Source organism: Leeia speluncae (assembly GCF_020564625.1).
GTDB lineage: Bacteria > Pseudomonadota > Gammaproteobacteria > Burkholderiales > Leeiaceae > Leeia > Leeia speluncae.
Genome location: NZ_JAJBZT010000006.1, coordinates 173,015 through 271,694, shown reverse-complemented (window position 1 = coordinate 271,694; position 98,680 = coordinate 173,015). Strand labels below are relative to the sequence as shown.

The window sequence follows — 98,680 nt, the reverse complement described above, 5'->3', positions numbered from 1 at the left end:
CCATTGATTGTAATGTCTAAATTGGCAGTGGATGTATTTCCCTGACTATCAGTTAGCGTATAAGAAAATACATCGTGGATAGATTGCCCATCATTTAGTGCATTAACAGTAGCGTTTTGGTTATCCAAAGTATACGTATAGCTGCCGTCTGCATTCAGTAGCAAGCTTCCGTATGCGCCAGTAAAAGTACCTGCGGAACTAACCGGTTGTGTAGAAGGATTAGAACCTAAATAATCATTAGATAGGACATTACCTTTTATGGGGTTTGAACCATCCTCTTGAATTGAGTTAACGTCAGTATTTGCTGCAGGAACTAAAATACTATCTGATGTTTGATTAACACCACTTCCAGGTGGGATATCATCTGTCGGCTGACTTGTCGTAATATTATATTGAAAGCTTTGTTTTCCTAGCTCTTCAACAATGCGTAGCAAACGAACAAAACCATGCCCATCTTCAGCAGAATCTCCCGCATTCAACCCCGCTGCTGTAGGGTCAAGGTCTGCCGTTAAATCAACACCTTTATTTAAAGCATCAATAATGCTTTGCGACTCTTGGTTTAACTGTGCGATCGCATTTTCGGTTGGATCAACATTCACACCGAAAATGTTTGCTTCAATTAAGAGCTCTTTGTTCTCGGCTAAAACAACAGGCTCACCACCATCCGGAGACTTTAGCTCAACCTGACCATCGGAACCTGTCACCAACATCTCTCCAACTGTAAGCACCTCACCTAGTTTTGCAACGTGCTCATTGCCATTTTCATCCTTAACAATTACGTTTCCTTTTAAGAAAGTAATTACTAAAGTTGATTTGATTGATGTTGTTTCAGCCATGTTAAACCTCGGTCTGTATAGACGGATTAATTGATACTTGCAATTTATCTTGTATAAAAAAAACCGCCTATTGTACGAAAGTACAGATAGGCGGTTTTTAAGCGTTTATCTTGTCCAAAAACTAGATAATGCCGTTCACTTTTAAGGCTAATTGAAGTCGATCATTGACCTCTAGCTTTTCCAAAACGGTAGAGACATGCGCTTTTACCGTTCTTTCAGTAATATCTAACTCTCTTGCGATATCTTTATTGCTTGCACCTTTAGCTACCAACCTTGCAACCTCAAGCTCTCTGACTGTCAGCAAATCATCCACCTGATTGGCGACTGTTACAGAAACTTGTTGGATGCCTTTCAAAAGGCGTTGTAACAAGTTCTTTCCAACCCAGACTTCACCAGCACTCACCACAGAAAGTACATGAGCAAATGCCTCAGCATCTGAAAAAGTATTTGTATAGCCAACTGCGCCAGCATTCAGCACATCTAAACCTAGCTCATCCTTAGGATGAGAGGCTGTTACAACAACGGGTAATAATTTAGCAAGCCCCCACAAAGTAGCGTTATCACTACCAACCGCGATGGAGTCAGCATCCACAAACATTGCAACCCCCGACGTGGTATCAATACGCTCTAGTGCTGCACGAACAGAATTGGGCAGAACTTTTTGCCAGCGAGCCCATATCAATTCATCATTCGTTACGCAAAGTATTTTAGTTATATTATTCATCGCTCAGATAACGCATTTGATTTAGCTTTTAATACAGGCTTCAAGAGATAGGATAGTACGGTTTTTTTACCAGTTCTCACATCAACCTCAGCAACCATACCAGGAATGATTGGCATGTGATTATCACCAATATACGACTGCGCAGTCCTTAATCTAATAATATAAAACGCATTTCCTTTTTCATCGGTCACCGTATCAGCACCGATCTGTTCTAAAGTCGCCTCTAAGCCACCATAGATTGAAAAATCGTAAGCGGTAAACTTGATCAACGCACTCTGCCCTGGCCTTAAGAAAGCAATATCTTTAGGTAAAATCTTTGCTTCCAATAACAACGCATCTTCACTCGGCACAATTTCAATAATATCTTTACCCGGTTGCACAACTCCGCCTAATGTATTTACATTTAAACGCTTCACCGTTCCGTTAACCGGGGACCTAATTTCCGTTTGCTTAACTCTATCAGCCAGCCCTTCACTTCCAGCAGAAAGGCTATTTAGCTTAGCCACCGACTCTGACAGCTCCCCTCGAATTTGATTTCTAAAAGCAAGCTCAACCTCTTGGATCTTCCTAGTCGCCTCCTGGATTGCTGCTTGCAATCTCGGAATCTGTGCAGCGGCCTGATCACGGTCTCCTTTGCTACGAGATACATCTCGCTCTAAACGTAGCAATTCAACATCAGAAACAGCCCCACTCTGCGCCAATGGCTTTGTTACTGCCAACTCTTTCGCCGCTAATTCATAGTTCTGTGCGGCTTGATCTCGCCTACTTTTAACTTCAACCAACTCTTGATTACGTTGCACCAATTGCTGCCTAGCAATAGCCACATTAGCCTCAAGCCCCTGCATACTGGATTCATATAATGCGCGTTCTTGCTCTGCAACCTGAGGAATATTTTTGACAACCTCTTCAGGTGCAACAAATGGTTTGTTATCTGACAATGCTTGTAAACGCGCAACTCTAGCCACTAGCGAATAATATTGTGCCTGATTCTCTTTTAATGACGATGCAAATCTAATCGGGTCAATTTTGAGCAGCAACTGTCCTTTTTTGACCTGCTGACCTTCTTTAACTGAAATGGCAGATACATTACCGCCATCCAAGCTCTGCAAAATCTGAATTTCACTAGAAGGAATAACCTTACCTTCCCCCCTCGTCACCTCATCAATTTTCGCAAACGCAGCCCAAACGACCAGAATTAGTATCGAAACCGCCATGATTCGGATGATTAAGCGCACTCGGTAACCATCTTCTTCAATAACAGCCCAATCGCCATCACCAACCAATGCTTCATCAGGTATTTCATGTTTGGTGGCCATTTTGTCCAAATACAAACCAAAACCATGCATACCTTTTTGATAAACATACTGGGCAAGTTTTTTTAGCACACCTACTTTTTTAGGCATGCTCTCTGTTTCATTATTAACAGGTAGCATTAACCCGCCCTCCCGACTCGGCCTTGCTGCAATGCCTCTACCACTTGCGCTTTAGGACCATCGGCAACAATCTGACCCCCATCAATCACAATCAATCTTTCTGCCAAGTCCAATAGTGCAGTTCGGTGAGTCACTAACAACATTGTTTTGCGAGAAGCCAAAACTTCTTTTAAACGGCCTTTCAAACGCTCTTCACTCGTGTGATCCATACCATTTGTTGGTTCATCCAAAATTAGGATTGGTGGATCATTCAATAATGCCCTCGCCACAGCAACCGATTGCCTTTGCCCACCAGAAAGTGATTCGCCACGCTCTCCAATCACCATATCAAAACCAGAGGGATGCGCATATGCAAACTCGCTCACCCCAGCCAAATCGGCGGCTAACAGTACAGCATTGTCATCTGCAAATGGTGCTCCTACCGCAATATTTTCTCTCAGCGTGCCAAAGAATAACGTGACATCCTGTGGCACATAGCCAATCGCCCGACGTAACTCTGCTGGATCAATTTGTCGGACATCCACCCCATCCACCATGACGGAACCCGAGGTCGCCTGATACAAACCCAACATCAAACGTTCAATGGTAGTTTTTCCTGAACCCAGCCTACCTATAACGGCAACTTTCTCACCAGCTTTAATTTTAAATGAAACATTTTTAAGAGCAGGCGTATCTCTGCCAGGATAATTGAAGGTCACATCCTTGAATTCAATTTCACCTTTAAAGCCACTACGATGCAAGAAACTAGCTTCTTCAGGTCGCTCCACTGGCAACTTCATATAGCTTTCCACACTTGCAAGTGAGCTTTTAGCAGCATGAAATTGCATTAACAGCCCTGCCACCTGACCTAACGGTGCCAATGCACGACCAGAAATCATGGTTGCAGCAATTAATCCCCCCTGTGTTAATTGATTATCCATAATCAGATAAACACCCGAGATGATCACAATCACATTCACTAGCTGCTGAATAAACGAAGCAAAATTAATGGTGGTTGTCGACATCAGTTTTAGACGGCCACCAATTTGCGATAGAAAAACTGAAGTTCTTTCCCATTTTCGTTGAATATCGGATTCGGCGCCCATCGACTTCACCGTTTCAATACCAACCAAACTTTCAATTAACGTTGCATTTCGTTGTGCGGAAGCACGTTGACTCATTTCAGATAGTTCTTGCATCTTACTTTGGGCAATAATCCCAAAAATAGTGACTAGCAGTAAACCAATCAACGCAGGTAAGACAAGCCAAGGGCTCAGCCAGACTAAAACAATTAAGAATAATATAGAGAATGGGACATCCACTAACGCAGACACTGAAGCCGATGCAATAAAATCTCTAACAGATTCAAACGAACGTAAATTGGCAGCAAAAGAACCGACTGATAACGGACGATGCTCCATACGAATACCAAGTACTCGTTCCATGATCAATGAAGACAGCTTTACATCAACCCGCTTACTAGCTAGGTCAATCACATACCCTCGAACAGTCCGAAGTGCAAAATCAAAAGAGAGAACAAGCACAGCGCCAATCGCTAGCACCCACAAGGTATCAATCGCATGGTTAGGAACCACGCGATCATAAACGTTCATAGAAAATAATGGGAACGCCAGCGCAAACAAATTGATAAGGATTGCAGCTAACAAAGCATCTTTATAAAAATGAGATGCATCTTTCATCACACCCCAAAACCAATGCTTAGATCGGATATGGCCTAATTGAGGGGCCCTATTATCGAACTTGAATTTAGGGCGAACAAAAATCACCTGTCCGCTGTAGCGATCTTTTATTTGCTGGATAGGAAGCTCATCCGCGCTTTCTGGCGATTCAGGCCACTGCACTTTGGCAATACCATCATCTGAGATATCTAACAGTACGCATGCTTCACGGCCATCTAATAATAAAATGGCAGGCAACAGATGTGGTTTGATTTCATTTAGAGACCGTCTAACAACACGCGCAGTTAAATTAGCTCGCGCAGCAGCCCTAGATACCAATCTTGGTGTTAGACGATTATCAACTAAGGGTAAGCCAGCAGAAAAAGCCTCTTTTGTGAGCGTTGCACCATGCAACTTGCCAATCGATACCAAACAATCTAGCAAGGGATCAAAATGTAATTGGTGTTCCCCAATATTCCATTCGGACATAACTCTCCACTTTCAATTTGGTGCAATCTTTCGAAAATTTAAGTATTCGATAGTTGCTATCGCTTCTTATAGGTCGTAGGCTTTAGAGGGTGCATTCTAACTTGCATTGCGAATTGTAATTGCAAACTATTCTTACATCCTTGACTCAGTATACACAGACATGGCTAAAATCACGTTCTTTGGCGGAAAAATGAGCACCCCAGAAGTGCTTACGGTCGATATGACATCCACTCCTCAATCTTTAACTGAAATAGTCAGGGAACAAGGACTTCCACTTTACTGGCGGTGTGGTCATGGGACCTGTGGTGCTTGCGCTGTTCATCTGCACTTTCAAAATCGGCAAGCCTCTTTTTCAGTCATCTTAAGTAACAAAGAAAAAAATGTCATGCTAAGACATCAGCTTATTTCCAAAGAAGCTCATGCAGAAGAACAGATTGTTCAAACTAATGAAATCTGGCGATTGGCTTGCCATGTTTACCCAGATCAATTAGATGACTTATTAGTCACATGGTAATCATAACAGAAGTAGAAAAACCATGTAAAAGAGGACAAAGATTATACAGTTACTTGCATGCCATCAAATGCAAAAGCGACAGCTTCAGGTAGTAAATTGGCATGCGCAACGGCATCAATTTCATGAGTCATATGAATAAGATACGTTTGTTTGGCCCCTATTTTTTGGGAAAGAGAAACCGCCTCATCTAAGCTTAGATGTGTATAGTGTGGCTTAAATCGAAGACAATCCAAGAACAGCACATCCAAACCAGATAAAAGCTCAAATGAAGTCTCTGGGATCGTAGATACATCCGTTAACCATGCAACATTTTTGATTCGGTACCCCAAAATCGGCCACTTTCCATGCAATAAAGGAATAGGCACAACTATCGTCTGATTCACATCAAAAGGGACATCAACTGAATTTGCTGTCAAAACAGGTCTTTCCCAATGCTCTGTTGGCGGGAAAAGTGTGTAATCAAACCTTGTCTGAATATTTTCAATGGTAAAAGCATTCCCATACAAAGGAATCGCTGCTTTTTGCCGAAAACAAAACGCTCTCAGGTCATCAATTCCGTTTAGGTGATCCGCATGAGGATGGGTGTACAACACCGCATCTAAATGCTTCAAGTTTTCTCGTAATGCTTGGGATCGAAAATCTGGGCCTGTATCAATAACAATACTCGTCGCTTCATCAAGGATATGACAACTTGCGCGTGTGCGAACATTTTTAGGTAACCGCGTTTGGCAAACGGAACATTCGCAACCAATTACAGGGGTACCCGCAGAAGATCCCGCCCCCAAAACGGTCACTTTCATTGCAACACAACTTTGCGTTCATTAGGCACATTAAATAACCTCAAGAAGTTATTCGTCGTTTCAGTGGCAACCTGAGTTAAAGAAATCGATTTTAGGGTAGCAATTTCTTCTGCCACATGAACAACTAAAGCCGGATGGTTTAGTTTCCCTCTGAATGGTACTGGCGCCAAATAAGGAGAGTCCGTTTCAATAAGCAATCGATCTAATGGAACAAACTTAGCAACTTCTTTTACTTCTACTGCATTCTTAAATGTTACGATTCCAGATAAGGAAATATAAAAACCAAGATCCAACGCTTGTCTCGCAACCTCTACAGATTCGGTAAAGCAGTGCATCACACCGCCAATTGCATTCGCCCCTTCAGAACGCATCATGTTGATAGTGTCTTCAGCAGAGGCTCTGGTGTGAATAATCAGCGGTTTTTTGATTTGCCTTGCCGCTTGAATATGCGTTGCAAAGCGCGCTCTTTGCCAGGCCAAATCACCCGTTAAGCGGTAATAATCCAACCCCGTTTCACCAATAGCAACCACCGCTTCGTCTGCTGCTAACGAACATAACTCTTCTACAGAATACTCCGCTTCATTTTCATGATCTGGATGCATACCAACAGATGCCACAAAACGGGCATCTTGCTTAGGCAAAGATAGGACAGAAGATAAACCAGCACGATCCACAGCAACAACTAATGCCATTTTTACGTGGTTGGCATCCATTGCCGCCAAATGTTTTGGCAACTCAGAAATAAGATCAGGAAAATTTAAATGACAGTGCGAATCGATAAACATAGAAAAAATTACATTGTGTGAGTCGAACGGTTGGACTGTAAGTGCCCACCCAAAATACCTTCAATTTTATTTTTAGCAGCAACACCAAATTCATTGCTACTAAACTGAACACCAATACCTTGAGAACGGCTACCCTGTGCGCCAGGCGGCGTAATCCAAACCACTTTACCGGTAACAGTATATTTTGTTGGTTCATCTAACAAGGCCAATAACAAAAATACCTCGTCCCCCAAATTATAAGGTTTGCCAGTTGGCACAAACAAACCACCACCTTGGATAAATGGCATATATGCCGCGTATAGGCTCGCTTTTTCTTTGATCGTCAACGACATCACGCCAGGGCGTGCGGCGGCAGATTTTACTTGCTCATTCATTTCAACGCTTTCTACTTAAATTGAACATATCGAATTTAAGAAACACTTCGTTGCGACTTTGCGATTAACGCATAATAACCAAGCAACCAATTTTCTAACACTAACTTAGTATTCAACGGATGATTAAGAATTCTCTTATCTTCAGCAACGGAGGATGACAGAGTAATCAATCCTGACAATGATAATTTTGCAGTAAGATCAAAAATATCTTGATGTCTGCTTGAGAAATATCTAGGTATATTACCAGAACATCCCATGATAAGGTCATACAACCATTTAGACAACCAATCATGCAGAATTGATAAGTTTATTTTCGACCATTCCGCCGCCATTCTTACAGGGTCTTTACCTTGCATTAACGGATTGACCAACCAATCTAACACGCCATTTAAATGATCATACTCGGGCATTTGACGGTATTTGATTGCTTGTAAAGGCATTCCACCAGCCAAATCTAGTACCGATGCATCAAGTGTTTTTTCTACAGATAGCCAAGCCAGAGCATCTTCACGATCAGGAGGGGGTAAAGCTACCTTTTGGCAACGGCTACGAATAGTAGGCAGTAATCTGCTTAACTGTTCGCACACCAACACAAATACGACATTATTAGGTGGCTCCTCTAAGGTCTTTAACAAAGCATTTGCGGCGGCCACGTTCAAACGATCTGCCATTGGAAGAAAAACCACTTTTCTGCCACTACGATGAGATGTGAGTTGAACAAAGCTCTCTAATTCACGAATCGCTTCAATAGAGATCCATAATCCAGAACGTTTACTTACATCAGCATCCTCGTCAGTTGCCATTTCAGCAGGAGGCAATATTTTCCTAAAATCAGGATGATGCCCTTGTAAGAACCAGTTGCATCCATTACATACACCACATGCCTCGCCATTTGATGAAGGTGCCTCACACAACAAATGCATAGCAAAGGCTTCAGCAAATTCCTTTTTCCCCGAACCGGTAGGGCCATGAAATAAAATCGCATGCGGCAAACGATCTTGGCGATGAATTAAGCTATCCCAAACCGTTTTGTGCCATTCAAATATTCGAGGTTTTACAACAGCAACACCATCAGTTTCATCCATGTCGTTTACCTTCTAGGTAGTTACTGATTATGGTTTGAAGATCTGTTTGAATAACTGAAATGGGGCGATTAGCATCAATCAAATGAAATCTTAAAGGATCTCGCGCTGCACGAAGTAAGTACGCCTCTCTCACCCGCTCAAAAAAAGTAATATCTAGTTCTTCAAAGCGATCGGGATTTCTCGCCTGTCTAACACGCTCAAAACTAACTTCAGGTGGAACATCAAATAACAACGTTAAATCTGGTTGAAAATCAGCATGAACCCAATGTTCTAACATACTAATCTTTTCGATAGAAAGCCCACGACCGCCACCTTGATAAGCGTAAGACGCATCCGTAAATCGATCACAGACAACCCATTTCCCTTCTTGTAACGCGGGAAAGATCGTTGATTGCAAATGTTGTTGCCTAGCAGCAAACATTAACAATACCTCTGTTTCAATACTCATCTCTTGGTGTAAAACTAATTCGCGTAAGCTTTCTCCAAGTGGCGTGCCACCAGGTTCACGCGAAACAACGAGAGGTACGCGCAACGCATTTAAATGATCAACTAACCATTTAAGATGCGTGGTTTTACCAGCACCATCCACTCCTTCTAATGAAATGAAATGTCCGGTCGTAGCAAGGCGGGTATTTAGAAACATAAGAATATCTACACTTAATATCAGTTTAAACAACTGATTAAATAAAACAGCCCCTATGAAAGGGGCTGGTAGGCAACCTAAAAAACAAGGCTAGTTAAGCACCTAACTGTTCAGCCCAAGTCAACGCACTAATTTGCGCTTTATTTAGCATTTCTGGATCAATTTGCAATTGTGAAGCAAGCGATTCAACCTCTTGTAACTCAGGATTCTCACAAGCAATCGCCAAGTTCAAGAATGGGCCATATAGACCATCACGTGTTAGTAATGCATCGCGTACAGGCTCTGGTAACAATAGATTATCCAGCACTTTATCCATTGGCATTTCAAGCATTACGTCAAGCAGCGAGAACACACCAACGATAAATAGATTGTCGCGATCATGACCTTCTAAGAAATTTTGACCAATTAACTCAACAAAACGTCCGCGAGTAATTGCCAACTTCATTAGTGCAGAAGCCCCTGGAGTTTCTGCAGCAGCTGTCACTAATAATAAGGTCAACCAACGATATAGTTTTTGATAACCTAGAATAGTCACCGCGTGTTTGAACGACTGAATCTCACAAGACAATCCAAAACCTGCGGAGTTAATGTAGCGCAACAATTTAAAAGATAACGCAACATCACGTTTTAATGCATTTTCAATATCTTTAATCTCTGCATTATTTCTAAGCATATTAAGAAGAGACAAGATGTTTGCATACGCAGGATTAATTACTTTTGCAGCCAATGTTTCTGGGTGGGCAAAATAGTAACCTTGGAAACCATCAAATCCGGCCTCATGCAACTGGCGGAACTCTTCTTTTGTTTCCACTTTTTCAGCAATAATCTGAACCGGATAACGTCTAATACTCTTTGCTAACTCAATAGCCTGTGCCATACCTAATAACTGCACATCCAATTTTACATAGTTAGCAACTTCTAGGAATGGCGCCGTTTGTGGCGACAAAACGAAATCATCCAAAGCAATCGAAAAGCCTTGAGAGCGAAGTTCTTTTACACGCTGCAAAATAGCAGGTGTTGCATTTACCGTTTCTAATACTTCAAGAACAGCTTTTTGCGGCTGTAACAACTCAAGAAAGTTACTTTGCAGCATTGCCTGGGCGACGTTGATAAATGCCAACTTATCGCCAACAAGCCACTCAGCACCCATATTAGATAAAGTGTTTACCAGAATATTGGTACCAGCTTGCAAATCACTAGAAAACTCGGCAGAAGAAGCGGCAGCATTTAAACGAAATAAAAGCTCATAGCCAATTAGCTTTTGATGTCTGTCTAATATTGGCTGTCTACCGATGAAAGCATTCGTATTTTGCTGAGTCATATAGCGTCAATTAATTAATTCAAGAAGAGATAAGGGCAAACAAATGCCACATAGACATTTGATCACCCTTTATAAGATCAAATCAAGAGGCAAAATCAAATAAAGGTGCGGCTTGATCCGTTCCAAGTGCAGTTAAGAGGTCTTCCATATCCAATACTAGAACAACAGATCCATCACCAGACAATGTCGCACCAGCAATCCCTTTAGGTTTAATGTTTTGTAGTGGTTTGATCACTACATCATCACGACCAACAAACGAATCAATCGCTAGTACGAAAGAAGTTTCCGCAGACTGCATTAGCACACCAAATGAAGGTGGCTTATTATCATGCCAACCAATTAGTGCCGCGAGTGAGCGTACTGAAAGAATTTCATCACGCACAACCATTGTCGCTTTACCAGAAACTTGCTGAATATCATTTTTCGCAAGTGGGATAATTTCACGGACCATTGCTAGAGGCACTGCAAATGGCTGATCACATACACGGACGACCAACACTGGCAGAATCGCCAAGGTCAACGGTAAGCTAATCGTGAATCTAGTACCTTCACCAGGTACAGAGTTAATATCAATTCTACCGTTCATTTTTTGGATGTTAGTTTTCACTACATCCATGCCTACACCACGTCCAGAAACGCTCGAAATTTGGTCTTTTGTTGAAAACCCTGGCAAGAAGATTAGTTGCAGACTCTGCTTATCATCTAAATTATTGGCATCTTCCGCACGCAGCAAACCTTTTTCGATTGCCTTTTGGCGAATCATTTCAGGTTTCATACCTTTGCCATCATCGGTGATTTCAATCAGGATATGATCACCAACTTGCGTGGCGCTTAACTGAACTAAACTCTTCTCAGACTTGCCAAGAATCAAACGATCTTCCTTGGTCTCAATACCGTGATCCACGGCATTACGAACCAAGTGAACAAGTGGATCGTTCAAATCTTCGATCATTGTCTTGTCGAGTTCGGTTTCTTCTCCGGTAATAACTAACTCGACATCCTTACCTAATTGACGCGCTAGGTCACGCGCCAATCGTGGATACTTTTGGAACAGTCGTCCAATTGGTTGCATCCGCGTTTTCATCACTGCATTTTGCAGATCAGAAACAAGCAAGTCCAATTGACCAATTGCCTCATCGAGTGAGCGAAGCGTTAACTGATCATTCTTACCTTGCAAGATATCAGTACGTAATGTGGTTAGGCGGTTTTTGGTCAGCCCAATTTCACCGGACAAGTTCAACACCTGATCTAGACGATTCGTATCAATACGAATCGTCGTTTCTTGCGTTGTTAGTTGCTGAGTAGATTGCTGCCCCCCACTTGGCAAGGTAGGTGCTAGCGCACGCTGTGCTGGTGGGGTATTTTCTGGGGTACGAACAACAGCTTGTTCAAGCACTGGAGCAGAAGTCTGTGACATAGCAGGTGTCTCCACTGGCGTAGGAGCGGAAGTTGCAACAGGCGTTGTCCCTAGTAGACCATGATACAAGGCATCCCAATCAGGCTCACCACCATTAGCTGTAATCGGAGCCGATGATGAAGCAACCGTTTGGGCGACAACGACTTTTTCTGGTTCAGGAGTAGGCGCTGCTGCGGCGGCAGTCATCTGTGAAGGCATTTTTCCATCAAGCACTGCGTCTAGCGCATCCAGTAACGCTTGGGGTGCACCATTTGGCTGACGTTTTTGAGATAGATCACCAAACATTTCTCGAACGACACCAGTAGATGCGAGGATGTAATCAAGAATTTCAGCAGATAGCTTCATTTCTCCATTACGCAGCTTATCAAAAAGATTTTCCGTACGATGACATAAGGTAACTAATGCTTCGACATTTAAAAATCCTGCGCCACCTTTAATCGTGTGAAAACCACGAAAAATGTCGTTAAGCAGGGTTTTATCTTCGGGTCTTTTTTCAAGTTCTACTAGTTTGTTATCTACATCAGACAACATATCAGACGATTCTGTCAGGAAATCCTGAAGCAACTCTTCCATTCCGCCAAAATCACTCATCTCGCTACCCTCGCTGCCTTGGTTATTTATTATCGCCTACTATTGTTATAGCTCTAGAAACCTAAGCTAGCCAACAAATCATCAACTTGTTGTTGATCTGTGACAATATCGCTTCGGCCTTCCGCATGGATCACTGGGCCATTTTCTAGCTGAGTATGTTCTTCTGGTTTGCGCTCTGCACCTGGCGTGTATTCAACAAGGAAATTATAGAGCTGGGCTTCCATTTCTTTTGCCATCTCAACAATTTTCTTAATCACTTGACCAGTTAAATCTTGGAAATCTTGCGCCATCATAATATCAAGCAACAAGGCATCCGTTTGTTTGGTTTCTGTTTTGCTTCTGTGTAAAAAGGTTCTTGTATCTGCAACAAGTACTTTAAACTCTTCTACACTGAGTTGGTTTGCAAACAACTTATCCCAACGCTGGTTTAATACATCTGAGTCTTCAGAAAGCTTTTCTTGAAGGGGTTTAGCCACATCAACAGCAGATAGCACTTTATCAGCAGCTTGCTCGGTCAACTTAGCAACATAAGCCAAACGATCTTTTGCATCTGGAATCGCTTCTGCGACCACTTTTTCCAATGATTTATCGTAGCCAAGCTCACGCAAAGTATCATGCAATTTACGCGTGATATGCCCAATTTGAGCAAACATTGATTTTGCAGGTTCAACCATGTCACTCGTTACGCCAGCACCTGAAGTTTCTTCTTTTGCAGCGTCTGCGGGCGCGGCTTCGTGAGCTGCATTAGTTGCAACGATGCTATCAAACAGTGCTTCTAAATCTGCTGAATCACCGCTCTCAAAATTTCTATCGCTCACAAGACTCTCCTTATTTTCCGACGTTCTGGAAAATTTTATTCAGTTTTTCATCCAGAGTAGCAGCAGTGAATGGCTTCACAATGTAACCGCTTGCACCTGCCGTTGCCGCCTCAATAATATTTTCTTTTTTTGCTTCAGCAGTAATCATGAGGAAAGGAAGTGCTTTTAAGCCTGGGTCTGCACGGACCGCCTTTAAAAGCTCAATGCCAGTCATATTTGGCATATTCCAATCAGACACTACAAAATCAAATTGACCATTTTGTAGTTTATGAAGTGCGATTTGACCATCTTCAGCTTCGTCAACGTTTGAAAAGCCTAGTTCTTTCAGAAGGTTACGCACAATACGTCTCATGGTAGAAAAATCATCAACCACCAGAAACTTCATGTTCTTATCAGCCATGCTTGCCCTCACTTAATCTGTCGTGATCTTCTTTTACAACAGATATTTTAACTCAACAGTAGTGGTCGAATAGTTTCCGCCAATACAACCGGATCGAATTTTGCCACATACGCATCAACACCGACACTGTTACCCATTGCTCTGTTTGCATTAGAAGACAGGGATGAATGCATTACGACAGGAATACCTTTGAAACGCTGATCGGCTTTAATGTGTTTTGTAAGCACATAACCATCCATTTCAGGCATTTCTGCATCAACTAAAATTAGTTTGAGATGTTCATTTAGCGATTCGCCATCGCCCTGTATACGTCCAGCTAAATTCTGTAGCTTTGTCCAAGCTTCTTTACCATTGTTGGCTTGATGGTATTTCACGCCTAGCTTATCAAGCACACTGGTAATCTCTTTACGAGCAACAACAGAATCATCACAGAAGAACATATAAATATCTTCTCTCAACTGTGTTGACTGTACATCAGGGACAATCTTTTCACCAATAACAGATGAAAGAATTTGCTCAACATCCAAAATTGAAACCAACTTACCATCAGGCAGCTCCGTTACCGCAGTGATAAGCCCTTGGCTACCTGCTAGCATGCCTTCTGGCGCCCTAACCTTATCCCAATCCACGCGAATGATTCGATCCACTTCATCGACCAAAAATGCCTGGGTATGTCGGCTGAATTCTGTCACGATCATCGTTTGTTCACTGCTTTGGTTCTGGCCTGGGCTGACAAACTTAGATAGAGAAATAATTGGGATAATATTGCCGCGTAGAGAGATAACACCTTCCACACCAGATGGCATATTTGGTGTCTTGGTAATATGAGGGGTTTGCGAAACTTCTCTTACTTTGAAGACGTTAATCCCGAAGATTTCGCCAGTACCTAGCGAGAACAACAAAATCTCCATTTTGTTGGATCCAGCCAGTTTTGTTCTAGCATCAATGCTGTCTAGCAGGTTTTCTTGTGCCTTATTACTCATCTCATCCACCCATTGGGAATTCTAAGAATAGTGTTATTTTGAATCAATCCAATATTGCGAATTAGTTGATCACTCAGTACCCAATAAACGAGTTAACGTTTCGGCAAGGCGCTGAGGTTCAAACTTTGCGACATATTCATCTACACCAACCGAATGGCCCAACTTCTGGTTTTGCATACCAGACAGGGATGAATGCATTAGGACAGGAATTCCGCGAAATCTTGGGTCTGATTTAACGTTCTTGGTGAGCATGTAACCATCCATCTCTGGCATTTCAACGTCTGTTAAAATGAGGTTAACAATATTCTTCATTTCTTCGCCATTTGCCTCGGCTAAGGCGGCCATTTTTTCTAGCTCATCCCAAGCTTTTTTACCATTGATGGCGGAGAAGTACTTCACCCCCATCATTTCTAAAGTGGTTGAGATTTGCTTACGGGCAACGGCAGAGTCATCCGCAAAGTAAACCGTTTTGGGTTTAGGCAACGGTTTAATGTTTTGATAACTCATTTGGTCATCATAGTTACTGGTTTCTGATAGGACTTTTTCTACGTCCATCATCATCACTAATTTGCCAGTATCTAGTTCGGTAACTGCAGTGATAATACCGCCCATCTGAGCAGTTAGCATATCAGGAGGGACTCGCATCTGTGACCAGTCAAGCCTTAAGATAGTATCCACTGCTTCTACCAAGAAACCTTGGGTATGACCGTTATATTCAGTCACGATCATAATTTCTGGCTTCGCATCTGTATGGATGCCGGTATATTTGGCTAGGTCGACGACAGGCACAAGCGCACCACGCAGACTTACCATGCCCTCAACACAAGCCGGCATTTCAGGCGCATGCGTAATCTCAGGCGTCCGCATGACCTCTCTGACCTTAAACACGTTGATACCAAAATTTTCTCTACGACCAGTTCTTTGGTCTGTACCAAGTGTAAAAAGCAGAATCTCCAACTTGTTGGTTCCTGCAAGTTTTGTACGTGCATCAATTTTTTTGAGTAGTTCGGACACGTTTAAACTCCATCAGCATTATCTGGCGAACAGCGTATTTTGCAATTCTTTGGCGAGTGCTACTTTTTAATTCTACTTCGAAGTTACTTCACACTCTTTTACAGCACTCATGTTTACATTCTGTGCATAAATTACAGGAGTTGCAAGGTCAAATCACATCTCATGGCAATATTTATTTGATAAACATGCCAACTTAGGTAGGGAAACATAAGTAATTGCTACTTTTTGGCGAGTATTAAACCTTATGGTCAGTCGCCTTGAGCGCATTTACTGCAGCCAACGATTGCAACACTTCCCTTTAATTAGGGAGCGATTATTCCTTATTAATAAGAAAAAAGGATTGAGTTGAGTCAACTCAATCCTTCCTTCATGCGAGATAACGCAAATCTAATTAACTACCAACAATACCATTGTCTAGTCGACGAATTGCAACTGTCGCAGAGCGTGGGCGTCCTTTGCCGTTAGGCCAAGCGCTTACAGCCAATGGATTTGCTGGATCAGATCTTTCACTTGCTGGTTCACCAGGGTGTTGGATGTTAATAAACAAGGTTTTCATGTCTGGCGTCATGGTAATGCCAGTAATCTCACATCCATTTGGACCAGTTAAGAAGCGTTTAATCATGCCTGTATTGATATCAGCAACTAGCATCTGATTGTTACCCATACCCGCATATTCTTTTGCATCTAGGGTGCTTGTAGACACGTCTGTCTGAATCCATAACAGGCCGCGAGGATCCACCCACAAGCCATCAGGGCTACCAAACACGTCGCCTTTGATATTGCCTTTATGCTCTGGCTTAGAAGAAGCTGGATTACCTGCTTGAACAAACAAATTCCAAGTGAACTTGGTCGCAGTTTGTCCTCCGACTTCTTTCCAACGAATAATCTGGCCAAACAGGTTATTGTTGCGTGGGTTGGCGGCATCTGCGGTAGGTTTGCCATCTTTACCACGCTCGCTATTGTTGGTCAGGGTACAGAAAACCTCTCTTGTATGAGGGTGTACGGTTGTCCACTCTGGACGATCCATTGGGGTTGCACCAACCACATCGCCCGCTTGACGTGCTTTAATGACAACATCACCTTGATTTGCGAAGCCCTTGTCTTCAGTCAAGCCATTTTTACCTTGAGTCAGTTCAATCCACTCACCACTTCCATCTGCTTTAAACTTTGCGACATATAAAGTGCCATGATCTAGCAGCGTCATATTGTGCGCACGGTTATTTGCATCATATTTATCTCTGGAAACAAATTTATAGATGTACTCAAAGCGCTTATCGTCGCCCATATACACTACTACACGACCATCTTCAGCGATAATGGTTGCAGCACCTTCGTGACCCATGCGACCTAATGCAGTACGTTTAACTGGTGTGCTGTTAGGATCATATGGATCAATCTCGACCACCCAACCAAAGCGGTTAGATTCATTTGGCTCAACGGCGGCGTTAAAGCGCTGATCAAATTCATGCCAACGGTAACCAGCGCCTTTGTCATTAATTCCGTAGCGTTTTTCTAGCGCATTCGCTTTTGGCGTAACAAAGTAATCTTGCCAGTTTTCTTCACATGTTAGGTAAGTTCCCCATGGGGTATGACCATTTGCACAGTTAGCAAATGTACCATTCACTTGATCACCAGTTGGATTTGCATTCGTTTTCATTAATGCATGACCAGAAGCTGGACCAGCAATCTTCATTGGTGTTTCCGCTGTAATACGACGTGCGTATTCAGATGGCCATACATTCCACTGATTTTGGTGATAACGCATATCAACAATTGACACGCCATGCGCAGCTTGTGACTTCTTCACTTTTTCAGCAGTCCAAGTTGCTTGACCATCTGGATGCAACAATCCATCGTCCACATATTCGTGGTTCACTGCCAGCAAGCCTTGATCAGAATTAGTTGACCCAAGTGGAAATGGAAAAAACCACATGCCATCATGATGCATACCCGCTTGTAATGCTTGCTCTGCGGCGGTGTTACTACCATCGGCTTTGAATGTTGGCATGCCTTTAAAACTACCGACAGGATCGCCCCAAGCATAAACCACTTCTGCCACATAGCCATTTGGCACAATGACTTTATCGGTAGTCGAAAGTGGAACTGGGGTAAAACCAGCAGATGAACCATTACCAGTAGATGCACAGCCTGTTAACCCTACAGTTGCACCAGCAGCTAAAGCGGATCCGACAGAAACTTGCATGAAACCACGGCGTGACAATCTCATGCCAAGTACTTGGTCAAAGGACGGATTATCTGTTGGGTTATTAATTTGATCTGGATTACAGTATGCGTTGCTCATTACTTTGGCTCACTGGTTGATTGACCAAAGAAATGTAGCAATTAGATATGACGTAAAGATGAATAGAATGTGACGAGAATATTTAGGATTTGTTGCAGCAATTGGCGGTTAATCTTAATAAGCAACGGGGATAGGATCAAGGCTACGCCACATAAACCACGTTGCAACGGTCCGATACGGGGCCCATCTTTCAGCAAAGACAGCCAATTTACTCACAGCAAATGGATATTCCCACCCATAGTGTTTAGCTACTGCGCGTTGCAAACCAATATCATCAAGAGGCAAAACATCTTGTCTTAGCAAATGAAAGATGAGGAACATTTCCGCCGTCCAACGTCCTATTCCCCTTACATCTGTTAACGCTTTTATCACTTCTTCATCTGTCATTTCATGAAAATGAAGTGGATTAATTTTCCCCTCTACAAAGTGCTTAGAAAGGTCAACAATGTATTCCACTTTGCGCTTAGATAGACCCTCTTGTCTTAACAACTCACCATCGATAGCCAAAATCGACTCTGGCGAAATACTACCTAATCGATTCAGTAGACGTTGCCAAATACTTTCCGCTGCTTTTACAGAGATTTGTTGCCCGACAATCGCATTTGCCAATGTTTTAAAGGCATCGCCACCGCCACTTAGTGTTTCCCCTCTATATGCTTGAAACAAACCTACCAACGCCAAGTCTTGATTTGATAGCACTCGAATAGCATCATCCCAATATTCAGGTGTTTTCTTAGTTGGCAGGTTCATTTACACATCTTTTTTAGTGTGCCTTAGCATTCACAGGCAACATAAGGCGATCAACATAAGCCAATCCAACGGCGGTAACTAAAAAGACTAAGTGAATCACCGTTTGAGAAATCAGCGTCTTAGTATCCATTTGAGTTGCGTTAATAAAGCTCTTCAGGAGATGGATACCTGAAATACTGATTAATGCCGTCGCTAATTTCACTTTTAAGACACCCGCATTAACGTGCGACAACCATTCGGGTACATCTTCGTGCCCATGCAAATCTAGTTTAGATACAAAAGTTTCGTACCCTCCAATCACCACCATAATGATGAGGTTACTTAGCATCACAACATCGATCAGGCCAAGTACAATCAGCATAATCTGAGTTTCGCCCATTGCATTCAGATCATGCACCAGATGCCATAACTCTTTTAAGAATGCCCACACATAGGCACATTGTGCCACCACCAAGCCTAGATAAAGCGGCACTTGAATCCATCGACTCCAAAAAATGAAGTTTTCAAGCTTTTGCTCTAAAAGATTTGTTTTACTGTCTTTCACCACTACCTCACAACCTTGTTTAACTTTGCTTATCGACTTGGAAACGATGTATTAATTCCCAGCAACCGTCATTTTCTCTACCAAAATAGAGCCGGTTTGTCGTGACGAATGAGGCAAGTGATCATTACCAACAGCTAAGATGCCTTTGAAAATATCCTTCAAATTGCCGGCAATTGTAATCTCTTCTACCGGGTAGGCAATCACCCCATTTTCCACCCAGAAACCAGCAGCACCTCGGGAGTAATCACCTGTCACAATATTGGTGCCATGTCCCATTAGTTCGGTAACCAGTAGTCCTGTCCCCATTTTGCGAAGGAGCTCGTCAAAGCTTTCTCCTGTCGAAGACAGAACTAGGTTATGACTTCCTCCGGCATTACCTGTGCTTTTCATTCCCAATTTTCTGGCGCTATATGAACCTAAGAAATAGCCTTCAACGACACCATTTTTCACCACGTAACGTTCTTTAGTTGCTACACCCTCATCATCAAACGAAGTACTAGATTGACCTTGTCGAATAAATGGAAGCTCTTGTAATTCGATAATTGGGGAAAACACTTGAGTGCCGAGTGAATCTAGCAAGAAAGAGGCTTGTCTATATAAAGACGTACCGCTCACGCCTTGTAAGAAATGTCCAATTAAACTTGCCGCAATAGGCGCTTCAAATAAGACCGGCACTTGGGTAGTTGGCACTTTTCTCGCATTTAAGCGGCGGATGGTTCGTTCCCCGCAACGATGGCCGATAGATTCAGGAGAGGCTAGCGAAGCAAATTGGCGACAAGAGTCATACCAATAATCTCGCTGCATTGAATCCCCCTCCTCCCCAATCACTGCGCAAGAAAGAGAATGACGAGAAGTCGGAATACCCGCTAAAAAGCCAAGAGAATTACCATATACAAAGTGGCTACTTTGAGTAGACAAACTAGCGCCATCGGAATTAGTGATTCTAGAATCAACCGCTCTAGCGGCATCTTCACAGCGTTTAGCAAGCGCAATACTTGCTTCTACAGAAATATCGGATGGATGAAATAAATCTAGGTCGGGAAACTCTGTCGCTAACATATCTGCATCAGCTAACCCAGAAAAAGGATCTGCAGCCGTATACCTAGCAATATTTAGCGCGGCGTCTACCGTAGACTCAATCGCTGCTTTTGAAAAATCACCCGTGCTCGCGTGACCTTTTGCTTGACCAACATAGACAGTGATTCCAAAGCCTTTATCACGATGATATTCAATCGTCTCGGTTTCCCCTAGCCGCACAGACACCGTATGACCAGCCCCTTCGGATACTTCAGCATCGGCTGCTGTTGCGCCTTTTTGCTTTGCATAAGCTAGCACATCGGTAACTAGTTGCTTGAGATCGTCTTGAGAATACGTAAATGGAGAGTTAGCCACGCAAATTTCCTGAGAAAACTAAACTATGATTAGAGTAGATAACCTGATGATCGTTCATCAGCATTCGCTGTTAATGTGAACGTCCGACAGGCATTTCAATGCCTAGAATGGTATGATAACAGCTTTGCAAGAGCAACTTACTTAGTTTGCCGCTATTACAGTCATTTGAACTAGTTTAAATCAGAAAACATCGAGATGAATCAGACAGAATATTACGACGACGATGAGCCACTTTACGATGGTCCGAGCAAATCTCAACGCAAAAGAGATATGCATGATCTACAAGATATTGGCGATGAACTCGTTGCTTTAGGCGTTGAGCAATTAAAAAAAATGGATCTGCCAGACCGTCTGTTTGATGCCATCATCGAAGCGAAGCGACTGACCGCACACGGTGCCATTCGTCGCCAATCCCAATATATCGGCAAGATTATGCGCAGTATCGATGCCGAACCGATTCGTGTTTATCTAGATGCATTAAAGCAACCAAGTGTTGAACATACTTCTTGGTTACATAAACTAGAACGTACTCGTGATCGCTTACTGACTGACTCGAAAGCGCTAACTGAATTAGTTGAAGAATTCCCTGAAGCAGATATTCAGCAAGTTCGTCAGTTAATTCGTAATGCGAATAAAGAAAAAGAGTTAAACAAGCCGCCAAAAGCTTATCGAGAACTCTTTCAACTACTAAAGTCTTTGACTCCACCACCTACGGTAGTGGGTGATGCATCATTAGAAGAAGGCAGTTTAGAAAGCGATGAGGATGAGTAATCCAACTAAGCTAAAAATTGGTTTAGTGTCTATTAGTGATCGTGCCAGTACGGGCGTGTATGAAGACAAAGGTCTTCCCGCTTTAACCGAGTGGTTTACGAATGCGCTAACGACGCCCTGGGAAATGGTCTCCAAGCTAATTCCAGATGAACAAGCTGAAATTGAATCCACCTTAAAGAATCTGGTCGATGAAGAAGGCTGCCATCTGGTATTAACAACCGGAGGTACAGGACCAGCGATTCGAGATGTCACACCAGAGGCGACATTGGCGGTAGCCGATAGAGTAATGCCGGGTTTTGGAGAACAAATGCGGCAAATTAGCCTAGCATTTGTCCCTACTGCTATTTTATCTCGGCAAGTTGGTGTGATTCGTAAGCAATCGTTGATTCTGAATTTACCAGGCCAACCAAAGGCCATTAAAGAAACGCTAGAAGGATTAAAAGCGGAAGACGGTAAGAGTTTGGTTCAAGGCATTTTTGCAGCCATTCCGTATTGTATTGATTTGATTGGTGGTCCTTACATCGAAACGAATCCGGAAGTAGTGAAATCATTTCGTCCTAAGTCTGCCATTAAACCCACATTTGCATCATGAACATCTTTAATGACCTGCTGCCTTTTTGGCTAAACCTAGTGCTGATAGGGTTGGCACTAGGCGGTTTAGTCATTGGGGGACGTTTTGCTAATTGGCGATTTTTCCTTAGTAATACAGGTCAACATGTTTTTCTTGGTTCCATTGTCATTGTTGCCTTCTTTTGGGAACTAGAAATCTCTATTCGTGCAGGCTTAGCCTTGCATCTATTAGGGGCAACGCTCATCACTCGCTTACTGGGCGGAGGTCTAAGCCTTTTTGCGCTAACCATCGTGTTGATTTTTCATACGATTTATCATGAGCAATACCAATCGGCTATTGCATTAAATCAGCTCATTTTAGTAGCGTGGCCTGTATTGGTCGCATCGTGCACCCAGTTGATTCAGGATAAATGGCTACCCAAAAATCTATTTATTTATTTACTTGGTGGTGGGTTTCTAACTGCCGCAATCAGCTTCGCTTCGTCCGGGCTATTGGCTGTAATTGCACTAGGTAGTTTAGGCGCATACTCATTTGATTATTTGCTAACCGAGTTTCTTCCTTACTGGTTACTTTTATCTTGGGCAGAAGCATTTCAAACAGGATTTTTGCTCACACTGATGGTGATATATAAACCAGAGTGGGTCAGCACATTCGTTGATACCAAATATTTTGGACCGAAGAGAAGTATCTGGAAAGATAAACCATGAACCAAGACGTATCAATTCATCGCTGTGGATGGGTGAACCTAGCCAACCCTTTATATATTGATTATCACGATCAGGAATGGGGCCGCCCTGTCTTCGATGATCAGCATCTTTTTGAAATGCTTACACTAGAAGGGGCGCAAGCAGGCCTAAGCTGGGAAACGGTTTTAAACAAAAGAGCGCATTATCGTAAAGTATTTGACGAGTTTGAGCCGAAAAGAGTCGCCGATTACCAAGATAGCAAGGTAATTGAATTATTAAATGACCCGGGCATTATCCGTAATCGGCTCAAAGTAGCCAGCACCATTAACAATGCAAATTGTTTTCTCCGCGTTCAAAAAGAACACGGCAGTTTTTCAAACTACTTGTGGCAGTTTGTCGATGGAAAACCCATTGTTTCCCGCCCCAATAGTTTCAGAGATGTACCTGCAAAAACAGAACTATCAGACAAAATATCAAAAGATTTGAGCAAAAAAGGCTTCAAATTCGTTGGATCGACTATTATTTATGCATATATGCAAGCAGTTGGATTAGTTGATGACCACGAAGTAAATTGCCTTTGTGTAACTGGAAAATTAAATAATGACTGAACAATTTCTACCATGTGTTGAGCACACATTAGGCGACCATCCTACCCATAGTATTATTTGGCTACATGGTTTAGGTGCGGATGGACATGATTTCTTCCCGATGACTAGTGAACTAGAATTACCTGAAGGTCAATCGGTTCGGTTTGTTTTCCCTCATGCGCCGATGCTCCCTATTACTGTCAACAATGGTTATGTGATGCGGGCATGGTACGACATTATTACGTTATCCGATGTCCATCGCACCGTTGATGCAGATGGCATCGCCAAATCATGCGCACAGATTCATGCGCTAATCGACCGCGAAGTGGAACGTGGCATCCCTGCTGAAAATATCTTACTAGCAGGATTCTCTCAAGGTGGCGTAATGGCTTACTACGCAGGGCTTTCATCCAAGCACTCATTAAGTGGGATTGTTGCACTATCCACTTATTTACCTAATGCAACCGAACTAGATAAACAAAGACAAGCGGCTAACTTTGATACGCCAATTTTTGCTGGCCACGGTACTTATGACCCAGTAATTCGTATTCAACTTGGGGAAGAAGCACTTCAGCAAGTACAAGATTGGGGTTACCCAGTTGAGTGGCACGAATATCCAACACCACATTCTGTATGTGCAGAAGAGATTGAAGACTTATCCGATTGGCTAATTAATCTTTGGCAAACAAAATAATGCGCGTTGTTTTTTATTCTGAAGGAGATTCCCGGCAGATTTGGGAAAAAGCCTTCCAACAATACTTACCTAACCTTGAATTAGAAGATTGGGAAACTGCACCAGCAGGGGCTGACTATGCAATTGCATGGAAACCACCTGTTCGCTTATTTGAAAAGCAAACCTCGCTGAAAGCGATGTTTGCCCTTGGTGCAGGCGTAGACGCACTTCTGCCTTTCTGCCCCCCTAGCCTACCGCTTTATCGATTAGAAAACAGCGGAATGGCAGAACAAATGGCAGATTACGTCACACGCATGTTGCTAGATTGGTTTTATTACGATGCGCAGTATCGTCAGCAACAGCAAAAGTCTATCTGGCACCCACATCAGTTATTAAACAAGCAAGATTGGCCGGTTTGTGTATTAGGTTTAGGCCAATTAGGCGCTGTGGTGGCTAAACGCTGCCAGACGCTTGGTTTCCCCGTTATTGGTTGGCGTAATCAGAACATCCCTGTTGATGGCATCGAAACCGTTTATGGTCAAGAAGGGTTAACCAATGCACTTAGTCGATGCAAAGTGCTTGTTAATTTATTGCCATTGACCGCAGATACAGAGAATATTCTTTCCAAAGCACTATTTAGCCAGATGCCTAAAGGTAGTTATCTAATTAATATTGCGCGAGGTGCGCAGTTAGTAGAAAAGGATCTACTAGAAGCATTAGAAAATGGTCAGCTATCTGGTGCTGCGCTCGATGTGTTCAAGACTGAGCCGTTGCCGGCTAGCCACATATTCTGGTCTCATGCAAAGATCAGAGTAACCCCTCATATTGCAGGTATTACCCCCATGCAAGACTCGGTGGCTCAAATCGCCGCCAAGTTAACACTCGTACTAGAAGGCAAGTCACCAAGTGGGTTAGTAGATAGAACGAAGGGGTACTAACCAGCGGCTAGGCTAACCTGTAAAAGAACCAGCGTATCGCTGGTTTTTTTATTTTAAACAGTTTATTCCAACTATTCAGTATTTCTGAATTAAATCCAAATCTATCTGCATTGATTGGTTGATAAGCGCTTCTTACACTGTGTACACATCCCCCACACAATGAGGAGCACAATAATGAATGCTATTAATAAGCAAGAAATTCAATCAAAAGATCACCTACATACAGGTAATCGCTATCAAATTAGCGCACATCCACACCACCATCGACTTTATCAAGTAGAACTGAATACAGAAGCACTAACTCTGTTCATCGAACGTACTGCGCATATTAGCAGCCAGAATTTAGAATATATTCCCTACATGCGATTTGTCATTGCATCTATCTTGGCTGAGTTGGTCGATACAGACTTTAAACGTAGGTTGCGCGCAATTATTCACGATAGAGAATCTGGCGGGTTCACCATCGGCTTACAAGAAAGCTCGATCGACAAAGAGGTATATATCAAATTTGGCACTGCGATCAGTCATCTAATTGGCACAGCAAATTTTGATGCCATGTCAGGTACTTACTATGCAAGGTTTCTGGTTAAAGACACGGACACGAGCGACTCTTACCTAAGACAAGCATACCGCTTATTTACCTTACATACCGATGGTACATTTGTTGATGAGCCAACAGATTGGCTACTCATGATGAAGTTCGAAGAACTGAATGCAAGTGGCGGCGAGTCTCGCTTACTGCATTTGGATGACTGGGAAGATCTACCCACCTATAGTCAACACCCACTGGCAAGCTATGAGTTTACTTACAAGGCTCCGCCCTCAAAAAATGTGCAGCAATCGATTCAACGACGAACTTTTTTTCTACAAAATGATAAACCATGCATTTGCTTCATTGATCAATTTGTTTGTCCAGAAACGATTGAACATGCAACATGGCTTAAAAATTTATCCGACTCAATGGAAAATGCACCAGAAACACGAGCAATGCCTCTACCTGTTGGCCAGTTAGTTATGATTAATAACGCATTTTGGTTACACGGTAGAGCTGCATTTGAAAAGCATCCTGAATTACACCGTGAACTTATGCGTCAGCGAGGTACTTTCTCGAATCACTAAGATACATTTAAAAGAATTGCAGTGTCTCTAGCTAAAGCAAACACTGCAATTCATCAAAGAAACTCGCTGTAAAAGGGTTGTTCAGATGAGCACACAGTACGATTACATTATTATTGGTGGCGGAATTGTTGGCCTATCTACCGCATTTGAAATTACGCAAAAAAAGCCAAACGCCTCCATTCTCCTATTAGAAAAAGAATCTTCACTAGCCGCCCACCAGACCGGACACAATAGTGGTGTCATTCATTCTGGCATTTATTATAAACCGGGTAGTTTTAAAGCGAAGTTTGCTCGTGATGGCAATCAATCCATGATTGAATTTTGCGAAAAACACGATATAGCGTATGAATTATGTGGAAAAGTGATTGTTGCTACAAAAGTAGAGGAATTACTTCACTTAGATAACCTATATCAACGTGGCTTACAAAATGGACTTTCGATTAAACGATTAAATCCAGAACAATTAAATGAAATTGAACCGCATGTAAGTGGATTAGAAGCAATCCAAGTGCCTAGTGCAGGGATTGTGAATTACAGACAAGTCTGCGAAACCTTTGCTAAATTGGTTACATCATCAGGTGGAGAAATTTTGTTAGATACCCAAGTAACCAACCTATCCTATCAAAATCAATTTGTCATCGTTAAAACAAAGCAACAAGAATTTATTGGCAAACACGTCATTAACTGTGCAGGCTTATACAGTGACAGAGTCGCCAACATGGCAGAACCAACGGCAGATCTCAAAATTATTCCATTTAGAGGTGAGTACTTTGAATTAAAGCCGGAGAAACGCCATTTAGTAAAACACCTTATCTACCCGGTCCCAAATCCTTCTTTCCCATTTTTAGGTGTACATTACACGAGGATGATTGGAGGGCACGTAGAAGCTGGGCCAAATGCCGTGCTCGCGCTTTCTCGTGAAGGCTATCAGAAATCAGATATCAATCTGAAAGATCTAATTGAAGTCCTTCAATACAAAGGTTTTTGGCAGTTAAGTGCCAAGTATTGGAAAGAAGGGCTAGAAGAAATGGTGAGATCCTTTAGTAAAGCCGCTTTTGTGAAAAGCCTACAGCAACTGATTCCAGAAATTACTGGGGATGACTTAACGCCCGCACCAGCAGGTATCAGAGCACAAGCACTCAAACCAAACGGTGAGTTAGTAGATGATTTTCATATCATTCAAAAGGCACGCTGTACACACGTTTGTAATGCCCCCTCGCCTGCTGCTACCGCCTCGATTGAGATTGGTAAACATATTGTTGAATCACTGCCTAGCTAGGCCTAAATTCGAAATACGCCCATCATGGACTTTAGACAATTAAAATATTTTGTCACTCTTGCTGAACATCTACATTTTGCTAAAGCGGCAGAAGCGCTAGATATAGCGCCATCTGCATTAAGCATGCAATTGCAAAACCTAGAGAGTTCACTAGGGGTTCGACTAGTCCAAAGAACTAAACGATCAGTTTCCTTAACCACGGCAGGAAAGTTATTTTTAGAAGAGGCGAGACAAACGCTTTTTCAAATCAAGCGCACCGAAATGCTGGTCAAGCAAGCTGGGCGAGGAGAGATTGGCTCGTTAGAACTGGGCTATGTCATCTCTGCAGCTTGTGCAGGTATTGTCCAATTGCTCATCAGTGAGATTCGAAACACCGCTCCTCATCTACATATTGGCTTACAAGCGTTAGAAAGCCCCACTCAACTCCAGATGCTTGAAGAAGGGAAACTAGATGCCTGTATCGTTCGGACACTTTCTGGTCACACTGCAAATTATGAAGCCATTATCCTGCATCAGGAGAAAACCTATATCGCCTTGCCTGCCGTCCATTTATTAGCAACTAAGGCGGCATTAGTCAGCTCAGATCTCATCAATGAAGCCTTTATCACGCCTCAGTTTCAACAGGATTTCGGCTTTACCTCTTCACTAGCAGAAATTGGTGAAAAAGCAGGATTTACACCGCAAGTGTCTTTACCAACCAAAGACTTTATTACCACACTAGCCTTAGTAGGAGGAGGGTTAGGGATTGCGGCAGTACCAGCATCCATCTGCCAGCTAAAAATACCCAATGTGGTTTACAAACCATTATTGGATATTGAGCAAGAATCCACACTTACTTTAGTCACCAGAAGACATGATCCTAATCCAACAATTAAGAACCTGTTAAATATTGCTAAAAAATTAAATAATGCGTAATTCACATCTATTTACTTAGCTTAATTTATGTAAATTTGACTTAATTCAAACTTCCACTCATTTTCATTCGTCATGGATTGACCGAGTTATCTGAATCCCCTATTCTCTCCTTATTGTTGCAACGCACAATCAATATAAAGGGGTAAATAAATGGGCATGTTAACCGGAAAAATCGCATTAGTCGTTGGTGTAGCAAACGAACATAGTATTGCTTGGGGATGTGCAAAAGCATTCCACGAGGCAGGTGCAATTGTTGTTCTAACTCATCTCAATGAGAAAGCAGAAAAATTTGTTCGTCCATTAGCAGATAGCATTCATGCCGATTTACTTCCTTTAAATGTTGAGTTCCCTGGCGAGTTAGAAAACGTATTTGGCTTTATCAAAGAAAAGTACGGCAAATTGGATATCGCTCTTCATTCAATCGCGTTTGCAGAAAAAGATGATCTTCATGGTCGCTTAGTTGATTGCTCTGCAGCAGGTTTTGCACGCGCAATGGATGTTTCTTGCCACTCATTGATTCGCTTAGCAAAAGAAGCCGAACCATTAATGGTCAATGGCGGCAGTATCATTACCATGAGCTATTACGGTTCTGAAAAAGTTGTTCGCAATTACAACATGATGGGACCAGTAAAAGCGGCACTTGAGGCATCGGTTCGTTACCTTGCCGATAACATGGGCCCAAGCAAAATCCGTGTCAATGCGATTTCTCCAGGGCCATTGGCCACCCGTGCAGCAAGTGGCTTACCAGAGTTTGAATCACTAATGAATACGGCGATTCATGATGCACCGGAGCATCGCCTAGTGACCATCGAAGAAGTCGGCGCTTTAGCTGCCTTTTTGGGTTCTGACGGCGCAAGAGGTATTACTGGAAATACAGAATACATCGATGCTGGCTACCACATCATTGGTTAATCCATTGATTGATCTCAAAAGGACACTCACATGAATAAAGCAGATCAAAACTACATTGATAACTCCCCCCGTTATCGTGATCTAATGGAACAAGCCAAAAAGCTTCCTCCAGTGATTACCGCAGTGGCACACCCATGTGATGACGTATCGTTAACCGGTGCGTTAGAAGCCATGGAAGCAGGACTCATTCAACCGATTTTGGTTGGTCCGGTCTCTAAGATTCGGCAAGTAGCGAGAGAACATAAACTAGATATCAGCCGCTTTAAAACAGTTGATCTAGCGTTTCATCAGCGTAGTAATGATGCAGATTCTTACGAGATTCCACCATTTAGCATCATCCCGACAGAACACAGCCATCAATCCGCAGAAATTGCGGTTTCCCTAGTGAAAAGAGGGTTCGCACACTCACTCATGAAGGGTAGCTTGCATTCAGACGAACTCCTTTCTGCCGTATTGGATAAAACCCACGGACTACGCACGGCTAGAAGGCTATCTCATGTATTTGTGATGGATGTGCCAACTTACCATAAGCAACTGCTAATCACCGATGGCGCAGTGAACATCTTGCCAGACCTAACCACCAAAGCAGACATTGTGCAAAATGCGATTGAGCTTGCCCAAGCGTTAGGAATTAGCACGCCAAAAGTTGCTATTTTATGTGCAGTTGAGACGGTCAACCCAACCATGCCAGCCACACTAGATGCAGCCGCGCTTTGCAAAATGGCAGAACGCGGCCAAATTAAAGGCGGTATTTTAGATGGCCCATTAGCATTTGATAATGCGATTTCTGCAGATGCTGCCGCTCAAAAAGGCATTAAATCCGTGGTTTCTGGCGAGGCAGATATTTTGGTTGCCCCAGAATTAGAAGCTGGCAATATTTTAGCCAAACAATTAACTTGGCTATCTAACGCACATTCAGCAGGAATTGTGCTTGGTGCTCGAGTACCAATTATGCTAACTAGTCGTTCAGATAGCGCGGTATCTCGTTTAGCTTCTGCCGCCGTTGCTCAACTTATGGCAAATTTCCTAAGGAAATAAAACGATGCTAATTGTCTTTAATGCGGGCTCCTCTACCCTAAAATTTGAGCTATTTGAGCACGAAGGTGGCCTACCCGGCCCTAAGGTTGCTCATGGTGCATTAGATGCGCACGATGGACTAATTACTGGTGAAGCATGGCTTGGTAAAGAAGTAGCCATTAAATGGAATACAGAAGCACTCGTAAACCGCCACGACAAAATGTTAACTCTTCTACTCGACTGGGTGAAAGAGCTAGGTTTTACTTTAACCGCGGCTGGTCACCGTGTTGTGCATGGCGGACCTATCTTCCATGAAACGGTTAAAGTGACGCCGGAAGTCATTGATGCTTTAAAAGCATTTATTCCGCTGGCACCATTACATCAGCCACATAACCTTTCGGCGATTGAGGCACTATTGCGTCTGTATCCTGAATTACCGCAGTTTGCCTCTTTCGATACGGCCTTTCATGCCAATGAACCAGAATTAGCGCAGTGGTTTGCTCTGCCTCGGAAGTTTTATGAGCAAGGCGTAAGGCGTTACGGTTTTCATGGGCTTTCATACGCATTTATTGCTCACAAACTAAAGCAACTTGCACCAAAGCTATACCATGGCAAAACAGTCATTATGCATCTTGGCAATGGTGCTAGCGCATGTGCCGTAGAAAATGGCCGAAGCATCGCCAGCAGCATGGGTTTTACAGCACTTGATGGGCTCATGATGGGTACGAGAAGCGGTCAGGTTGATCCTGGTGTGCTTTTATATTGCCAGCAACATCTGAATATGGATCATGCTGCCATTGAAACCTTGCTGTACAAACAGTCAGGCCTACTTGGTGTCTCAGGCATCTCTAGCGACATGCGTACATTACGTGCAAGTGACGCACCAGAAGCCAAATTTGCGATTGATCTCTTTGTATACCGCCTAGTAAGAGAAATTGGTGCGCTAATTTCTGTCTTAGGTGGTGTGGATGGATTAATTTTTACCGGCGGTATCGGCGAACATGCTGCATTTGTTAGAGATGAGGTCATCAACAAACTTGCTTGGTTAGGGTTTGAATTGGATGCGTCAAAAAATGAGGCAAATGAAACGATCATTACCTCTGCAAACAGTAAACTCCCTGCATACGTGATTCCAACTGACGAAGCTCGTCAAATTGCTTACGAATTAGGACCCATGCTGTAGGTGACCGTCATATTACTGCAATACCCCTGTCACTTTTCCAAGCTAAAATCGCTGGCGAAACAGGGGCTATTGGAGTAAGTAGTGATGGAACAAGTCTTTGAAAAGACCGATTTTGGTCGCATGGTTGTAGAGAATCGCATCGAAGGAATGTCGCACAAAGCACGTCGACTACTTATCTTGATTGATGGTAAGAAAACGGCTGCCGTGCTATCTACACTAAGCGGTCTTCAGCATGACTTCATCGACCATCTTCATCATTTGTTAAACAATGGCTTAATTCAGCATGCGACAGAGACTGAAATCTATTCTATTGAAGATCGACAAATTTCTGTAGAGACCACGACAACAGTCGACACAAGCATCATAGACAGCCACCATCCTCAATCAACGCCAATTGCTGCGGCAATTGAAACACCGATAGCTCAAGCTATCACCCCACTTCCTGAAAATTTTGATGCTATCAAACAATGGATGGCCGATAGTGGTCGTCAGTATCTAGGGATTATGGGCGCTGATGTAATTCGACGGATTGAGGCGGCTAAAGATGTTGAATCCCTAAAGAGATGTGTGGCACCGTGGATTACCGCATTACGCGATAGCAAGAATGGCAGTAGTCTAGCAGATATGTACTTGGCTCAGGTCAATCAACAACTACCATAGACAAATCATCATTTAAATCGTAGTTATCTAAACCAGATCATTTTTTGTATTACAGTTTTGGAAAGCATGTGTATTTTCAAAATTGACCACTTGATGTGGCACTTGCTGAATCCAGCTCATTAATGATCGATTACCTGAAGTCAGTAAGTCAGGCAGCCTCTCTACCGCACGGCGATGCGAAACCGTCAGCACGGGAAACCACCTCTCATTCCCATCTTGCTCAATAGCCGCGATCGACACACCTTCATTGACTCGGTGATGCCACAATTGAGAAAAAACCGCTGCGTGGATGAATGGCATATCGCAAGGCGAGCAAACTAACCATTCCCAGTTCGGGATACCCAAAGCACTTTCAAGCCCAGCCATTGGGCCTAAAAATTCATCATGTACATCAGACACAATGCCTGTCACATTGAGAGTATGGTAATGATCTAGATTTCGGTTGGCGGATATCCAAAGATGTTCAGATATCGAATTGAGTGCAAAAAAAGACTTCAGCGTAGCGATCGCATTGGCAATTAACGGTTGGCCATTCCGCACTACCAACCCTTTATCGGCACCGCCCATCCGGCGCCCTTCACCACCCGCTAATATCAAGGCAAGCACGGCTTCATCATTGCTTGACATCAATTCGATCTCAACACTTCATTGCCAGCGATGCTTTGCCAAATCATCCGAATGCCTAGCATCGACCCAATTTGACTCACCCGTTTCAAAAAACTCTTTTTTCCAAAACGGCGCCTCTGTTTTTAGGTAGTCCATAATGAATTCGCAGCCCGAAAATGCTTCCCCACGGTGCATAGAAGACACCAGAACAAGTACAATCTGCTCATTGGCATGCAAATGGCCAATGCGATGGATGATTGTAATGGCTGACAAGTCCCAGCGACTTTTCGCCTGTTCAGCAATCGCAAACAAGGCTTTTTCTGTCATCCCAGGGTAGTGCTCTAGCATCATAGAAATAAGGCGTTGGTCTTTGACAAACTCCCTGACAACCCCAGTAAACGCGACAACCGCCCCAGTTGCACTTACTCGACTTAACAATAATTTTTGCTCTTCCGCAATATTAAAGTCAGCTGCCTCAACACGAATGGAGATCATTAGCGCCTACCCTACTCGCCTTATCCGCCTGTAACCGGTGGGAAAATAGCTACTTCGGCAGAGTCTGGCAATTCACTTTCAGCGGTCGAAATCGTCTGGTTCACTGCCACACGGAAAATCTTATCCTCACCTAATTCATTTTCCCAAGCACCACCGCGCTTAGCCAAATATTGAATCAGTTGACCAACCGTCGCGACTTCATCCGGCAACACGATTTCTTCAGTCTCTCGACCAAAAGACTCGCGAAGGCGAGCAAAATATAATAATTTTAAATTTTTCATCTACTTACTCATCAAACCAGCTTGCGTCTGGCAACTTACTAAAGACTTGCCGCAACCCCTTGCCCCAATCTTGTCTGATGCGCCTAAAATAAGGGTCTTCAGCATCAATCCGGTGTGGAATGGCTTTAGCAAAAGAATCCGTTCGGTACAGCAACATATCAATTGGTAAACCAACGGATAAATTACTTTTAATCGTCGAATCAAATGAGATCAGCGCACACTTTGCCGCAACAGCCAAAGGCGTATCTCGGCGAATCACGCGATCAATAATTGGCTTACCATACTTGGATTCGCCAATTTGAAAATACATGGTGTCTTTGGTTGCCTCAATAAAATTTCCTTGAGGATAAATATTAAATAGACGCGGCTCTTCACCTTTAATTTGCCCTGCGACGATAAATGAGCAGCCATAATCCACATTGCTGGCAGACAAGTGCCCATCAGAATCACGGTTAACAACCTCTCGTACCGTCTCACCAACCAACTCCGCCACTTCGTAAAGCGTCTTCACCGTTAAAATCGATTCTTCATCTTTTAACTGCGTTCGCATTCTCAATAGACTAATCACACTTTGAGTAGTTGCTAAGTTCCCCGAGTTCATCATTACGATTAAACGTTCACCCGCCTCTTCAAAGATATGCATTTTGGCGAATGTCGCAATATGATCTACACCTGCATTGGTTCTAGAGTCCGAAGCGACCAGTAAACCTTCATCGAGCAGCATGCCTAGACAGTATGTCATTTCAGCGAAATCCAACGAGCAAAGAAAATATATTACCCCAGCGACACAAAATTGAAAGTACTTTTGTGACCAGAAAAAGCAGAAACCCGCCAAGTTGGCGGGTCTCATCAATAAACTAACTAAGAAATTAGCTTAATTTGCGCGAATCATCAAGAGTGGCGTGGTTGCCATTCTCATCACACCTTCCGCAACACTACCAAGTAACAAGTGATCAAAACCGCGCTTGCCGTGTGTTCCCATGACGACAATATCTGCATTCCATGCTTTTGCATCGTCACTAATCACTCTAGCAATGCGTTCACCGTAAGTCTGGTGCAGCTGAGAGTCAACCGTAATAGCAGCTGCTTTCACTTTTTCTTCCGCTTCGGCCAACACTTTTTGGCCAGCTGTAATTAAATTTTGTTGCAGCTCAGAAGTATCAATAAACTCAGCACCACCCCAAAAGAATTGCGCTAAGTCGACCACATGCACTAAGCGAATAATTGCATGCTGGTCTTGTGCAAACCGGATGGCTTCCTGCAAAGCAACGTTAGAAGTTTTACTTTCATCTACAGGTACAAATATACGTTGATACATGATGCATCCCTCTCTATGAAAGAGTCTCTTTACTAGCGACTCTATTTATGACAGTTTCAAGATACGCCTTTCAGTTTTTTGAAACCTTGACGAATATCAGCGATTACCTAGGATTAGAGAAATTTGATGATATTTAGTTTCATCTCTTTGCTAGCTTGCAATTAACACATAAAATGGATAATTAAGCTTTTCCATATTTAGTAAAAAATGGCAAAAATTACGCTACCGACAATCTCAAATTGTCACTTCCAAACTAGCCTCCCTGTCACGGTTACCCATTTAAATTATGGCAATCATTTAGGGCATGACTCGCTGGTTTCCATACTGCATGAGGCTAGAGTGCAATTCTTGCACCAACTGGGCTACACAGAGATGAAAATGGAAGATGCGGGATTAATCTTACGAGATTTAGCAGTGCAATATCTTGCAGAAGCGTTCTATGGAGATATACTGGACATCTCTATCGAAGTTGCTCAACTTTCTGGTTGCGGATTTGAACTACTTTATGAAGTAACCCATCAAAGTTTAGGCAAAAAAATTGCAAGAGCACAAACCTCTATGGTTTGCTTCGATTATCAAACACATAAAATTATGAAATTGCCAAAGAGTTTTGCAGATCGTTACCAGACGCCCCCCGCAAACTGAACGGCCTTATGTAACACTGCACAGATAAGGGAATACAATGAAAAGATATGAACACAATAGCCCAGAAGCAATTGCACGCATCATTGCGATGATGATTGTTACTGACGCTGAAGTGCACCCTGGTGAGATTGATATTTTAGAAACACTCAATGCGTATGATGTAATTGGCCTGACTAAAGAACAATTTACGCAAGTATTTCACGACTACCTAGCTGATATTTCTGATGAGCAAGATGAAGAAGGCAATGTTCATTTAGTTTCAACTGAACGCCTAAATCATATGCTGGATGATGTAACAGACCCAAAAAAACGTCTGTTAACCGCAGCTATTTTGCTTGATGTCACCAAGTCAGATCATGAACTACAAGAAATTGAAATTGCCGTCTTCCAACACATTCTAAAGCACTGGCATTTATCATTAGATGATATCGAGGCGAGCATTCAGGCTTTGTAAGCGGCACAAGTCCATCGACTGGAAGCCTGAGTAAACAAGTTTTGTTTCTCAGGCTACGCGCCAGCCTATTTGCGTATCGATGTTAAACGGCAATGTGCTTGCCATAAACTCATGAGCATTTCCATCAATATACAGTTTGGCTACCGGAACCACACCATTCAGGCTATTCATTAGCCATAGATGTTTTGCTTCAAGCAACTCTGCTAATAAAACATCGCCAATTTCGACAGTTTGATTTTCTGCACGAAGCTGATCTAATACCAACTGCCTAGTTAGACCCGCAACACCACATCTCGATAAATCTGGCGTTAACCACTGCCCATTTTGCATTTGCATGATTAAGTTTGTCTGTATGCCTTCAATCACGCAACCTGATTGATCCAATAAAAGACCATCGAAAGCGGCAGCATTTTTTAATCGGCTCTTTGCTAGGACATTTTCTAAGCGATTTAAATGCTTTGCGCCAGCCAATAAGGGTTGCCAACCAAGACGTACATCAGATAACTCCACTTTAACACCGGAGTGAAGCATGGATAGATCTGGGCGTTTCCATTCCACTATCTGACTGACTCGGGTCACAATAGGCGCTTCAGGTGCAGCATATCCTCGCTGACCAATTCCACGACTTAAAGTAAGTTTGATCACAGCGGTTTGAAGATCGAGATTCTCTTGTGAGAGTTGCAGAACATCGTTCTCCCACAAAGATGCAGTAGGAAAAGGAATACCTAACTGCTTTGCATCTCTCTCTAAAATAGCTAAGTGCTGTGCCCAATTAGGAATAAATCCATTCTGGATCACTAAGGTGCGAAAGACACCATCGCCGTAGTTAAATCCTCTATCAGCAACAGAAATCACACGCTCTTTTTGTCCGTTAATTAGCACAGACATTTCATTCCTCTTGAGGACTTAATGCACGCATTAACCCCTTCACTTTTGCACGTGTTTCGTTTAACTCTCGTACAGGATCAGAGTCAATCACAATCCCACCGCCAGCCCTGAACACCAACTCTTCACCAGCTAACTCAGGGTTATACATAAAGGTACGAATCAAGATATTCATATCCATCGACCCATCCAAATTGACATACCCCATACTGCCTGTATACGCGTATCTAGGATGGGTTTCTAACTCACGAATAATTTGCATTGTGCGAACTTTAGGGCACCCTGTAATGGTCCCTCCGGGGAACATCGCAGCAATCGCATCACCAGGAAGAATATCTGCTCTTAATTCACCATGCACATTCGATTCTATGTGGTGTACATAAGAATACGTCGCCACCGCCATTAACTCATCGACTTTAACGGTTCCTGGCACGCATACTCTACCTAGATCATTTCGCTCCAAGTCCACCAACATGACATGCTCTGCACGCTCTTTACGACTGGCAAGCAATTGCTGTTTAAGCATCTCATCCTCTTGTGGATCTTTAGAACGTGGATGAGTACCTGCAATCGGACGCGTCTCAGCATGCCTAGTTGGCAATGCATGATGGTCATTCGCTTTAAGCTCAACGCTAATCAAACGCTCTGGTGATGCAGAAATAATCCATGCAGCTTCGCTATTTGCTTGCGGTATTTTGACTAGACCTGAAAATGGCGCGGGATTCACCGCTCTAAGTTTTGCAAATAAATGATGAGGCGCAAAAGCAGATGTTAAATTTGCCGTCCATCTTCTAGACAAATTTACTTGGAACACATCCCCTTCATGAATATAGTGCTTAACTTTTTCTATATTCGTTAAATAAATCGAAGGGTCTTCTTCTGCAATCGCGACAACACCATCCAACTCCGTCGACACATCCTCATAAGACTGAGCAACTAATTCAATCAGTCTTTTTTCTAGCGCATCAAAACCCGGCTCCACTAACAACCAAGAAGCACCATCACTTCTTCTCGTCACAATGGCTGCTGGCGTTCGATAAATCGCATGAGCAGGAAAATCCGTCGCTTGATTAAACTTTGGAACGGAAATTTCTAAGTCATGCAGTAATTCATAACCACAATAAACAAACCACCCCCCCTTAAATGGGATGTTGGCTGCATTTTTAGGCAAACAGGTATAGTCTTTTGAGTCAACATTCTGCCAATACCTGTTCAAAGTTGTCAGTACATGCTCAGAATCCAGAACAGGAATAAACTCAGTTGATGCAAGCAACAGATCCCAGCCATCTTCTTTAGATGATTGCAAAAGCACAGGAAAAAGTGCTTCATTTTTCTCCATAATGGATTGCAATTTAGGTCGAGAAGAAAGCGGAATAAGATGTATTTCTCGCATCGAAAAAACCTGTCTATTAGACGTTTGAGGAAGTTATTAGCATTGAAAATGCTTTATATGACAAAAGGTGGCAGATGCACCAAACCGGCCCAATCATAACAATTTCGGGGTGGACAAAGCCACCCCGAAACCGGACGATTTATTTTGATACTCGACAATCAAATGGATTGTCGAAAGCACTTATGCGCGCTTAAATACCAAAGTACCGTTTGTACCACCAAAGCCAAATGAATTAGAGATTGCAACATCAATCTTCATTTCACGTGGTGTGTTAGGTACATAATCTAGATCGCACTGAGGATCAATTTCTTGCAGGTTGATCGTTGCAGGCGCAATCTGATTGTGAACAGCCAACGCAGAGAATACTGCTTCTACACCACCAGCAGCACCTAAAAGATGCCCGGTTGCAGATTTAGTAGAGCTCACAGCTAGCGCTTTAGCATGATCACCAAATGCACGCTTAATCGCGATCGTTTCAGCAATATCACCAAGTGGTGTAGAAGTACCATGTGCATTCACATAGTTCACGGCATCCATAGTCAGTTGTGCATTTTTCATTGCATTCACCATACTACGAGCAGCGCCTTCACCATCTTCACACGGAGCGGTCATGTGATGAGCATCAGCACTCATACCGAAACCAGCCAGCTCCGCATAAATTTTTGCACCACGTTTTACAGCGTGCTCATACTCTTCTAGTACAAGCACACCTGCACCCTCACCCAAAACAAAGCCATCACGACCTACATCCCATGGACGTGAAGCAGTAGCAGGATCATCGTTGCGGGTAGACAATGCGCGAGCAGAGGCAAAACCACCAATCGCTAGTGGAGAAACGGTTCCTTCTGCGCCACCAGCGACCATAACGTCCACGTCACCGTACTCGATCAAACGAGCAGCATCACCAATACAGTGTGTCGCTGTTGTACATGCTGAAACGATGCCGTAGTTAGGGCCTTTAAAGCCAAACATAATCGACAAATGGCCAGCAATCATGTTGATGATTGCGCCTGGAATAAAGAATGGAGAAATCTTACGTGGGCCACCTTCTTGTAGCACCTTATAAGTATCCTCAATCAGTGGTAAACCACCAATACCAGAACCAATATTCACACCAATTCGTTCAGGGTTGATGCTGGCGTCTTGTAGACCAGCATCTTTTACTGCTTGGATACCTGCTGCCAAGCCGTAATGGATAAAGGTATCCATACGTCGCGCATCCTTTGCAGGAATATACTGCGCAACATCAAAATCTTTTACCTCGCCTGCAATTTGTGCAGAGAAGTTTGTTGGATCGAATTTAGTGATACGGGTAATACCACTTTTGCCAGCGAGCAAATTGCTCCAGCCGTCTTCTACTGTATTACCAACAGGGGAAATCAATCCCAAACCAGTGATTACAACTCTACGCTTAGACAACGTCATCTCCGTGCTTGACCAGTGTACAAAAACATTTGTACGACACTTACAGCAGTCAGGACATCTTCATACGAATCGGGCGCTTTGTTTAGCGCCCGATTCGGAATCAGTTACTTGTTCAGGTTGCTGTTGACGTAGTCAATCGCTTGTTGAACAGTAGTAATCTTTTCTGCTTCATCATCTGGAATTTCACACTCAAACTCTTCTTCAAGTGCCATCACCAGTTCAACGGTGTCCAGGGAATCTGCGCCTAGATCGTCAACGAAAGAAGATTCATTTTTTACTTCTGCTTCATTCACGCCAAGTTGCTCAGCAACGATCTTTTTAACGCGAGCTTCGATGTTTTCCATTTGACTAAACCATTCCTTTCGACAGGATATTCATTAAAAGCGCTGGCATTGTAGCAAATTTAAGAGAAAAACCCAAATTACCTGCCAGCATTTAAAAACGATTAAACAAAAACAATAAACTATTGTGGCAAAAAATGCTCAACATATTTTAAGCAAAAATGCATTTAAAGGCATTTTATTTGCACAAATATGCGTTTAACTCATGTACATGCCGCCATTCACATGAAGTGTCTGGCCTGTTACATAAGAACCACCTTGGCCAGCTAAAAAGCCAACAACGGTAGCAATTTCTTCTGGTTGACCTAAACGACCAAGTGCAATTTGCCCTGTCAACGCTTCTTTTTGCGCCTCAGGCAACACTTTAGTCATATCGGTATCAATAAAGCCTGGCGCAACACAGTTGACAGTAATACCACGACTACCCACCTCTCTTGCCAAAGACTTGCTAAAGCCCATTAAACCAGCTTTAGCGGCAGAATAGTTCGTTTGCCCAGGGTTACCCGTTGCACCAACAACAGAGGCAATATTAATAATACGACCCCAGCGAGCCTTCATCATTGAACGCATCACACCTCTGCTTAACTGAAACACAGGCTTCAGGTTGGTGTTCATGATGTCATCCCACTCATCATCTTTCATACGCATTAATAAGTTGTCACGCGTAATGCCAGCGTTATTTACCAACACACCAATGCTACCGAATTCAGATTCAATAGCCGAGATAATACCATCTAGTTGCGCTGCATCGGTAACATTCAAGCACTTACCTGCGCCTTTGATACCAGCTTCTTGTAGATAAGCAGTAATTGCAGCCGCACCGCCTTCAGAAGTTGCAGTACCCACAACCGTCGCGCCAAGGCGACCTAGTTCGAGTGCAATCGCTTTACCAATACCGCGAGACGCACCTGTAACCAATGCAATACGATTTTCCAACATGTTCATTCCTTACCGATTACTTAATTAGCCAATTCAGCAAACTGGGCTGGATCGATGAATGCAATATGCTTTGCTTCACTAGCAATACGCTTGTTTAGCCCTAGCAACACTTTACCTGGCCCGCACTCAGCAATCACTGTCGCGCCTTTTGAATGTAATGCTTGTACCGTTTCCACCCAACGCACAGGCTTATAAAGCTGCTCTACTAATGCGTTAGCAATCTCAGCAGCGTCAGAATGAGCTGCAACGTCAACATTATGAATTACTTCGATGGTAGGCGCCGAAATGCTTAATTTCGACAACGCCTCATTGAGCTTCTCTGCAGCAGGTTTCATTAGCTCACAGTGCGATGGAACAGAGACTGGCAACAGCAAAGCACGCTTAGCACCTTTTGCCTTAGCCAACTCGCATGTACGTTCAACCGCTGCTTTATGACCTGCAATCACAGTTTGACCAGCAGAGTTATAGTTTACAGCTGCGACAACCTCGCCTTGAGCGGCTTCATCACAAGCAGCTTGTAATACCGCATCGTCTAAGCCCAAAATCGCAGCCATGGCGCCCACACCTTCCGGCACAGCCGCCTGCATTGCTTCCGCCCGTAACTTCACAAGTTTTAATGCATCGGCAAAACTTAATACTTCGGCAGCCACTAGTGCGGCATACTCACCTAAACTATGCCCAGCAACAAATGCAGGCTTTGCGCCGCCCTGAGCAAGCCAAGCACGATAAATTGCCACATCCGCAGTCAGCATAACAGGCTGTGTATTCACAGTCGCATTTAGCGACTCTTGCGGACCATCGTTTACCAACTGCCATACGTCAAAACCAAGTACCTCAGAAGCTTCAGCAAAAGTTGCTTTAACCACATCAACATCTGCAAATGCATTCATCATCCCAACAGATTGAGAACCTTGCCCTGGAAACACAAAAGCAACTGACATTCATTATCTCCTGTTATTTTCTTTATTGTGCTGATGCAGCGCAGTTATCTGCCCATACACCTGAAAACTCTGACTTCAATTCACCCGGCGGCCATATTCCATCGCTTTTCATGGTGCCTTTACCATGAAAGCTAGTCGCAGAATCCAGCCAAACTTCTACATTCCCGGAAAGAGTGAGCTTTTCATCGCACTTAACCTGCCATGAAAGGTAATTACCCTTTCTTGTAAACTGGGTTGTTTCACACTGCTGTTTTTGATCACCCAAAAGACGATTTGGATCGGCGGCTAAATTGCTTACTAACGCCTCGTCAAAACAGCGGTCTTTTGTTTTTTCTTTTCTACCAATCAAAGGATGTGTAGAAATATTCTGAAGATGCCAACTACCCGCCTTTAAAACAATATCCTTGGCGCTCACCATCATTGGCGAGAGCAGTATCAAAGCGATCAGTCTTAGCGTTAGCTTCATGATGTTACCAACGTAGTAAGATAGCGCCCCATGCGAAGCCACCACCAATACCTTCGAGCATAATTAAATCGTTGCGTTTTAATTTACCAGAACGGGCGGCTTCATCAATGGCTAATGGAATAGATGCTGCGGATGTATTACCCTGCTTATCCACTGTTAAGACAACTTTATCCATTGGAAGACCAAGCTTTTTCGCCGTTGCCTCAATAATTCTGGCATTTGCTTGGTGTGGAATTAGCCAGTCCAATTGGGACTTATCCAAACCTTGTGAGCGTAATGCTTCTTCGCCAACTTCACCTAATGAACGAACGGCAAACTTAAACACGCCCTGCCCGTCCATTTTAATAAATGGTGAGCCAGTTACCTCTCCGCCACGCACCTGCCCTGGCACATTCAATAATGGCAAATAGTTACCATCAGCCTTCAGCACGGAAGATAAAATACCCGTTTCTTCTGAAGCCTCTAGAACAACCGCCCCAGCGCCATCACCAAATAGCACACAGGTAGTACGATCATTCCAGTCTACAATTCGTGAAAGGGTCTCTGCACCGACCACCAAGGCGCGCTTTGCAGCACCGGTTTTAATAAATTTTTCTGCCGTCGCTAGCGCATAAACAAAACCACTACACACTGCTTGTACATCAAATGCAGGACAAGCCATCGCGCCCAACTTTTGCTGCAAAATACAAGCTGTACTTGGGAAGATTAAATCTGGCGTTGTCGTTGCAACAATAATCAAGTCAATACTATCTGCAGCAACTCCAGCAGCTTCTAACGCTTTTTTAGATGCTTCTAATGCTAAATCACTCGTTAACTGGCCTTCGGCAGCAATGTGTCGTTGGCGAATGCCGGTACGCGTAAAAATCCATTCGTCTGTTGTCTCGACCATAGACTCAAGGTCGGCATTTGTCAGACACTTTTCAGGTAAATAACTACCAGTTCCGATGATTCTTGCAAACATTTAGATAGCCTCTTGAACAGAGTCACTTGCAGACTCTTGTTTTTGCTGAAACTCAGACATTTTTTCTGCAGTTTTTGGAATAACTCGATTTTCAACTTCAAGCAACGCTTGTTGTAGAGCAAAGCCAAAAGCAATCTCATCTGCAGATCCATGGCTTTTTACAACGGTCCCACGCAAACCTAACAAGCTTGCGCCATTGTAACGGCGATGATCCACACTCTTTTTAAAATCAGACAAAACTGGGTACGCTAATACCGCAATCATCTTCGTAAATAAATTTTTGGTAAATGCACCACGCAAAAAGGTATTGACCATACTAGCCAGACCTTCAGAGGTTTTTAGCGCAACATTACCAGTAAAGCCATCACAAACCACTACGTCTGTAGTGCCTTTGTAAATGTCATTACCTTCTACATAACCAAAGTAGTTTAACCCACTCGCTTTTAATAGCTCTGAGGCTTCTTTAATAACAGGAGTTCCCTTAATGTCTTCGGTTCCGACATTTAATAGACCGACAGTTGGGTTATCTTTATGCAATAAAGCCGACGCCAACATGGAGCCCATAACGGCAAACTGTAATAAGTGAGAGGCTTCAGAATCGATATTTGCACCAAGATCCAAGACCACACTATGGCCAATGATATTTGGCATGACTTTGGCAATGGCAGGACGTTCGATGCCTGGCAACATTTTTAGCACAAAGCGACCGGTAGCCATCAACGCCCCAGTATTTCCTGCGGAAACACATGCTTGTGCAGCGCCATCTTTAACTTGATTAATCGCGATTCGCATTGAAGACTGTTTTTTATTCTTCAGTGCAGATTGTGGCGATTCATCCATCCCAACCACTTCAGTAGCTGACAATATTGCTAATCTATCCCCGTATTTACGGGCCGAGTTGCCAAGTGTCTGCGCTATCGCCTCTGGTTGTCCGACCAGAATGATATGAATGGATGGATGTTGCTCAAGAAAAGCGAGCACAGCCGGAACGGTGACACGACAACCGTGATCGCCGCCCATGGCGTCTACGGCAATAGTGATTTTCATCGACTGGATTTGATTTAGCTGAGAGGTAATAAAAAACTGCGACAGCCTCTAGAAAATTTCATTATCTGAGACTACCGCAGTTTCGATATTTATCTACAAATTAGACCAAACAGGTCTTTTGCAGAAGGCAAAATTATTCGCCTTTGGTTTTCAGTACTTTACGGCCACGGTAGTAGCCGTTAGGGCTAACGTGGTGACGCAAATGAACTTCACCAGACACTGGCTCAACAGCCAATGGAGGTGTAGTTAGAAAATCGTGAGCACGGTGCATACCACGCTTAGATGGGGATTTTTTGTTCTGTTGAACGGCCATGATGACTCCTTGACTAAACCTTAGAAAATTATCTGTTTTTCAGTTCGGCCAACACCGCAAACGGGTTGGGTTTTTTATTGGTTTCTGTCGCTACAGCGGCAGCAGACGAATCCACACACTTTTCATGCCTTGGCGATGAAGGCAACGCAAGAAGAATTTCATCTTCCACGTATTCCAGTACGTTAAATGCGTCATCAATCATGATGGCATCTTCTTCATCTGTATCGAACACCTCTACTTGATCTGGGTATTTAACTACCACAAATGTCGTTGAAGCATCCACAGAAAAATCCATACTGTGCATACAACGCTGACAGATCAGTTCAACTGTGGTTTTCACCGTTAATTCCAATACTGGCAACCCCAGGCTGTTGCGCCCCCCGATTAAACGGAAATGCACATCTCCAGCAGGCCGCACCACTTCTTCGCTCAAACGCACGAAGGAAGACTGAGGCAATTTCACCTCTAAGACTTCACCACTTTCGGCGAAGCGCAAGTTATGGATAATGAACTGTTCTGACATAAACGCGAGATGATATAACGGTTAAGAGGATTTGTCAAAGAAAACCAAAGAGCCGAATCATATAATTCGGCAAGGTGATGGCATGCAAATGCTATCTGATAGATAATCTCATCAATGACAGTTTAATTCATTTCAACATTTGAAGTTGATTTTTATTTTTAGGATTAGTTAGATCAATCTTCAGCAGTGAATGACCCTTTTCTCTGAGTAACCTACACATGACTACGCTGGTTTTAGCCTCTACTTCGCCCTATCGCAAAGAATTACTTCAACGTTTGCAACTCCCTTTTGTTACGGCCTCCCCAGACATTGATGAAACACCGCTGGAAAATGAGACTGCAGCAGAAACGGCCAATCGTTTAGCCATTGAAAAAGCAAAAGCAGTTACGGATCAATTCCCCAATGCCTTGATTATTGGCTCTGATCAAGTCGCCCTTCTTAATGGTCAGCAACTAGGAAAGCCTGGAACACACGAAAGAGCCGTTGTGCAATTACGAGCCATGCGTGGGCAAACCATGATTTTTCATACAGCACTTGCTTTGCTAGATAGTAAAACAGGCAAGGTATGGGAAAAAGTCGTTCCTTATGAAATCAAGATGAGAGACTACTCTGACGAACTAATTGAAACTTATCTACAAATTGAGAAACCTTACAATTGTGCTGGCAGTGCAAAAACTGAAGGCTTAGGTACCATCCTGATTGAATGGATGAGGGGAGATGACCCTTCGGCGATTATCGGCTTACCATTGATCGCATTAACAAGCATGTTAAATGAAGCAGGTCTTCCGCCATTAGGGGTGAAGTAAGAAATGAAAGGAACCCTTTATTTAATTCCAGCGCCATTAGATGAAAATATGGCGCTAGTTGGCACCATTCCTGAAGCAACTCGCCAAGTCACACGCCGCTTACAGCATTTTGTGGTCGAGCATCCAAAGACCGCTAGAGCTTATTTGAAGCAATCAGGTACAGATGCACCACTTCAAAGCTTGTCTTTAGCTACATTAAATGAACATACCAGTAACCAAGAATTATTACCCCTTCTAAAGCCACTGGAAGATGGGCTAGATATTGGTCTTTTGTCTGAAGCCGGTTGCCCTGCCGTAGCAGACCCTGGTGCGCAGTTAGTTGCATTAGCCCATGAACGTAATATTCGTGTTGTTCCTCTGGTAGGACCTTCTTCCATTTTGATGGCGGTGATGGCATCGGGTTTAAATGGGCAGAAGTTTTCATTTCAAGGTTACCTACCTGCCTCGGCAGATGAACGTACTCAAACATTAAAGAAATTGGAAAGCCATTCTAGAACACAAAATGAAACCATTTTGTTCATCGAAACCCCATATCGGAATGAAGCCATGTTTGATACGCTATTGAGCACACTCAATAGCCAGACGAAACTATCTATTGCGGCGGATATTACTTGCGAATCAGAGTGGATCAAAACACTCTCGATTGCTGAATGGAAAAAAACAGAAAAACCATCACTAAAAAAACGCCCTGCTCTTTTTTCATTTCTGGCATAAAAAAACGGGGAGTTCATGAACTCCCCGTCTTTTTACTGCTAAGCATCAGCTTTCATCAAGCATCTTGGTTACGCATAAAATCTGCGGTCCTAAAGAAAGCTTGCTCTAATTGCGCCTTTAGCGCAGCCTCCATTGGCACTTCAGAGAGCGCCTTGATCATGCAAAACATCCATTGATCTCGCCCACTAGAATCAATAGGAAAAGGCATATGCCTTGCCCGCAGCATTGGGTGCCCAAATTTTTGCTGATATAGATCGGGGCCACCCAACCAACCGGATAAAAACATATAGAGCTTATCTGCAGAACCCTGTAGATCTTCTGGGTGCATTTTCCGAAGTTCCAGTACCTTTGGTTCTTCAGCCATAATTTGATAAAAGCGATCAACTAACTGGCGTAGTACAGCCTCACCACCTAGTAAATGATAAGGAGTTAATTTATTGACTTCTTCTGACATGATGTTGCACCTAGGAATTCACAAAAAGAGCCAACCATTGTTTGCAACAACGATCGGCATAAAATCTGGGTTACATATTTAACATACTTGGCGGGAAAGCTTTACTGATTGCTGTCAAAGCAATGGTAATAAAGACAGCAATTGCTAGCACCCACATAATTAATCTAATCTGTAATGTTTTGCCCCGCTTTAATGCGAATGTACCGAATAACACATACAAGACCACTAAAACAATCTTCGCAGAAAGCCATGCAGGCCAATTTTCATACCATTTGCCAACCACCACCAAACCGATGGCAGAGCCTAATAAAATAGTATCGATAACATGCGGCAGCACCTTTACCCACTTAGCTTCTAGTCGATCATCAGCATTTAACATCCAATGCCCTCGCTTTAGAAAGAAAGCACCAGATAACACTACCGCCAGCATATGAATGTGTTTTAGTACGATGTAAGTCTGCAAATCTATCTATCCTAGAGAAAATAAAAAATTCTTCTATACTAAAATTGTAACCAAGTAATGGTTTGCTTAGATATTTTGAAAAAATTTCGCATTACTTGCGAACAAGCTCTTGTATGTTTTTTGAAACTTGATACTGTATTGACTTAACGTTCAGTTAAGGTTGGAAGCAGCCTTTTACAAGCTGTTCAACATTAACACAGTAATATTTTACAGAATATCTCATGTCAGAGTCCGGATTAAACTACATCCCTGTCACTCGTTTAAGAGTGGGCATGTTCATCGAGCTTGAGCTTGATTGGATGTCTCATCCTTTTTCTTTGAATCGATTTAAGATCCGATCTCAAAGCCAAATTGATACCCTCACCGCCATCGGGGTAGAAAAAGTCCTTTTTGATCCAAGCAGAAGTGATGCCTCTCCTTTGGAAGTTGCAGAGCCGTCCGTTCAAACAGTGGCGGCAGAGGCAGAATTACTCAACATCGCAGATAAAGAAATCACCAAAAAGGTTAATCTGATTTCTAAAGAAGAAGCGGATGCCAAAGCGCTTGATTTACTAGAAAAAAAATACACTGAGTCTTGCCGTATATTTAAAGTTTTAAGCAAAGAAGCGCTCTCCAGCCCGACGAATGCAAAAGAAAAAGCAGAGCAACTTGGATCAATGTTGTTTGAACAGATTCAAGCCGAGCATATTGCGATTCGCTTACTGGCTGATAGAACAGGTGAAGAGTTTACGCTTCATAATATGAATGTTGCTGTTTTGAGCACCCTGCTTGCAAAACAAATGGGCTTAGCTGATGAACAGATTAAATTAGTTGCAACGGCAGCGCTACTGCATGACATTGGAAAACTCTCCCTCCCAGATCGATTGAGATTTCATAATATGCACCTCAGCTCTGCTGAGAAAAACCTTCTAAAAGAACACGTTTCTAAAGGGGTTGAAATGGGTAAGCAAATGGGGCTTAGCCATCATATTTTGTTAGCAATTGGACAACACCATGAATTAGCGGATGGTTCTGGCTATCCATTAGGAATTAATGTTCATCGGATGACTGGTGAAGCCAAAATTTTGGCTTTAATTAATCGATACGATAATTTGTGCAACACAGGTGTATTAACTGAATCGTTAACCCCTCATGAAGCGTTGCGCACTATCTTTGCAACATCAAGACATGAATTTGATGAAGGACTGCTCGCCGCATTTGTCAAACTCATGGGGATATACCCGCCTGGATCGATTGTTAGACTAACAGATGACCGTATGGCAATGGTAACTTCTGTCAATCCAAAACAACCTTTACGTCCAGTTGTTTTAGTCTATGATGAAAAAGCGCCAAGAGAACGGGCGCCGATGATTAATTTAGAAGATGCCCCTGAAACATCAATTAGACAAGCGATCAAACCAGGGACATTACCGAAAGCTATTTTTGATTATTTAGCACCGCGAAGACAGCTCGTTTACTTTATTCAAAAAATAGAGTCCGACGATCTATCCGAGGCTTAAGCATGCAAAATAACGCCCCCGTTATTTCTATTAATAAACTCTTCGATCCTGTACTGATCATTGACGCAGTAAATGGCCAAATTATTTCTGCCAACTCTGCTGCTTTTGAGTTTTTTGGTATTCATAAAGGGCTGTTACCACTAACGCTTTCTACCTACTTTCCATCTATCGAAGATCAGGTATTTTGGTCTGCCAAATCTGAAATAATAAAATCGACAGACTTTCCATTAATTGACTCTGAAACCATGGTTTTGGATAAAAATGGAGAAAACTGCCTCGTTAGGCGCTGTGTATGGTGGTTAGATGAAAACCGATATCAAGTATTGATTCGAATCCAATCCTCTAGCAACCACTCTCTTCAGCATATTCAATTGCAAAAAGCAGAAATGTCATCTGCATTTGATTCTTCCATCCACTTAACCGCCATTTTAGATCTGCACGGTAATTTGCTTCATTCGAATTTGGCTTTCAATAGTTGGTTAGGTCAAGATGTTAGCGCTCAATCTGCGACTCAACTATCAGGGCTAATTAACACAAAAGTGATCGATCCAGCGTTGTACGAGCTAGATCAGTGGATTTTAGCAGCACGCTTACACCCTCAGCAGATTGAATTAAAACTAAAAGATGGAAGTACGTTTAAGCAAACGCTAGCGCCAAGATTTAATAATAATCGTGCGATTGGTTATTTATTAACATTAGAAGATATTACACTACACGTTGAACAAGATGCCTATCAACGACTGGCATGGTCTGCTTTAGAGGCAACAGATGAAGGTGTAGTGATTCTAGATGAGGCATTCGCCAGTATTGCCTACAATCCAATTGCTAATGCCCTAAATAATCAATCACATGATTTTGAGGCAGATTCACTAGAAACTTTATTTGCCTACGCTCAAGCCACTCAGCAACTACTGATCAAACAAACCATTGCAAAAAAAGGTCTATGGCATCAAACCATTAGACAAAGAACACGCTCAGGTAATATCCAATCGTTTAAAGTAAGGATTTTGCCAGTTAGCCACCCCAATAGTGCAGCCCATTATGTCTTGTTCTTCAAAGATCTTAATGCGGTCAGTGCTTCGGAAATGGTTACCCAAGACAGAAATAGGCATTTAGACCCCCTTACGTTGCTCTCGGATCGTGCTGGATTTATGCAGACGCTGAGCGAGTTAACACGCCAAGCAGATAACACAACCAAATTTGCGGTTGTGTATTTAGATTTAGATTTCTTTAAGCATGTAAATGAAAGCTTTGGTTTATCAATTGGTGATAAAGCCATACAAGAAGTTTCTGCCAGATTAAGCCAATGTATCCGGCCGGGCGATATTGTTGCCAGACAAAGTGGAGATGAGTTCATCTTACTACTGCAGCACGTGGACGAACTTCAGGCCAGTAAAGTGGTCTCTCGTCTGCAGGACCATCTTTTCCAGCCTTATACCATCGAAAAAGAAACATTTAGCTTAACTGCTAGCTTAGGTATTTCACTTTATCCAGACAATGGTAAACACGCTGCTGAATTAATTCGAAATGCTGAAAGAGCAATGCATTTTGTAAAAAACAGAGGACGTGCGGGTGTACGCTTCTACCAGCATCAAATGAGCCAAAGTTTATTAAGCCGCATGAAGTTGGATCACTCGATGCGGGCCGCGTTAAAAGCGGAAGAGTTCTTTTTGGTTTATCAACCACAAATCACCCTTGGTACCAATGATCACTTGAGCGTCGAAGCGCTCATCCGATGGCAGTCTCCGGATCAGGGATTAGTCTCTCCTGCCAGTTTTATTCCACTAGCGGAAGAGACTGGTTTTATTGTTCAGATTGGCAGATGGGTCTTAGACGAGACGTGCAAGCAACTCGCCAAATGGCGCAATGCTGGTTACCAGATAATGGCATCCGTTAATGTATCTGCAGTCCAATTTCAACAGTCCGGATTTGTAGATGAAGTAGCAGAGGCACTGATTACGCATCAGTTACCAGCCCATGCATTGGAATTAGAGTTAACCGAATCTTCTCTGATTAAAGATGTGGATGAGGCCATCAAGCGTTTGCGTGCCTTAGCCGATTTGGGCATTCGATTAGCGATTGATGATTTTGGAACTGGCTATTCTAATTTAGCGTATTTAAAGCAGTTTCCAATTAACACATTGAAAATTGATCGTTCTTTCATTAAAAATGTGCCCGGCCAACCGGTAGATGAAGGGTTGGTTAGTGCGATGATCAACATGGCCAATGCATTAGATCTAAACATTATTGCTGAAGGCGTTGAAACCGAACAGCAGCAGCAATTCTTGCAAAATGCCGGATGTGAAACTTACCAAGGTTTCTTGTATTATCCGCCACAATCTGCTGATGCTATTTCTGAAATATTGCTAAATACCCAAACGCCCTCTAAACCACTCCGTTGCACAAACCGCTCTTGACCAATCATAAGAAGCGGTTAAACTGACATGCTTGATTATTCCGATGTCAGTAAATATGAATAGCCCCCAATCATTGAATGAACATCCACTAAGACAAACGTTAAATGACGAAGCACATGCGCGGCCCTATTTTATTGCCCCGCTTCGCTCTCAGGTAACAGCGCTTGTACTTACGGCAGAAGACCTCGCAAAACATAGAGCCTCCATTACGAAGCTCTGCGAAGAATGGTCATGTCCCATCCCCCCTTCTTCAGCTGGTCAACATACCATTCAATCGAATGGATTAACGATTCGTTGGGATGTTCATACAGAGTTTGTGCGCTACACATTTATTCGCAACTGGCAAAAAACGGAAGGTATATTTACAGAGAGTCCGCTGTCTGCCGTTCCTCAAGATTGGTTAACCAATCTACCAGGGCAGGTTCTCGTCGCAATTCATACTGCCGTATTACCCAAACCAACTCCCCCGCTAGATTTAGCGCAAATTGCGAATAACTATTTTGATGGCAATGACTTAATCGGATCTGAAGTTGGAGATGGTAAAGGCGTTGCTTTAACGGATCTAAGATTGCATCCAGACCCCCATTTAGCATCTGGCGCTTCTCGTATTTTACTATTAGATGGTCAAATGGGTCAGCGACAAAGCGGACGCATGTTACAACGTCTACTTGAAGTCGAAACATATCGAATTCTTGCCCTACTCTCTTTACCCCAAACCAAGCAATTGCTCCCCCAACTTGCCAAAATGGAAAAAGAGCTCAGCGAATTAACCACGGCGATCAGAACTGAGTCTGCAGAAGATAAAATGCTACTCAATAACATTACCCAACTTGCAGGTGGATTAGAAAACAGCATTGCAACCAGTAGTTATCGATTTGGCGCAACACGCGCTTACTATGCATTGATTGAACGACGGATTGATGAGTTAAGAGAATCTCGCCTTCAAGGTTTGCAGCCGTTTAGAGAGTTTGTGGAACGACGATTAGCGCCTGCGATTCATACCACCAATGCAGTAAGCACGCGTCAAGAACAGTTATCCCTTCGCCTTCAGCGAACAACGGCCTTATTAAGAACCCGAGTCGATATTGCCAGTGAAGCACAACGCCACGGATTGCTCGACTCAATGAACCGGAGAGCCGCTTTACAATTAAGACTACAAGAAACGGTCGAAGGATTATCTGTTGCTGTTTTAACCTACTATATAGTCGGTTTAGTTGGTTACGCGTCCAAGGCACTTCACGCAGTTGGTTTAGAAGTTAATTATGAAATGACAACCGGGTTTAGTATTCCGATTGTCGCTGGTTTGGTAGCTTATGGCATGCATCGCTTTAAGAAAAAGCTTGCTGCACACCACTAAGCGGCTTATTGCTAGCTTCATCTATCAATAAAAACAAAGCCCATCAATGCATTGATGGGCTTTGTTTTTTAGTCAAGCAAACTGAGCGCGGGCCTGTCGATACACACCTTCAAGTGTATAGATTGCTAACGCAGTCCAAATTGCAATAAACCCCATAAAACGAACATGATCAAACGGCTCATGGTAGAGCCACACACCTAAGCCAAACTGTATGGATGGAGATAAATATTGAAGTATCCCCATGGTGCTCAATGGTAATCTTCTGGCCCCAATCGCAAATAATAGCAAGGGAACCGCCGTAACAATCCCTGCACCAGCCAACATCCAAGACTGATAGGCAGGAATATGACCAAAACTAGCTTTACCTAACCATTCGAGCGATAACAAGAAAATCAGTGCAGGGCCCGCTAACAGCAAGGTTTCAACCGAAAGACCTTCAAGAGAGTTTAACTTCGCAGTCTTGCGGATCAAACCATAAAAACCAAAAGAAAGCGCAAGAATTAAAGCAACCCATGGTAGTTTTCCAAGGTGAAAGGTCATCCAAACCACACCAAGCGTAGCGATTAACACAGCGATTTTTTGGAGCGGTCTTAGTCTCTCCTTTAGAAAAACAGCCCCCAACAAGATATTGACCAATGGATTCATAAAGTAGCCAAGGCTACATTCCAGAATCATGCCTTCATTTACAGCCCAGATGTAAAGCCCCCAATTGGTAGCTAGTAATAACGAAGAAAGGAGAAATGTCTTAGCGATGCCCGGTGCTTTCAATAAGGAAAAAGTACGTTTAACGTCTTTCATCCAAAAAAGAACCACGGCAACAAATACTAAGGACCACACCATACGGTGCCCTAGAATTTCTATGGCAGGCACATGAGACAAGGGCTTCCAATACAAAGGAAACAAACCCCAAAAGAAATATGCAAAAAATCCCGCTAACAAACCTTGCCTGGAAGACATAAATACCAACGTAAAATACTGTGAAGACGCACTTAGCGTAGACAATTTTTCTGTTTGTGTACCGGTACACTTTCAGAAACGATTAACAGACACTTAGTGAAGACACTCAATTCAGGTACACTAATTATTCATCAATCACAGAGGCGTTGGCATGCAAGTAAAAGCACTTTATTCTTACCCTCTTAAATCTGCAGCAGGTATATCTTACCAAGAGGTATCTGTTAACCCGATGGGACTTCCGAACGATCGACATTGGATGATTGCCAACCCTGAGGGAAAATTTCTCACTGGACGGCAATTCCCTGAAATGGTGCTTATCCAAGTAACGATAGCTAGTGGCGGCCTACATTTATCTGCCCCGAATATGTCAGATCTAATTGTTTCCCTTGAACAATTAACAACAACGAGTGCAGCCCATGTATGGGGACAGGACTTCACGGCAAGAAGTGGTTGTGCAAAAGCCAATGAATGGTTAAGTCATTTTCTCAATACCCCTGCGCAGCTCATGTACATTGGAGAGCTCACAACAAGATTTCGAGATGGGTCAACGCCGCTCTCATTTGCCGATGGCTACCCAATCTTATTAGCTGGACAAAGTTCTTTAGATGAACTCAATCAGAAGCTTGAATCTCCTGTTGATATGCGTCAGTTTCGCCCAAATATTGTGATTGATGGCGCACCCGCTTTTGAAGAAGACTTTTGGACTCTCATACAAATAGGGGAAGTAGAACTTGCGGTCAAGAAATACTGTGAGCGCTGTGTTTTTACGACAGTGAATCCTGATACTGGTGAGAAATCACCAGATAATGAACCTTTAACGACATTATCTGGTTTTAGAAATATTCCAGAAAAAGGCATCTGCTTTGGCCAAAATCTTGAAGTGGTAAAATCAGGCACCATCAGAGTAGGTGATGAAGTAACCATTCTAGATTGGGCATTTTAATATCCCGTAATTATGGGTATACAAACGATTTTACCAACGTCAATTCGCCAGGTTTACGCATTGGCACAATGAAGGTTTGCTGTTTTTCATTTAGCGTATTTTCGTTGGTAATAATCGATACTTTTGCGACTGTAATTACATCCCTACGTTCACCACTGCCGTAGTAGTTCACATATACCAAGTAAGTACCTTTTACGGGAGATGGGCTAGAAAAAATTTCCGGCCCATAACCTGTGGTGACATCTACATCTAATGCGCCGCCATTATCTAATACCCGACCACCATACCAAGCATGCTGGCCATCTGGAGAAATAACATGCAAGTCTAGGTCAGTCTGGTCAGTATCCCAAGATAGAACCACTCTCAATCTAGGTTTGGATTTATCCGTATATGCTTCATAAAACTGTGTGCGTTTCACAGACTGTCCTGAAGAAGACTTTAACTCTACGTTATTTGAGCCCGACACAAATGCATATGGTCGTTGAAAACTACCATCTGACTCAACACGTTGTGGCATTGCCACACCATTAACGACTAAGGTATATGGTTTCTGATTCTTTACCTTAGGCAACCCTTTGATTTGGCCTGCAATCAACGCAGAGCTAGCTTGCCCTGATTGCACATTGACACTAGAAGCAGGATATTGAATACGCTGTTCATATTCTTCTTGTTGCCCTGCAGAATTTCGCCAACCGTTGTTCGGCGCTTTTAATGTCACCTCACCCAAGGCCCAACTAATCAGTGGTTGCATAGCAGCGATAACGACCGTCATCATCAACAAGTGTTTAGTTTTCATTTAGATTCAATCTTTGTAATTGACGCGCTTTCGACTCTATAAATACTTCATCAATCCCGCGAGGATGATTTGCAAAGGCAATATGCAAATATTCATGAGTTAAGGTAATACGGTCTTCTTCAGAGAAGAACGACTTCATATATATTCTCCCCTCCCCGCTTTCAGAGTTTGGATTGCCGACCAAGCTTTTACAGATTTGCGGTAAGTGTCTAGGGGGCTCATACCCTACTTCACTCATTAAATACCGTCTCCATTTTGGAATCTGCATAGATAACCAATGCTCCGCATTCGGTATTGACTCACATTTAGAATCAACCGTAGACCGGTAAGATTGCAATTGTGCTTTTGGCCAAGTTTTGCTTAATATTGTCTTAAAGGATGTCGTTTTAGCTAAGGTCTTTGCAGTTTGCCAAGACAAAATGCCGGGACTATCTAGCCGTTGATGAAAGCGCACTGGTTCACCAACCAAAATGAGTTCATCCGTCCAATTTGCCAACTTTAATGCCGCAGTACTCGCATTATTTACCGAGACACGCTGATATCTAGAGCTATCTTTAATCCAATAACAGCCTTGGCGTTTCTCTGCATTTTGGATTAAATAACTTCTAACAATGACTGCAAAGGCTTTTGCTGCCTCTACGTCATTTGGATTTGCCTCTCTATCTAGCACGCGTGCCACATATTCATTGACACCCATACGCCCTGTTATTTGTAGACTAGGCTTAGTATTTAAACGCAACGCCCCATTACCACGAAACGTTAAGCTATTTCCATTCTGAAACTGGATCAACAGATCCCCATTTAGCGCAGCGCGGTTTACCGGCACCTTCATAGGTAAAGATAAAACCTTACGGATGGGATAGTCGCTAAAGTAATCGACTAAGACGCAGTCTCTATCATCGGGTATTTTTTGATTGATCAGTAGGGGCTGAACAACCGTCGATAATTTATCTAACGCGTCATTACTTGTGCCTTTCGCTGACAACCACACGACCGAACCATCCGCTAACCAACCAAGTCCGCCACCTACTCTCTGTTTTGCATCTAGCGGATTTGGCATCGTCCATGTTTTTAACCGAAGTTGACTTCCAAAATTTTGCAACATTGACGGAGCTGTTCCTGTTGTTGCAACAGACATTAAATTACTAGCTATCGTCCTTTTGCTTGAACTCGGCAAACTATCTAGCGCCTGCATTAATTGCTTAACAGGTACTCGATAATTTTCAGTCAAATTCTCGATTCGCCAAATCCATTCGGGAGCCCCTAAACGAAACCAATATTGCTGCCAAGCTTTCGCAGAAATACCAAGGCGATTTGGCAAGAAATATAAGCCGCAAGATTTAATCAGCGCATTCTCTCGATCGATAGATTGCCCTTTCCCGCAACAATAAACCTCGTCCTTTATCTGTCCTTTACAATCATAATCCTCACTTGGTATTTGTTTATCCAGTAAATATGCATAAACAAACAGTTTCCATGTGCTTCCCAAGGGAGTGACTACATTTTCTTTCACATGCGGGATGGGGGCTTTTTTAAAGTCGTCCCACGCTAAAATTGAAAACTCGTCATGATTCAATCTTGCGAACACCCCTACAGGCTCGGCATAACTCAATGCCACCTGTAGAAATGTTCCAACTAAAGATACTAAAAGTAGTAATAACTTTTTTCTTACTGTACGAGCCAACTTTGCATTTTCCCTGACTGATCAAATGCTTTTCCCTCTGGTTGATACATACGGAAGTACCTAGCGGCGGGGGTAACAAATTTTCCTTTAAGAGAAAACCGAATTAGTTGGCGAGAAATAACCGTTTTATCTAAGGTCTCAATCGGCACTTGATACGATAGTTTCCCTTCTTCGAATTGCATTCGGTTAAACGAAGAGTCATCTGCATGCTCTCCCGTTAAACCTGCAATTTTCACTCCCCAAGTTGTCCCTTCTACCGATGCGCCGGCTGGTAATGGCACTTCTAACAGCCCAAAATGATACTTTCCACTCTTTGGTTGAAGCACCACTTCATCTACATAAAGCGCATCAGACGATAACGCCGTTCCTTCCGTTACCTCTTTCACTTTAAAAGAAAGGCTCTCTGACTCTGGCACCAGCTCATACAGTTTTCTAGAGACCTGAATAGGCAGTTTTGATTTTTCCACTTCATTGGTTTGATATCTAACTAACGCTTGAGATCCTGAACCAACAGTACCCTGCAGCGCGATTTGAGCAGGTACTTTTTCCCCTTGAAATACCCAGGTAATTTGGCCAGTCGGAGAAGTATTTAGTCTCCAACCAGTATCAGCGGGTTTGATCATCGCTGGCAGGGTTGCTACCAATTGATTCAGTGACTTTTGCAGCCAAATCAAGGCCAAGGAACGATCAATTGTTGGTAAATCCTTACTGACGCTACCTAATAAGGACTGTGCCGAGGTTGGATTTTTAGTTGCCATGGCAATAAAGCTTTGCAACAAAATCGAACGATCCGCACTGACAATTGGTAGTTGCTTTGCACTCAATTGGGTTAACTCAGGTGAGGCAGTCACACCAAGCTTCTGATGCAAATAATTACTGACTAACAATGTTAACGCATAGGCTTTTTGACTTTCTGTTTCATAGAAGAGAAAACCATTACCGCCAGGGGCCAATTTGGCATAGTTGCTCCAATTTAAGCTAACGATTGATTGGTCAACCCCTTGCAATAAGTTTTGAACTGGCAAGCCCATCTCATCAGCCCATAGCAATACCATCGCTCGCTGAACAAGAGGCGTATCCTTACCATGCTTTTTATACACCTCAAACAAATAACTCCAATTGTCAGCAGGTAGATTTAAACCAAGCGCTTTACTGGCGTACCAATCTGCGTAATAGGCATAGCCGGTTAAGAAGAGATTATCTTTAGATGCATATCCCCACCAACCAAACACGCCATCATTTCCGGCTAGTTGCACAAGTCTTAAGCGTTGCTGCTGCAATAAATTGGTTAATACATCGGTAGAACCAGGAACTGCAACACCAGTAGTTAATGATTGTTTTGCCATCGCCAATGGAATTAAGCGGCTAGAGGTTTGCTCAACACAACCATAAGGGTAGTCGATCAAATCATCTGCTATTCTCGCAATTTGCGCATTTGCACTCGACAAGAAGCTGAGTTGAACATTTTTAGCATCAACTGGTAGAGAGATAGGAAGACTATTTCCAGTTAATGGTAATACCACCTCTTTATCAGTCAGCCAGTTATTAGTGGTAACAGATAAACGCGTATTTAAGCTATCCACCACCGTTGAGCCTTGTAGAATTTGGGCATTCATGTCACCAGCCTGCAATTTTTCAACAGGCATTTCGATGAAGTTAGCACCTGGCTTTAAGGTTAACGCTTGCTTATAAGTCCCCATTGGTGCTTTAAATTGCAAGTTTGCGTTCGTTTGCTTGCTCGTCTGGTTAAAGACAATCCAAGAAAGCACCGGCTTATCATCTTGCCTAAAGCTATTTGTGCCAGACAGTTTTACAAAGATTGGCTTATCTGAAAGAATGTACTGCAACTGCTGGCCAACAACGCCATCATCACTCATGGCTCTAGCTGTCATTCGCCATCTGGTTAATGAATCCGGCATGACAAAAGAAAACTTCACATGACCAGATGCATCGGTACGCAATGCGGGCTGCCAACTTGCAGTATCCTTTTCATCCCTTCGCGGTCTTTCTAAAACTTTTACGCTCCGCTCATTGTAGTTTTGCGCGTTTTTCTGACGCTCTTGAAATGGCGCGGTGGCTAAGTCGTAATTAATAAATGACAAGCTGGAGGTAGTTCTAACGTTATTTCTTCGCGGATGATAGAAAAAGTCAAAAATATTAGGCGCGATTTCTGGCTGTAGCACATAAACCATTTCATCAACCGCACCGAACATGACATTTGAAGAAACAGGTTGCCCTTTAATAGTCGTTGCAATATCGACATTCACTATCTCACCTGGGCGATAAGTGGTTTTATCCGTCTTGATTGCAACGTCAATTGTAGGCTGGCTAACTTTTATACCCGCGTTCTGAAAAACTACTTCTCCGGATTGAACATAAAGCACAGAGAAAGTAATGTTTGGGGCAAACTGTGGATCTACTTTAATTAAGGCTTTCCACTGTTTTGCATTCAGTTTTTGCATCTTAATTAAATCACTACCAGCAAGTAAGGCATGATGCTCGACTTGGTCGCGCTCTAACGTTAACAGGGCATTATTCACCGCATTTGGAAACGTAATAAGTGCTTCTGCGGTTTGGCCTGGCTGGTAAGTTTCTTTATCAAAAACAATTTCAACGCTACCCGGCACGACTTGTAATTGATCACCCGCAACCCAGTGTGAGGTGGCGCCAAGCACATTGCCATCTTTATCTCGAATGGTGATGGTATAAGAACCTGCTTCCGCAAAACGAAGGGAAAAAGCACCTTTCGCAGGCATCGTAATTTTGCCGCTTTTAATTGTTCTAGATTCTAGTCTGAGCGCTTCCCATGTAGCTGGCGCGGCCCCCTTGCTAGTTAGCTCAGTCATGCTAAAAACAACTAGCTCGTTAGGGGAGGAAAAGTTCTTTGTTCCTACTAAACTATATTGACTAACTCCACGCTCTATTAGCAGCTCTTTCGTCATTTTTACGCGATAGGCGGCGTCATCTGATGCAAGCATTGTGAGAATATAGCGGCTTGGTTCTTTGGCTGCGGGAAGCGAAATTTTGATGTTTCCTTCGCTATCAGACACTAACTCTTGCTGTTCTAATTTGATTGGGAATTGACCGGAATAGCCTAAGTCGCCAGCCACCATTGTGCTAGCTTGTGCGCGAACATTTAGCGTTAGATGAGCGCCTAACACAGGCTTTCCATCTGGATAAGCTAAATGAATGTATCCATCAATTTGCTCACCGGTTTTATAGCTTGGTTTTGCCATTTGCAGATGCATATCAAAATGTGGCTTGATGTAATCTGCCACTCGGAACGCGGCACTGTAAATATCGTCCCCCATTGTCATGCGTAACTCATAGCCCCCCGCAGCAGCATTCACAGGCAATGTAAAGCTGGTATTGCCTCCCTGTTTTGCATCAAATTTCAAGTCTTTCACTGCAACAGGAGTGCCATTTGGGTCGTTCAATTCAATATGAATATTTGCAGAAACTGCTAATGTCGATTGGTTAGCAGAAATAAATTTTCTTGCCATTAGTTTTAAATTGACGGTATCTCCGGGACGGTACAATGGGCGATCAGTGACGGCATAGACTTTTGTATTATAAATTTCACTGTCGTAATAAAAGTTTTCTGAAACAAATACACCACCCGCAGCATCTTGCCCAAGCACGTACGTATGTTCAGGACTTGCCTTTTTCAGCTCAGCTACACCGTCTTTATCGGTAGTACTGCTAGCTAATACGCCAGCACCATCGGTCCAGACGACCGTACTATTTGGCATTGGTGCGCCTGTCTGGCGATTGGACGTCCAAACCAACATTTGCTGGCCAGCATTTTTAGTGACACCAATCGCGTCACTCACAAATAGAAGGGTATTAGCACGATATGCACCAATGTATGCCTCTACTACATAAAGACCAGGCTTTAACTTACCAAGCGGCACAAATACATTGCCAGAATTTGGACGAATAAACTCACTACTACTACCTTCTAGTGTTAACCCTTTGGGAGGAGCGATTTGCTTTGCTTGCCAAATTGGATAGCGAAAATGATTGGTTAATTCGAAACCTGGTAATACACGATATTGCGGATTATTTTCAAACTTTGTCGGATTGTTAATGTATTGGCCTGTTTTTAATTGAGGCAATGCTTCCATTGCTTTTGTACGAACATCTGTACTAAACACACGTTGCCAAGATCGGCGAGACTTTTTATACCACGTATCCCAAAGAAAATTTAAGGTATTTGGTAAGCCCTCACCCACATAATTACCCTGTAGTTGCAAACGGTGAAGGTTCTTTTGTGTCTTCAAAAAGTCTAGTGGCTTGGGTACTCGGTACAAAGCAATATCCACACCACCGTATTGCTCAAGGTAATCACGAAACCCTTCGCCAGGCGCTTCTACACGTACCTGGGCAATTTGCGAAGAGCCAAAACTGCTATCCGAAAGCAGGAAAAAAGGTTGTCCCTTAAAGGTTTCATAACCACTTGCAGGAACCGGGTCTAAAGCATACGCAGACTTCAGTAACACCAGATACGCTAAGAGCAGGGTTAGGCAGTAAGAAAAGACAGCCTGAAAATGCCTATAAAATTTGGGTTGCTGTTGAGAACTTGCCAGCGTGAATCTTTCCATGTACTTAGTTCCTGAATTGTCACTAGCCGAAGGCCGGTATCTGACTTGGTCGTCTTACCTGTGTGATAACCAATATGATTACCACCTAAATAAATCATTAAATGTTGATCATCGCCTTGATCGAAAAATAGCAAATCACCGGGTAATAGCTGAGCCAGGTTTTTACTAATAAATCGGCTATTTCCCTGAATAAGAGAAATAGCGGATACGTAGTTACTTTTTTTCCCTGACTCCGTCACCCATCCATCCATCAATGCCATTTGCTGTTTATCTAGCATCAATGGAGGTGGCAATTGTTTATCTTGCAATCCGTTTGCCCGAATCCACGCATAAGAGTGATTAGCAAAGCTTTCATGCACAGCGTATCGTACTAAGCCCGCACAATCGCGATGAACCCAACGAGGAGATGCACCACGACGAATCTGGTCATTGGCGATTAAAACCATCCACTGTCTGAAAATAACGGATTGCTGGTGGTTTAACCGAATACGGCCGACGTCATCGCCACCTAACCCCAGCGCTCCGCTTGGTAACGTAACCACCGCTAGGATACTCATGCAAAATTGCCGTCGATTCACAATTTAACCTGCTACTTTGCGCTCTTAAATAACCAGTTCGTTTCTACCCAGCCATCAGAATGAGGCGTTCCACTCAGTTGAATAGATAAGGATGGGTATTTTGCTAACACTTTTAATTTGGGAATGAGTCGTTGTAATGCGACATCTCTTAAAACAGGCTCTTGATCAGCCGGTAGCCCAGCTAATGTTTCATTTTGTAATAACTGAGCCAATTGTTTTGGGCTAGACATGACGATGGTTTGATCGCCGCGTTTTACTTGATCTGCTGCCGAAGGGTATTGATGTGACATCACTGATAACACATCATCCACCAGCTTTCTATCTGGAGAGAAGATTACTTTGTCCCCCGACACGGCTAATGCCACGGGAAAGTATCTTGCTGCAGAAAGGTTTTTAGACATTGCACCTAAGCTATTTGCTTTCGCGACACCATAACGCGCACTAACTACTCGTTGCCAGATAGTTGCACTTCCAATTTTCTGAGTTTTGACCGGAAACTTTGCTCCATTTTTTACTTCAGAAGCACCAATCATTTTTTCAAACACGCGTCCAAGTAATGGGGCACTCTGCTTTGCTGCGCTAGCAGACTTTAAGTTGGCAATAATTAGCGGTGATGCCATTGAGGATTTTGCATACCAACAAACTGCTGTTTGTCCATTTAAAGCATTGATGAATGCATTTCGATTTTCTTCTGTTTCATCTGGCATCAATTCTTTAAAGACATCGTTCACCGTTGCTTTGTGAAGTGGCAAACTACTGCAGAGTGCGGGATTGGCTGGTAAGGATTGCCAAATAGCACTGGCATTCCAACCACCTTCCGGTAGCTTAGTCTGATCGAGCATGACGGATGATTTCCATCCACCCTTCCCAAAATCAAACCTGACAGCTTCGAAGCCCGAAAATAGAGATTGATATCCAAAAGAGAGAAAATCAGCTGAAGTGGCTATTTGGTGGTCTGATTGGTTCTCTTTGGAGAGGTGGAAATATTGACGATAGTGATCTTTCGCATCGCCCGACTTGCTTAAGTATGCTGATGCGAAGCTAGATTTATCTTTATCTAGTGAAACTTTTTGAGTGGAAGAAGCCGTCAACTCTTCAGGAGTGGCAGCTAGCAACATGCCTGGATCTGAGAGCACCAGCATCTGATCGCTTGATGCCGCAAATAGCAGGCTCTTGTTATAGCCATAATTTAGCGCAAAAACAGGTAAATCATCCCCATCTACAGATAAGCTTGATACTTGTCTTAACTGACTGTCAGAGACGGCGACATTGCCTGCTGCTTGCAATAATTTTGCCCAGTTATTTCGCTTTACTTTTAATAGCCAATATTTAAGTTTGCCTGATTCATCCCGCCATAAAGCGACTTCTGCGGGCTCATTAAACACTTCATTTAGTAAGGATTCTGAAAAAGTGAGGTTATGTTCAAATGCAATTCGTCGAAGCGCGCCTGAGATAGAAAGACGACTTTCATTTTGCTCGTAATAGAAAACAAAATCTTCCGTTAACACATCTTTCAATAGTGGCACTTTAAGCATGTCAGATGGAATCTTAGACAATGCTTTGGTTTCAATCACCATATCAGGTGAACTCAGATCGATCGCCAATTGGTTAGCGTTGACTGTTCCAAACCCTGAAAAAGGACGCCAAATAGCTTGTACAGCAATTGCACTTCCGACAAGAAGAACAACTGACGTAGAAATCACTTTTGCTTTTCGAGATATTGCCATACGTTTTTGGCCTAAAGAGTAGACGGTTGATATTGCATCACGCTAGTTTACCGCATGTTATTGACATATCAAATTAAAAATTCGAAATGCATAATCATTTGTCTAATGGCAAAAAACAAAAAGCCCCGCATTTGCGGGGCTTTTTGTTGAGACTAACGACTGATACAGATAGAGCAATTATGCTTTTACTGTTTCAGCAACATCTTGATAGTCTTTGATTTCATTGAAGTTCATGTAACGATAAACTTCAGCGCCTTTCTCGTTAATGATACCGATGTTAGCTTGGTACTCTTCCAGAGAAGGAATCTTGCCTAGTTTAGAACAAATCGCTGCCAATTCTGCAGAGCCTAAGAACACGTTGGTGTTTTTACCCAAACGGTTAGGGAAGTTACGTGTAGAAGTAGACATTACAGTTGCGCCTTCACGTACTTGTGCTTGGTTACCCATACACAAAGAACAACCAGGCATTTCCATACGTGCACCAGCACGACCCAATACACCGTAGTGACCTTCTTCAGTCAACTGCTGTGCATCCATTTTGGTCGGAGGAGCAACCCACAAACGTACTGGAATATCTGCTTTACCTTCTAGCAGTTTAGAAGCTGCACGGAAGTGGCCAATGTTAGTCATACAAGAACCGATAAATACTTCATCAATCTTTGTACCAGCTACATCAGACATGGTTTTTACGTCATCTGGGTCATTCGGGCAAGCAACGATTGGCTCTTTGATTTCAGCTAGATCAATGTCGATCACTGCTGCGTATTCTGCATCTGCATCTGGTTGTAGTAGTTCGCCGTTAGCAATCCACTCTTCCATTTTCGCGATGCGGCGCTCTAGCGTACGTGCGTCTTGGTAGCCGTCTGCAATCATCACTTTCATCAATGTGATGTTAGATTGCATGTATTCAACAACTGGCGCTTTGTTTAGGCGAACAGTACAACCCGCAGCTGAACGCTCTGCAGACGCATCGGTTAATTCGAATGCTTGCTCGATTTTCAGTTCTGGCAGACCTTCAATTTCCAACACACGGCCAGAGAAGATGTTTTTCTTACCCGCTTTAGCAACAGTTAGCAGACCTTGCTTGATGGCGTAAAGTGGAATGGCATTCACTAGGTCACGCAGAGTGATACCTGGCTGCATTTGACCTTTGAAACGAACCAACACTGATTCAGGCATATCCAAAGGCATCACGCCAGTTGCAGCAGCAAAAGCCACCAGGCCAGAACCTGCAGGGAATGAAATACCGATTGGGAAGCGAGTATGAGAGTCACCACCGGTACCCACTGTATCTGGCAACAATAGACGGTTTAACCAGCTGTGAATCACACCATCACCTGGGCGTAGCGCAACACCGCCACGAGTAGAGATGAATGATGGCAATTCTTTGTGCATTTTCACGTCAACTGGCTTTGGATACGCAGCAGTGTGACAGAAAGACTGCATTACCAAATCAGCTGAGAAGCCTAGACATGCCAAATCTTTCAATTCGTCACGAGTCATTGGGCCAGTGGTATCTTGTGAACCAACTGTTGTCATACGTGGTTCACAGTATGTACCTGGACGTACGCCTTGACCTTCTGGAAGACCACAGGCACGACCGACCATTTTCTGAGCAAGAGAGAAGCCTTTGCCAGAATCCACTGGTGATTTTGGTAAACGGAAGGCATTAGAAGCGGCTAACCCGAGTGCTTCACGCGCTTTTGCTGTTAATGCACGACCGATGATTAGGTTAATACGGCCACCTGCACGAACTTCATCTAGCAACACTTCAGATTTCAATTGGAAGTTTGCTACTACTGAACCAGCCTTTTCGATCTTGCCATCGTATGGATAGATGTCGATAACATCGCCCATTTCGAAGCCAGATACGTCTACTTCAATTGGTAGAGAGCCAGAATCTTCTTGTGTATTAAAGAAGATCGGAGCGATTTTGCCACCTAGTGTGACACCACCAAAACGCTTGTTTGGTACAAACGGAATGTCTTGACCAGTCGCCCAAACCACAGAGTTGGTTGCAGATTTACGAGATGAACCAGTACCAACCACGTCACCCACATAAGCAACAAGATTACCTTTTTTCTTCAGGTCATCAATGAACTGCATTGGGCCACGTTTGCCGTCTTCTTCTGGCTTGAAAGCTGCATCTGGACGGGTGTTTTTCAACATTGCCAAGTAGTGCAATGGAATATCTGGACGGCTCCAAGCATCTGGTGCAGGAGACAAATCATCCGTATTGGTTTCACCAGGTACTTTAAAGACAGTAACAGTGATTTTCTTTTCTACTTCTGGACGTGTAGTAAACCACTCTGCGTCAGCCCAGCTTTGCATCACGGCTTTCGCATTTGCCACGCCTTTGTCTGCGAGTTCTTTTACGTCGTTGAAGTAATCAAATACCAATAGAGTTTTCTTCAAACCTTCAGCCGCAACCGCACCCACATCTGCATCAGCAAGTAGGTCGATCAATGGCTTAACGTTGTAGCCACCTAACATGGTGCCAAGCAATTCTGTTGCTTTTGCACGAGAAATTAGCGGAGACGCAACATCACCATCTGCAACAGCAGCTAAGAAAGATGCTTTTACTTTTGCAGCATCATCCACGCCTGGTGGTACACGGAAAGTAATTAGCTCTACCAGGAAGTCTTCTTCACCTGGTGTTGGATTTTTTAGTAATTCTACTAACGCTTCAGTTTGAGAAGCAGAAAGAGGAAGAGGAGGAATACCAAGCGCTGCACGCTCGGCAACATGTGAACGGTAAGCTTCTAACACGGCTGCAATCCTTGTTATGTAGGCACTGAGATTACCGCGCTATCAATAGATGGCATGCGTGTAGGAAAACATGCGCTATCGTATGGGGCACGGCACAAACGCAGTGACATGACATCGTTAAAGTGGGCAATTTATCTATTATTGACCGTATGCCAATAACTGCGCTCTTTGATTTTACGCCCACCTGAAAGGGATGTGAAGCCGTTTGTCGTTAGTTGAATAAATTTGGTCTATGAAAGACCGGTAAAATGCGTTCAACTGTCCAAAATAGATGCCCTTTTATAACTGAACAATCTATATTTATCAGGATTTATTCTACATTTAGCACATAGTGATTTGCTATAATCGCGCGTTTGTAGAATTAATAAACACTCGTCTGACCGCTACAAGTTAGTAGGGATGAATACGAGGGTTTCAACACTGGCAGGAATGACAGGAAACATTCATGTATATCTATGATGAAATTGACCAGCAGCTAATTGATGATCGTGTGCGTCAATTCCGCGATCAGACCAATCGCTATTTGGCAGGAGAGTTATCTGAAGATGACTTCCGCCCACTACGTTTGCAAAACGGTTTATACGTACAGCGCCATGCACCTATGCTTCGTGTCGCGGTACCTTATGGCGTATTAAACAGCAAACAGGTTCGTAAGCTTGCGCACATTGCACGCACTTACGACCGTGGCTATGGTCACTTTACTACTCGTCAAAACATTCAGTACAACTGGCCTGATTTGGCAAAAGTACCCGACATTCTAGAAGAGTTGGCTACCGTGCAAATGCACGCCATTCAAACTTCTGGTAACTGCGTACGTAACTTTACGGCTGATCAGTTTGCTGGCGTTGCTGCAGATGAAGTGATTGATCCTCGTCCATACGCAGAGATTATGCGTCAGTGGTTCACCTTCCACCCTGAGTTTGCTTACTTGCCACGTAAATTTAAAATGGCTTTAAGTGGCTCGACTGGTGACCGTGCGGCGATTTACGTACACGACATTGGTGTTCAGCTATACCCTGCGGCAGATGGCACCGTGCTTGCGGATGTGATTGTCGGCGGTGGTTTAGGTCGTACCCCAATTGTTGGCTCTGTGATCAAAAAAGGGTTGCCTTGGTTTGACTTACTGACGTATTGCGATGCTGTATTGCGCGTTTATAACCGCTTTGGCCGTCGCGATAATAAATACAAAGCGCGTATCAAGATTTTAGTAAAAGCACTTGGCCCAGATACGTTTGGTGACATGGTGGATGAAGAGTGGAAATACCTAAAAGATGGTCCAGGCCGTATTCCACAAGCAGAATTTGATCGTGTAAATGCACATTTCCAACCAAAGCCATACGAGAGCTTTGCAGGTAACGATGCAAGCTTTGAGGCGAAGAAAGCAGAAAACCCTGCTTTTGCTCGTTGGGTTTCTCGTAACGTGCATCCACACAAACGTGCGGGCTATTCAGCTATTACCTTCTCTCTAAAAGGTTTAGGTTTTGCACCTGGCGATATTACGGACGCACAACTAGACAAAGTTGCAGATCTTGCCGACCAGTATAGCTTTGGTGAAATTCGTGTTTCGCATGAACAAAATCTGATTTTGACCGACGTAAAACAATCTGATTTGTTTGCGCTTTGGGAAGCTGCGAAAGAACTAAAACTGGCAAATCCAAATATTGGTTTGTTAACCAATATGATTGCATGCCCTGGCGGTGATTTCTGTGCGTTAGCCAATGCGAAATCGATCCCAATTGCAGAAGGCATTGCTCAGCGATTTGAAGACCTAGATTACTTGTTTGATATTGGTGAGCTGGATCTAAATATTTCTGGCTGTATGAACTCTTGCGGTCATCACCACATTGGTCACATTGGTATTCTTGGTGTAGATAAAAATGGTAGCGAATGGTACCAAATCTCTCTTGGTGGCAACCAAGGGATGAGTGCCAAAGGTACACCTACAAGCCTAGGTAAGGTGATTGGCCCTTCATTTGCTCAAGATGAAGTACCTGCGGTGATTGAAAAAATCATTCAAACTTACTTAGCACTTCGTCAAGACGACGAGCGTTTTATTGATTCTGTACAAAGGCTCGGCATTGAGCCATTCAAGGAGCGGGTCTATGCCAAAGCTAATTAAGAATGGTCAGGTTTTAGATGACACGAGTGTTATCTTAACTGATAGCGAAGGAAACGAAGTTCACGAAGACGGTGATGCGATTGTTCCTCTAGCATGTTGGTTAGAAGAACGTCATCTACTTAAAGAGCGCCACACTTCTGTTGGTGTGTTGCTTGAAGGGGATGCAGAACCGGCAGAATTAAAAGATGATCTCGACTTTTTGAAATTAATCGTGATCAACTTCCCATCTTTTGTAGATGGCCGTGGTTATTCGATTGCTCGCCTTCTAAGAGAACGCTACGGATTTAAAGGTGAATTGCGCGCGGTTGGTGATATTCAACGTGACCAGTTGTATTACCTCGCTCGCTGTGGCTTTGACAGCTTTGTGATTCCTGATGGCAAAGATGCAGATGCTGCATTGGCAAGTTTCAATGATTTTTCTGATTCTTACCAAGCGACAGTTGACCGCCCTGTACCACTATTTAGTAGAAGACGTAACCAGTCTGCTAACTAATCGTCGGCATAGCAAACAAAAAGCCCTGACAAGTTCAGGGCTTTTTTGTTTTTGGAAGCGTTAGAAGAATATATTTAATTTGCCAGATGCATCAGTCTCTTATCTTTGAAATTGCTTCCAATAAGAGGCAATAGCAGCTTCAGATGCCTGCACTTCTATCCCCTGAGAAATCCAGTAATTCAAAAACTGTGCGATCACGGTTGATTGCTCATGATTAAAAGCTTCAAATCGCTTTCTTTTCGCATCAACCAAGTCCCATCTTGTCGGCATGGTTAATTCCGCAATCAGCGAATTAAACAAGGAATGTGCTGCAGCCTTATCTGATTGCTTAAGACACCATGTCATGATCGGGGGTAGATAATAAAGAAAAGCTAGATTATCTAAGTGAGGAAAGGGATTGATTGCCTTGTCGAAAGAGGCATCTGAAATTTGCCACCAGCGCTTGTCATTATCTAAAGCTCTGGCAGATGCGGCACGATTAGTCGCAGCAGGACCATATTGACGAATAACATCTGCCTCACGCAGTGTTGGCCCATTGCCTTTCATGGTGACATGATGAAAGGCATGACGGATTTGAGCCATTATTGCTGATCGATCTTGCATGTTTATCCCTCTGTAAATTCCAGTTTTATTATGAACATGCAACAACAAAACATGCTGTTACTTTTTCGCCAATTGCTGCTTGGCTCTCTCCATTGCAGCTAAAATCGCGGCCATTTTTGGATCTACCGCTTTTTGATTGCTGACCTGCGCATCTTCAGCCGAAGCAGTGGTTTTGCTTGCTAGGCGTTGTGTTCGCTCTGCTTTATCTCTAGCCAAACGAGTTTGTCTTTGGCGATAGGCTTTTCTTGCTAAGGAAGATTTGGCCGAACCAAGCGGTGCAGGATAATCTTGCTCAACAGCGACAACAGGCAGCATTTCAATACATTCGGTAGGGCATGGTGGCAAACAAAGCTCACACCCCGTACAACGGTCGGCCAAGATGGTGTGCATATGCTTTGCTGCACCGATAATTGCATCTACCGGACAGGCTTGAATACACAAGGTACAGCCAATGCAGTTTGCTTCATCTACCTTGGCGATAAATAGTGGTTTGGTCTCCCCACAGGACTTATCTAACGTAAGTCCTGTCTGACCAGTTAACATCGCTAAACGGTTTAGCCCCTCTTCTCCACCGGGAGGACAACGGTTGATTGCCGCCCCTTCATTGACGATGGCTTCAGCGTAAGGCAAACAGCCTTGATACCCACATTGCCTACATTGCGTTTGCGGCAACAAGGCGTCGATGTCTTCTATCGTAAACAGCATGTCGCGTCTTTCTTGATTCATGGTCAACCTGCGACTTATCTCTGTTTACTTTTTTGCCACTTTACGCTGGCTTCTACCACATCTTTTACCAAGGATGGACCACGATAAATTAATCCACTATAAAGCTGCACTAGGCTTGCGCCAGCCGCTAATTTTTCTTCAGCATCTGCTGCGCTAAAAATACCACCCACACCAATAATTGGTAGTTCGCCAGCCAGTAACTTAGATAGTTCGCGAATCACTTGGGTAGATTTGCGCTTAACTGGCGTACCAGATAAGCCACCTGTTTCTTGACCATGCTTCAGATGCTCTACACCAATGCGCGACAAAGTAGTGTTCGTGGCAATGACAGCGTCCATTTGGTGTTTGCGCAGCAAGTCTGCAATATCCACCAACTGTGGCATTTCCAAATCTGGAGCAATTTTCACCGCTAGTGGCACATATCGGCCGTGCTTGTCTGCCAATTGGGTTTGCGCATTTTTTAGGCTAGATAATAAATGACTAAATTCATCTGCTTGCTGTAATTGGCGCAAATTCTTGGTGTTTGGCGAAGAGATATTCACCGTGATATAGCTAGCAAACGGATAAACTTTGTTTAAGCCAATGAGGTAGTCATCTGTGGCTTTTTCAATTGGGGTATCGGCATTTTTGCCGATATTAATACCCAAAATACCGCCAAAATGACTGTGCTTCACGTTTTCGATTAACGCGTCGACACCGTCATTATTAAAGCCCATACGGTTAATAATGCCTTCAGCTGCCGGTAGCCTGAATAAACGAGGTTTTGGGTTGCCAGATTGTGGGCGCGGGGTGACGGTGCCAATTTCTAAGAAGCCGAAACCTAACGCAGCCAAGCCATCAATGTGATCACCATTTTTATCTAGACCCGCCGCCAAACCAACTGGGTTAGGAAAATCTAGTCCCATGACTCTCACCGGATTGGCTGGCACATTGCCTGCCAATACACGGCCAAAACCCATGGCTTCCAAAGAATCTAGCATGCCTAGACTTACTTTATGAGCAGCCTCTGGCGGTAGTGAAAACATTAATGTGCGTAAAAGTGGATACACCAGAACCTCTGTATAGCGATTTTATTTAACCGTTGATTATACCGCTTTTTATTGTCAAACCATCAACCATTCCGATGTGAAGTTTTCAATATTCATATTGTGTTTTATCCAGCGAATTAGAAAGTAGATTTCTAGCACACCTGAGACACAAAGGAATCCTAACTTTTGCATTTGAAAATCTTGTCTATACTCAAACAACAAACACCACTATAAATTTGGAGAAGACGATGACACTAAAGACTAGATTATGGCTAGTTGGCATCGCTAGTTTATTAGGCTTATTGATTATCTCGAGCATTGGCTTAATGGCAATGCACAGAACCATGTATGAAGAAAGACAGTCTGCCGTCAAACGTCTTTTGGTCATGTCGAATAACCTACTCGAGAATTACGTTAAATTAGAACAATCAGGAAAGCTCAGTAAGGAAGAAGCGCAAAAACAAGCCGCAAAAACACTGATGGGTATGAAATCTGACGATTTTTACTATTTTGCGAGAGATAGCAATGATGTTGTTCAGATGCACACCAAGAAAGAGCTAATTGGAAAAGTAGATAAAGGCAGTAAGTTACCAGATGGCCGTCATACAACAGATCTTTACCACGAAGTAACAAAGTCTGGTGATTATGCGTTTGTTGAAATTGCCACAACCAAAAAAGGTGGAACAGTACCCTACCCTAAGTTAAATGGCGTTTATGAGTTCAAAGATTGGGGTTGGATTGTAGGCGGTGGTTTCTTTATTGACGATATTGAAACCGTATTTTGGAAACAAGCTTACATCATGCTTGGAATAGGGGCGATATTACTGGTTATCGTTGGCGTATTGGTATATAGAATTGGAACATCCATCTTCAAAACCATTGGAGGAGAACCAATGGATGTGGTTGCGATTGTTCAATCGATCACCCAAGGAGATTTAAGTAAGCCAGTACAGTTGAACCCTGCGGTGAAACCCGACAGTGTGATGGGTTGTATGAAAACCATGCAGGCTAGTCTAATTGATATGATTAGGAAAATTAGAAGTTCCAGTTCCGCGTTGGGTACTTCTAGCCAGCAACTTGATCAACACATGAAAAAGTTAGAGCACGTTTCTAGCCAGGCCGCTGACTCTACCTCTGCGACCGCAGCGGCAATTGAGGAATTGTCGGTCAGTATTGATCACGTAACGAGTACGACAAAAGACACTGAATTAGCCGCATCGAACGCAGCAAATGCGGCCGTTGAAGGAACACAACTCGCCCATGCTGCTTCTCACCATATTGCTCAAGTCGCAGGTGAAATTGGTACGGTGCTAAGTAAGGTAGATGCGCTTTCTGACCGAACTAGAAATATTAGTGGCATTGCAGAAACCATCAGAGAAATTGCTAACCAGACTAACTTGCTTGCGCTAAATGCGGCGATTGAAGCCGCTAGAGCAGGTGAAACAGGTCGTGGTTTTGCGGTGGTTGCGGATGAAGTGAGGAAGCTAGCAGAAAGAACCACGCAAGCAACCGATGAGATTTCTGTGATTGTGCAAGCGGTTGTAGATGATACAGCGCAGGTTTCTGGTGTGGTACAGAACATTGGCCCAATGGTGAATGAAGGTACAAAACGCGTAGAAACTGCAGCGAATATGCTCAACACCATTAAGCAAGAAACCGGTTACTCACTACAACGCCTTCAAGGGGTGGCTGAGGCCATGCAAGAGCAAAGCCAAGCGGGTACGCTGATTGCAGGAAATGTAGAGCGGGTGGCTGGTGTAGTCGATGAAACCTATGCGACTTCATCCAATGTATTAACCGTTGCTAGCAATATTGCGGACCATGCGCATGAGCTAGAAGCGTCCGTCTCGAAGTTCCAGATTTAAATGGATATGCCTTTACCTAATTAACTGTTGTCCTCTGTTCTCCTCTCTTGGGCTGGTTAACAAACCAGCCTTTTTCTTTTGCTGTTTCGATTTGCCAATATTGGACTAAGGGTAGGAATCAAACTCGCTAGTATCGCCCTATTGCAATTGCTACCTGCATTAGTAGGTATCGATACTGGAGAGATAAATGATTAATTTTGAAACGGCAACCTACTACACCGCAACCAAAAAGTACGAACTAAATTTTCCATCATTAGAAGAAGACATTGATGTTGATGTGGTGGTGATTGGTGGCGGGTTTAGTGGCATTAATACTTCGCTAGAACTAGCAGAGCAAGGCGTCACTAGCATTGCCGTATTAGAAGCTCGCTATATTGGTTATGGCGGCAGTGGTCGTAATGGTGGTCAGATTATGGCGGGCATTGGCCATGATCTTGAAAAAATCAAGAAAGATGTTGGTGAAGAAGGCCTAAAAGCAATCTTTGCGATTTCTGATCAAGGCGCGGACATTATTAAGTCGCGGATTGAAAAGTACAATATCGATGCAGACTTTTGCCATGGTTACGGCTATTTGGGCTATAACGGCCGCCAATCTAAGACATTACGTGCTTGGGAAAAAGAATTTAAATCCCTTAACTCTAGCCATGAAATTCGCTACATGGAAGGCAAAGAGGTTCAGAGCATTATTGGTTCTGAAGCGTATAGCAGCGCCCTACTTCACATGGGTGGCGGGCATGTTCACTCGTTAAACCTACTATTGGGTGAAGCCAAAGCACTTGCAAGCTACGGTGCCAAAATTTATGAACATAGCCCTGTTGTAGAAGTGACTTATGGCGACACCGTAGTTGTTCGTACCGCCAAAGGCTCTGTTCGCGCAAAAAAACTGCTTTGGGCTTGCGATAGTTTCCTGAACAAGCTCGAACCTAATTTGCACAAAACCACCATCAATACATACGCGTTCCAGATGATGACCGAGCCATTGTCTGATGAAATGATCAAGCGCATCAGCCCTATCCGTGGCGCGTACAGTGATATTCGCCCGATTATTGATTACTTCCGTGTAACCAACGAAAACCGCCTGCTATTTGGTGCAGCCACTTATTTAGTCGATTACATCCCAAGCGATTTGAAAGAGTGGAACCGTCAATTAATGCTGAAAGTTTTCCCGTACTTAAAAGACGTGAAAATTGATTTAGCCTGGGGCGGCCCAATGGCATGTAGCCCAAATCTATTCCCACAAATTGGCGCCCTACCCGAGAACCCAAATGTGTTTTACGTACAAGGTTATTCCGGTTTTGGCGTTACCCCTAGCCACATTATTTGCAAAGTGCTGGCGGAAGGCATTTTGGGTGGATCGGCACGTTACAACTTGATTAGTTCTGTGCGCCGCATTGATGTATGGGGCAAAGATCAATTTAGACCGCTTGTCTGCTCTGCAGCTAAAGCGTGGCATCAACTGTCCGGTTATTGGAACGGACGCAGATAAAACTAGAGGAAAATCATGGCTTTAGAGAAAATTCAAACTGTTGCACTGTCTGACTTAGTCGAAATTGGTTCTGTATCCGTTTTAGGTGCAGAAGTAATTGGCGAAGACGTAAAAGCATTTGTAAAAGGTACTTTTGGTGCGCCAACAGACCCAGTTTCAGCGGGTTACTTTGGCACTAGCAAAGGTGTATTCAAAATGGTTTACCCATTTAATGAACAAGCGACTGTGGTGCTAGGTTCTGTCACATTAACCGACGAAAGCACTGGCCAGAAAGTAACTTACCAAGCAGGCGACAGCTGGACAGTCACCAAGGGAACACCCGTTTTGTGGGAAGTGACAACAGATGCATTTATTAAGCATTTCTTAGCAGCTGTATAAGCAATATTTGCTAGCAATCCCCCTATGTGCACAGCACCACATAGGGGGATTTCTTTTTCAAATTAGCGCCTAGCGTTAAGGCGCCATTTATAAAATAAAGCGCGTATTAATGAAGCTGCTTTCGTGTGATAGCACAATCGCATCTAGCATTTTCTTGCTTTGATCAGTTTCTTTCAGCGCCACCATGGTCCGAATCGAAAATGCGCGTAACGCATCATGTACCGACAACGTGCCTTCTGCAGAGTCTTTTCTCCCCGCAAACGGGAAAATATCTGGTCCCCTTTGGCATTGGCAATTGATGTTCACCCGGCAAACTTGGTTGACTAATGGATCGACTAGCTTTGCAATCGTCGTTGGATTGGTGCCAAATAAACTAACTTGCTGCCCATAATCGGATGTCACGATATAGTCCAACACTTCGGTCACATCCTCGAAGGTTCCTACAGGTACAATTGGGCCAAATTGCTCTTCACGGTAAAGCTTCATCTCTGGTTTAACTGGGAATACGACTGCCGGGAAAAAGATATTGCCGACAATCTTGCCACCAGACGGATTTAAGACCTTTGCCCCGTTTGCTTCGGCATCTTGAATACAAGAAGATAAATAATGGCATTTATCCGGATCGGGCAATGGCGTAATCATGACACCACTTTCCCAAGGCATGCCAACTTTTAGTTTTTCGACTGCATCGGTGAACTTTCTTAAGAACGTTTCTGCAATTGATTGATGTACGAACAAGATTTTTAGCGCGGTGCAACGTTGCCCATTAAAGGATAAAGAGCCCGCAATACATTCTTTCACCGCTAAATCGACATCTGCATCTGGCAAAATAATGGCGGCATTTTTAGCATCTAACCCTAATACAGCACGTAAGCGATTTGACTTAGGATGTGCTTTTTTCAGTTGATCTGCCACTCGGCTTGAGCCAATTTGTGCAAGCACATTAATTTTTCCACTCGCCATTAAATGCGGGACAATTTCTGAGCCTTTCCCATAAATGGTATTAATAACACCAGCAGGGAATGCGCTTCTAAAAGCTTCTAGCATTGGGTAGTAAAGCAAAGTGCCATATTTCGGCGGTTTGAGTAGCACCACATTACCCATGATTAACGCAGGAATCAGGGTGGTGAAGGTTTCATTTAGTGGGTAATTATATGGTCCTAAGCACAATGTAACACCAAGCGGAGAACGACGAATTTGAGCAATCGTTCCTTCTACAATTTGAAAGCGTGAATTTTCGTTATCCAGCTTTTTTAAGGCATGGATGGTATCTTTGATATAGAGAATCGTCCGGTCAAATTCTTTCTGAGAGTCAGGCAGACTCTTCCCGATTTCCCACATAATGAGGTTAACAATTTCCTCGCGTCGCTTTTGAATTTGCCTAGTAAACTCTTCTACACAAGCAATTCGCTCTGCCACAGAAAAGGTAGGCCAATGTCCTCTTCCCTCATCATAAGCAGAAATTGCTGCGGCGAGCGCAGACTCGGCCTCTGCTATACCGGCCACCGGTACGCTCCCCAAGACAACCGACTCAAACCCGCCACTGGCAGTTTTTGCCAAGATGGGTGAGCGGATTTCTCTGGTTTCACCACTCCATAATTGAAGCTCGCCATTAATCAACATACTTCGTTGATGTATCGGGGAGATGAGTCGAAACGCTTGTGGAATGTTTTCTTCGACGGGGTAAAACGCATTTAAATTTTCTTTTGTGTCCATGCTCTCTCTCCTTTTTTTCCGAAAAAAAAGGGGCATACCGCCCCCAAATTAGTGGAAAAACCACCCTACCGCATTTGATAACTAAGTATCTCTGCCACTATTTGTGGCGATTCGATTTGCGGGACGTGCCCCACTTGTTGAATGACATGCAAGCCCACTAAATGCGGGAGTAGATGTGCATGTTTAATTGGCAGAATTTGATCTTGAGCCCCCCAAATGACTTTAATTGGGAGTTGTAACGCAGCTAATGTCCGACGAATACTATGGACTTGCGTACCATCTGGCATCAGTGTGTTTGCCATTTTCTCTAACGCTTGTCGATTTTCACTTTTCTCTAAAGATTTCGCGGCGGTTGCGACAAAAGAACCCGTTAATTTAGATGGATCTGCGTATAGCAGTTCTAGCCAAGGTTTGAGGCTCTTTTCAGAAGTAGCACGACATAAGCCTTGAATAAAATCAGCATTAATTTCTGGCCCTAGTCCAGCGGGCGCAATGAGGGTAAGTGACTTGATTCGATTACCCACTTTGGCAGCAACTTCTGCAGCAATTGCCCCACCCAACGAATGGCCTACTAAGTGAAAATCGCATACACCTTCGTTTAATAAAGCCTCTGCAATTTGCTCTGCAATCGCGGGGATGCTCATGACCGCTTGTTTGCCAGACTTACCATGGTTAGGTAAATCGACCCCCAAAATAGGGATATCTTCAAAATGGTTGCTAAGTATCTTCCAACTCAGTTGGTCTGCACCAAAGCCATGAATGGCAACTAATGGGACATTCGCCCCTTTAGTAATCCAATTAAGATAAAGTGAAGACGAAGTCGATTTTTGTTCGACATTGTCTGTCGGTAAATCTTTAAACTGCACTCGCCCATTTGGCCCAGAGCCTTTAATGGTGGTGAGATCAATCCCCAGCTCTTTTGCAGTGGATCTTGCTAACGGCGTTGCTCGCAAGAGACTGCATGCAGTTTCAGCGGTTTCACATGGGGAGATCACTTCATGTGCTGCGGTTTCTTTGGCCTGCTGCAAGGCTTGATCAGCCACTTCGCTCGCAGCTGATGCCGTAGCAGCGGGGTCAGCCTCGGTGACATCTGAAGAAGCGGCTTCCTCGATCGCCTCATTTTCGGCATACACCCACGCAACGGGTGTTCCCACCAAAATGGGGCTACCTAGCGGCTCGGTGTTGATATTACCAATCTTGCCACTGGCTGGAGACTCCACTTCCATCGTGGCTTTATCGGTTTCAATATCAAATAGCAGCTGTCCCTTTTCTACCATTTCACCTGCTTTGACATACCATGCCGAAATCTTTCCTTCGGTCATGTCCATGTCTACTTTGGGCATAATGACTTCAGTTGCCATAAGACGATCCCCCTTTTAGGGATGTACGAATCGCACTCACAATATCAGGCACTTGAGGTACAGCAGCTCTCTCTAGATCAGGATTGTAAGGCAACGGGCAGTCAGCACCACCAAGGCGGATGATAGGCGCATCTAGTCGATCAAATGCACTACTTTCTGCAATGGCGGCGGCCACTTCTGTACCGATACCGAGTTGCTTGGTTCCTTCATACACGCAGATGAGGCGAGTGGTTTTAGATACCGACTCGATTAAGGTTGAATAATCCATCGGACGTAATGAGCGTAGATCAATCACTTCGACGCTAATATTTTCTTTAGCCACCATCGCGGCAGCTTCTAATGCGCGATGAACCATAATGCCCGATGCGGCAATCGTGATATCTGAGCCTTCTGTTCTGACAATGGCTTTATCTAACGGCTCTGTGTAATAGCCTTCTGGCACAGGGCCTTTCATTTTATAAAGTAATTTATGTTCAAAAATTAAGACAGGATCTGGATCGGCAATGGCTGCCAACAACATCCCTTTTACATCATGAGGCGTAGTTGGTTGAATAACTTTTAGCCCTGGCACATGGGCAAACCAAGCCTCTAAGCTTTGACTGTGTTGAGCAGCAGCGCCGGTTCCAGAGCCGCACGGGAATCGCATGACCAATGGAACGGAGGTCTTCCCACCCAACATGAAACGAATTTTTGCTGCTTGGTTGACAATTTGCTCCATTGCTAAAGAAGCAAAATCTGAAAACTGAAACTCAAACACAGGTCTGCGATCGAGCAATGCAGCACCAACTGCTGCACCAGCACCCGCTAATTCAGAGATTGGCGTATCCATTACACGCTCTTCACCGAAACGGTGAACCAAATCCCCCGTTACCTGAAAAGCGCCGCCATACACACCAATATCTTCCCCCATCAGGAAGACGCGCTCATCGCGATCCATGGCAATCGCCAAAGCTTCTTGAATCGCCTGCGCATAACTCAATTCACGTACTTCAGACATTTGCGGCATCCTCTTAATTGGTATAAACAAAACTTGTCAAACTACTGAGTTCAGGTGCTGGGCTATCTTTTGCAAATTGAATACCCTCTTCAATTTCTTGCTCGGCACTTTTGACAATGGCTTCGATGTCTGACTCATTAATTAAGCCAGCCTCTAGCAAGTCTTGTTCAAACAATCCAATTGGATCGCGCTTCATCCAGTTTTCGATTTCTTCTTTAGTTCTGTAGCGGTTGCGGTCACTCTTCGAGTGGCCACGATGACGATAAGTTAAACACTCAATTAGCGTTGGGCCTTCCCCATTTCTGGCTCTTTCAATTGCTTCATTGGCAGCAGAGGCAACCTCTGAGAAAATATTGCCATCCACCGTCACACCAGGCATATCGTAAGCTTGAGCGCGTTGTGCAATCCGTTTTACGGCGGTTGAACGTTCCACAGAAGTCGACATGCCGTATTGGTTATTTTCGCAAACAAAGATGACTGGCAACTTCCAAATGGCCGCCATGTTTAGGCTTTCATGGAAGGCACCTTCGTTATTTGCTCCATCACCAAAAAAACAAACCACCACGTTTTTCTTCTTTTGCTGCTTTAGCGCTAGCGCGGCACCAACTGCAATTGGCATCCCACCACCGACAATGCCATTCGCGCCTAGGTTGCCACTGCTCACATCCGCAATATGCATCGAACCACCACGGCCACGGCAGTAGCCTGTATCTTTACCGAAAAATTCGGCAAACATGTATTTAGGCTCGGCACCTTTGGTAATACAGTGGCCATGCCCCCGGTGAGTAGAAGTAATGTAGTCTTCTTTTTCTAATAAAATGCCCACCCCTACTGCACTGGCTTCTTGCCCAATAGAAAGGTGCATCGTGCCGTGAACCAACCCTTTCATATAGGATTGCTCTGCCCCTTCTTCAAAAAGGCGAATCAAATGCATTTGTCGAAGTGCATTGTGAAGCTTTGCTTTGCCAAGCAACTCGTAAACAAAGGTTGCCTTAGTGGTTAGATTTTCCATGTTTAGCCTCATAAACCTCTTACCAATTGATCTTGACGACGGCGTAATTCAAAAATCAATGCGCTTTCATCTGGTGCGGTATTGTCAAAAGTGAGTAGTTCGCCCTTACGGATAGGCTGCGTCACAATCCCTTTTTCCAATAAGCCGCAAGGCACTGCCCGTTTCGCTAAGGCATCTTGTGCTTCCATGGCGTAAGCGCGGTAGGTGTATTCACCAATCGCATCGAGGCGATCACCAGGCATCAAATCTTTCTTGGCGACAGCAGTCACTTCTGCGGTTGGTTTAGCAATTGGCGCCATATCTGGGCGACCATACAGCACCACACGTGCGCAGGTTAGCGGCACTTCCAAGCTACATAGGTGATATGGACGATAGAAGGTGTAGTAAGGGCCTTTACCTAATTTGAGGTAATCCATTCTTTCGCGTAGTCGTGGGTGAGACATTTCTGCTACCACAAACACCCCCGGTGCAACACCTTTCCCGATGGTGTAATCCACCACCCCTTTACGACTCAGCACACCACCGTCTTCTTTCGGGCATAACACTTTGTGAAGTTCGTCTAGAGAGGCGGCTGGGCCATGCATACCTGGAATATCAGGTACGAGGCCTGTTGCATTAGCAATTGCAGACATTTCCACTGCGGTTTTAGAGCCATCCACAAATTCGACTAAAAGACGTGGATTCAGCGATTTGCTGAGCGCTTCTTCACGATAATCATCTGGTGTCGCATCAATATTCAGAGGGTTATTTTTCCCTTTACCAGCGGCGATCACCGGGTAACCCAGCGCAGAGACAAAGTTAATTAGTTCAATAGTAGAACTCGGCTCATCCCCCGCACCCAAGGAATACACAACACCTAACTTATCTGCTTCATGTTTTAAATATGTTCCGATCGTTACATCAGCTTCCACATTCATCATCACCAGATGTTTGCCGTGTTGCATGGCATTTAAACCAATCACCGCACCCACATCTGGTTTACCGGTTGCATCCACAACCACATCAATTAGTACACTTTCACAAACCAGCTTCGCATCTTGCGTTAGCGTAATAAATCCACGTTCAACCGACGCATCAAAGTCATTTTGTGTTTCTACAATTTTTGCCACACTTTGATCATATCCTGCTGATATAACAGCATTTTTAGCAGCGTTTATATTTAGATCTGCAATTGCTGCAACCGCAATACCTTTCATTTGCATGACCTGAGTAACAATATCCGTTCCCATCATGCCAGAGCCAATTAGACCAATTCGGATTGGCTTACCAGTCAATGATCGTTGATACAAATCTGCAGCTAAACCACTTGGAAAAAATTCGCTCATGATGTCTCCTCTTTTGTTCTATCGATTACAAGCAAATGTGTACATTTGTTTTTTATATTATTTCAATGTTCATTTTAAATCAACAAAAAATAACATTTTTATTTTTAAAAATTCAAATGTTCAAAGAATAAAGATTTTTCACCACATGAACCAAGCGATAGAAAAAAAGAAAGCCGACTTAAAAAGTCGGCTTGGTGTATGGCACGTTGATTCTCATCCCCCGAAAAGAACCAAGCAGCACCCAAATAGTGTTGTGTATCCCCTACCTTCAACACTATCTAAACAAGTGATGAACCGTCACTTGTCTTGAACAGTCGGCCCGCTCATCTATTGGAGACAGAACAAGCAGACAACGACCGAACCTCTAGAATCGTGTTTAAGCAAGGCGATACTGAAATACGCTTTTTAACTCCCCAAAATCGTCGATTACTGCAAAAGCGCCAAGGTTCTTCAGTACCTCTGTATGACCTGGTTTAATATGCTGACCACCAACAAAACCAACAACGGGAATCCCTGCAGCAACCGCTGCTTTTACTCCTGCCACGCTATCTTCAATCGCCACACAGTCTTTTGGGTAAGCACCCAAACCATACGCGGCTGCCAAATACACATCTGGCGCTGGTTTTGGCATGGGGACAATATCGCCACTGTAATAATGCTTATCGACTAGTTCGACAATACCCGCCGTTTGGATGCTTTTAAAAATACGATCCGGTGAGCTATTGGATACCACGGCAACAGGCAAACCCAAGCTACAGTAAACTTCTTTTACTTTAGGCATTGCGGGTGCACGCTCTGCAACCAAATCATCAATTTGCTTTAATAAAAGCTGGCGCGATGCTTCAGGCAATTGTTTGCGATGATTTCGCTCTAAATTTGCCAATATATCCATCACCCGAATACCAAAGGTATTGTGTAGCTCCTCTTCCACGGTTTCCCGACCGAAACTCTCTGCAAATACTTCGATGACGACAGATTCTGCAATTGTCTCGCTATCGACAATGACGCCATCACAGTCAGAGAGTAAAAATTTTGGCCAATTCGCCATTTCTACCCTCCTTAGTTCAGTTCGGTAATTTTCTTCTTCATCGCCAAGATAGAAGCGGGGCTCATACTTAATTCAGATACCCCAAAATTCACAAACGCCTCGGTCAGTTGCTGATCTGCGGCAGACTCCCCGCAAATCCCCACCCAGATCCCTGCTTTTTGCGCCGCCTCACAAGTTAGCTCAACCGCTTTTAATACTGCTGGATGGCTGGTCCGATACAACCCAGAGATTTGCGCATTCGCACGGTCAACAGCCATAACATACTGCGTTAAATCGTTAGTGCCAATCGAGAAAAAAGACACTTCTTCGGCCATCGCATCTGCTTGCAGAACGGCGGCTGGGGTTTCAATCATAATCCCTAACTCAAAGTCACCCACCGCGATTTGTTCAGAACGTAATTCTTCTCGACAAATATTGAGCAGCACTTTGACTTTACGCACCTCTTCTACATCGCTAATCATCGGCACCATAATTTTTAAGTTGCCAAATGCAGCCGCTCTCAATAGCGCTCTTAACTGAGGCTTGAAGACATCTAGGCGATCTAGACACATCCGAACACCGCGCCAACCCAAAAATGGATTTTCTTCCTTAGGAAATTCAATCCCTGCAACGGGTTTATCCCCCCCAATATCTAGGGTACGGATAATCACAGGTAGAGGTGAAAATGCAGTCAGCAATTCTTTATAGGTTTCAAACTGCTCGTTTTCGTCTGGCAACTGCTTGCCCTGCATAAACAAGAGTTCTGTCCTAAAGAGCCCAACCCCCATTGCACCCGCTTCTTTGGCCAGCTTAATTTCGGCTAAAGAACCCAAATTCGCCGCCACTTCAATGCGTTTGCCACTACGAGTCGCTGGAATTAACTCTTTATATTTAGCTAAGCCATGTTTACGCTCATTTTCTGCTTCAATGACGCGCTGATAGTGTGCCAGTTCATTTTCTTCTGGATTAATGATGATATGACCCTCATCACCATCCACAATAATCGTCTTAGCCTTTTGTAAATCCGCTTCGGTGAGCGGAACACCCAATACCGCCGGACGACCATAGGTTCTGGCCATAATCGCCACGTGTGAAGTCGCAGAACCTCCAATACACACTAACCCCATGACCTTATCAATTGGTACTTTAGAAAACTCCCAAGCACTCAGGTCATTCGCAACCAAGATGCAGTCATCTTCAATTGCCGTTAAATCGGGTAGTTTTTGCCCCAATAAAATTGACGCAAGCTGGCGTGTCACGCCACGAATATCCTCTGCTCTCGCACGCATATATTCGTCGGGCATCGCTTCAAAGGTGGCCGCAAGCACTGCACCGACTCTTAACGTCACTGCGGCAGCATCCCCTTTATCTTCAATCCCTCTAATAATTGCCCCAACAAACTCTTCGTCCTGAGCGACATCCATTAAGGCTTGAATGATTTGTGCATTCTGGTTATCAGAAGATGCGGATACCACAAATCGTTTTTCTAGTTCCCCCAATGATTTTCTAAAACGATTGAGTTCATTTGGCACGTCTTCCGCTTCAATGACCTGACGATCTGCCGTCAACTTTTGAGGTATATAGATGTAAACAGCCCCCGCCGCACACCCTTTACTACCAGAGATACCCTTAATCCCGTGGTGAGCAAATAACACAGGCTTTTTTTCCGCCTGTTCTAGCGGCATTGCACCTTGCACAATGGTGCCTGCATCATCTGCAATATCCAATCCAAAATTAGGATCAGATAGCGACTCCATAATAAATTCACTCGCTTCAGACTCATCCGGCCCATCTAAGGCAATCTGAATTTGCTCCATTTCCTTAACGCCTAATAGCATTAATTTCACCGAGCTTTTTGCATTTGCAGATTTACCAGCGTGATTTTTAATATCAATCGCGCTATCAAATTTCTTTAGCATTTTTGCCAGCTGAGCAGCTGGTCTTGTGTGAAGCCCTTCTTTCACACGCACTTGGGCATCTAGCAAGATCATGGCGTATTCTCTCTACTTTTTTAAGAAAAGAGCCCCGTAAGGCCCTTTTCTTAATTCGCTATAGCAAGCGAACAACCGGACATCAGGGATTGTTTCAGCACGTCCACATCTAAGGCTTCAGTACAAATTTCCCCAGGTCTTTCCGCAACATCGGCACCATTAAAGCTAAACACTACATGCCCTAAATCTTGTACCTTATGCCACGCAGTTTCGCCAATGGCAGTGATTTTGACCTTCTGCTCACCAATCATTAACGAATCACCAACTGTCGGTTGCTTAGACGGATCGTTCACATCCACCAAGTGCTGTACAGCCACTTCGGCCAATGCCTCCGGCGCACCATCTGCATAAAGAATTAATACTCCACCATCCAGTAAATCAAAGACTTCTGGTCCTACTTCCGTGATATTTGTACTGTAATAAACCATTTTTTAGCCCTTTTCTTACAAAGCGAAGCTTGCCAGCCATGCAATTAGCACAGACACTGGCCCCATGATCTGCCGAGAAATCAACACAGCCGGCACACCTACTTTGATAGTATCAGGCTTCGCTTCGCCTAGTGCTAGACCAACAGGTACAAAGTCACATCCCACTTGGGTGTCGTAGGCAAATAGGGCAGGCAATGCCATTGCCGGAGGAATGGTTCCCACTGCAATCGCTGGGCCAATAATCGCCGCGCCAATCACCTGAGCAATCACCGCACCTGGGCCTAACACAGGGGACAAGAATGGCAGACCGCAAATCACCGATAGCGCAAGTAGACCAAATACATTACCTGCTAGAGGTTCTAGAACGTGCGCTAACACATTACCAAAACCTGAAGTGGTAATTAAACCAATTAACATTGTCACGAATGCCATGAATGGCAACACGTTCCGAATCACCTGATCAATGGATTTGCGGCCACTATTAAATAGCACACCAACTACGCCGCCCATCTTTTTACCAATCAAGGTGATAAAACCAACCATCCCCTTTTGGGTATCATCAGCGTGATCAGTATGTTGATCTTTTTGGGTCGTTTCCGCGTGGCTCGGCGTACTGGCAGTGGATGCAGCCGCTTGATGCCCATCAGCAAAAGATAAACTACCAGCAGAACAACCTGAAACATAAATATCTTCAGTAATAAACTGTGCGAGTGGGCCAGATTGCCCAACCGAATTGGTATTAATGGTTGGAATACGTTTTCTTGGATACACACCACAGCGTGCTGTACCACCACAATCCACAATCACGGCAGCAATTTCGCTCTCAGGAGGTGGGCTGCGAAAGCCATCTACAACCGTAGCACCCGTCATTTCAGCTAATTTATGTGCAATATCAGGAATGCCGCCACCAGTAATCGCAACAATTTTGTCTTTTTGTGGCGTAGGCTGAATAACGAGTGGCCCACCCCAACCTGAACTGCCACGAGCAACTTTTACTGCTTTGAATTCTTTTGTTGTAAACATGTTAGTGTCCCCCTCTGCTATTTATAGTTTGATACCTTCACGTTTTGCGATTAGCACTGTTAGACGCTCTGTCAAAATACCTTTTAGTAAATTCACAAATAGACCGACAATGAAATAAGCGAGTGCCAGTTTGGCTACCGTAAAGCCAGCGCCGCCATGCTCATTTAATTTGGTAATCGCAGTTGCAACGCCAAGCCAAACAAACAACTCACCAGGGTTCGCATGTGGGAACAAGCCGGTAATGGGGTGACACAATGAAACGGCAGAATCGTAGAAGGCCGGCTTATGTTTTTCTTCAACAAACATCCCAAAGGTGTACGCCATCGGGTTGGTTAAGAAGAACATTGCCAATAGAGGTAGAACAGAATAACGGGTGATTACATTGCCAGCCGCCCAACGAGCAAACCGGTGAACACGTTGTTCGCCAACGAGTTCAATTACTGCATATACTGCGGTTAGCAGCACAATCAAGGTGGGTAAGATACCTGAAACAAATCCTACAAATGTTTTTCCCCCCGCATTGAATACGCCGATAAACGCTTCGGCACCTCGCGCCAAGAACTCAAATGCATCCATGAATTATCTCCTCTTTGATCTTTTGTTTTTTGTACTGCGTTCGTTTTGCCTACCTTACTTTTTTGCCACCTCCTCAATTTTTCTAACCGCATCCAAAATGGCTAACTTCTCTTTATCACTAAACTGCGTAGTTGAAGACGCAGAGAGTAAATCTTGCACAGCGACGCCAGCTGGGATTGAAACCGGTTTAAATTTGGCAAATACCGAAACCCCTTTTAGCAACTGCAGCTCTTTCACTTTTTGATCGCTACCTACCACAAGCACAGACACACACCCAAAGCCAAAGCGCTTGCGAAACCGACCTACGCCTAGATGGCCGTCATGCCATTTTTGTTGAATACCTGACACCACGCGGTGAAAGTTCTTCCACTGAAACCAAGCCCCCACCACTTGGCCTAACCAAGCAAATATCAAGATGGCGATGGCGACATTTATTTGTGCAGATGACATCTGGTCTCCTTCTTTGTGTGCATACATCAACCGTCAAACAAATAATACATTTGTTTTTTTCAATGTCAATATGTTCACTTACACATTTTTGAAAATCAATCTAAACTACTCACTAGCATTTGTTCATTTATGCGTTTATTCTTTCACCATCCGGCATAAATGTAGGCAAATACAAACTAAAAATACTTTTAACGAAATCATTATTTATATATTATTTTCAATGAGTTGAGTATCATCAAAAGTACAATCCAACCGATTTTTTCAACTATTTTTTATTAGATTCAACACAATTTGGATTCAAATTTTAGTTTGCAATTTTCTGCAATAATTTATATATTCCAGCTCAAACTATTATTGCACTAAATATTTATTAACAAACAAATGTTCACCACCAACTGAAAGAAGATCGGCACATTAAGTCGGATTTATGTCAGAATACCGTCTTAAATATCTTTTACATTTTTCGATGTAAGAATAAGGAGCCACAAGCGTGGTACAAAAAAAAGCAAAGCCAGTAAATGGCGAAGATTCCAGCCCGAATAGCACAGAAAAATTATCTACCGCAGACCGCACCGCTAGGCTTCGCCTAAGGGCTGCATGGATGTACTTTGTAGAAGAAAAAACGCAAAACGAGATTGCCCAGCATTTAGGTTTGGGTAGAGTAACCGTCGTTCGTTTGCTATCTGATGCCCGAGAGCGTCAGGAAGTAAAGTTCAGTATTGAAGGCGAACTAGGCGAATGCGTTGAAATTGAACGCAAACTAGAACAGAAATTTGGTATTCGTGAAGCGATTGTCGTCCCCGTTTCTTCTGCCGAAGGGGATGCGTGTTTACCAATTAGTGCAGCAACAGGCGAATACCTCAGTAAACTGGTAAGCCCTGAAATGAAAATAGGGGTGGGCTGGGGCAGAACACTTTGGGAATCTCTTGCTTATATCAATGCGGAAAGCGTACCAAAAGTGTCCGTAGTGTCCATGCTGGGCGGCATTACTAAAACTAAGCAATTCAACCCATCTGAATTCGCTTGGCGCTTTTCGAACCTATTCAAAGCAGAGTGCTTTTTGATGACCGCCCCTGCGATTGTCGACTCACGCCAAACCAAACAAGCGCTGATTGAACACTGCGGCTTAAACGAAGTGTTTAACAAAGCAACCGATTTAGATGCAGTGCTACTCAGTATTGGTGATATGGATAAAGAAAGCACCCCTTACCGATACAGCTTTGTCCCTGAAGAAGTAAGAGAATCGATGGTGGAGGCTGGTGCTGTGGGCGAGTTTTTATTCAACTACTTTGACGTACAAGGTAGACCAATCGTGCATCCGATTCAAGATAGGGTGATGTCGGTATCGCAAGACGTCGTCGCTAAATGCCCAGAACGTATTCTAGTCTCTGGCGGAGTCCGAAAAGCACTCGCGTTATTAGGTGGCTTGCGTGCAATCAAGCCAACCGTGTTTGTAACAGACGAACTCTGTGCCAAAAAGATTTTAGATCTTGCGGGTTAATCTAAGGCTTATAAATGCCGAGCAATCAAATCCAATTGCTTGGCTAATTGCACATGAAAGTTTTGCGTCTTCACCATGGCCAAGAGATCTTCTTCTATTGCGGAAGCAATCTCAGCGGCCATGCCCACTGCATCTAACACATCAACAGCGGGATCTTCTACCCGCTTCATTTCGTAAATATCCACACTCAATAACGCCGCCACACAAACGACCATATTGATCTTGCGTAACTGGCTAATTGCTACTTCATCATCAACAGCAATGGTAGTGATTCGTTTTACCGGCATGCCAAGTAACAAAGAATAAACGAAACACGCACTGGCAAAACTCGCATCACTCACCACTACAAACTCACGCGACACACTCAAGCTTGCGTCATTCAAGTCCAAGGCACAAAAATTCTTAAACCCTCGATAAATAGCTAATTCAGAGACATAGTACCCCTCTACATTTAGCGCCTTCAAAGAGCGATTGAGTAGAAAGTAATAACTACCCAAGATATAAGATTCCGACTGCCCTTTTGTAATCAAAAAGTCTTGTGGCTGAATCAGTTGGTTTGCTTCTTTGATCTTTATCGGGTCAAATGAAACGAGTTCATGCAGCAACTTATCTGCCACATCGATTAACCCCGTTGCTGCACCGCCAGCAAAGTGAAATGGCAAATTCAGCGAAAAAGGAAAATGCCCGGTTGCATTTTCTAACTCCGCAATAAAGTGTTCCGCCCTATTTTTGGCAGATCGCTTTAGCATCCGCACCCTATCTTTTAAGGTAAAGAAAGAAGCACGTTCTAGTACGGGTTGCGGGTTGGGTAGCTTAGGCTTTTCCATGTTCAGCCTCAAACAAATTAAAGAACATCAAATCGCCGTTTGCATAATGTTCTTTCATATTTTCAATAAAACTTTGCCAATTGGTTTGTATCCAGTCCCAATTTAAATGAGGAACTTGGCCAGTTGCCTGTTTGCAAAGCGCAGAATACACATTCATCACATACAAGGCGGCGATGGCTTGTCGGTCTAATCCTGCTTTTACCTCTGCATGCGTTAACAGCACATCACACGATAATAAAGCGTGCAGCAACCCAAGCAATACTTGCCTTTGCTCATCTTTACTCCACACGGCCTTCGGGAATTTATCGACAATATGGCAAAAGCGAAAATAGGCTTTCGTTACCTCGTTTGGGTTTAGCAAGATCGAATCATGCAGTTCAGATGTTTCTTGTACCTTCAAATAAAAAGCCTGAAAGTCCGCTTTAAATAACATCCAAGAATTTAGCATGGCAATAATCGCCTGCTCATCAGACCATTTATTTATATAGTCTGGATAAGAGAAAAACGATTTATCTTGCATAAGCATCCCGATTCAGAAAATGGTGCAGCGCAATGAACTAACTTGCAAAAAAACCAACAATTGTTCATAAGATTAGCATATTTCTAGAAAAGAATCGCAGAGAAATACAAGGTGATGCAAGCAATATTCACGTAAAAAACGATCAAAAAAACCGCAATGCCAGCGTGCGCGTAAGACCAAATGAAAATAGCGATGAAACGAAGGAGATTTGAGGTATGACGAGAAAAGAATGAACGACACTTATTCAGTGTAAAGCCCCCCTCTGTAAAGCATTCACTTTACAGAGGGTAGGATTGGCTAATTACCCAAACACAATCAGCAAATCATGCGCATTCACTGATTGCCCTGGTTTCACTAGCACTTCTTTCACCGTGCCACCCTGCTCTGCACGGATCGCAGTTTCCATCTTCATTGCTTCAATCGAGATCAGTGGGTCGCCTTGGCTTACCTTTTGTCCCGGTTGCACGGAAACCGTCACGACCATGCCCGGCATTGGTGCGCCAACGTGGTTGCTATTGCCAGTTTCTGCTTTGCGAGCTTCTACTTTTTTACCTGCGCCAGCTTTTGCTACGCGAATCACTCGGGGTTGGCCGTTGAGTTCGAAGAAGAGTTTGACTTCGCCTTCTTCCGGTAGGTCTGCTTGGCCTTGCAGGCGGATTTGTAGCGATTTACCCGGCTCTAGATCCACGGCGATTTCTTGCTGGTCGGCGAGGCCGTAGAAGAACGCTGGGGTTGGCAGTTTCGATACATCACCAAAGCTGGCTTGATGCTGGGCGAAGTCTTTAAAGACTTTCGGGTACATCAGGCTAGACGCGAGTTCGGTATCGGTGACGTGACGATGCACGCTCTTTTCCAGGTCTGCTTTGGCTTGCACCAAATCAACAGGTGCAAGGGTTTCACCCGGACGACCTTCGAGTGGTTTTGCCCCACGCAAGATGCGGTCTTGCAGGTCTTTCGGGAAACCATCTTGCGGGAAGCCGAGTTCGCCTTTGAATAAGGAGATGACGGATTCAGGGAACGCGAGTTCGCGGTTCGGGTTTTTCACATCCTCTGCGCTGATTTCATTCGCGACCATGAAGATGGCCATGTCACCCACGACTTTAGAAGTAGGTGTCACTTTGACGATATCGCCAAACAGGCGGTTCACGTCGGCATAAGCCTTGGAGATATCTGGCCAGCGGTGTTCTAGCCCCATCGCCCGCGCTTGTTCACGCAGGTTGGTGTATTGGCCACCAGGCATTTCGTGGCGATAAACGTCCGATGTGCCAGAGCGAATATCGGCTTCGAACGGGCTGTAAGCGTGACGTACGCCTTCCCAGTAATGGGAAATCTGTTGCATTGCGTCGAGATCTAATCCGGTATCGCGGTCGCTACCTGCCAAGGCGGCGGCAATCGCGCCGAGGTTAGGTTGGGACGTCAGGCCACTCATGGAGTCCATTGCACCGTCGACTGCATCGACACCGGCCTCGATCGCGGCTAGTACGCTAGCGGCAGAGATGCCGCTGGTGTCGTGGGTATGGAAGTGAATCGGCAGGCCAACTTCTTCTTTTAGCGCTTTGACGAGTGCGGACGCCGCACGTGGACGGCAGATACCGGCCATGTCTTTGATACCTAGAATATGGGCACCGGCTTTTTCTAGTTCTTTCGCCATCTTGACGTAGTACTGTAGGTTGTACTTACTACGGCTTTGGTCAAACAGGTCGCCGGTGTAGCAAATGGTACCTTCACACAAGGCGCCACTTTCACGTACCGCATCCATGGCAACGCGCATATTGTCGACGGCGTTGAGTGAATCAAACACACGGAATACGTCTACGCCATTCTTCGCGGCTTGCTCGACGAAGTAGCGCACCACGTTATCTGGGTAGTTTGTGTAACCCACGGCGTTGGACGCACGCAGCAGCATCTGGAACAGGATGTTCGGTGTGGCGCTACGTAGTTGGTGTAGACGATCCCACGGGTCTTCTTTCAAGAAGCGCATCGCGACGTCAAAGGTCGCCCCACCCCAACATTCCATCGAGAACAGTTGTGGCAACATACGGGCATAGTGTGGGGCGATTTGCACCATGTCCTTGGTCCGCATACGGGTGGCGAACAAGGATTGGTGCGCATCGCGCATGGTGGTGTCGGTCAGCAAGACACGGTCTTGTGCTTTCATCCATTCAGCGAATTTCTCTGCGCCAAGTTCTTTCAGTAAATCACGGGTACCTTTTGGTAGTTCGGTCGTGAGCGCAATCTTTGGTTTTGGTGCATCGGCAATCGGTAAAGCAGGTGCTTTACGGCCTTTCATTTCCGGATTGCCGTTGACCACTACATCGCCAATAAACTTCAGCAGTTTGGTGGCGCGGTCACGGCGCTTATTAAACTTGAATAGCTCTGGGGTGGTATCAATAAAGCGGGTAATACATTCGCCAGAGATAAACTGAGGATGGAAGATGATGTTTTCCAGGAACGGCAAGTTAGAGGTCACGCCACGGATACGGAATTCGCGTAGTGCGCGGTCCATCCGGCGAATCGCATCTTCGGCAGTCGGTGCCCAAGCGGTTACTTTTACAAGGAGTGAATCGTAGTACGGGGTGATCACTGCGCCGGCGTAAGCGGTGCCACCATCTAGACGAATACCAAAACCAGAGGCACTGCGGTAAGCGGTTAAGCGGCCATAGTCTGGCGTGAAGTTATTTTCTGGATCTTCGGTGGTAACACGGCACTGTAGCGCATGGCCATTGAGTTTGATTTCAGATTGTACGGGCACACCACATTTGCCATCACCAATCTGGCTACCTTCGGTGACGCGGATTTGCGCTTTGACGATATCGATACCGGTCACTTCTTCGGTGACGGTATGTTCTACCTGGATACGTGGGTTCACTTCAATGAAGTAGAACTTGCCCGTATCGGCATCCATCAGGAATTCCACTGTCCCCGCGTGGGTGTAGTTCACGGCACGAGCGAGTTTTAAAGCAGATTCACATAGTTCGGAACGGGTCGTTTCATCCAGATACGGTGCTGGGGCGCGTTCGACCACTTTCTGGTTACGGCGCTGTACCGAGCAATCGCGCTCGAATAGGTGCACGACATTGCCATGGGTATCACCGAGAATCTGTACTTCGACGTGACGGGCACGGCGTACCAATTTCTCTAGGTAGACTTCGTCATTACCAAAGGCAGCTAAAGCTTCGCGGCGAGCGACCTCGATCATCGGCGCCAAGTCGGCTTCGGTTTCAATGACACGCATACCACGGCCACCGCCCCCCCAACTGGCTTTGAGCATCAGTGGATAACCCACTTCTAAGGCCAATGCTTGGCATTGCGCCAAATCAGTCGGCAACGGGCCGGTTGCCGGCATCACTGGCACACCGGCGGCTACCGCTGCATTGCGTGCAGCAACCTTATTACCCAAGGTTCGCATCACTTCTGAGGTAGGGCCAATAAAGTGAATCCCTTCTCTCGCACAGGCATCGGCAAAGTCAGGGTTCTCTGACAAGAAACCATAGCCTGGGTGAATCGCATCTACGCCCGCTTCTTTAGCAATGCGCAAGATGTCTTCAATATCGAGATACGCACCAATCGGCTTTTTACCTTCACCAACCAGATAACTCTCGTCGGCTTTAAAGCGATGTAGTGCAAAACGGTCTTCATTGGCATAGATCGCAACCGTGCGAATACCGAGTTCGGATGCGGCACGCATCACGCGGATGGCGATTTCAGAACGGTTGGCTACCAGAAGTTTGCGAATGGTTTTCATATTTGTGTTCGCCGTAGTAATTAATCATCCAGCTTCCCCAAGCTGGTTAAGGATTAAAGATACGCAAACGCAAATCTGACAGTTGCCTTCAAACGACCGATTATGGAAAAAAGGTCATGAAAGACAGTCACTTAGGCAAAATCCTGCACTTTTTAGTCGTTAAAATGGATTAACTGGTAAGTATCAACCTTTTTAAGGTCGCTGGAGCAATCACACGATGAAATGGCTTTACAAACCACATATAACACCGACCCAACCAGTTATGATTTTTTACCGCGGTCGTGATGGTTAGCACCATTTGCTCATTCTTCATCTCTTTTAAAAATGAAATTCTCACTTCAAGGTGCTTGTCATTATCCCCAACAATTACCTCACTCGGGGTCTGGCTGATCAATGTAAAAATACCCACACGATCACCAATTTGGTAATCCGATGGCGCTTTTTCAAGAGAAATTGCACTCATCACCGACAAATCTTTTAAACCGACTAATTGCACCGCTTTATTGCGAAGAGTCATGAGACTATCCACCCAAGCAGGCGAGTTTCCTAGCATCTTAAGCAAATAAAACATTGCTGGTTGCTGCTCCGTTGCAGGCAGGACTAATTGCCAGCTATCAAAGAAATGCGACTCGCAAATAAAGGGGTGCAAATCAGTACGAACGGGTGTTGCTACAGCGTGGACTAAAGCAGCCATCTAGATATTCCTAGTCATAGCGCAAATCACCAATCTTTCCGCGAAATATTCGATAGGAAAAGGCGGTGTATAAAAGAATGACCGGCAGCACCACTATTGCTCCGTAGAAAATCACTTTCAACGCCGCAGTATCACTCGCAGCTTGCCAAATCGTCATTTTCCCCATCACGATTTCAGGAAAAACACTATAAGCCAGCCCCCAGAATGCCAAAACAATTAGGCTAACGGCAGCAGAAAATGGCAGCCAACACCAACGGTCATGACCAATACTTTGTTGCTTTCTGAGTGCCGGCAAGATTTTAAATAAAGCAAAATAAAGGCAAATAGACACTAGCGGCAGAGGTAGCAGGAGTAAAAAGTTAGGTAACTGAAACCACTTCTGCGCAATGGAAGGAATCATCCAAGGTGTCACCACAGAAATAAGAAAAATACCAAACCCCATTGGCCATAGCGCAATTTGCATCCAACGCGTAGCTTGTTGTTGCAAATACCCTTCCGTTTTTAAAATCAGCCAAGCAGACCCAAGCAAAATGTAAGCAGCAGCTAACCCTATCGCCGTCATCACAGCAAAGCCATAAGCAGCAGAGGTTTCGGCAAAACCGCTTAAATAGCGGCCTAACATATAGCCTTGTGAAAGTGCCGCGATTAGTGACCCTATGGTAAAGCCCAAATTCCACCATGGTTTGTGCGGGTCTTTTGCCTTTACACGAAAATCAAATGACACTCCGCGTAATATTAAGCCCCCTAACATCAATGCCACCGGCAAATACATAGATGCCATTAACATTGCATTCGCAGCCGGAAAAGCCACTAGCAACAATCCAATGCCCAGCACCAGCCACGTTTCATTTGCATCCCAAAATGGGCCTATCGACGCAATCATTCGATCTTTATCTTCGTCGGAAACCAAAGGTAGCAATAGGCCAATTCCTAAGTCGTAACCATCCAACACCACATACAGTAATAAAGACAGTGCCATCAGCCCAGCAAAAATGACGGGCAACCAATATCCCCAGTCCATGTTACACCTCTTGCTTTCCAGCTTTGCCAGCCAAATGAAACACCACGCTTACATACGCACTCAGCAATACCACATAGAGCACCAAGTACATCACCAAGGAAGACAGCACCATGTGACTACCCACTTTGGTTACCGCATCAGCAGTCCGCAAAATCCCCGTCACTAGCCAGGGCTGACGGCCAATTTCCGTCACAAACCAACCAGCCAATGTCGCAAACCATCCTGAAAAAGTCATCCAAGAAAATATCCGCAAAACTGGTTGTGGAATGGTTTGTTGCTTCAATAAATACCATGCACCGCCCCAAGCAACTAAAAGCATCAAGAGCCCCATTCCCACCATCACGCGGAAACTCCAAAAAACTTTCGCCACCGGAGGATGATCGGAAAATTCATTTAGTCCTCGAATTTCGCCATTGATGTCATGGGTCAAGATTAGACTAGCGAGTTTTGGCACCGTAACAGCATAGTCAGTCTGCTTTGTTTCTTCGTTGGGCAACCCAAATAAAGTGAGTGCTGCGCCTTTTTCGGTATGCCATACCGCTTCAATAGCCGCTAATTTAGCTGGTTGATGTTCTCTCGTATTAAGCCCATGCATATCGCCAATGAAAATCTGCAAAGGGATTAATACAGCAGCCACTTTGACTGCGGTACGAAACCCTGTCTTTGCCACCTCACTATTCTGGAAACGACGCAGCTTCCAAGCCGATATCCCAGCGATTAAGAAAGAAGCGGTCAAACCAGAAGCAACAAGCATGTGAGACAGTCGATAAGGCATAGATGGATTAAAAATTACGGCAAACCAATCTTGCACCTGAACCTTGCCATCTACCAACACAACACCCGCAGGCGTTTGCATCCAAGAATTTAAAGACAAAATCCAAAAGGCAGAAACCGATGTCCCAAAAGCAACCAGAAAACTCGCAATTAAATGCATACGCGGTGATACTCGTTGCCGGCCAAATAGCATCACACCAAGGAAAGTAGCTTCTAAGAAAAATGCCGTTAATATTTCATATGCCAACAAGGGGCCTGCCACGTTGCCTGCCACTTGCATATAGCCCGGCCAGTTCGTGCCAAATTGAAAACTCATCGTGATGCCAGACACAACGCCTAGCGCAAAGGTTAGCGCAAAGATTTTTACCCAGAACAGGTATAAAGAAGACCAAACAGATTGCTTTGTTCGGTAGGCTCGCCAAGCAAAAAAACAAAGATACCAGCCCAGCGCAATGCTAATTGTTGGAAATAAGATATGAAAGGAAATATTTGCTGCAAACTGAATTCTAGACAGTATTAGGGGGTCAATCATGATCGTCTTCCTCGTTAAGATGTTTTCCCCCAAACTTGCTTAGGCTCTGCGTTAATTGCAGTACTTTTTGTACTTTGGCCCCTAGTTTCATTAATTTTTTCAGCGTCGCCACATCCATGTCTTGGATATCACTAAACCAAGTAGTAACTAGTTCAATGAGTTGGTACATCTCGGCCATCCGCGCCTGCGCATGACGCTCGCTATCACTTCCCGGTGTTTCTAACATGGCATGGCGAAGCATCGTAAGTGTTGGCTCTACCTCTCGTTTTTTACGTTCTTGCGCCAAGGTTTTAAAAATCGCCCACACATCTTCTGGCGTAGAGAAATATTCTCGACGATCACCTGGAATATGCTGCAATTTCACCAACTGCCAAGCAGATAGCTCTTTTAAACCCATGCTGACGTTGGATCTGGAAAACCCCAGCTGATCCGCGATCTCATCTGCATTTAACGGCTTATCAGATACAAATAGCAGTGCATAAATTTGGCCAACCGTTCGGCTAATACCCCAACGGCTACCCATTTCACCAAAGTGAAGAACAAACGACTGAACAAGAGGAGGAAGATTCATTAGTTTCTCAATTTTCAAGAATTTCTGAAATTCAGAAAAATAATAAAATCTTGATCAAATTAAGTCAATACCCTTTACTTATTTGCCCAATGAGATTGACAAACCAACCACTTAAAAACTCAATCCAAACACTACCCAATCCACCAGACAAGCAAAAATATAAAAAACTTCTATAGTAAAAATAAGCCAGCCAAGATCAATATGGAAAGCACATCATGGGAAGCAACCCGCTTTTACAACTTATCTACGTCAGCCAAGCCAGCACAGATCTCACAGAGGAAGATCTCATCCAGATCATCCAAACATCAGTGAAGAATAATCAGCAGAAAGAGCTAACAGGAATGCTTTTACTGTTTGAAGGCACGTTTATGCAGTTGTTAGAAGGAACGGCAGATAAATTAGAAGAAACACTCAAAACGATCGAAAATGACCCAAGACACCATTCATTGGTGGTTTATTTTCGCTCACACATTACAGCAAGAGAATTTGCAGATTGGCACATGGGGTTTAAGCATCTCGATCATTCAGATATTGAGAAACTACCGGGCTACTTGCCGGCTTTTGATGATGGGTTTGATCTGAGAAAAGTCGCGGTAAACCCGCAAGATGGTGTTGCACTATTTAAAGCGATTGCCCAAGAACATATTGGGCAATCACCTTCATCATAGGATTAGGTAAATGAGTTAATTGCCTTATCTACTGGTGCTTTTACAGAAGCGGCATCTTGCATGTGCACCTCACATTCTCCACAGATAATATCTGTCCCAGGGCTTACCCATGCCTTTGCCCCACATTCTGGGCACATTAATTTCTCTCTTGTGGGCGCCTGCCTAGGCTGCGGCATATACAGCGCCGGCTTTTCTTGCCCCTCTTCTTCCTTAGGCAGTACTTTCGGAATAATTTCTA

General features: G+C 43.9%; 95 protein-coding genes (1 of these 95 only partly in view). 29 read left to right on the top strand and 66 right to left on the bottom strand.

Translation table 11 applies throughout. The features are described 5' to 3' along the window. The 4 genes from LIN78_RS12755 to LIN78_RS12740 all read right to left on the bottom strand — a co-directional run. Positions 1-836: retention module-containing protein (locus LIN78_RS12755; protein ID WP_227181225.1), on the bottom strand; the 836-nt coding region annotated here is incomplete at its 3' end. A 121-nt stretch (positions 837-957) separates the two neighbouring features. Further along, positions 958-1,560, bottom strand: coding sequence for a response regulator transcription factor (locus LIN78_RS18270; protein ID WP_284700256.1), 603 nt, complete (start codon positions 1,558-1,560; stop codon positions 958-960). Next, on the bottom strand, positions 1,557-2,906 hold the full coding sequence (locus LIN78_RS12745; protein ID WP_444543522.1) for an HlyD family type I secretion periplasmic adaptor subunit: 1,350 nt from the start codon (positions 2,904-2,906) through the stop codon (positions 1,557-1,559). Before LIN78_RS12745 ends, LIN78_RS18270 begins: the two co-directional genes overlap by 4 nt. Before the next feature lie 86 nt (positions 2,907-2,992). Beyond that, the gene (locus LIN78_RS12740; protein ID WP_227181223.1) at positions 2,993-5,140 is read right to left on the bottom strand and encodes a type I secretion system permease/ATPase; all 2,148 of its coding nucleotides are present in this window, start codon (positions 5,138-5,140) and stop codon (positions 2,993-2,995) included. 160 nt (positions 5,141-5,300) lie between these two features. Between LIN78_RS12740 and LIN78_RS12735 the strand changes: the two genes are divergently transcribed. After that, positions 5,301-5,654 carry a 2Fe-2S iron-sulfur cluster-binding protein gene (locus LIN78_RS12735; RefSeq protein ID WP_227181222.1) on the top strand — a complete coding sequence of 118 codons (354 nt, stop codon included), beginning with the start codon at positions 5,301-5,303 and terminating at the stop codon, positions 5,652-5,654. A gap of 41 nt (positions 5,655-5,695) precedes the next feature. Here LIN78_RS12735 and LIN78_RS12730 read toward each other — a convergent pair whose 3' ends face one another. The 15 genes from LIN78_RS12730 to pmbA all read right to left on the bottom strand — a co-directional run bounded on the left by LIN78_RS12730 (position 5,696) and on the right by pmbA (position 20,873). Continuing rightward, positions 5,696-6,454 (bottom strand): MBL fold metallo-hydrolase, encoded by a 759-nt coding sequence (locus LIN78_RS12730; protein WP_227181221.1) that lies wholly within the window; start codon positions 6,452-6,454, stop codon positions 5,696-5,698. Next, entirely contained in the window at positions 6,451-7,239 is a 789-nt protein-coding gene (locus LIN78_RS12725) for a TatD family hydrolase (protein ID WP_227181220.1), read from the bottom strand. The genes LIN78_RS12730 and LIN78_RS12725 overlap by 4 nt, the downstream gene beginning before the upstream one ends. An 8-nt stretch (positions 7,240-7,247) precedes the next feature. Further along, the gene (locus LIN78_RS12720; protein ID WP_227181219.1) at positions 7,248-7,613 is read right to left on the bottom strand and encodes a PilZ domain-containing protein; all 366 of its coding nucleotides are present in this window, start codon (positions 7,611-7,613) and stop codon (positions 7,248-7,250) included. 35 nt (positions 7,614-7,648) lie between these two features. Beyond that, the gene (holB, locus tag LIN78_RS12715) at positions 7,649-8,698 is read right to left on the bottom strand and encodes a DNA polymerase III subunit delta' (protein WP_227181218.1); all 1,050 of its coding nucleotides are present in this window, start codon (positions 8,696-8,698) and stop codon (positions 7,649-7,651) included. Beyond that, positions 8,691-9,341, bottom strand: coding sequence for a dTMP kinase (gene tmk / locus LIN78_RS12710; RefSeq protein WP_227181217.1), 651 nt, complete (start codon positions 9,339-9,341; stop codon positions 8,691-8,693). The genes holB and tmk overlap by 8 nt, the downstream gene beginning before the upstream one ends. A 94-nt stretch (positions 9,342-9,435) precedes the next feature. Next, complete coding sequence (locus LIN78_RS12705; protein ID WP_227181216.1) at positions 9,436-10,662, bottom strand: EAL and HDOD domain-containing protein; 1,227 nt, start codon at positions 10,660-10,662, stop codon at positions 9,436-9,438. Between the two features lie 82 nt (positions 10,663-10,744). Beyond that, positions 10,745-12,670, bottom strand: a complete 1,926-nt coding sequence (locus LIN78_RS12700; RefSeq protein ID WP_227181215.1) for a chemotaxis protein CheA — start codon at positions 12,668-12,670, stop codon at positions 10,745-10,747. A gap of 53 nt (positions 12,671-12,723) precedes the next feature. Further along, positions 12,724-13,488: a protein phosphatase CheZ gene (cheZ, locus tag LIN78_RS12695; RefSeq protein ID WP_227181214.1), complete on the bottom strand. Its 765-nt coding sequence runs from the start codon at positions 13,486-13,488 to the stop codon at positions 12,724-12,726. A gap of 10 nt (positions 13,489-13,498) precedes the next feature. Next, the gene (gene cheY / locus LIN78_RS12690; RefSeq protein WP_227181213.1) at positions 13,499-13,888 is read right to left on the bottom strand and encodes a chemotaxis response regulator CheY; all 390 of its coding nucleotides are present in this window, start codon (positions 13,886-13,888) and stop codon (positions 13,499-13,501) included. A 47-nt stretch (positions 13,889-13,935) separates the two neighbouring features. Beyond that, complete coding sequence (locus LIN78_RS12685) at positions 13,936-14,871, bottom strand: chemotaxis protein (RefSeq protein ID WP_227181212.1); 936 nt, start codon at positions 14,869-14,871, stop codon at positions 13,936-13,938. Between the two features lie 69 nt (positions 14,872-14,940). Continuing rightward, positions 14,941-15,885: a chemotaxis protein gene (locus tag LIN78_RS12680; protein ID WP_227181211.1), complete on the bottom strand. Its 945-nt coding sequence runs from the start codon at positions 15,883-15,885 to the stop codon at positions 14,941-14,943. A gap of 391 nt (positions 15,886-16,276) precedes the next feature. Then, positions 16,277-18,187: a PhoX family protein gene (locus tag LIN78_RS12675; protein ID WP_227181210.1), complete on the bottom strand. Its 1,911-nt coding sequence runs from the start codon at positions 18,185-18,187 to the stop codon at positions 16,277-16,279. 114 nt (positions 18,188-18,301) lie between these two features. Beyond that, entirely contained in the window at positions 18,302-18,937 is a 636-nt protein-coding gene (locus tag LIN78_RS12670; RefSeq protein WP_227181209.1) for a DNA-3-methyladenine glycosylase family protein, read from the bottom strand. A gap of 13 nt (positions 18,938-18,950) precedes the next feature. Continuing rightward, a complete protein-coding gene (locus tag LIN78_RS12665; protein ID WP_227181208.1) occupies positions 18,951-19,481 on the bottom strand; it encodes a TIGR00645 family protein in 531 nt (176 codons plus the stop codon). A 51-nt stretch (positions 19,482-19,532) separates the two neighbouring features. Next, positions 19,533-20,873 (bottom strand): metalloprotease PmbA, encoded by a 1,341-nt coding sequence (gene pmbA, locus LIN78_RS12660; protein WP_227181207.1) that lies wholly within the window; start codon positions 20,871-20,873, stop codon positions 19,533-19,535. Positions 20,874-21,068: 195 nt separating this feature from the next. Here pmbA and yjgA point away from each other — a divergent pair, with 195 nt between their 5' ends. From yjgA to LIN78_RS12595, 13 genes are all read left to right on the top strand, one after another. After that, positions 21,069-21,644, top strand: coding sequence for a ribosome biogenesis factor YjgA (yjgA, locus tag LIN78_RS12655; protein ID WP_227181206.1), 576 nt, complete (start codon positions 21,069-21,071; stop codon positions 21,642-21,644). Beyond that, entirely contained in the window at positions 21,637-22,236 is a 600-nt protein-coding gene (mog, locus tag LIN78_RS12650; protein WP_227181205.1) for a molybdopterin adenylyltransferase, read from the top strand. Before yjgA ends, mog begins: the two co-directional genes overlap by 8 nt. After that, positions 22,233-22,922 (top strand): energy-coupling factor ABC transporter permease, encoded by a 690-nt coding sequence (locus LIN78_RS12645; protein ID WP_227181204.1) that lies wholly within the window; start codon positions 22,233-22,235, stop codon positions 22,920-22,922. The genes mog and LIN78_RS12645 overlap by 4 nt, the downstream gene beginning before the upstream one ends. Next, a complete protein-coding gene (locus LIN78_RS12640; RefSeq protein WP_227181203.1) occupies positions 22,919-23,509 on the top strand; it encodes a DNA-3-methyladenine glycosylase I in 591 nt (196 codons plus the stop codon). Before LIN78_RS12645 ends, LIN78_RS12640 begins: the two co-directional genes overlap by 4 nt. Then, positions 23,502-24,182 (top strand): alpha/beta hydrolase, encoded by a 681-nt coding sequence (locus LIN78_RS12635; RefSeq protein ID WP_227181202.1) that lies wholly within the window; start codon positions 23,502-23,504, stop codon positions 24,180-24,182. Before LIN78_RS12640 ends, LIN78_RS12635 begins: the two co-directional genes overlap by 8 nt. Continuing rightward, complete coding sequence (locus tag LIN78_RS12630) at positions 24,182-25,099, top strand: 2-hydroxyacid dehydrogenase (protein WP_227181201.1); 918 nt, start codon at positions 24,182-24,184, stop codon at positions 25,097-25,099. Before LIN78_RS12635 ends, LIN78_RS12630 begins: the two co-directional genes overlap by 1 nt. Before the next feature lie 174 nt (positions 25,100-25,273). After that, positions 25,274-26,218: a glutarate dioxygenase GlaH gene (glaH, locus tag LIN78_RS12625; RefSeq protein ID WP_227181200.1), complete on the top strand. Its 945-nt coding sequence runs from the start codon at positions 25,274-25,276 to the stop codon at positions 26,216-26,218. An 85-nt stretch (positions 26,219-26,303) separates the two neighbouring features. Next, positions 26,304-27,497, top strand: coding sequence for an L-2-hydroxyglutarate dehydrogenase (gene lhgD, locus LIN78_RS12620; protein ID WP_227181199.1), 1,194 nt, complete (start codon positions 26,304-26,306; stop codon positions 27,495-27,497). 24 nt (positions 27,498-27,521) lie between these two features. Beyond that, the gene (locus tag LIN78_RS12615) at positions 27,522-28,412 is read left to right on the top strand and encodes a LysR family transcriptional regulator (protein ID WP_227181198.1); all 891 of its coding nucleotides are present in this window, start codon (positions 27,522-27,524) and stop codon (positions 28,410-28,412) included. 150 nt (positions 28,413-28,562) lie between these two features. Continuing rightward, the gene (fabI, locus tag LIN78_RS12610) at positions 28,563-29,324 is read left to right on the top strand and encodes an enoyl-ACP reductase FabI (protein WP_227181197.1); all 762 of its coding nucleotides are present in this window, start codon (positions 28,563-28,565) and stop codon (positions 29,322-29,324) included. A 30-nt stretch (positions 29,325-29,354) separates the two neighbouring features. Then, positions 29,355-30,362, top strand: a complete 1,008-nt coding sequence (locus LIN78_RS12605) for a bifunctional enoyl-CoA hydratase/phosphate acetyltransferase (RefSeq protein ID WP_227181196.1) — start codon at positions 29,355-29,357, stop codon at positions 30,360-30,362. A gap of 4 nt (positions 30,363-30,366) precedes the next feature. Further along, complete coding sequence (locus LIN78_RS12600; protein ID WP_227181195.1) at positions 30,367-31,524, top strand: acetate/propionate family kinase; 1,158 nt, start codon at positions 30,367-30,369, stop codon at positions 31,522-31,524. An 84-nt stretch (positions 31,525-31,608) separates the two neighbouring features. After that, complete coding sequence (locus tag LIN78_RS12595) at positions 31,609-32,184, top strand: hypothetical protein (protein ID WP_227181194.1); 576 nt, start codon at positions 31,609-31,611, stop codon at positions 32,182-32,184. A gap of 27 nt (positions 32,185-32,211) precedes the next feature. Here the strand turns inward: LIN78_RS12595 and mobA are convergent, their stop codons facing one another. From mobA to LIN78_RS12570, 5 genes are all read right to left on the bottom strand, one after another. After that, positions 32,212-32,811: a molybdenum cofactor guanylyltransferase gene (mobA, locus tag LIN78_RS12590; protein WP_227181193.1), complete on the bottom strand. Its 600-nt coding sequence runs from the start codon at positions 32,809-32,811 to the stop codon at positions 32,212-32,214. Positions 32,812-32,829: 18 nt separating this feature from the next. Next, positions 32,830-33,285 carry a molybdenum cofactor biosynthesis protein MoaE gene (locus LIN78_RS12585; RefSeq protein WP_227181192.1) on the bottom strand — a complete coding sequence of 152 codons (456 nt, stop codon included), beginning with the start codon at positions 33,283-33,285 and terminating at the stop codon, positions 32,830-32,832. A 20-nt stretch (positions 33,286-33,305) separates the two neighbouring features. After that, a complete protein-coding gene (gene moaD, locus LIN78_RS12580; RefSeq protein ID WP_227181191.1) occupies positions 33,306-33,566 on the bottom strand; it encodes a molybdopterin converting factor subunit 1 in 261 nt (86 codons plus the stop codon). 4 nt (positions 33,567-33,570) lie between these two features. Continuing rightward, on the bottom strand, positions 33,571-34,308 hold the full coding sequence (locus LIN78_RS12575) for a proteasome-type protease (RefSeq protein ID WP_227181190.1): 738 nt from the start codon (positions 34,306-34,308) through the stop codon (positions 33,571-33,573). A gap of 132 nt (positions 34,309-34,440) precedes the next feature. After that, positions 34,441-34,884 carry a universal stress protein gene (locus LIN78_RS12570; RefSeq protein WP_227181189.1) on the bottom strand — a complete coding sequence of 148 codons (444 nt, stop codon included), beginning with the start codon at positions 34,882-34,884 and terminating at the stop codon, positions 34,441-34,443. Positions 34,885-35,091: 207 nt separating this feature from the next. On the opposite strand from LIN78_RS12570, the gene LIN78_RS12565 reads away from it, so the two are divergent. Together LIN78_RS12565 and LIN78_RS12560 are read left to right on the top strand one after the other, a co-directional pair. Further along, complete coding sequence (locus LIN78_RS12565; RefSeq protein ID WP_227181188.1) at positions 35,092-35,529, top strand: acyl-CoA thioesterase; 438 nt, start codon at positions 35,092-35,094, stop codon at positions 35,527-35,529. A 37-nt stretch (positions 35,530-35,566) separates the two neighbouring features. After that, positions 35,567-35,983: a hypothetical protein gene (locus tag LIN78_RS12560; RefSeq protein ID WP_227181187.1), complete on the top strand. Its 417-nt coding sequence runs from the start codon at positions 35,567-35,569 to the stop codon at positions 35,981-35,983. 48 nt (positions 35,984-36,031) lie between these two features. On the opposite strand, the gene pabC is transcribed toward LIN78_RS12560, so the two are convergent. The 11 genes from pabC to LIN78_RS12505 form a co-directional block, all read right to left on the bottom strand. Further along, on the bottom strand, positions 36,032-36,871 hold the full coding sequence (gene pabC / locus LIN78_RS12555; RefSeq protein ID WP_227181186.1) for an aminodeoxychorismate lyase: 840 nt from the start codon (positions 36,869-36,871) through the stop codon (positions 36,032-36,034). Between the two features lies 1 nt (position 36,872). Then, entirely contained in the window at positions 36,873-38,261 is a 1,389-nt protein-coding gene (locus LIN78_RS12550; RefSeq protein WP_227181185.1) for an aminodeoxychorismate synthase component I, read from the bottom strand. Positions 38,262-38,441: 180 nt separating this feature from the next. Next, complete coding sequence (fabF, locus tag LIN78_RS12545) at positions 38,442-39,680, bottom strand: beta-ketoacyl-ACP synthase II (RefSeq protein ID WP_227181184.1); 1,239 nt, start codon at positions 39,678-39,680, stop codon at positions 38,442-38,444. Positions 39,681-39,790: 110 nt separating this feature from the next. Beyond that, positions 39,791-40,030: an acyl carrier protein gene (acpP, locus tag LIN78_RS12540; protein WP_227181183.1), complete on the bottom strand. Its 240-nt coding sequence runs from the start codon at positions 40,028-40,030 to the stop codon at positions 39,791-39,793. 195 nt (positions 40,031-40,225) lie between these two features. Beyond that, on the bottom strand, positions 40,226-40,966 hold the full coding sequence (gene fabG, locus LIN78_RS12535; protein ID WP_373307758.1) for a 3-oxoacyl-ACP reductase FabG: 741 nt from the start codon (positions 40,964-40,966) through the stop codon (positions 40,226-40,228). 20 nt (positions 40,967-40,986) lie between these two features. After that, a complete protein-coding gene (gene fabD / locus LIN78_RS12530) occupies positions 40,987-41,907 on the bottom strand; it encodes an ACP S-malonyltransferase (RefSeq protein ID WP_227181181.1) in 921 nt (306 codons plus the stop codon). 22 nt (positions 41,908-41,929) lie between these two features. Then, a complete protein-coding gene (locus LIN78_RS12525) occupies positions 41,930-42,373 on the bottom strand; it encodes a DUF3617 domain-containing protein (RefSeq protein ID WP_227181180.1) in 444 nt (147 codons plus the stop codon). A 4-nt stretch (positions 42,374-42,377) separates the two neighbouring features. Continuing rightward, positions 42,378-43,334 (bottom strand): beta-ketoacyl-ACP synthase III, encoded by a 957-nt coding sequence (locus tag LIN78_RS12520; protein WP_227181179.1) that lies wholly within the window; start codon positions 43,332-43,334, stop codon positions 42,378-42,380. After that, the gene (gene plsX / locus LIN78_RS12515) at positions 43,335-44,381 is read right to left on the bottom strand and encodes a phosphate acyltransferase PlsX (protein WP_227181178.1); all 1,047 of its coding nucleotides are present in this window, start codon (positions 44,379-44,381) and stop codon (positions 43,335-43,337) included. It lies immediately after the preceding gene. A gap of 133 nt (positions 44,382-44,514) precedes the next feature. Next, entirely contained in the window at positions 44,515-44,694 is a 180-nt protein-coding gene (gene rpmF / locus LIN78_RS12510; protein ID WP_168876063.1) for a 50S ribosomal protein L32, read from the bottom strand. Between the two features lie 28 nt (positions 44,695-44,722). Beyond that, complete coding sequence (locus LIN78_RS12505; RefSeq protein WP_227181177.1) at positions 44,723-45,217, bottom strand: YceD family protein; 495 nt, start codon at positions 45,215-45,217, stop codon at positions 44,723-44,725. Positions 45,218-45,435: 218 nt separating this feature from the next. On the opposite strand from LIN78_RS12505, the gene LIN78_RS12500 reads away from it, so the two are divergent. Together LIN78_RS12500 and LIN78_RS12495 are read left to right on the top strand one after the other, a co-directional pair. Further along, the gene (locus LIN78_RS12500; RefSeq protein ID WP_227181176.1) at positions 45,436-46,023 is read left to right on the top strand and encodes a Maf family nucleotide pyrophosphatase; all 588 of its coding nucleotides are present in this window, start codon (positions 45,436-45,438) and stop codon (positions 46,021-46,023) included. Positions 46,024-46,026: 3 nt separating this feature from the next. Further along, the gene (locus LIN78_RS12495) at positions 46,027-46,737 is read left to right on the top strand and encodes an SAM-dependent methyltransferase (protein ID WP_227181175.1); all 711 of its coding nucleotides are present in this window, start codon (positions 46,027-46,029) and stop codon (positions 46,735-46,737) included. Positions 46,738-46,792: 55 nt separating this feature from the next. Here the strand turns inward: LIN78_RS12495 and LIN78_RS12490 are convergent, their stop codons facing one another. Beyond that, positions 46,793-47,191 (bottom strand): group II truncated hemoglobin, encoded by a 399-nt coding sequence (locus LIN78_RS12490; RefSeq protein WP_227181174.1) that lies wholly within the window; start codon positions 47,189-47,191, stop codon positions 46,793-46,795. Positions 47,192-47,261: 70 nt separating this feature from the next. Then, the gene (locus LIN78_RS12485) at positions 47,262-47,654 is read right to left on the bottom strand and encodes a SirB2 family protein (RefSeq protein WP_227181173.1); all 393 of its coding nucleotides are present in this window, start codon (positions 47,652-47,654) and stop codon (positions 47,262-47,264) included. Positions 47,655-47,875: 221 nt separating this feature from the next. Between LIN78_RS12485 and LIN78_RS12480 the strand changes: the two genes are divergently transcribed. The 3 genes from LIN78_RS12480 to LIN78_RS12470 are packed head-to-tail and all read left to right on the top strand — an operon-like array spanning position 47,876 to position 52,927. Beyond that, entirely contained in the window at positions 47,876-49,153 is a 1,278-nt protein-coding gene (locus tag LIN78_RS12480; RefSeq protein WP_227181172.1) for an HD-GYP domain-containing protein, read from the top strand. A gap of 2 nt (positions 49,154-49,155) precedes the next feature. Further along, positions 49,156-51,570, top strand: a complete 2,415-nt coding sequence (locus LIN78_RS12475; protein ID WP_227181171.1) for a sensor domain-containing protein — start codon at positions 49,156-49,158, stop codon at positions 51,568-51,570. A gap of 55 nt (positions 51,571-51,625) precedes the next feature. Continuing rightward, positions 51,626-52,927 (top strand): DUF3422 family protein, encoded by a 1,302-nt coding sequence (locus LIN78_RS12470; RefSeq protein WP_227181170.1) that lies wholly within the window; start codon positions 51,626-51,628, stop codon positions 52,925-52,927. Between the two features lie 72 nt (positions 52,928-52,999). Here LIN78_RS12470 and rarD read toward each other — a convergent pair whose 3' ends face one another. Then, positions 53,000-53,884 (bottom strand): EamA family transporter RarD, encoded by an 885-nt coding sequence (rarD, locus tag LIN78_RS12465; RefSeq protein WP_227181169.1) that lies wholly within the window; start codon positions 53,882-53,884, stop codon positions 53,000-53,002. A 151-nt stretch (positions 53,885-54,035) separates the two neighbouring features. On the opposite strand from rarD, the gene LIN78_RS12460 reads away from it, so the two are divergent. Further along, positions 54,036-54,827 carry an MOSC domain-containing protein gene (locus LIN78_RS12460; protein ID WP_227181168.1) on the top strand — a complete coding sequence of 264 codons (792 nt, stop codon included), beginning with the start codon at positions 54,036-54,038 and terminating at the stop codon, positions 54,825-54,827. Positions 54,828-54,837: 10 nt separating this feature from the next. On the opposite strand, the gene LIN78_RS12455 is transcribed toward LIN78_RS12460, so the two are convergent. The 6 genes from LIN78_RS12455 to acnB form a co-directional block, all read right to left on the bottom strand. Then, a complete protein-coding gene (locus LIN78_RS12455) occupies positions 54,838-55,623 on the bottom strand; it encodes a YfaP family protein (RefSeq protein WP_227181167.1) in 786 nt (261 codons plus the stop codon). After that, entirely contained in the window at positions 55,613-57,241 is a 1,629-nt protein-coding gene (locus tag LIN78_RS12450) for a DUF2300 domain-containing protein (protein ID WP_227181166.1), read from the bottom strand. The genes LIN78_RS12455 and LIN78_RS12450 overlap by 11 nt, the downstream gene beginning before the upstream one ends. A 50-nt stretch (positions 57,242-57,291) precedes the next feature. Then, the gene (locus tag LIN78_RS12445) at positions 57,292-61,911 is read right to left on the bottom strand and encodes an alpha-2-macroglobulin family protein (RefSeq protein ID WP_227181165.1); all 4,620 of its coding nucleotides are present in this window, start codon (positions 61,909-61,911) and stop codon (positions 57,292-57,294) included. After that, positions 61,830-62,468: a DUF1175 family protein gene (locus LIN78_RS12440; protein ID WP_227181164.1), complete on the bottom strand. Its 639-nt coding sequence runs from the start codon at positions 62,466-62,468 to the stop codon at positions 61,830-61,832. The genes LIN78_RS12445 and LIN78_RS12440 overlap by 82 nt, the downstream gene beginning before the upstream one ends. A gap of 32 nt (positions 62,469-62,500) precedes the next feature. Continuing rightward, entirely contained in the window at positions 62,501-64,216 is a 1,716-nt protein-coding gene (locus LIN78_RS12435; protein ID WP_227181163.1) for a DUF2138 family protein, read from the bottom strand. A 177-nt stretch (positions 64,217-64,393) separates the two neighbouring features. After that, the gene (acnB, locus tag LIN78_RS12430) at positions 64,394-66,985 is read right to left on the bottom strand and encodes a bifunctional aconitate hydratase 2/2-methylisocitrate dehydratase (protein ID WP_227181162.1); all 2,592 of its coding nucleotides are present in this window, start codon (positions 66,983-66,985) and stop codon (positions 64,394-64,396) included. 445 nt (positions 66,986-67,430) lie between these two features. Between acnB and LIN78_RS12425 the strand changes: the two genes are divergently transcribed. Then, positions 67,431-69,104: a nitrite/sulfite reductase gene (locus tag LIN78_RS12425; RefSeq protein ID WP_227181161.1), complete on the top strand. Its 1,674-nt coding sequence runs from the start codon at positions 67,431-67,433 to the stop codon at positions 69,102-69,104. Further along, positions 69,088-69,597, top strand: coding sequence for a DUF934 domain-containing protein (locus LIN78_RS12420; RefSeq protein WP_227181160.1), 510 nt, complete (start codon positions 69,088-69,090; stop codon positions 69,595-69,597). The genes LIN78_RS12425 and LIN78_RS12420 overlap by 17 nt, the downstream gene beginning before the upstream one ends. 99 nt (positions 69,598-69,696) lie before the next feature. Here LIN78_RS12420 and LIN78_RS12415 read toward each other — a convergent pair whose 3' ends face one another. From LIN78_RS12415 to LIN78_RS12405, 3 genes are read right to left on the bottom strand one after another with little or no spacing between them, the layout of a single operon-like run. After that, positions 69,697-70,200 carry a DUF6714 family protein gene (locus LIN78_RS12415; RefSeq protein ID WP_227181159.1) on the bottom strand — a complete coding sequence of 168 codons (504 nt, stop codon included), beginning with the start codon at positions 70,198-70,200 and terminating at the stop codon, positions 69,697-69,699. A gap of 57 nt (positions 70,201-70,257) precedes the next feature. Further along, on the bottom strand, positions 70,258-70,926 hold the full coding sequence (locus tag LIN78_RS12410; protein WP_227181158.1) for an RnfABCDGE type electron transport complex subunit B: 669 nt from the start codon (positions 70,924-70,926) through the stop codon (positions 70,258-70,260). 14 nt (positions 70,927-70,940) lie between these two features. After that, entirely contained in the window at positions 70,941-71,975 is a 1,035-nt protein-coding gene (locus LIN78_RS12405) for a quinone-dependent dihydroorotate dehydrogenase (RefSeq protein ID WP_373307757.1), read from the bottom strand. Between the two features lie 227 nt (positions 71,976-72,202). Here LIN78_RS12405 and LIN78_RS12400 point away from each other — a divergent pair, with 227 nt between their 5' ends. From LIN78_RS12400 to LIN78_RS12390, 3 genes are all read left to right on the top strand, one after another. Then, on the top strand, positions 72,203-73,819 hold the full coding sequence (locus LIN78_RS12400; protein WP_227181157.1) for a methyl-accepting chemotaxis protein: 1,617 nt from the start codon (positions 72,203-72,205) through the stop codon (positions 73,817-73,819). A gap of 187 nt (positions 73,820-74,006) precedes the next feature. Beyond that, a complete protein-coding gene (locus LIN78_RS12395; RefSeq protein ID WP_227181156.1) occupies positions 74,007-75,305 on the top strand; it encodes an NAD(P)/FAD-dependent oxidoreductase in 1,299 nt (432 codons plus the stop codon). Positions 75,306-75,320: 15 nt separating this feature from the next. Then, on the top strand, positions 75,321-75,683 hold the full coding sequence (locus tag LIN78_RS12390; protein WP_227181155.1) for a cupin domain-containing protein: 363 nt from the start codon (positions 75,321-75,323) through the stop codon (positions 75,681-75,683). An 87-nt stretch (positions 75,684-75,770) separates the two neighbouring features. On the opposite strand, the gene LIN78_RS12385 is transcribed toward LIN78_RS12390, so the two are convergent. The 11 genes from LIN78_RS12385 to LIN78_RS12335 all read right to left on the bottom strand — a co-directional run bounded on the left by LIN78_RS12385 (position 75,771) and on the right by LIN78_RS12335 (position 87,589). Next, positions 75,771-77,399 carry an NADP-dependent glyceraldehyde-3-phosphate dehydrogenase gene (locus tag LIN78_RS12385; protein ID WP_227181154.1) on the bottom strand — a complete coding sequence of 543 codons (1,629 nt, stop codon included), beginning with the start codon at positions 77,397-77,399 and terminating at the stop codon, positions 75,771-75,773. Between the two features lie 65 nt (positions 77,400-77,464). Beyond that, complete coding sequence (locus tag LIN78_RS12380; protein ID WP_227181153.1) at positions 77,465-78,760, bottom strand: acetoin dehydrogenase dihydrolipoyllysine-residue acetyltransferase subunit; 1,296 nt, start codon at positions 78,758-78,760, stop codon at positions 77,465-77,467. After that, positions 78,750-79,757 carry an alpha-ketoacid dehydrogenase subunit beta gene (locus tag LIN78_RS12375; RefSeq protein ID WP_227181152.1) on the bottom strand — a complete coding sequence of 336 codons (1,008 nt, stop codon included), beginning with the start codon at positions 79,755-79,757 and terminating at the stop codon, positions 78,750-78,752. The genes LIN78_RS12380 and LIN78_RS12375 overlap by 11 nt, the downstream gene beginning before the upstream one ends. A 13-nt stretch (positions 79,758-79,770) precedes the next feature. Next, a complete protein-coding gene (pdhA, locus tag LIN78_RS12370; RefSeq protein WP_227181151.1) occupies positions 79,771-80,769 on the bottom strand; it encodes a pyruvate dehydrogenase (acetyl-transferring) E1 component subunit alpha in 999 nt (332 codons plus the stop codon). 8 nt (positions 80,770-80,777) lie between these two features. Further along, positions 80,778-82,094 (bottom strand): NAD(P)H-dependent oxidoreductase, encoded by a 1,317-nt coding sequence (locus LIN78_RS12365; protein ID WP_227181150.1) that lies wholly within the window; start codon positions 82,092-82,094, stop codon positions 80,778-80,780. Positions 82,095-82,470: 376 nt separating this feature from the next. Next, a complete protein-coding gene (locus tag LIN78_RS12360) occupies positions 82,471-83,142 on the bottom strand; it encodes an HAD family hydrolase (RefSeq protein WP_227181149.1) in 672 nt (223 codons plus the stop codon). A gap of 11 nt (positions 83,143-83,153) precedes the next feature. Then, on the bottom strand, positions 83,154-85,112 hold the full coding sequence (gene ptsP / locus LIN78_RS12355) for a phosphoenolpyruvate--protein phosphotransferase (protein ID WP_227181148.1): 1,959 nt from the start codon (positions 85,110-85,112) through the stop codon (positions 83,154-83,156). A gap of 50 nt (positions 85,113-85,162) precedes the next feature. Further along, complete coding sequence (locus LIN78_RS12350; RefSeq protein WP_227181147.1) at positions 85,163-85,540, bottom strand: PTS glucitol/sorbitol transporter subunit IIA; 378 nt, start codon at positions 85,538-85,540, stop codon at positions 85,163-85,165. Positions 85,541-85,555: 15 nt separating this feature from the next. Next, entirely contained in the window at positions 85,556-86,563 is a 1,008-nt protein-coding gene (gene srlE, locus LIN78_RS12345) for a PTS glucitol/sorbitol transporter subunit IIB (RefSeq protein ID WP_227181146.1), read from the bottom strand. A gap of 21 nt (positions 86,564-86,584) precedes the next feature. After that, positions 86,585-87,139, bottom strand: a complete 555-nt coding sequence (gene srlA, locus LIN78_RS12340; protein WP_227181145.1) for a PTS glucitol/sorbitol transporter subunit IIC — start codon at positions 87,137-87,139, stop codon at positions 86,585-86,587. Positions 87,140-87,193: 54 nt separating this feature from the next. After that, positions 87,194-87,589: a transcriptional regulator GutM gene (locus LIN78_RS12335; protein ID WP_227181144.1), complete on the bottom strand. Its 396-nt coding sequence runs from the start codon at positions 87,587-87,589 to the stop codon at positions 87,194-87,196. 490 nt (positions 87,590-88,079) lie between these two features. Between LIN78_RS12335 and LIN78_RS12330 the strand changes: the two genes are divergently transcribed. Further along, positions 88,080-89,090 (top strand): sugar-binding transcriptional regulator, encoded by a 1,011-nt coding sequence (locus LIN78_RS12330; RefSeq protein WP_227181143.1) that lies wholly within the window; start codon positions 88,080-88,082, stop codon positions 89,088-89,090. Positions 89,091-89,098: 8 nt separating this feature from the next. Here the strand turns inward: LIN78_RS12330 and LIN78_RS12325 are convergent, their stop codons facing one another. From LIN78_RS12325 to LIN78_RS12295, 7 genes are all read right to left on the bottom strand, one after another. Further along, complete coding sequence (locus LIN78_RS12325; protein WP_227181142.1) at positions 89,099-89,917, bottom strand: hypothetical protein; 819 nt, start codon at positions 89,915-89,917, stop codon at positions 89,099-89,101. Then, positions 89,904-90,437, bottom strand: a complete 534-nt coding sequence (locus LIN78_RS12320; protein WP_227181141.1) for a hypothetical protein — start codon at positions 90,435-90,437, stop codon at positions 89,904-89,906. Before LIN78_RS12320 ends, LIN78_RS12325 begins: the two co-directional genes overlap by 14 nt. A 301-nt stretch (positions 90,438-90,738) precedes the next feature. After that, on the bottom strand, positions 90,739-94,182 hold the full coding sequence (locus LIN78_RS12315; protein WP_227181140.1) for a pyruvate carboxylase: 3,444 nt from the start codon (positions 94,180-94,182) through the stop codon (positions 90,739-90,741). Positions 94,183-94,351: 169 nt separating this feature from the next. Continuing rightward, the gene (locus tag LIN78_RS12310; RefSeq protein WP_227181139.1) at positions 94,352-94,876 is read right to left on the bottom strand and encodes a DUF2867 domain-containing protein; all 525 of its coding nucleotides are present in this window, start codon (positions 94,874-94,876) and stop codon (positions 94,352-94,354) included. Between the two features lie 10 nt (positions 94,877-94,886). Then, complete coding sequence (locus LIN78_RS12305; protein WP_227181138.1) at positions 94,887-95,897, bottom strand: cytochrome d ubiquinol oxidase subunit II; 1,011 nt, start codon at positions 95,895-95,897, stop codon at positions 94,887-94,889. Between the two features lies 1 nt (position 95,898). Further along, entirely contained in the window at positions 95,899-97,203 is a 1,305-nt protein-coding gene (locus tag LIN78_RS12300) for a cytochrome ubiquinol oxidase subunit I (protein WP_227181137.1), read from the bottom strand. Further along, positions 97,196-97,774 carry a GbsR/MarR family transcriptional regulator gene (locus LIN78_RS12295; RefSeq protein WP_227181136.1) on the bottom strand — a complete coding sequence of 193 codons (579 nt, stop codon included), beginning with the start codon at positions 97,772-97,774 and terminating at the stop codon, positions 97,196-97,198. Before LIN78_RS12295 ends, LIN78_RS12300 begins: the two co-directional genes overlap by 8 nt. Before the next feature lie 215 nt (positions 97,775-97,989). Between LIN78_RS12295 and LIN78_RS12290 the strand changes: the two genes are divergently transcribed. Then, on the top strand, positions 97,990-98,442 hold the full coding sequence (locus LIN78_RS12290) for a BLUF domain-containing protein (protein WP_227181135.1): 453 nt from the start codon (positions 97,990-97,992) through the stop codon (positions 98,440-98,442). A gap of 2 nt (positions 98,443-98,444) precedes the next feature. On the opposite strand, the gene LIN78_RS12285 is transcribed toward LIN78_RS12290, so the two are convergent. Then, positions 98,445-98,680, bottom strand: partial view of a SprT-like domain-containing protein gene (locus tag LIN78_RS12285; protein ID WP_227181134.1) — the final stretch only. The gene runs 577 nt beyond the window's last position; only the last 236 of its 813 coding nucleotides appear in the window; the start codon falls outside the window, past its right edge — the gene reads right to left on this strand; it ends in the stop codon at positions 98,445-98,447.

What these genes read in the sequence shown, in the direction of transcription:
- mog (WP_227181205.1), top strand. Translation starts at nt 21,637, where the DNA reads ATGAGTAATCCAACTAAGCTAAAAATTGGTTTAGTGTCTATTAGTGAT.
- LIN78_RS12495 (WP_227181175.1), top strand. Translation starts at nt 46,027, where the DNA reads ATGAAAGGAACCCTTTATTTAATTCCAGCGCCATTAGATGAAAATATG.
- holB (WP_227181218.1), bottom strand. Translation starts at nt 8,698, where the DNA reads ATGGATGAAACTGATGGTGTTGCTGTTGTAAAACCTCGAATATTTGAA.
- LIN78_RS12410 (WP_227181158.1), bottom strand. Translation starts at nt 70,926, where the DNA reads ATGAATCAAGAAAGACGCGACATGCTGTTTACGATAGAAGACATCGAC.
- LIN78_RS12505 (WP_227181177.1), bottom strand. Translation starts at nt 45,217, where the DNA reads ATGTCAGAACAGTTCATTATCCATAACTTGCGCTTCGCCGAAAGTGGT.
- LIN78_RS12745 (WP_444543522.1), bottom strand. Translation starts at nt 2,906, where the DNA reads ATGCATGGTTTTGGTTTGTATTTGGACAAAATGGCCACCAAACATGAA.
- LIN78_RS12635 (WP_227181202.1), top strand. Translation starts at nt 23,502, where the DNA reads ATGACTGAACAATTTCTACCATGTGTTGAGCACACATTAGGCGACCAT.
- LIN78_RS12520 (WP_227181179.1), bottom strand. Translation starts at nt 43,334, where the DNA reads ATGTTTGCAAGAATCATCGGAACTGGTAGTTATTTACCTGAAAAGTGT.
- LIN78_RS18270 (WP_284700256.1), bottom strand. Translation starts at nt 1,560, where the DNA reads ATGAATAATATAACTAAAATACTTTGCGTAACGAATGATGAATTGATA.
- fabG (WP_373307758.1), bottom strand. Translation starts at nt 40,966, where the DNA reads ATGTTGGAAAATCGTATTGCATTGGTTACAGGTGCGTCTCGCGGTATT.
- fabI (WP_227181197.1), top strand. Translation starts at nt 28,563, where the DNA reads ATGGGCATGTTAACCGGAAAAATCGCATTAGTCGTTGGTGTAGCAAAC.
- LIN78_RS12605 (WP_227181196.1), top strand. Translation starts at nt 29,355, where the DNA reads ATGAATAAAGCAGATCAAAACTACATTGATAACTCCCCCCGTTATCGT.
- LIN78_RS12455 (WP_227181167.1), bottom strand. Translation starts at nt 55,623, where the DNA reads ATGAAAACTAAACACTTGTTGATGATGACGGTCGTTATCGCTGCTATG.
- lhgD (WP_227181199.1), top strand. Translation starts at nt 26,304, where the DNA reads ATGAGCACACAGTACGATTACATTATTATTGGTGGCGGAATTGTTGGC.
- glaH (WP_227181200.1), top strand. Translation starts at nt 25,274, where the DNA reads ATGAATGCTATTAATAAGCAAGAAATTCAATCAAAAGATCACCTACAT.
- LIN78_RS12400 (WP_227181157.1), top strand. Translation starts at nt 72,203, where the DNA reads ATGACACTAAAGACTAGATTATGGCTAGTTGGCATCGCTAGTTTATTA.
- LIN78_RS12390 (WP_227181155.1), top strand. Translation starts at nt 75,321, where the DNA reads ATGGCTTTAGAGAAAATTCAAACTGTTGCACTGTCTGACTTAGTCGAA.
- LIN78_RS12480 (WP_227181172.1), top strand. Translation starts at nt 47,876, where the DNA reads ATGTCAGAGTCCGGATTAAACTACATCCCTGTCACTCGTTTAAGAGTG.
- LIN78_RS12395 (WP_227181156.1), top strand. Translation starts at nt 74,007, where the DNA reads ATGATTAATTTTGAAACGGCAACCTACTACACCGCAACCAAAAAGTAC.
- ptsP (WP_227181148.1), bottom strand. Translation starts at nt 85,112, where the DNA reads ATGATCTTGCTAGATGCCCAAGTGCGTGTGAAAGAAGGGCTTCACACA.
- LIN78_RS12385 (WP_227181154.1), bottom strand. Translation starts at nt 77,399, where the DNA reads ATGGACACAAAAGAAAATTTAAATGCGTTTTACCCCGTCGAAGAAAAC.
- LIN78_RS12415 (WP_227181159.1), bottom strand. Translation starts at nt 70,200, where the DNA reads ATGCAAGATCGATCAGCAATAATGGCTCAAATCCGTCATGCCTTTCAT.
- LIN78_RS12335 (WP_227181144.1), bottom strand. Translation starts at nt 87,589, where the DNA reads ATGTCATCTGCACAAATAAATGTCGCCATCGCCATCTTGATATTTGCT.
- LIN78_RS12360 (WP_227181149.1), bottom strand. Translation starts at nt 83,142, where the DNA reads ATGGCGAATTGGCCAAAATTTTTACTCTCTGACTGTGATGGCGTCATT.
- pdhA (WP_227181151.1), bottom strand. Translation starts at nt 80,769, where the DNA reads ATGGAAAATCTAACCACTAAGGCAACCTTTGTTTACGAGTTGCTTGGC.
- LIN78_RS12585 (WP_227181192.1), bottom strand. Translation starts at nt 33,285, where the DNA reads ATGATCTCCATTCGTGTTGAGGCAGCTGACTTTAATATTGCGGAAGAG.
- LIN78_RS12600 (WP_227181195.1), top strand. Translation starts at nt 30,367, where the DNA reads ATGCTAATTGTCTTTAATGCGGGCTCCTCTACCCTAAAATTTGAGCTA.
- srlA (WP_227181145.1), bottom strand. Translation starts at nt 87,139, where the DNA reads ATGGATGCATTTGAGTTCTTGGCGCGAGGTGCCGAAGCGTTTATCGGC.
- LIN78_RS12310 (WP_227181139.1), bottom strand. Translation starts at nt 94,876, where the DNA reads ATGGCTGCTTTAGTCCACGCTGTAGCAACACCCGTTCGTACTGATTTG.
- LIN78_RS12685 (WP_227181212.1), bottom strand. Translation starts at nt 14,871, where the DNA reads ATGAGTAATAAGGCACAAGAAAACCTGCTAGACAGCATTGATGCTAGA.
- LIN78_RS12645 (WP_227181204.1), top strand. Translation starts at nt 22,233, where the DNA reads ATGAACATCTTTAATGACCTGCTGCCTTTTTGGCTAAACCTAGTGCTG.
- LIN78_RS12725 (WP_227181220.1), bottom strand. Translation starts at nt 7,239, where the DNA reads ATGTTTATCGATTCGCACTGTCATTTAAATTTTCCTGATCTTATTTCT.
- LIN78_RS12445 (WP_227181165.1), bottom strand. Translation starts at nt 61,911, where the DNA reads ATGGAAAGATTCACGCTGGCAAGTTCTCAACAGCAACCCAAATTTTAT.
- LIN78_RS12500 (WP_227181176.1), top strand. Translation starts at nt 45,436, where the DNA reads ATGACTACGCTGGTTTTAGCCTCTACTTCGCCCTATCGCAAAGAATTA.
- LIN78_RS12570 (WP_227181189.1), bottom strand. Translation starts at nt 34,884, where the DNA reads ATGTATCAACGTATATTTGTACCTGTAGATGAAAGTAAAACTTCTAAC.
- LIN78_RS12630 (WP_227181201.1), top strand. Translation starts at nt 24,182, where the DNA reads ATGCGCGTTGTTTTTTATTCTGAAGGAGATTCCCGGCAGATTTGGGAA.
- rpmF (WP_168876063.1), bottom strand. Translation starts at nt 44,694, where the DNA reads ATGGCCGTTCAACAGAACAAAAAATCCCCATCTAAGCGTGGTATGCAC.
- LIN78_RS12550 (WP_227181185.1), bottom strand. Translation starts at nt 38,261, where the DNA reads ATGCGAGAAATACATCTTATTCCGCTTTCTTCTCGACCTAAATTGCAA.
- LIN78_RS12475 (WP_227181171.1), top strand. Translation starts at nt 49,156, where the DNA reads ATGCAAAATAACGCCCCCGTTATTTCTATTAATAAACTCTTCGATCCT.
- LIN78_RS12640 (WP_227181203.1), top strand. Translation starts at nt 22,919, where the DNA reads ATGAACCAAGACGTATCAATTCATCGCTGTGGATGGGTGAACCTAGCC.
- LIN78_RS12365 (WP_227181150.1), bottom strand. Translation starts at nt 82,094, where the DNA reads ATGAGCGAATTTTTTCCAAGTGGTTTAGCTGCAGATTTGTATCAACGA.
- LIN78_RS12525 (WP_227181180.1), bottom strand. Translation starts at nt 42,373, where the DNA reads ATGAAGCTAACGCTAAGACTGATCGCTTTGATACTGCTCTCGCCAATG.
- LIN78_RS12700 (WP_227181215.1), bottom strand. Translation starts at nt 12,670, where the DNA reads ATGAGTGATTTTGGCGGAATGGAAGAGTTGCTTCAGGATTTCCTGACA.
- LIN78_RS12435 (WP_227181163.1), bottom strand. Translation starts at nt 64,216, where the DNA reads ATGGCAATATCTCGAAAAGCAAAAGTGATTTCTACGTCAGTTGTTCTT.
- LIN78_RS12565 (WP_227181188.1), top strand. Translation starts at nt 35,092, where the DNA reads ATGGCAAAAATTACGCTACCGACAATCTCAAATTGTCACTTCCAAACT.
- LIN78_RS12675 (WP_227181210.1), bottom strand. Translation starts at nt 18,187, where the DNA reads ATGAGCAACGCATACTGTAATCCAGATCAAATTAATAACCCAACAGAT.
- LIN78_RS12380 (WP_227181153.1), bottom strand. Translation starts at nt 78,760, where the DNA reads ATGGCAACTGAAGTCATTATGCCCAAAGTAGACATGGACATGACCGAA.
- LIN78_RS12705 (WP_227181216.1), bottom strand. Translation starts at nt 10,662, where the DNA reads ATGACTCAGCAAAATACGAATGCTTTCATCGGTAGACAGCCAATATTA.
- acpP (WP_227181183.1), bottom strand. Translation starts at nt 40,030, where the DNA reads ATGGAAAACATCGAAGCTCGCGTTAAAAAGATCGTTGCTGAGCAACTT.
- LIN78_RS12615 (WP_227181198.1), top strand. Translation starts at nt 27,522, where the DNA reads ATGGACTTTAGACAATTAAAATATTTTGTCACTCTTGCTGAACATCTA.
- LIN78_RS12720 (WP_227181219.1), bottom strand. Translation starts at nt 7,613, where the DNA reads ATGAATGAGCAAGTAAAATCTGCCGCCGCACGCCCTGGCGTGATGTCG.
- LIN78_RS12375 (WP_227181152.1), bottom strand. Translation starts at nt 79,757, where the DNA reads ATGTCTGAAGTACGTGAATTGAGTTATGCGCAGGCGATTCAAGAAGCT.
- plsX (WP_227181178.1), bottom strand. Translation starts at nt 44,381, where the DNA reads ATGAAAATCACTATTGCCGTAGACGCCATGGGCGGCGATCACGGTTGT.
- LIN78_RS12560 (WP_227181187.1), top strand. Translation starts at nt 35,567, where the DNA reads ATGAAAAGATATGAACACAATAGCCCAGAAGCAATTGCACGCATCATT.
- LIN78_RS12740 (WP_227181223.1), bottom strand. Translation starts at nt 5,140, where the DNA reads ATGTCCGAATGGAATATTGGGGAACACCAATTACATTTTGATCCCTTG.
- cheY (WP_227181213.1), bottom strand. Translation starts at nt 13,888, where the DNA reads ATGGCTGATAAGAACATGAAGTTTCTGGTGGTTGATGATTTTTCTACC.
- pabC (WP_227181186.1), bottom strand. Translation starts at nt 36,871, where the DNA reads ATGTCTGTGCTAATTAACGGACAAAAAGAGCGTGTGATTTCTGTTGCT.
- rarD (WP_227181169.1), bottom strand. Translation starts at nt 53,884, where the DNA reads ATGTCTTCCAGGCAAGGTTTGTTAGCGGGATTTTTTGCATATTTCTTT.
- LIN78_RS12420 (WP_227181160.1), top strand. Translation starts at nt 69,088, where the DNA reads ATGCCAAAGCTAATTAAGAATGGTCAGGTTTTAGATGACACGAGTGTT.
- LIN78_RS12735 (WP_227181222.1), top strand. Translation starts at nt 5,301, where the DNA reads ATGGCTAAAATCACGTTCTTTGGCGGAAAAATGAGCACCCCAGAAGTG.
- LIN78_RS12670 (WP_227181209.1), bottom strand. Translation starts at nt 18,937, where the DNA reads ATGAACCTGCCAACTAAGAAAACACCTGAATATTGGGATGATGCTATT.
- LIN78_RS12290 (WP_227181135.1), top strand. Translation starts at nt 97,990, where the DNA reads ATGGGAAGCAACCCGCTTTTACAACTTATCTACGTCAGCCAAGCCAGC.
- LIN78_RS12305 (WP_227181138.1), bottom strand. Translation starts at nt 95,897, where the DNA reads ATGGACTGGGGATATTGGTTGCCCGTCATTTTTGCTGGGCTGATGGCA.
- LIN78_RS12315 (WP_227181140.1), bottom strand. Translation starts at nt 94,182, where the DNA reads ATGAAAACCATTCGCAAACTTCTGGTAGCCAACCGTTCTGAAATCGCC.
- LIN78_RS12350 (WP_227181147.1), bottom strand. Translation starts at nt 85,540, where the DNA reads ATGGTTTATTACAGTACAAATATCACGGAAGTAGGACCAGAAGTCTTT.
- moaD (WP_227181191.1), bottom strand. Translation starts at nt 33,566, where the DNA reads ATGAAAAATTTAAAATTATTATATTTTGCTCGCCTTCGCGAGTCTTTT.
- LIN78_RS12490 (WP_227181174.1), bottom strand. Translation starts at nt 47,191, where the DNA reads ATGTCAGAAGAAGTCAATAAATTAACTCCTTATCATTTACTAGGTGGT.
- LIN78_RS12440 (WP_227181164.1), bottom strand. Translation starts at nt 62,468, where the DNA reads ATGAGTATCCTAGCGGTGGTTACGTTACCAAGCGGAGCGCTGGGGTTA.
- LIN78_RS12325 (WP_227181142.1), bottom strand. Translation starts at nt 89,917, where the DNA reads ATGGAAAAGCCTAAGCTACCCAACCCGCAACCCGTACTAGAACGTGCT.
- srlE (WP_227181146.1), bottom strand. Translation starts at nt 86,563, where the DNA reads ATGTTTACAACAAAAGAATTCAAAGCAGTAAAAGTTGCTCGTGGCAGT.
- LIN78_RS12730 (WP_227181221.1), bottom strand. Translation starts at nt 6,454, where the DNA reads ATGAAAGTGACCGTTTTGGGGGCGGGATCTTCTGCGGGTACCCCTGTA.
- tmk (WP_227181217.1), bottom strand. Translation starts at nt 9,341, where the DNA reads ATGTTTCTAAATACCCGCCTTGCTACGACCGGACATTTCATTTCATTA.
- LIN78_RS12460 (WP_227181168.1), top strand. Translation starts at nt 54,036, where the DNA reads ATGCAAGTAAAAGCACTTTATTCTTACCCTCTTAAATCTGCAGCAGGT.
- LIN78_RS12425 (WP_227181161.1), top strand. Translation starts at nt 67,431, where the DNA reads ATGTATATCTATGATGAAATTGACCAGCAGCTAATTGATGATCGTGTG.
- yjgA (WP_227181206.1), top strand. Translation starts at nt 21,069, where the DNA reads ATGAATCAGACAGAATATTACGACGACGATGAGCCACTTTACGATGGT.
- LIN78_RS12295 (WP_227181136.1), bottom strand. Translation starts at nt 97,774, where the DNA reads ATGAATCTTCCTCCTCTTGTTCAGTCGTTTGTTCTTCACTTTGGTGAA.
- fabD (WP_227181181.1), bottom strand. Translation starts at nt 41,907, where the DNA reads ATGTCAGTTGCTTTTGTGTTTCCAGGGCAAGGTTCTCAATCTGTTGGG.
- LIN78_RS12595 (WP_227181194.1), top strand. Translation starts at nt 31,609, where the DNA reads ATGGAACAAGTCTTTGAAAAGACCGATTTTGGTCGCATGGTTGTAGAG.
- LIN78_RS12300 (WP_227181137.1), bottom strand. Translation starts at nt 97,203, where the DNA reads ATGATTGACCCCCTAATACTGTCTAGAATTCAGTTTGCAGCAAATATT.
- LIN78_RS12470 (WP_227181170.1), top strand. Translation starts at nt 51,626, where the DNA reads ATGAATAGCCCCCAATCATTGAATGAACATCCACTAAGACAAACGTTA.
- mobA (WP_227181193.1), bottom strand. Translation starts at nt 32,811, where the DNA reads ATGTCAAGCAATGATGAAGCCGTGCTTGCCTTGATATTAGCGGGTGGT.
- LIN78_RS12320 (WP_227181141.1), bottom strand. Translation starts at nt 90,437, where the DNA reads ATGCAAGATAAATCGTTTTTCTCTTATCCAGACTATATAAATAAATGG.
- LIN78_RS12575 (WP_227181190.1), bottom strand. Translation starts at nt 34,308, where the DNA reads ATGACATACTGTCTAGGCATGCTGCTCGATGAAGGTTTACTGGTCGCT.